The organism is Rhodococcus sp. UNC23MFCrub1.1 (assembly GCF_000686025.1).
Classification (GTDB): domain Bacteria; phylum Actinomycetota; class Actinomycetes; order Mycobacteriales; family Mycobacteriaceae; genus Rhodococcoides.
Genome location: NZ_JMLQ01000001.1, coordinates 1 through 115,343 on the forward strand (window position 1 = coordinate 1; position 115,343 = coordinate 115,343).

95 protein-coding genes and 1 riboswitch (1 of these 96 running past the window's edge) are annotated in these 115,343 nt (G+C 68.9%); of the genes, 58 read left to right on the forward strand and 37 right to left on the reverse strand.

Annotated elements, in window-relative coordinates; translation table 11 throughout:
• Together BR07_RS0100005 and BR07_RS0100010 are read left to right on the forward strand one after the other, a co-directional pair.
• The coding region (locus BR07_RS0100005) for an acetyl-CoA carboxylase biotin carboxyl carrier protein subunit (protein WP_027503678.1) at positions 1-654 on the forward strand (654 nt) is incomplete at its 5' end.
• 115 nt (positions 655-769) lie between these two features.
• Positions 770-1,495, forward strand: coding sequence for a haloacid dehalogenase type II (locus tag BR07_RS0100010; RefSeq protein WP_027503679.1), 726 nt, complete (start codon positions 770-772; stop codon positions 1,493-1,495).
• Here BR07_RS0100010 and BR07_RS0100015 read toward each other — a convergent pair.
• The 3 genes from BR07_RS0100015 to BR07_RS0100025 form a co-directional block, all read right to left on the reverse strand.
• Complete coding sequence (locus BR07_RS0100015) at positions 1,474-1,986, reverse strand: class I SAM-dependent methyltransferase (protein WP_197027698.1); 513 nt, start codon at positions 1,984-1,986, stop codon at positions 1,474-1,476. The genes BR07_RS0100010 and BR07_RS0100015 overlap by 22 nt on opposite strands.
• A 42-nt stretch (positions 1,987-2,028) precedes the next feature.
• Positions 2,029-2,568: a nucleotidyltransferase family protein gene (locus tag BR07_RS0100020; protein WP_027503681.1), complete on the reverse strand. Its 540-nt coding sequence runs from the start codon at positions 2,566-2,568 to the stop codon at positions 2,029-2,031.
• Positions 2,569-2,855: 287 nt separating this feature from the next.
• Positions 2,856-3,497: a pyridoxamine 5'-phosphate oxidase family protein gene (locus BR07_RS0100025; protein WP_027503682.1), complete on the reverse strand. Its 642-nt coding sequence runs from the start codon at positions 3,495-3,497 to the stop codon at positions 2,856-2,858.
• 202 nt (positions 3,498-3,699) lie between these two features.
• Here BR07_RS0100025 and BR07_RS0100030 point away from each other — a divergent pair, with 202 nt between their 5' ends.
• From BR07_RS0100030 to pucL, 4 genes are read left to right on the forward strand one after another with little or no spacing between them, the layout of a single operon-like run.
• Positions 3,700-5,604, forward strand: coding sequence for a solute carrier family 23 protein (locus BR07_RS0100030; protein WP_027503683.1), 1,905 nt, complete (start codon positions 3,700-3,702; stop codon positions 5,602-5,604).
• Between the two features lie 30 nt (positions 5,605-5,634).
• Positions 5,635-6,144, forward strand: coding sequence for a 2-oxo-4-hydroxy-4-carboxy-5-ureidoimidazoline decarboxylase (gene uraD / locus BR07_RS0100035; protein ID WP_027503684.1), 510 nt, complete (start codon positions 5,635-5,637; stop codon positions 6,142-6,144).
• Entirely contained in the window at positions 6,141-6,464 is a 324-nt protein-coding gene (uraH, locus tag BR07_RS0100040) for a hydroxyisourate hydrolase (protein ID WP_027503685.1), read from the forward strand. Before uraD ends, uraH begins: the two co-directional genes overlap by 4 nt.
• 4 nt (positions 6,465-6,468) lie before the next feature.
• On the forward strand, positions 6,469-7,389 hold the full coding sequence (gene pucL / locus BR07_RS0100045; protein ID WP_027503686.1) for a factor-independent urate hydroxylase: 921 nt from the start codon (positions 6,469-6,471) through the stop codon (positions 7,387-7,389).
• Here the strand turns inward: pucL and BR07_RS0100050 are convergent.
• The gene (locus BR07_RS0100050; RefSeq protein WP_027503687.1) at positions 7,371-8,924 is read right to left on the reverse strand and encodes a PucR family transcriptional regulator; all 1,554 of its coding nucleotides are present in this window, start codon (positions 8,922-8,924) and stop codon (positions 7,371-7,373) included. The two genes, pucL and BR07_RS0100050, sit on opposite strands and share 19 nt — an antisense overlap.
• 113 nt (positions 8,925-9,037) lie before the next feature.
• Here BR07_RS0100050 and BR07_RS0100055 point away from each other — a divergent pair, with 113 nt between their 5' ends.
• From BR07_RS0100055 to BR07_RS0100065, 3 genes are read left to right on the forward strand one after another with little or no spacing between them, the layout of a single operon-like run.
• Entirely contained in the window at positions 9,038-10,435 is a 1,398-nt protein-coding gene (locus BR07_RS0100055; protein ID WP_231476080.1) for an 8-oxoguanine deaminase, read from the forward strand.
• A 4-nt stretch (positions 10,436-10,439) separates the two neighbouring features.
• The gene (locus BR07_RS0100060; protein WP_027503689.1) at positions 10,440-11,252 is read left to right on the forward strand and encodes an FAD binding domain-containing protein; all 813 of its coding nucleotides are present in this window, start codon (positions 10,440-10,442) and stop codon (positions 11,250-11,252) included.
• The gene (locus BR07_RS0100065) at positions 11,249-13,951 is read left to right on the forward strand and encodes a molybdopterin-dependent oxidoreductase (RefSeq protein WP_027503690.1); all 2,703 of its coding nucleotides are present in this window, start codon (positions 11,249-11,251) and stop codon (positions 13,949-13,951) included. The genes BR07_RS0100060 and BR07_RS0100065 overlap by 4 nt, the downstream gene beginning before the upstream one ends.
• Here the strand turns inward: BR07_RS0100065 and BR07_RS0100070 are convergent.
• From BR07_RS0100070 to BR07_RS22635, 3 genes are all read right to left on the reverse strand, one after another.
• On the reverse strand, positions 13,939-14,403 hold the full coding sequence (locus BR07_RS0100070; RefSeq protein ID WP_027503691.1) for an Lrp/AsnC family transcriptional regulator: 465 nt from the start codon (positions 14,401-14,403) through the stop codon (positions 13,939-13,941). The genes BR07_RS0100065 and BR07_RS0100070 overlap by 13 nt on opposite strands.
• 34 nt (positions 14,404-14,437) lie before the next feature.
• Positions 14,438-15,148, reverse strand: coding sequence for a CPBP family intramembrane glutamic endopeptidase (locus tag BR07_RS0100075; protein WP_027503692.1), 711 nt, complete (start codon positions 15,146-15,148; stop codon positions 14,438-14,440).
• 69 nt (positions 15,149-15,217) lie between these two features.
• Positions 15,218-16,372: an NAD(P)H-binding protein gene (locus tag BR07_RS22635; protein WP_037183781.1), complete on the reverse strand. Its 1,155-nt coding sequence runs from the start codon at positions 16,370-16,372 to the stop codon at positions 15,218-15,220.
• A 71-nt stretch (positions 16,373-16,443) separates the two neighbouring features.
• Here BR07_RS22635 and BR07_RS0100085 point away from each other — a divergent pair, with 71 nt between their 5' ends.
• The 3 genes from BR07_RS0100085 to BR07_RS0100095 all read left to right on the forward strand — a co-directional run bounded on the left by BR07_RS0100085 (position 16,444) and on the right by BR07_RS0100095 (position 22,526).
• Entirely contained in the window at positions 16,444-17,046 is a 603-nt protein-coding gene (locus tag BR07_RS0100085; protein WP_081821082.1) for a hypothetical protein, read from the forward strand.
• A 137-nt stretch (positions 17,047-17,183) separates the two neighbouring features.
• Positions 17,184-21,743, forward strand: a complete 4,560-nt coding sequence (locus tag BR07_RS0100090) for an ATP-dependent helicase (RefSeq protein ID WP_027503694.1) — start codon at positions 17,184-17,186, stop codon at positions 21,741-21,743.
• 3 nt (positions 21,744-21,746) lie between these two features.
• Positions 21,747-22,526 carry a DNA-formamidopyrimidine glycosylase family protein gene (locus BR07_RS0100095; RefSeq protein WP_027503695.1) on the forward strand — a complete coding sequence of 260 codons (780 nt, stop codon included), beginning with the start codon at positions 21,747-21,749 and terminating at the stop codon, positions 22,524-22,526.
• A gap of 13 nt (positions 22,527-22,539) precedes the next feature.
• Here the strand turns inward: BR07_RS0100095 and BR07_RS0100100 are convergent, their stop codons facing one another.
• From BR07_RS0100100 to BR07_RS0100110, 3 genes are read right to left on the reverse strand one after another with little or no spacing between them, the layout of a single operon-like run.
• Positions 22,540-23,193, reverse strand: a complete 654-nt coding sequence (locus BR07_RS0100100) for a PadR family transcriptional regulator (protein WP_027503696.1) — start codon at positions 23,191-23,193, stop codon at positions 22,540-22,542.
• 36 nt (positions 23,194-23,229) lie between these two features.
• Positions 23,230-24,537 carry a serine hydrolase domain-containing protein gene (locus tag BR07_RS0100105; protein WP_027503697.1) on the reverse strand — a complete coding sequence of 436 codons (1,308 nt, stop codon included), beginning with the start codon at positions 24,535-24,537 and terminating at the stop codon, positions 23,230-23,232.
• Positions 24,534-26,117, reverse strand: coding sequence for a serine hydrolase (locus tag BR07_RS0100110; protein ID WP_027503698.1), 1,584 nt, complete (start codon positions 26,115-26,117; stop codon positions 24,534-24,536). The genes BR07_RS0100105 and BR07_RS0100110 overlap by 4 nt, the downstream gene beginning before the upstream one ends.
• A 205-nt stretch (positions 26,118-26,322) precedes the next feature.
• On the opposite strand from BR07_RS0100110, the gene BR07_RS0100115 reads away from it, so the two are divergent.
• Positions 26,323-26,538 (forward strand): DUF2945 domain-containing protein, encoded by a 216-nt coding sequence (locus tag BR07_RS0100115; RefSeq protein ID WP_027503699.1) that lies wholly within the window; start codon positions 26,323-26,325, stop codon positions 26,536-26,538.
• Between the two features lie 171 nt (positions 26,539-26,709).
• On the opposite strand, the gene BR07_RS0100125 is transcribed toward BR07_RS0100115, so the two are convergent.
• A complete protein-coding gene (locus tag BR07_RS0100125) occupies positions 26,710-27,897 on the reverse strand; it encodes an aminotransferase-like domain-containing protein (protein WP_155956886.1) in 1,188 nt (395 codons plus the stop codon).
• A gap of 175 nt (positions 27,898-28,072) precedes the next feature.
• A complete protein-coding gene (locus BR07_RS0100130) occupies positions 28,073-29,476 on the reverse strand; it encodes an NAD(P)H-quinone dehydrogenase (protein WP_027503701.1) in 1,404 nt (467 codons plus the stop codon).
• A gap of 161 nt (positions 29,477-29,637) precedes the next feature.
• On the opposite strand from BR07_RS0100130, the gene BR07_RS0100135 reads away from it, so the two are divergent.
• The gene (locus BR07_RS0100135) at positions 29,638-30,105 is read left to right on the forward strand and encodes a gamma-glutamylcyclotransferase (protein WP_027503702.1); all 468 of its coding nucleotides are present in this window, start codon (positions 29,638-29,640) and stop codon (positions 30,103-30,105) included.
• 37 nt (positions 30,106-30,142) lie between these two features.
• Here the strand turns inward: BR07_RS0100135 and BR07_RS0100140 are convergent, their stop codons facing one another.
• Genes BR07_RS0100140 through BR07_RS0100150 form a run of 3 tightly spaced genes read right to left on the reverse strand, consistent with a single transcriptional unit; the run spans position 30,143 to position 33,193 of the window.
• Positions 30,143-31,309: a M20 family metallopeptidase gene (locus BR07_RS0100140; protein WP_027503703.1), complete on the reverse strand. Its 1,167-nt coding sequence runs from the start codon at positions 31,307-31,309 to the stop codon at positions 30,143-30,145.
• On the reverse strand, positions 31,306-32,478 hold the full coding sequence (locus BR07_RS0100145; RefSeq protein WP_027503704.1) for a M20 family metallopeptidase: 1,173 nt from the start codon (positions 32,476-32,478) through the stop codon (positions 31,306-31,308). Before BR07_RS0100145 ends, BR07_RS0100140 begins: the two co-directional genes overlap by 4 nt.
• Before the next feature lie 13 nt (positions 32,479-32,491).
• Positions 32,492-33,193 carry an enoyl-CoA hydratase/isomerase family protein gene (locus BR07_RS0100150; protein ID WP_027503705.1) on the reverse strand — a complete coding sequence of 234 codons (702 nt, stop codon included), beginning with the start codon at positions 33,191-33,193 and terminating at the stop codon, positions 32,492-32,494.
• 89 nt (positions 33,194-33,282) lie between these two features.
• Here BR07_RS0100150 and BR07_RS27230 point away from each other — a divergent pair, with 89 nt between their 5' ends.
• The 3 genes from BR07_RS27230 to BR07_RS0100165 are packed head-to-tail and all read left to right on the forward strand — an operon-like array spanning position 33,283 to position 35,940.
• Positions 33,283-33,435: a hypothetical protein gene (locus tag BR07_RS27230; RefSeq protein WP_197027699.1), complete on the forward strand. Its 153-nt coding sequence runs from the start codon at positions 33,283-33,285 to the stop codon at positions 33,433-33,435.
• Between the two features lie 16 nt (positions 33,436-33,451).
• Positions 33,452-34,339 carry a purine-nucleoside phosphorylase gene (locus BR07_RS0100160; RefSeq protein ID WP_373425290.1) on the forward strand — a complete coding sequence of 296 codons (888 nt, stop codon included), beginning with the start codon at positions 33,452-33,454 and terminating at the stop codon, positions 34,337-34,339.
• Positions 34,336-35,940, forward strand: a complete 1,605-nt coding sequence (locus BR07_RS0100165) for a phospho-sugar mutase (RefSeq protein ID WP_027503707.1) — start codon at positions 34,336-34,338, stop codon at positions 35,938-35,940. Before BR07_RS0100160 ends, BR07_RS0100165 begins: the two co-directional genes overlap by 4 nt.
• Here the strand turns inward: BR07_RS0100165 and upp are convergent.
• Positions 35,937-36,560 (reverse strand): uracil phosphoribosyltransferase, encoded by a 624-nt coding sequence (upp, locus tag BR07_RS0100170; RefSeq protein ID WP_027503708.1) that lies wholly within the window; start codon positions 36,558-36,560, stop codon positions 35,937-35,939. The two genes, BR07_RS0100165 and upp, sit on opposite strands and share 4 nt — an antisense overlap.
• Positions 36,561-36,708: 148 nt before the next feature.
• On the opposite strand from upp, the gene BR07_RS0100175 reads away from it, so the two are divergent.
• The 4 genes from BR07_RS0100175 to BR07_RS0100190 are packed head-to-tail and all read left to right on the forward strand — an operon-like array spanning position 36,709 to position 39,812.
• The gene (locus tag BR07_RS0100175) at positions 36,709-37,032 is read left to right on the forward strand and encodes a type VII secretion target (protein WP_027503709.1); all 324 of its coding nucleotides are present in this window, start codon (positions 36,709-36,711) and stop codon (positions 37,030-37,032) included.
• The gene (locus BR07_RS26465) at positions 37,029-38,024 is read left to right on the forward strand and encodes a C40 family peptidase (RefSeq protein ID WP_027503710.1); all 996 of its coding nucleotides are present in this window, start codon (positions 37,029-37,031) and stop codon (positions 38,022-38,024) included. The genes BR07_RS0100175 and BR07_RS26465 overlap by 4 nt, the downstream gene beginning before the upstream one ends.
• Positions 38,021-38,536: a hypothetical protein gene (locus tag BR07_RS0100185; RefSeq protein ID WP_027503711.1), complete on the forward strand. Its 516-nt coding sequence runs from the start codon at positions 38,021-38,023 to the stop codon at positions 38,534-38,536. Before BR07_RS26465 ends, BR07_RS0100185 begins: the two co-directional genes overlap by 4 nt.
• Positions 38,537-38,546: 10 nt before the next feature.
• Entirely contained in the window at positions 38,547-39,812 is a 1,266-nt protein-coding gene (locus tag BR07_RS0100190; RefSeq protein ID WP_027503712.1) for a hypothetical protein, read from the forward strand.
• A 15-nt stretch (positions 39,813-39,827) separates the two neighbouring features.
• On the opposite strand, the gene BR07_RS0100195 is transcribed toward BR07_RS0100190, so the two are convergent.
• A complete protein-coding gene (locus tag BR07_RS0100195) occupies positions 39,828-40,169 on the reverse strand; it encodes a DUF2200 domain-containing protein (protein ID WP_027503713.1) in 342 nt (113 codons plus the stop codon).
• Positions 40,170-40,478: 309 nt separating this feature from the next.
• On the opposite strand from BR07_RS0100195, the gene BR07_RS22640 reads away from it, so the two are divergent.
• A complete protein-coding gene (locus BR07_RS22640) occupies positions 40,479-41,318 on the forward strand; it encodes a hypothetical protein (RefSeq protein WP_037183796.1) in 840 nt (279 codons plus the stop codon).
• Between the two features lie 351 nt (positions 41,319-41,669).
• Here the strand turns inward: BR07_RS22640 and BR07_RS0100205 are convergent, their stop codons facing one another.
• Both BR07_RS0100205 and BR07_RS27505 read right to left on the reverse strand, forming a co-directional pair.
• On the reverse strand, positions 41,670-42,887 hold the full coding sequence (locus BR07_RS0100205) for a DUF4041 domain-containing protein (protein ID WP_027503714.1): 1,218 nt from the start codon (positions 42,885-42,887) through the stop codon (positions 41,670-41,672).
• Between the two features lie 40 nt (positions 42,888-42,927).
• Complete coding sequence (locus BR07_RS27505) at positions 42,928-44,196, reverse strand: hypothetical protein (RefSeq protein ID WP_027503715.1); 1,269 nt, start codon at positions 44,194-44,196, stop codon at positions 42,928-42,930.
• Between the two features lie 775 nt (positions 44,197-44,971).
• Here BR07_RS27505 and BR07_RS26470 point away from each other — a divergent pair.
• Positions 44,972-45,544, forward strand: coding sequence for a hypothetical protein (locus BR07_RS26470; RefSeq protein ID WP_231476187.1), 573 nt, complete (start codon positions 44,972-44,974; stop codon positions 45,542-45,544).
• Positions 45,545-45,660: 116 nt separating this feature from the next.
• Here BR07_RS26470 and BR07_RS0100230 read toward each other — a convergent pair whose 3' ends face one another.
• The 5 genes from BR07_RS0100230 to BR07_RS0100255 form a co-directional block, all read right to left on the reverse strand.
• A complete protein-coding gene (locus tag BR07_RS0100230) occupies positions 45,661-46,731 on the reverse strand; it encodes an adenosine deaminase (RefSeq protein WP_037184105.1) in 1,071 nt (356 codons plus the stop codon).
• Between the two features lie 108 nt (positions 46,732-46,839).
• A complete protein-coding gene (locus BR07_RS0100235; RefSeq protein WP_027503720.1) occupies positions 46,840-47,616 on the reverse strand; it encodes an amino acid ABC transporter ATP-binding protein in 777 nt (258 codons plus the stop codon).
• Entirely contained in the window at positions 47,613-49,070 is a 1,458-nt protein-coding gene (locus BR07_RS26475; protein WP_081821084.1) for an ABC transporter permease subunit, read from the reverse strand. The genes BR07_RS0100235 and BR07_RS26475 overlap by 4 nt, the downstream gene beginning before the upstream one ends.
• A gap of 43 nt (positions 49,071-49,113) precedes the next feature.
• A complete protein-coding gene (locus tag BR07_RS0100250; RefSeq protein ID WP_027503721.1) occupies positions 49,114-50,397 on the reverse strand; it encodes a thymidine phosphorylase in 1,284 nt (427 codons plus the stop codon).
• Complete coding sequence (locus tag BR07_RS0100255) at positions 50,390-50,824, reverse strand: cytidine deaminase (protein ID WP_027503722.1); 435 nt, start codon at positions 50,822-50,824, stop codon at positions 50,390-50,392. Before BR07_RS0100255 ends, BR07_RS0100250 begins: the two co-directional genes overlap by 8 nt.
• A 252-nt stretch (positions 50,825-51,076) precedes the next feature.
• On the opposite strand from BR07_RS0100255, the gene sdhC reads away from it, so the two are divergent.
• Genes sdhC through BR07_RS0100275 form a run of 4 tightly spaced genes read left to right on the forward strand, consistent with a single transcriptional unit; the run spans position 51,077 to position 54,495 of the window.
• The gene (gene sdhC / locus BR07_RS0100260) at positions 51,077-51,484 is read left to right on the forward strand and encodes a succinate dehydrogenase, cytochrome b556 subunit (protein WP_081821085.1); all 408 of its coding nucleotides are present in this window, start codon (positions 51,077-51,079) and stop codon (positions 51,482-51,484) included.
• A gap of 3 nt (positions 51,485-51,487) precedes the next feature.
• Positions 51,488-51,949, forward strand: coding sequence for a succinate dehydrogenase hydrophobic membrane anchor subunit (locus BR07_RS0100265; RefSeq protein ID WP_027503724.1), 462 nt, complete (start codon positions 51,488-51,490; stop codon positions 51,947-51,949).
• 12 nt (positions 51,950-51,961) lie between these two features.
• Entirely contained in the window at positions 51,962-53,713 is a 1,752-nt protein-coding gene (gene sdhA, locus BR07_RS0100270; RefSeq protein WP_027503725.1) for a succinate dehydrogenase flavoprotein subunit, read from the forward strand.
• Positions 53,713-54,495 carry a succinate dehydrogenase iron-sulfur subunit gene (locus tag BR07_RS0100275; protein WP_027503726.1) on the forward strand — a complete coding sequence of 261 codons (783 nt, stop codon included), beginning with the start codon at positions 53,713-53,715 and terminating at the stop codon, positions 54,493-54,495. The genes sdhA and BR07_RS0100275 overlap by 1 nt, the downstream gene beginning before the upstream one ends.
• Before the next feature lie 64 nt (positions 54,496-54,559).
• On the opposite strand, the gene BR07_RS0100280 is transcribed toward BR07_RS0100275, so the two are convergent.
• Positions 54,560-55,777: an acyl-CoA dehydrogenase family protein gene (locus tag BR07_RS0100280; RefSeq protein WP_051612910.1), complete on the reverse strand. Its 1,218-nt coding sequence runs from the start codon at positions 55,775-55,777 to the stop codon at positions 54,560-54,562.
• Positions 55,778-55,959: 182 nt separating this feature from the next.
• On the opposite strand from BR07_RS0100280, the gene BR07_RS22660 reads away from it, so the two are divergent.
• Entirely contained in the window at positions 55,960-57,201 is a 1,242-nt protein-coding gene (locus BR07_RS22660; RefSeq protein ID WP_051612911.1) for an MFS transporter, read from the forward strand.
• On the opposite strand, the gene BR07_RS0100290 is transcribed toward BR07_RS22660, so the two are convergent.
• The gene (locus BR07_RS0100290; RefSeq protein ID WP_027503728.1) at positions 57,160-58,182 is read right to left on the reverse strand and encodes a LacI family DNA-binding transcriptional regulator; all 1,023 of its coding nucleotides are present in this window, start codon (positions 58,180-58,182) and stop codon (positions 57,160-57,162) included. The two genes, BR07_RS22660 and BR07_RS0100290, sit on opposite strands and share 42 nt — an antisense overlap.
• Positions 58,183-58,258: 76 nt before the next feature.
• Between BR07_RS0100290 and BR07_RS0100295 the strand changes: the two genes are divergently transcribed.
• Genes BR07_RS0100295 through BR07_RS0100310 form a run of 4 tightly spaced genes read left to right on the forward strand, consistent with a single transcriptional unit; the run spans position 58,259 to position 61,951 of the window.
• Entirely contained in the window at positions 58,259-59,038 is a 780-nt protein-coding gene (locus BR07_RS0100295; RefSeq protein WP_027503729.1) for an SDR family oxidoreductase, read from the forward strand.
• Entirely contained in the window at positions 59,038-60,078 is a 1,041-nt protein-coding gene (locus BR07_RS0100300; protein ID WP_037183802.1) for a Gfo/Idh/MocA family protein, read from the forward strand. The genes BR07_RS0100295 and BR07_RS0100300 overlap by 1 nt, the downstream gene beginning before the upstream one ends.
• A complete protein-coding gene (locus BR07_RS0100305) occupies positions 60,075-60,971 on the forward strand; it encodes a sugar phosphate isomerase/epimerase family protein (RefSeq protein ID WP_027503731.1) in 897 nt (298 codons plus the stop codon). The genes BR07_RS0100300 and BR07_RS0100305 overlap by 4 nt, the downstream gene beginning before the upstream one ends.
• Positions 60,968-61,951, forward strand: a complete 984-nt coding sequence (locus tag BR07_RS0100310) for a Gfo/Idh/MocA family protein (RefSeq protein WP_231476083.1) — start codon at positions 60,968-60,970, stop codon at positions 61,949-61,951. The genes BR07_RS0100305 and BR07_RS0100310 overlap by 4 nt, the downstream gene beginning before the upstream one ends.
• A gap of 161 nt (positions 61,952-62,112) precedes the next feature.
• On the opposite strand, the gene BR07_RS0100315 is transcribed toward BR07_RS0100310, so the two are convergent.
• The 3 genes from BR07_RS0100315 to BR07_RS0100325 all read right to left on the reverse strand — a co-directional run bounded on the left by BR07_RS0100315 (position 62,113) and on the right by BR07_RS0100325 (position 65,343).
• Positions 62,113-62,925, reverse strand: a complete 813-nt coding sequence (locus BR07_RS0100315; RefSeq protein WP_027503733.1) for an ATP-binding cassette domain-containing protein — start codon at positions 62,923-62,925, stop codon at positions 62,113-62,115.
• 8 nt (positions 62,926-62,933) lie between these two features.
• Positions 62,934-63,992, reverse strand: a complete 1,059-nt coding sequence (locus BR07_RS0100320) for an ABC transporter permease (protein WP_027503734.1) — start codon at positions 63,990-63,992, stop codon at positions 62,934-62,936.
• Positions 63,993-64,161: 169 nt separating this feature from the next.
• A complete protein-coding gene (locus BR07_RS0100325; RefSeq protein ID WP_027503735.1) occupies positions 64,162-65,343 on the reverse strand; it encodes a Gfo/Idh/MocA family protein in 1,182 nt (393 codons plus the stop codon).
• A 172-nt stretch (positions 65,344-65,515) separates the two neighbouring features.
• Here BR07_RS0100325 and BR07_RS0100330 point away from each other — a divergent pair, with 172 nt between their 5' ends.
• Together BR07_RS0100330 and BR07_RS0100335 are read left to right on the forward strand one after the other, a co-directional pair.
• On the forward strand, positions 65,516-66,535 hold the full coding sequence (locus BR07_RS0100330) for a LacI family DNA-binding transcriptional regulator (RefSeq protein ID WP_027503736.1): 1,020 nt from the start codon (positions 65,516-65,518) through the stop codon (positions 66,533-66,535).
• Between the two features lie 82 nt (positions 66,536-66,617).
• Complete coding sequence (locus tag BR07_RS0100335) at positions 66,618-67,616, forward strand: ABC transporter substrate-binding protein (RefSeq protein WP_027503737.1); 999 nt, start codon at positions 66,618-66,620, stop codon at positions 67,614-67,616.
• A 10-nt stretch (positions 67,617-67,626) separates the two neighbouring features.
• Here the strand turns inward: BR07_RS0100335 and BR07_RS0100340 are convergent, their stop codons facing one another.
• Positions 67,627-68,364: a GntR family transcriptional regulator gene (locus BR07_RS0100340; RefSeq protein ID WP_027503738.1), complete on the reverse strand. Its 738-nt coding sequence runs from the start codon at positions 68,362-68,364 to the stop codon at positions 67,627-67,629.
• A gap of 173 nt (positions 68,365-68,537) precedes the next feature.
• Between BR07_RS0100340 and iolC the strand changes: the two genes are divergently transcribed.
• From iolC to BR07_RS0100365, 5 genes are all read left to right on the forward strand, one after another.
• Positions 68,538-69,572 carry a 5-dehydro-2-deoxygluconokinase gene (iolC, locus tag BR07_RS0100345; RefSeq protein WP_051612912.1) on the forward strand — a complete coding sequence of 345 codons (1,035 nt, stop codon included), beginning with the start codon at positions 68,538-68,540 and terminating at the stop codon, positions 69,570-69,572.
• A complete protein-coding gene (locus tag BR07_RS0100350) occupies positions 69,565-70,473 on the forward strand; it encodes a Cgl0159 family (beta/alpha)8-fold protein (protein WP_027503740.1) in 909 nt (302 codons plus the stop codon). Before iolC ends, BR07_RS0100350 begins: the two co-directional genes overlap by 8 nt.
• Positions 70,470-71,363, forward strand: coding sequence for a 5-deoxy-glucuronate isomerase (iolB, locus tag BR07_RS0100355; protein WP_027503741.1), 894 nt, complete (start codon positions 70,470-70,472; stop codon positions 71,361-71,363). The genes BR07_RS0100350 and iolB overlap by 4 nt, the downstream gene beginning before the upstream one ends.
• Positions 71,364-71,365: 2 nt before the next feature.
• Positions 71,366-73,318, forward strand: coding sequence for a 3D-(3,5/4)-trihydroxycyclohexane-1,2-dione acylhydrolase (decyclizing) (iolD, locus tag BR07_RS0100360; protein WP_027503742.1), 1,953 nt, complete (start codon positions 71,366-71,368; stop codon positions 73,316-73,318).
• A gap of 69 nt (positions 73,319-73,387) precedes the next feature.
• Positions 73,388-74,767, forward strand: coding sequence for a D-alanyl-D-alanine carboxypeptidase family protein (locus BR07_RS0100365; protein WP_037183807.1), 1,380 nt, complete (start codon positions 73,388-73,390; stop codon positions 74,765-74,767).
• Positions 74,768-74,779: 12 nt separating this feature from the next.
• Here BR07_RS0100365 and yhjD read toward each other — a convergent pair whose 3' ends face one another.
• A complete protein-coding gene (yhjD, locus tag BR07_RS0100370) occupies positions 74,780-75,802 on the reverse strand; it encodes an inner membrane protein YhjD (RefSeq protein WP_027503744.1) in 1,023 nt (340 codons plus the stop codon).
• Between the two features lie 5 nt (positions 75,803-75,807).
• Entirely contained in the window at positions 75,808-76,851 is a 1,044-nt protein-coding gene (gene trpS, locus BR07_RS0100375; protein ID WP_027503745.1) for a tryptophan--tRNA ligase, read from the reverse strand.
• 41 nt (positions 76,852-76,892) lie between these two features.
• On the opposite strand from trpS, the gene BR07_RS0100380 reads away from it, so the two are divergent.
• The 9 genes from BR07_RS0100380 to araA all read left to right on the forward strand — a co-directional run bounded on the left by BR07_RS0100380 (position 76,893) and on the right by araA (position 87,863).
• The gene (locus BR07_RS0100380; RefSeq protein WP_027503746.1) at positions 76,893-77,909 is read left to right on the forward strand and encodes an aldose epimerase family protein; all 1,017 of its coding nucleotides are present in this window, start codon (positions 76,893-76,895) and stop codon (positions 77,907-77,909) included.
• Positions 77,910-78,101: 192 nt separating this feature from the next.
• Complete coding sequence (locus tag BR07_RS0100385) at positions 78,102-79,091, forward strand: ABC transporter substrate-binding protein (RefSeq protein WP_027503747.1); 990 nt, start codon at positions 78,102-78,104, stop codon at positions 79,089-79,091.
• A 1-nt stretch (position 79,092) separates the two neighbouring features.
• Positions 79,093-80,718, forward strand: a complete 1,626-nt coding sequence (locus tag BR07_RS0100390; RefSeq protein ID WP_027503748.1) for a sugar ABC transporter ATP-binding protein — start codon at positions 79,093-79,095, stop codon at positions 80,716-80,718.
• Entirely contained in the window at positions 80,715-81,821 is a 1,107-nt protein-coding gene (locus BR07_RS0100395) for an ABC transporter permease (RefSeq protein ID WP_231476089.1), read from the forward strand. Before BR07_RS0100390 ends, BR07_RS0100395 begins: the two co-directional genes overlap by 4 nt.
• Positions 81,818-82,861, forward strand: coding sequence for a galactofuranose ABC transporter, permease protein YjfF (gene yjfF, locus BR07_RS0100400; protein WP_037183810.1), 1,044 nt, complete (start codon positions 81,818-81,820; stop codon positions 82,859-82,861). Before BR07_RS0100395 ends, yjfF begins: the two co-directional genes overlap by 4 nt.
• Complete coding sequence (locus BR07_RS0100405; RefSeq protein WP_027503751.1) at positions 82,858-83,886, forward strand: LacI family DNA-binding transcriptional regulator; 1,029 nt, start codon at positions 82,858-82,860, stop codon at positions 83,884-83,886. The genes yjfF and BR07_RS0100405 overlap by 4 nt, the downstream gene beginning before the upstream one ends.
• Complete coding sequence (araB, locus tag BR07_RS0100410) at positions 83,883-85,565, forward strand: ribulokinase (protein WP_027503752.1); 1,683 nt, start codon at positions 83,883-83,885, stop codon at positions 85,563-85,565. Before BR07_RS0100405 ends, araB begins: the two co-directional genes overlap by 4 nt.
• Positions 85,562-86,239, forward strand: a complete 678-nt coding sequence (locus tag BR07_RS0100415) for an L-ribulose-5-phosphate 4-epimerase (protein ID WP_027503753.1) — start codon at positions 85,562-85,564, stop codon at positions 86,237-86,239. The genes araB and BR07_RS0100415 overlap by 4 nt, the downstream gene beginning before the upstream one ends.
• A gap of 79 nt (positions 86,240-86,318) precedes the next feature.
• A complete protein-coding gene (gene araA / locus BR07_RS0100420; protein WP_051612913.1) occupies positions 86,319-87,863 on the forward strand; it encodes an L-arabinose isomerase in 1,545 nt (514 codons plus the stop codon).
• A 9-nt stretch (positions 87,864-87,872) separates the two neighbouring features.
• Here the strand turns inward: araA and BR07_RS0100425 are convergent, their stop codons facing one another.
• Positions 87,873-88,625 carry an exodeoxyribonuclease III gene (locus BR07_RS0100425; RefSeq protein ID WP_051613033.1) on the reverse strand — a complete coding sequence of 251 codons (753 nt, stop codon included), beginning with the start codon at positions 88,623-88,625 and terminating at the stop codon, positions 87,873-87,875.
• A 94-nt stretch (positions 88,626-88,719) separates the two neighbouring features.
• Positions 88,720-89,871, reverse strand: coding sequence for an MFS transporter (locus tag BR07_RS0100430; RefSeq protein ID WP_027503756.1), 1,152 nt, complete (start codon positions 89,869-89,871; stop codon positions 88,720-88,722).
• 296 nt (positions 89,872-90,167) lie between these two features.
• A riboswitch (SAM riboswitch) is annotated at positions 90,168-90,286 on the forward strand.
• Between the two features lie 227 nt (positions 90,287-90,513).
• Here BR07_RS0100430 and BR07_RS0100435 point away from each other — a divergent pair.
• The 5 genes from BR07_RS0100435 (at position 90,514) to BR07_RS0100455 (ending at position 105,537) form a co-directional block, all read left to right on the forward strand.
• Positions 90,514-91,869 carry a bifunctional o-acetylhomoserine/o-acetylserine sulfhydrylase gene (locus tag BR07_RS0100435; protein WP_081821014.1) on the forward strand — a complete coding sequence of 452 codons (1,356 nt, stop codon included), beginning with the start codon at positions 90,514-90,516 and terminating at the stop codon, positions 91,867-91,869.
• Positions 91,866-93,017, forward strand: a complete 1,152-nt coding sequence (gene metX / locus BR07_RS0100440) for a homoserine O-acetyltransferase MetX (RefSeq protein WP_051612914.1) — start codon at positions 91,866-91,868, stop codon at positions 93,015-93,017. Before BR07_RS0100435 ends, metX begins: the two co-directional genes overlap by 4 nt.
• A gap of 177 nt (positions 93,018-93,194) precedes the next feature.
• Positions 93,195-103,700 carry a non-ribosomal peptide synthetase gene (locus tag BR07_RS0100445; RefSeq protein ID WP_197027701.1) on the forward strand — a complete coding sequence of 3,502 codons (10,506 nt, stop codon included), beginning with the start codon at positions 93,195-93,197 and terminating at the stop codon, positions 103,698-103,700.
• Positions 103,697-104,701, forward strand: coding sequence for a daunorubicin resistance protein DrrA family ABC transporter ATP-binding protein (locus tag BR07_RS0100450; RefSeq protein ID WP_027503760.1), 1,005 nt, complete (start codon positions 103,697-103,699; stop codon positions 104,699-104,701). The genes BR07_RS0100445 and BR07_RS0100450 overlap by 4 nt, the downstream gene beginning before the upstream one ends.
• A complete protein-coding gene (locus tag BR07_RS0100455; RefSeq protein WP_027503761.1) occupies positions 104,698-105,537 on the forward strand; it encodes an ABC transporter permease in 840 nt (279 codons plus the stop codon). Before BR07_RS0100450 ends, BR07_RS0100455 begins: the two co-directional genes overlap by 4 nt.
• On the opposite strand, the gene BR07_RS0100460 is transcribed toward BR07_RS0100455, so the two are convergent.
• Both BR07_RS0100460 and BR07_RS0100465 read right to left on the reverse strand, forming a co-directional pair.
• Entirely contained in the window at positions 105,534-105,800 is a 267-nt protein-coding gene (locus BR07_RS0100460; protein ID WP_027503762.1) for a DUF3017 domain-containing protein, read from the reverse strand. The genes BR07_RS0100455 and BR07_RS0100460 overlap by 4 nt on opposite strands.
• 122 nt (positions 105,801-105,922) lie before the next feature.
• Positions 105,923-106,795, reverse strand: a complete 873-nt coding sequence (locus BR07_RS0100465; protein ID WP_027503763.1) for a bifunctional methylenetetrahydrofolate dehydrogenase/methenyltetrahydrofolate cyclohydrolase — start codon at positions 106,793-106,795, stop codon at positions 105,923-105,925.
• A gap of 54 nt (positions 106,796-106,849) precedes the next feature.
• On the opposite strand from BR07_RS0100465, the gene BR07_RS0100470 reads away from it, so the two are divergent.
• Positions 106,850-107,314 (forward strand): tRNA (cytidine(34)-2'-O)-methyltransferase, encoded by a 465-nt coding sequence (locus BR07_RS0100470; protein WP_027503764.1) that lies wholly within the window; start codon positions 106,850-106,852, stop codon positions 107,312-107,314.
• A gap of 21 nt (positions 107,315-107,335) precedes the next feature.
• On the opposite strand, the gene BR07_RS0100475 is transcribed toward BR07_RS0100470, so the two are convergent.
• Positions 107,336-110,647 carry an error-prone DNA polymerase gene (locus tag BR07_RS0100475; protein ID WP_027503765.1) on the reverse strand — a complete coding sequence of 1,104 codons (3,312 nt, stop codon included), beginning with the start codon at positions 110,645-110,647 and terminating at the stop codon, positions 107,336-107,338.
• Between the two features lie 198 nt (positions 110,648-110,845).
• On the opposite strand from BR07_RS0100475, the gene BR07_RS0100480 reads away from it, so the two are divergent.
• The 4 genes from BR07_RS0100480 to BR07_RS0100495 form a co-directional block, all read left to right on the forward strand.
• Positions 110,846-111,370, forward strand: a complete 525-nt coding sequence (locus tag BR07_RS0100480) for a hypothetical protein (protein WP_331280436.1) — start codon at positions 110,846-110,848, stop codon at positions 111,368-111,370.
• Between the two features lie 57 nt (positions 111,371-111,427).
• Entirely contained in the window at positions 111,428-112,369 is a 942-nt protein-coding gene (locus BR07_RS0100485) for a 1-phosphofructokinase family hexose kinase (protein WP_027503767.1), read from the forward strand.
• 29 nt (positions 112,370-112,398) lie between these two features.
• The gene (gene surE, locus BR07_RS22665) at positions 112,399-113,205 is read left to right on the forward strand and encodes a 5'/3'-nucleotidase SurE (protein ID WP_037183812.1); all 807 of its coding nucleotides are present in this window, start codon (positions 112,399-112,401) and stop codon (positions 113,203-113,205) included.
• Between the two features lie 132 nt (positions 113,206-113,337).
• Positions 113,338-115,343: the 5' portion of an MMPL family transporter gene (locus BR07_RS0100495; RefSeq protein ID WP_027503768.1), read on the forward strand. 109 nt of this gene lie beyond the right edge of the window; 2,006 of the gene's 2,115 nt are visible here — the first part of the coding sequence; its start codon is at positions 113,338-113,340; the stop codon falls past the right edge of the window.

A 115,343-nucleotide genomic window follows, 5' to 3' on the forward strand; every position in this document is an offset into this window, starting at 1 on the left:
GGCTCCGTCATCGGCGGCCAGTTCGACTCCATGCTCGCCAAGCTCATCGTCACCGGCGCCACCCGCGAGGAAGCCCTCGCCCGCTCCCGCCGCGCCCTCGCCGAGTTCCGCGTCGAGGGCCTCGCCACCGTCATCCCGTTCCACCGCGCCGTCGTCTCCGACCCGGCCTTCATCGGCGACGGTCAGTCCTTCGACGTCCACACCCGGTGGATCGAGACCGAGTGGGACAACACCGTCGAACCGTTCACCGCCGGCGCCCCCATCGAGGACGACGAGAACGGACCCCGACAGAACGTCGTCGTCGAGGTCGGCGGCCGCCGTGTCGAGGTGTCCCTGCCCGGCCAGTTCTCGCTCGGCGGCAACGCTGCTGCCGGTGGCAACGTCATTCGTCGCAAGCCCAAGGCGCGCACCCGTGGCGGCGCCGGCAGCGCGGCCGCGTCCGGTGACGCCGTCACCGCACCCATGCAGGGCACCGTCGTCAAGGTCGCCGTCACCGAAGGCCAAGAAGTCGTCGCCGGCGACCTCATCGCCGTCCTCGAAGCGATGAAGATGGAAAACCCCGTCACCGCCCACAAGGACGGCGTCGTCACCGGACTCGCCGTCGAGCCCGGCTCCGCCATCACCCAGGGAACTGTTCTCGCAGAACTGAAGTGAGCCGGCCGGACGCCCGCCCCCGTTACGCTCCTCTCATGGCCGACGACAGTCCGCACGTGAGAACCGATCGACCAGGGCGGGCGTTCCCGTCTCCAGGCTCGTACGGGCACGCGTCGTGACAGAGGTCAGGGCCGCACTCTTCGACGTGTTCGGCACCGTCGTCGACTGGCGCGGGGGTATCGCCGACGAGGTGCGGCGCTGGCTGGACGAGTACGCCCCCGAACGCGACGACATCGATCCGGGCGACTTCGCGGACCGGTGGCGTGCGAGGTACCAGCCCTCGATGCAACCGATCCGGACCGGTGAGCGCCCCTTCACCAAACTCGACGTGCTGCACCGCGAGAGTCTCGTGGAACTCCTGGCGGAGTATGTGCTCCCCATCGAGGCGGTCGACGATCTGACTCTGGCGTGGCACCGGTTGCCGCCGTGGCCGGACTCGGTCGCCGGTATCGCAGCCGTCCGCGAGTCCGTCATCGTGGCACCCCTGTCCAACGGCAACGTGTCGTTGCTCCTCGACATGGCCAAGCGTGCCGGCATCCCCTGGGACGCGGTCCTCGGCGCGGAGGTGGTGCAGGCCTACAAGCCGACTCCCGAGTCGTATCTGCGGACGGCGGAGTTGCTCGATCTCGCTCCCGGCCAGTGCCTGATTGTCGCGACACACAACGATGATCTCGCCGCCGCCCGTGGGTGCGGACTACAGACCGCCTTCGTGCGCCGCCCGCACGAGCACGGACCGCAGCAGACCGAGTCCGAACCCACCGACGACTGGGACTTCGTCGTCGACGACCTCGAGGAACTGGGCAGGCTTCTCCGGTCCGGTCAGGCGAGCAGTCGTTCGTAGACGCCGACCTCGGACCCGAGTTCCCAGGCGCCGATGCCCTCGAAGGAGGACAGCACGCGCTCGTGATTCCAGTCCTCGTCGACGTGGATCTCGTGCGGATTGCCCTCGATCTCGTGCTGCGGGTAGTGGACGATCGGGATCGACAGGTACGCCGCCCGCGTCGCGGCCGCACAGCACTTGGCCCACAGCGCCACCGCGTCGGCCTCGGTCATGTGCTCCGCCACGTCGCCGATGATCACCACGTCCGCCGTCGGCAGATCCACCGTGCGCGCGTCACCGAGGATGATCTCGTCGTAGTACTCGTGGAGGCGGTAGGTCTCCACGTACGGCTCCCAGATCTCGACACCGGTGATGCGGGAGAGCTGCTGCCCTGCAAGCAGTTTCGCGTAGGTCCCCACCCCCGGTCCGATGTCGAGCACGGAGACGGGTCGCTCGGACCCCAGGGCGTGGACACGGTCGCGGGTCCAGGACTTACCTTCGGACGAACTCATCGGCATGACTGTCCTGTGCCCAGCCGGGCCTCGGCGTAATCGTCAGGGGCTCGGGCGGTCGTGATCGCGACCCGTCGCGAGGTCCCCGCACTCGACGGTGATCACGTCGGGGTTGCCGCGGAGGAAGGTGCGGGCGCCCTGATCCCCCGTCGCCGCCTCCGCGACCTCCGCCCACCACCGGCGCGCGAGCACCACGGGGTGACCGGGAGTGTCATCGAAGGTGGCCCGCGCGATTCCAGTGCTCGCGGCGTGGTCGAGAACCCGCCCCACCACCTCGGCGCCGATGTCGGGGGTGTCCACCAGGTGCAGCACCGCGAGGTCGGCGTCGGTCGTCTCACATGCCTGCAGGCCCACCCGCACCGAGCTGCCCATGCCGGTGCGCCACTCGTCGTTCACCACGGCCTGCGCGCCGGGAGGCATCTCCGGCGCCGCGGCACCCACGACGACCAGGACCTCGTCGCACCCGCCATCTCGCAGCGCCCGCACCGCCAGGTCCAACCAGAGCCCGTCGTGCGCCAGGATCTTGGGGGCGCCGTACCGGGTGCCCGCACCCGCCGCGAGCACCACGCCGACCGTCGTCATGCGACCACCCTGCACGGGCTGCGTCCCCGGCGCCAGTGCGCGTCGAGCACCTCCCGGGCGCCACGACCCACTTTTCGCACCCACTCGCGGGAACCCGCCCCCAGCGCCCGCAAGTGGAACACCCCGCGCACGTGACGCTCCGCTCGACGCCGAATGGCGCGGGATCCCGCCCCGTCCGCCGCCGAGAGGACCAGAAACTCCACCTCCCGGGCGCCACGTCCCACTTTCCGCACCCACACGCGGGAGCCCGCCCCCAGCGGCCGCAAGTGGAACACCCCACGCCACGCCTACTCCAGCCTCGCCTCGAGCTCCGCGATGCGGTCGAGCAGCACCTTCTCCCGCGCCGCGGCGTCGCGCTCGTACAGCGCACCCATCCGGCTCACGTAGTCCTGGTCGTAGCGCGGGATGATGCTGCGGGTGCAGTTCCAGTCGATCGCCTCGACGGAGATCACGACGCTGCGCTCGCACCGCGACTCGACGGTGCCGCCGGGCACCTGCCGAAGTCGCTCGAGCAACGCCGGGTCCGCACTTCCCTCGACCACCGTCGCGCGCCCGTAGATCTTCACGCGCTGGCGGCGCGGGTAGTCCACGACGATCAGCGCCACGCGGTCGTTCGCGTCGAGATTGCCGGCCGTCACGTACTGGTTGTTCCCGGCGAAGTCGGCGAACGCGAGTGTGTGGTCGTCGAGCACCTGCAGGAACCCGGCCGGCCCGCTGCGGTACTGGACGTAGGGCCACCCGGTCTCGGTGACCGTCGACAGGTAGAACTGATCCGCGGCGCGGATGATCACCTTCTCGCGGCCGTCGAGTTCGTCGGGTCCGTCGTCGCCGCGTTCCGTCTGCGCACCGTAGGCCGTGTAGCTGCCCTTCGCGCGCTGCCGCGCCAGCGCCGAGGGTCCGAACACCAGGTGGTGATAGTGGTTGCTCATCGCCCCTCACTCTTCACCACCTGTTGGCTGATCACCCAACGACCAGCGCGGACCGGTGCCCCGACTTTGTGCGGTCTCGACTGGCGGGGTGGCCCCGCATGGCGGAGTCTGATCGCACCGCACTCCGGTCACTCGCCGCCCTGCACCGTCGCAGGGCACCGCCTCAGGCCTTTTCGGCCCTCGCCTGGAACCAGGTCCACTCATGACTGTTCGCTCCGCCGTCACGCGGCGTCACCCCGTCGACGAGGTTCTCCCCGCCCACAAGCTGGCGGCCTACGGGTTCCAGCACGTCGTCGCCTTCTACGCCGGGGCGGTGCTGGTCCCGATCATCATCGGTGGGGCCATCGGCCTCACCAACGAGCAGTTGATCCACCTGATCAACGCCGACCTGTTCACGTGTGGCATCGCCTCGATCATCCAGGCGGTCGGCTTCCGGAAGATCGGCGTGAAGCTGCCGCTCCTGCAGGGCGTCACCTTCGCCGGTGTCAGCCCGGTCATCGCGATCGCGATGGCGAACGGCGGCGGAACCGAGGGCCTGCTGTACGTGTACGGCGCCGTCATCGTGGCGGGCCTGTTCACGTTCCTCATCGCCCCGTGGTTCAGCAGGCTGCTGAGGTTCTTCCCACCGGTGGTGACAGGGACGGTGATCGCCATCATCGGTATCGCCCTGCTGCCGGTGGCCGTCAACGACGCCGTCACGAATCCTGCGACCCACGAACAGGATCCGACCAACGGTCGCTGGATGGCCTACGCGATCGGCACGCTGGTGATCATCGTGCTGATCCAGCGATTCTTCCGCGGCTTCACCGCCACCATCGCCGTGCTGCTGGGACTCGTCATCGGCAGCGCCACCGCGTACGTGTTGGGCGACATGACGTTCGACGGTGTCTCCGAGGCGTCGTGGGTAGGGTTCACGCAGCCGTTCCTGTTCGGCGCGCCCAAGTTCAGTGTCATCGCCATCATCTCGATGATCGTGGTCCTGATGATCACGGCGGTCGAGTCGACGGGCAGCGTCTTCGCGACGGGTGAGATCGTCGGCAAGCGGATCACGAAGGACGACATCGCCGCCACCCTGCGTGCCGACGGCGTGGCCACGGTGATCGGTGGCTCCTTCAACTCGTTCCCGTACACGGCCTTTTCGGAGAACGTCGGCCTGGTGCGCCTGACGCGCGTGCGCAGCCGGTGGGTGGTCGCCGCCGCCGGTGTCATCATGATCGTCCTGGGCCTGCTGCCGAAGACGGCGGCCGTGGTCGCGTCCATTCCGTCACCCGTCCTGGGCGGCGCCGCGCTGGCGCTCTTCGCCACCGTGGCGGTCGTGGGCATCCAGACCCTGTCGAAGGTGGACTTCACCGACCACCGCAACCTCATCATCGTCGCGACGAGTCTCGGTCTGGCCCTGCTGGTCACGATCCAGCCGACCGTCTCGGAGGGTGTCCCGAGCTGGCTCGAGCTGCTGTTCTCGAGCGGCATCGTGCTGGGTGCGTTCACCGCGATCGTCCTCAACATCCTGTTCTTCCACGTGGGTGGCTCGCGCGGGGCGACGGTGGCGGGCTCCCCCGGCGACTCGATCACCCTCGACGCCGTCAACGAGATGAGCCTCGACGAGTTCTCGACGACGTTCGGCGACGTGGTGCAGGGATCGGACTGGGTGGTGCGTCGCGCGTACGAGCAGCGGCCCTACGCGGATGCTCATGCACTGCGGGAGGCGTTCCAGGATTCCCTGCTCGCAGGCACCACGGAGGAGCAGGTCGAGCTGATCAGCGCCTTCCCCGATCTGGGCAGCGAGGACGACACCGGCACCGCGTTCGCCAAGGACCACGTCTCGCTCGCGCACCTCGGCGACGAGGAGCACCGCTCGGTGGTCGACCTGGCCACCGCCTACCGGGATCACTTCGGCTTCCCCCTCGTCATCTGCGCGGCCGAAACCGAGCACTACGACCGGGTGCTCGCCAACGGGTGGTCGCGGATGGAGAACTCACCGGGTGCGGAGCGGTCGTTCGCCATGATCGAGGTCGCGAAGATCGCGAACCACCGGTTCGACGACCTGGTCGCCGATGCGAATCCCATCGCCGCGGCGCGTTTCGGCAGACTGAACGACCTGTCCTGATCCCCACCACAGAAGGGAACGCTCGTGTTCCTGCACGAAGCGCTCGGGCTCGACGGATTCAATCGGCTGTCCGATCGCGCCGCGATGCACGCCTTGTTCGAGTGCTGCTCGTCGTCCATCTGGGCGCGCCGGGTGGCCGTCGGTCGCCCCTTCGACAGCGCCGAGGCCCTCCTGGAACGCGCCGACAGCGAGTTGGCGGAACTGTCCGAGACGGAGATCGACCGCGCACTCGACGGTCATCCACGTATCGGTGCCTCGGTGACCGCCGGCTCGTCGTCGCAGCGCGAGCAAGCGGCCGTGAGCGAGGCGGACCAGGGCGTCAAGGACGCGCTCGCGGCGGGGAATCGGACCTACGAGGAGAAGTTCGGCCACGTCTACCTGGTGTGTGCGACGGGCCGCCCTGCGACGGAGCTTCTCGCTATCCTCACCGAGAGGCTCGACAACGATCCGGAGACGGAGAGGCGCGTGATGAGAACCGAACTGGCGAAGATCAATCGAATCAGGTTGACCCGCATGCTGACCGAGCGGACCGAACTGTGAGCGTCAGCACCCACGTCCTCGACGCGGTACACGGGACACCGGCGACGGGGGTGGGTCTCGCGGTGGTCGACGAGCACGGCGACGTGGTCACCACCGGCATCACCGACGAGGAGGGACGCGCCAAGGAACTGCTCCCGGACGACGCGGTGGCCGGTGTCTACACACTCGTGTTCGACACCGCCGCGTACTTCGAGCAGTCCGGGACGCAGACCTTCTACCCAGAGGTGTCCATCACCTTCACCGTCCTCGATGTCGATGCGCACCACCATGTTCCGCTGCTGCTGTCCCCGTTCGCGTACTCCACCTATCGAGGAAGCTGACCCCATGACCGATCTGACCGGGAACATCGTCCTGGGAGCCAACCAGTACGGCAAGGCCGAGAACCGAGTGGTGCGCATCTACCGCGACACCGCCCGCCACGAGATCCGGGACATCTCCGTGTCCTCGGCACTGCGGGGCGACTTCTCCGCCGCCCATCTCGTCGGTGACCAGGGCGCGGTCCTGCCGACGGACACCCAGAAGCAGACCGCGTACGCCTACGCGAAGGAGAAGGGCCTGCTGCATCTCGAGTCGTACGGCCTGGATCTGGCACGGCATTTCGTCGACGACGTCGAGCCGGTGACGGAGGCGCGGATCGAACTCGAGGAGTACGCGTGGGAGCGCGTCACCGTGGACGGCCGCCCCCACGATCACACGTGGGTGCGCAAGGGCCAGGAGACGCGGGTCGCCTCGGTCACCGTGGGCGGCTCCGGAGCGAAGCAGAAGACCTGGGTCACCGCGGGTTTCAAGGATCTGATCATCCTGAAGTCGACGGGCTCCGAGTTCGCCGGCTTCCTCGAGGACTCCTACACCGTGCTCGCCCCGACTCATGACCGCGTCATGGCCACCTCGCTCGAGGCCCGGTGGCGCTACACCACCACCGACGTCGACTGGGACGAGGTGTACGCCGGCGTCAAGGCAGTGATGATCGAGCAGTTCGCCACACTCCAGTCGCTCGCGTTGCAACAGACGCTCTTCGCGATGGGACGCGCTGCGCTGGAGGCATTCCCGTTCATCGCGGAGATCCGGATGAGCGCGCCGAACAAGCATCACTTCCTGTACGACCTCGACCGTTTCGGCGTCGAGAACATCGGCGAGGTCTTCCACGCCGACGACCGTCCCTACGGGCTCATCCAGGCGACCGTCGAACGCGAGGACGCCCCCGACGCGGGATCCGCCTGGCGGGGTTACAGCGTCGTCGGCTGAGGCCCGAGCACGGCCAACGCGACGAAGACGTCGGTGCGGTCCTCCGTCGTCCCCAGGTCTCGGTCCGTCAGCGCCTCCACCCGTCCGATGCGGTACCGCACCGTGTTGACGTGCACGTGGAGGGCGTCCGCAGTGCGGCTCCAGGAACCGTCGTGGTGCAGGTACGCCCGCAGCGTGTCCAGCAGTCCCGCGTCGGTGCGGCTGTCGTGGTCGAGTACCGCGCCGAGCACCCGCCGGGCATAGGCAGCGCGCAGTCCGTCCGGCACCACCGAGAGCAGGACGGCGGCCGACCCGGTGTCCGCGCTGGTCCGCACGGCGATCCGGTCGGCCGATGCCGCCGCCACCTCACGCGCATGCTGTGCCGACCGCACACATCCGACGAGGGCCGCGGCCTCCACCGCCGTACCCACGCCCACGGCGATCCGTCCGGTCACGGTGTCCTCGAGTCGACGCAGCGCAAGGGCGAGATCGGCGGCCATGCGGGTGGACGTCCGACCGGAAGGTAGCCCGACGACGCCGATCACGAGGTCCCCGCCGGTGACTCCCACACTCACCGCACCGTCGACCGACTCCCGCACCGCGTCGGTGAGCACCGCGGCCAGGACCTCGACAGGCATATCCGCGGTGGCGGCCAGCACGACGACGTCTCCTGTCACGTCGACGCCGATCTGTCGAATGCGTTCCAGCGCCTGCTCTCCGGATCCGTCGACGAGGAGTTCGGCCGCGCGGTCGGCCATGGTGCGCAGCACCCGCGCGCCGTCGTCCACGCGCACGCGATCGAGGGCCGCGATGCTCGCCAGCTGACCGAGCGCATCGAGAACCTGCCCGTCCAGGCACTCGTGGTCACCGTCCACGACGAGGTACCACGCAGTCGCACGGTGACCGAAACTCGATCCGACGGGCAGCACGGACCGCACCGTGTTCTCGGTGAGCACGCGGCACGGAAGACTCTGCGCCGCAGTGCGGACGAGAGCGTCCACCACCTCCGTGGCCAACGGCTCGGCGGACACCACGGGCCGGCCCACCGCGGTGATGATCCGGCAGGTCACGCCCGTGTCCCGCGCCGTCTCGTGCGTGAGGTCCGCGAGCGCGCGTCCGTCGGTGACCGCGGTGAGCAATCGGTGCTGGCGGGCCAGACTGGCGGAGAGCCGCGCCACCCGATCGCCGGTCACCCGGCTGGTGACGGCCGCGATGACGTCCGCGAACGCGACCGCCGAGGGCACCGCGAGCAGCGGTAGCGAGTACTTCTCGCACGCATTCACCACGTCGTCGGGGACGGAACCGAACACTTCGTCGCCCGCCGCGAGCGCCACAGCGCCCGCCGCGACGACCGACGCCACGAAGGCATCGCTGTCCTCCGGCGCGCGGCGCCACACCATGCCGGTGACGACCAGCTCGCCGCCCACGATGTAGCGCGACGGGTCCGGCAGATCGGTCGCGAAGGCCCACCGCACGGTCCGACCGAGTTGGTCGTCGGTGCCGACGAGGCGCCGCAGCGCGAGTTTCGGTACGTCGAGCACGTCCTGGATCAGCACACCCGTTCACCCGCCCGCATCGTCGTTGGAGGATCCGACAGTAGGCGGCGCTCGTTTCGGCCACGTTTCGTCGGCGCGCGCCCTGCGCGGGTGGCCGACACGGTGTTGACTCGGTGACACAGCGAGGACAGGAGTACGACGTGCCGGACCGCATTCTCATCACGGGCGCCCACGTGATCACCGTGGATCCCGCCCGCTCCGAGTGGGCGGCGGGCTGGGTCCTGATCGAGGACGGGCTCATCGCGGCGCTCGGCGACGGGACACCGCCGCCGCGTCCCGACGGTCCGGAGGTCACCGTCATCGACGGCCGCGGTTGCGTCCTGACTCCCGGCCTCGTGAACACGCACCACCATCTCTATCAGTGGATCACCCGCGGTCTGGCCGCGGACTCGACGCTCTTCGAGTGGTTGACGACGCTGTATCCCGTGTGGGCCGGCATCGACGCCGACTCGGTCCGCGTCGCGGCGACGGGTGGGCTCGCTCGGTTGGCCGCGACCGGATGCACCACCACCACCGACCACCTCTACGTCTTCCCCCACGACGGCGGCGACGTGTTGGGCGCAGAGATCGACGCCGCGAGGACGGTCGGTCTGCGGTTCCACCCGACGCGCGGATCGATGGACCTGGGACACAGTCAGGGTGGTCTGCCGCCGGACAGCGTCGTGGAGTCGCTCGATGCGATCCTGGCCGCGAGCAGCGCCGCGGTCGACCGCTGGCACGACCCGTCCTTCGGATCGATGCTGCGCATCGCTCTCGCACCGTGCTCGCCGTTCTCCGTCACCGGCGACCTCCTTCGCGAATCGGCGACGCTGGCGCGCGAGCTGGGCGTCCGGTTGCACACACACCTCGCCGAGACCCTGGACGAGGAGGAGTTCTGCCGCAGCAACTTCGGCATGACGCCGGTGCAGTACATGGAATCGGTCGGCTGGGTCGGCGACGACGTCTGGTACGCGCACGCCGTGCATCTCGACGACGCCGCGATCGCGACCATGGCGGCCACCGGAACCGGGGCGGCCCACTGCCCCACGTCCAACGCGCGGCTGGGCGCCGGTATCGCCCGAGCGCGCGATCTGATCGACGCGCGGGTTCCCCTGGGGCTCGGCGTCGACGGTGCCGCCAGCAACGAGTCCTGCAGCATGCTCGAGGAGGCGCACCACGCAGCACTGTTCGCACGGGCGCGCGGCGGACCCCGGGCCATGACCGTGCGCGAGAGCCTCGACCTCGCGACACTCGGCGGTGCCCGAGTCCTCGGGCGCGAGAACGAGATCGGCTCGCTGGAGGTGGGCAAGCTCGCCGATCTGGCGCTGTGGCGCATCGACGGCGCCGCCCACGCCGGCATCACCGACCCCGTCGCCGCGTTGGTACTGGGCGACCGGCCGCCCCTCGAACGGCTCCTCGTGCACGGGCGGGTGGTGGTCGAGAACGGCGTGGTCATGACCGTCGACGAGGAGACGGTGGCCCGGGACGTGGCGGCGGCGCACACGGCGCTGCTCACGAAGGCCGGGCGGTGATTCCGTGGACCTGAACACCGTGCGCGAGGTCGTCCGGGCTCGTACGCGGGGCGATCTCTCGGTCATCGACGGCGGCACCGCCGTGGTGGCAGGTGGGACGTGGGTCTTCTCGGAACCGCAGGTGGGGGTGCACCGACTGGTCGATCTGACGGACCTCGGCTGGGAACCCGTCGTCGTCGGTGAGGGGCTCGAGATCGCCGCGACGTGCACCGTGGACACGCTGCGTCGGATGTCGTGGCCGCCGCGGTGGCCGGACCTCGAGTCGCTGGTGGCCCTCTGCTCCGACGCGTTGCTCGCGTCGTTCAAGGTGCAGCAGTTCGCCACGGTCGGTGGGAACATCGCCCTCGGACTTCCCGCGGGATCCATGACCTCACTGTGTTCGGCGCTCGACGGCGTCGCGGTGATCTGGACCCCCGACGGTCACGAGCGGCGCGTACCCGTCGCCACGCTGGTCACCGGACCCCAACGCACGTCGCTCGCACCGGGCGAGGTGATACGCAGCATCGAGATCGACGACGCCGTTCTGCGCTCCCGATTCGCCTGCCGCAGAATGTCCTTGGCACCTCGCGGGCGCTCCGGCGCCGTCGTGATCGGTCGCCGGGACGCCGACGGATCGTGCGTCCTCACCGTCACCGCGTCGACGCGCCGCCCGCACCAGCTGCGACTCGAGGCAGTGCCGCACGCCGAGGACGTGGCCGCGCTGCTGGACGCCGCGATACCCGCCGACCAGTGGTACGACGACGTGCACGGAGCACCGGACTGGCGACGCCACGTGAGCGGCGTGCTGGCACAGCAGATCTGCGAGGAGCTGTCATGAGAGTGGGAGTCAACGGGGAGACCGTGGAGATGTCCCCGCGACCGGGCCAGTGCCTGCGCACGGCCCTGCGCGACGTCGGACGCTTCGAGGTGAAGAAGGGGTGCGACGCGGGCGACTGCGGCGCCTGCTCGGTGCTGCTGGACGGTGCCGCCGTCCAGTCGTGCATCGTTCCGGCCTACCGCGCCGACGGTCGGGAGGTCACCACGGTGGCCGGGCTGGGCACGCCGGACGACCTGCATCCGATGCAGCAGCGATTCGTCGACGCCGCCGGATTCCAGTGCGGTTTCTGCACGGCCGGCATGATCGTCACCGCCGCCGCCCTCACCGACGAGCAGACCGAGGATCTGGACACCTCGCTCAAGGGAAACCTGTGTCGCTGCACCGGGTATCGGGCGATCACCGACGCGGTCACGGGTGTGCGCACCATCGAGAAGTCCACCGAGGGACCGGCGTGCGGACGCTCCGTCGCCGCACCGGCCAGCGCTCGCGTCGTCACGGGAACGGAGCCCTACACGCTCGACGTCGCGATGCCGGGTCTACTGCATCTGTCGGTGCTGGGGAGCCCCCACGCCCGTGCGCGCATCGTCTCGATCGACACGTCGGCCGCGCTGGCCGTCGAGGGTGTGGTCGCGGTGCTCACCCACGAGGACGCGCCGCCCGTCGCCTTCTCCACCGCACGCCACGAGTCACGGGACGACGATCCCGACGACACTCTCGTTCTGGATCGCGAGCTCCGCTACGTCGGGCAGCGGGTGGCGGCGGTGATCGCCGAGTCGGTGGCCGCCGCGGAGGAGGGCAGACGGCGCCTCATCGTCGAGTACGAGGTGCTGCCCGCCGTGCTGCATCCCGCGGACGCGCTCGCACCGGGAGCCCCGATCGTCCACGCCGGCAAGGGTCCCGAGGCCAGGATCGCGGACGTCGAGCGCAACGTCGTGGCCGAGGTGAGCGGTACGACCGGCGACGTCGAGGCGGGCCTGGCGGCCGCGGACGCCGTGGTGACCGGAACGTGGCGCACCGCCCGCGTGCAGCACACTCACCTCGAGACGCACGGTGCGATCGCTTGGTTCGCCGAGGACGGGCGCCTGACCGTCCGCACGAGCTCGCAGGTCCCGTTCCTCGTACGGGACGAGCTGTGTCACATCTTCGACCTCGATCCGGACACCGTTCGGGTGTTCACGACGCGGGTCGGTGGCGGGTTCGGCGCCAAACAGGAGATGCTCACCGAGGATCTCGTGACGCTCGCCGCTCTGACGGTGCGTCGACCGGTACAGCTCGAGTTCTCCCGTGCCGACCAGTTCACCGTCGCGCCCTGTCGGCATCCCATGGAGGTGTCGGTCACCGCAGCCGCCACGTCCGACGGCACGCTCACCGCGCTGACCCTCGACGTGCTGAGCGATGCCGGCGCCTACGGCAACCACAGTCCCGGTGTGCTGCACCATTCCACCGACTCGATCGCCCTCTACCGCTGCGCGGCCAAGCGCGTCGAGGCGAGAGCGGTGTACACGAACACGATTCCGTCCGGCGCGTTCCGCGGATACGGCGTCGGGCAGACCGGTTTCGCCGTCGAGTCGGCGCTCGACGAGTTGGCGCACCGATTGCACATCGATCCGATCGAGTTCCGGCGTCGCAACGTCGTCGTGCCGGGTGATCCGTTCGTCGCCGCGCACGTCCTCGACGGCGACCTCCTGTTCGGCAGTTACGGACTCGACCAGTGCCTCGATCTCGTGGACGAGGCACTCGCCGAGCCCGGATCGCCGGCGCCCGACGGATGGCAGGTGGGCGTCGGCGTGGCCATCGGCATGAATGCCACCGTGCCGCCGCGCGGCCACGTCTCCGACGCGTCGATCACCGCTCTGCCCGGAGCTCGCTACCTGGTGCGCGTCGGCACCGCCGAGTTCGGTAACGGCACCACGACGGTGCACGGTCAGATCGCGGCGTCGATCCTGAACACGACCGTCGACCGCATCGAGATCGCACAGTCGGACACCGACGTCACCTCCCACGACACGGGCGCCTTCGGGTCGGCGGGCACGGTGGTCGCCGGCAAGGCTGTCGCACTCGCCGCGGAGTCGTTGCGCGAGAGCATCATCGGTGCCGCATCGAGCCTGACCGGATCGCTGCCGACGCAGGGCGTGCTCGGTCCGGAGGGCGTCACGGTGGACGGCGCACTGTGCTCCCTCGACGAGATCGTCGCGGCCCACGACGGACCGTTGGCGGCGGACGGGTACCACGGCGGATCGCCTCGCTCGGTGGTGTTCAACGTCCACGGGTTTCGGGTCGCGGTCGACCCCGGGAGCGGCCGCGTCGCGATCCTGGACTCCGTGCAGGCCGTCGACGCCGGCACGGTGATGAATCCGGTGCAGTGCCGTGGGCAGGTGGAAGGTGGTGTGGCGCAGGCGCTGGGCGCGGCACTGTACGAGGAGATGAGGCTCGACGAGACGGGGCACGTGACCACAGCGTCGCTACGGAACTACCACATCCCGCAACTCGCCGACGTTCCGACGACCCGAGTGTTGTTCGCGGACACCTATGACGCGCTCGGGCCGCTGGGTGCCAAGTCGATGAGTGAGTCTCCGTACAACCCCGTCGCACCGGCGTTGGCCAATGCCGTCACGGACGCCGTCGGCGTACGGCCGCACGCACTGCCGATGTCGGCGGACCGCGTCTGGAGAATGCTGCAGCGCGATCAGGAGTCGTAGAAGGTCTGCAGAATGATGGTGCTGCGGGTCTGCACGTTGGCAGTGGTCCGGATCTGCTGCAGGAGTCGCTCGAGATCCCGCGGTGACGCGACGCGGACCAGCAGCACATAGCTGTCCTCCCCCGCCACGGAATGGCACGCCTGCACCTCGGGCAGCGGCCGCAGACGCGCGGGCGCGTCGTCGGGCGCCGTCGGATCCAAGGGGGTGATGGCCACGAACGCCGACAGTGGCTGGCCGATGGCCTCCCGATCGACGCGCGCGGTGTATCCGAGGATCACCCCGGACGACTCGAGCCTGCGCACTCGTGACTGTACGGCCGAGACCGAGAGGCCCGCCCGCTCCGCGAGGTGAGCGAGAGTCGCGCGGCCGTCGGTGATCAGTTCCTCCACCAGCACGCGATCGGTGGCGTCCAGATCGTCCGAGCGGACGGACTTGCCTCGTGCACCGGTCATGGGCGCTACCCTGCCACGTCCCGATCGGGCAGCGTCAGGCGAACAGTGGTGGCATGGCGAAGACCATGACCGTCGACCACGCGACGTGCGTCAGTATCGGCGCGAGAATGCCGCCGGACGCCCGGCGTTCGAGTCCCAGCACGAAACCGAGGGTGATGGCGGCGAAGCCGAGCATCGGGTTGCCCGTGGCCAGAGTGGCAATGGTGTAAACGATCGTCGAGATGACGACCGGCCGCTTCACGCCGATGGCCGAGAACAGAGCGCCGCGGAAGAAGATCTCCTCGGCGACCCCGTTGAACAACGTGATGAAGACGATGAGCGCGAGCGGTCCGACGCGCGCGTGATCGAGGACGTTGGCCGTGAAGTCCCGCAGCGGCGGGATCTCCCGCACGACGAGTGCGCCGAGGATGAACACGCCACCTGCGGCCAGACCGATCGCGATCGGCGTGATGATCGGCCGCCGCAGGGTCCCGCGGAAGTTGATGCGACCGAGGTGCAGTGGCCCGGACAGGAACCCGCCGACGATCCACACCAATGCCAGCGCGATGGTCAGCGTGTAGAACATGGGGTCGCCGGGCTCGGTCGACAGCGACACTCCCAGCAGCGTCGCGCCCACGACGAGCACGACCGCCACAATGATGCGCCGCCGTAGGAAGGCGCGATCGGTCTCGTGATGGTCGCGGTCGACCTTGTCCACCAGCGCGTTGCGCACGATGGATTCGGCCCTCATATGCCAGGACACCATGAAGTACTCCTCCGGCTCGTCGAACCTGTCGGTCGTGTCGGAACTTGCGGTCTGTGAACGAGAGACCGACTAGAACTTCAGAAGAGACCGTACCCGGGACGAGACCGCGGCAACCACGTCCAGATTGGTCCGGACGACCGGAGCGACGGGCCACGAGTAGAGCACCGCGCCGATGCCGAGTGCCTCGGCGAGCTTCCACCCGTCCTCGCTCAGCAGTTCGGCGCCGCGGCGGCGAATGCTGCGGACGTCGCCGCCGGTCCACTCCGCGTCCGAGGACACCAGGCGCAGCGAGTCGGGCGTCGTGGCCAGGCCGCGGGTGGCGCTCGCGCCGAGCAGGCTTCGGCGCATGGCGTCGTCGACGTCGGTGAGACCGCCCTCGGGCTCGGGGACGAACTCCGAGATGCGGTTCTCCGAGGCGGTCATCGAGTTCACGAGAGACTGCACCAGGTCGTCGGCGAGCAGTCCCGGAACCGGGATCAGTCGGCCGATCACGAGAGCCGCGAGCTTGGTCGGGATGCCCGGGGTGGGCACACCCAGACGATGCAGCTCGGCGGCGCGGACGTAGGCGAAGACGAGGTCCTTGTACGGAAGGATCTCGGGGCCCGCGACGTCGTACGCGTCGGCGGGCACGTCGGGTGACGCGCACGCGAGGAGATAGTGCACGACGTCGTCGACGGCGATCGGCTGCACCGGCTTGCTCAACCAGCTCGGGAGCGGCAGCACAGGCAGCCGGTCCGCGAGGTACCGGATCATCTCGAAGGACGTCGATCCGGCGCCGATGACGATGGCGGCGCGCAGCCACACCACCTCGATGCCGTCGATGGTGAGCGCCTCGCCCACCTCGGCGCGGCTCGCGAGGTGCTCGGACAGCTTCTCGCCCTCGGGGACGAAGCCACCGAGGTAGACGATGCGGCGGACACCCGCGGCGCGTGCCGCCTCGGCGAAGTGCCGGGCGGACGCGAGGTCGGTGGCCCGGTAGCCGGATTCCCCGATGGCGTGCACCAGGTAGTACGCGACGTCGATGTCCTGCGCGGACAGCGCCGCGGCGCACGAGTCGGCGTCGGTCACGTCGAGTCGCACCGCCCGCACGTCGTCGTGCCAGTCGAAGGCGGTCAGCCTCTCCGGCGTGCGCGAGCCCACGACGACGCTCTCGTCGGCCGACACGAGCGCGTCGACGAGGCGAGAACCGATGTAGCCGCTGGCCCCGGTCACGAAAGCAGTCATGTTCTCGACATTACGGGTGCGGTGCGCTCGCATACCGCCGCGTGAGGGGCGTCACCGTGCAGACTGTGCTCATGGCCGACGTGGATCGACACCGAGCACCCGACAACGATCTGTCGGTGCGTACCGTCCGGCTGCCCGTACCGTCACTCGGCAACATGCTCGGACTCGCCCGCGGGACCGTTCTCTGGTCGCTCGACACCGTCGCGTTCGTCGCTCAGCTGCCCCGGCGGATCGACGACCTGTTCGTTCGTGTCGACGAGGTGATCGCCGCGATCGAGCGCATCACCGACCAGGCCCAGACGGTCATCGGCAAGGTCTCGGCCACCACCGAGGACGCGCAGGGCGTCATCGTCGGAGCGGAGTCCGCCTCGTCCAAGGCGCTGGCGATGATCTCCGAGCTCGAACCCATCACCGCGCGCGCGATCCCGCTGGGCCGCACCTTCGTGGACAACTTCTCCGAGGCCGAGGTTCAGGCGGCCGTGAAGCTCGTGGACCAGCTGCCGGAGCTGGTGCAGCGGATGGAGGGCATCATGCCGATCCTCGCCACGCTCGACACGGTGTCCCCCGAGATTCACGAATTGCTCGAGGTGACCAAGGACGTGCGCAAGGCCGTCATCGGTATCCCGGGTTTCAAGTTCTTCCGCAATCGCGGCGAGGAACGCCTGCACGACTGATCGTCGCGCCGCCACACCTCGCGAGTACGTCCAGAGTGCTGTGATCCCGGCCTTCTCAGCGACCTCATCGACGTACTCGCGGGGGTCGGGGACGCGCATCCGGCGACCGTGTCAGGGGGTCCGTGCACTATGGAGAGGTGAAGAACCCTCCCACTCCGGCACCGGAGGACGTGCTCGCGCGATTCACGGCTCCGACGCGGGCGTGGTTCGACGGCGCCTTCCCCGCGCCCACCGCCGCTCAGCTCGGCGCGTGGGACTCCATCTCCAGCGGCGCGCACACCTTGGTCGTCGCTCCCACCGGCTCCGGCAAGACCCTGTCCGCGTTCCTGTGGGCGCTGGACAAGCTGGTCAGCCGTGATCCCGAGGACACGGCACCCGGCACCCGCGTGTTGTACGTCTCGCCGCTGAAGGCGCTCGCGGTGGACGTCGAGCGCAACCTGCGCGCTCCCCTGGTCGGCATCACGCAGACGGCCAAGTTGCAGGGGGTCGCGCCGCCGGAGATCTCGGTGGGCGTGCGCTCCGGCGACACCAGCCCCGCCGATCGTCGTCTGATGCTAAAGACGCCGCCGGACATCCTCATCACGACACCCGAGTCGTTGTTCCTGATGCTGACGTCCGCGGCACGCGAATCCCTCGAACGCGTCGACACCGTCATCGTCGACGAGGTGCATGCCGTCGCCGGCACCAAGCGCGGCGCGCACCTGGCGCTGTCGCTGGAGCGTCTCGACGCGAGGTTGGACAAGCCCGCTCAGCGCATCGGGCTCTCCGCCACCGTCCGTCCACACGAGGAGGTGGGACGCTTCCTCACCGGGTCCGCACCCATCAGCATCGTGTGCCCGCCGTCGCCGAAGACGTTCGACCTCTCGGTGCGCGTTCCGGTGGAGGACATGACGGAACTCGGCACCACCGAGCCGCAGGAGGGGTCGGCCTCCGCCGCTCCGCAGCAGGGGTCCATCTGGCCGCATGTCGAGGCGCAGATCGTCGACCTCGTCCTGGAGCACCGGTCGTCCATCGTCTTCGCCAATTCTCGACGGCTCTCGGAGCGACTCACCGCGCGCCTCAACGAGATCTACGCCGAACGCCTCGGTGACGGTGCCCCCGTCGATCACGCGCCGCCGTCCCAGATCGGCGCGTCCGGGGACGTCGTCCACGGCGCCGAGCCGCTGCTGGCCCGCGCACACCACGGCAGCGTGAGCAAGGATCAGCGCGCGCTCATCGAGGACGACCTGAAGTCCGGCCGACTGAAGTGCGTCGTCGCCACCAGCAGCCTCGAACTCGGTATCGACATGGGCGCAGTCGATCTGGTGGTGCAGGTCGAGGCGCCGCCGTCCGTGGCCAGCGGTCTGCAGCGTGTCGGTCGCGCCGGCCACCAGGTCGGCGAGATCTCCCGCGGCGTGCTGTTCCCGAAGCACCGCACCGACCTGATCCACTGCGCCGTGACCGTGCAGCGGATGACCGACGGGCACATCGAGGCGCTGAAGGTGCCGGCCAATCCCCTGGACATCCTCGCCCAGCACACGGTCGCCGCGTGCGCCCTCGAACCGATCGACGCCGACGAGTGGTTCGACATGGTCAGGCACACCGGCAATTTCGGGTCGCTGCCCCGGTCCGCCTACGAGTCCACACTGGACCTGCTGTCGGGAAAGTACCCGTCGGACGAGTTCGCCGAGCTACGACCACGATTGGTGTGGGACCGTGACGGCGGGTCGCTCACCGGTCGCCCCGGCGCCCAGCGCCTGGCGGTCACCTCGGGCGGCGCCATCCCCGACCGCGGACTGTTCGGCGTCTTCATGGTCGGCGAAAAGGCCAGCCGCGTCGGCGAACTGGACGAGGAGATGGTCTACGAGTCGCGCGTCGGAGACGTCTTCGCCCTCGGTGCCACCAGTTGGCGCATCGAGGAGATCACCCACGATCGGGTTCTCGTCAGCCCGGCCTACGGGCAGCCCGGCCGACTGCCGTTCTGGCACGGCGACGGACTCGGTCGCCCGGCCGAACTGGGCGAGGCCCTGGGCGCGTTCCTGCGTGAGTCCTCCGATGACGATGCCCTGCGCGAACGCCTGCAGCAGAGCGGACTCGACGTCAACGCGGTGAACAACCTGTCCGCGCTGCTCACCGAGCAGCGCACGGCGACGGGCCACATGCCCACCGATCGCACGTTGGTCGTCGAACGGTTCCGCGACGAGCTGGGCGACTGGCGTCTGGTGCTGCACTCCCCGTACGGCCAGCAGGTGCACGCGCCATGGGCACTCGCCATCGGCGCTCGCCTCATCGAGCGGTACGGCATCGACTCGCAGCCCACGGCGTCCGACGACGGCATCATCGTGCGCCTCCCGGACACCGACGACGAGCCGCCGGGCCCGGACCTGTTCGTCTTCGAGAAGGACGAGATCACCGACATCGTCACCGAGCAGGTCGGTGGCTCCGCCCTGTTCGCGTCGCGGTTCCGTGAATGTGCCGCGCGCGCACTGCTTCTGCCCCGCCGCAATCCGGGCAAGCGAGCGCCGCTCTGGCAGCAGCGTCAACGTGCCGCGCAGCTTCTCGACGTGGCCAAGAAGTACCCCACGTTCCCCATCCTGCTCGAGACGGTGCGCGAGTGCCTGCAGGACGTGTACGACCTGCCCGCACTCGAGGACCTGTGTGTGCGAATCGCGCGTCGCCAGATCCGCATCGTCGACGTCGAGACCGACTCCCCGTCACCGTTCGCCACCTCGTTGCTCTTCAGCTACGTCGGCCAGTTCATGTACGAGGGCGATTCCCCGCTCGCCGAGCGTCGTGCTGCTGCACTGTCTCTCGACGCCTCGCTGCTGGCGGAGCTGCTCGGACGCGTCGAACTGCGCGACCTGCTCGATGGCGACGTCGTCACCGACACCGAGCTCGAACTGCAGCGCCTCGTCGACGACCGCAAGGCCCGCGACGCGGAGGGCGTGGCAGACCTGCTGCGCCTGCTCGGCCCGCTCACGACGGCGGAGATCGAGGCACGCATCGAGTCGCCCGGCTCCGCAGCGCAGTGGGCCGGCGAGCTCACCGCGGCACGCCGTGCCCTCGAGGTCTCGTTCGCCGGGTCGCAGTGGTGGGTCGCCATCGAGGACGCCAGCAGACTGCGTGACGCGCTGGGTGTCCCGTTGCCCATCGGCACGCCCGCAGCGTTCATCGAGCCCGTCGAGGATCCGCTCGGGGATCTCGTGAGCCGCTACGCGCGCACCCACGGTCCGTTCTCGGTCGCGGACGTCGCCGGCCGCTTCGGCATCGGGTCGGCGGTCGCCCGTGACGTGCTGCTGCGCCTCGTCGCCCAGAAGCGGGTGGTGGAAGGTGAATTCCGGCCCGGCGGTTCCGGCAGTGAGTGGTGTGACGCCGAGGTGCTGCGCAGGCTCCGCCGACGTTCGCTCGCCGCCGCACGCCAGGACGTCGAACCCGTGTCCACCGGTGTCCTCGGCCGCTTCCTTCCGCGTTGGCAGCACGTCGGTGGCACCCTGCGTGGGCTCGACGGTGTGGCGACGGTCGTCGACCAGCTCGCCGGCGTCCCGGCTCCTGCCTCGGCCTGGGAGTCGCTGATCCTGCCCCAGCGTGTCCGGGACTACTCCCCCGCGATGCTCGACGAGCTGACCGCTACCGGCGAAGTCGTGTGGTCCGGCCACGGCGCGATCTCCTCGAAGGACGGGTGGATCTGCCTCCATCCCGCCGATGCCGCCCCGGTGACGCTGCCGCCTGCCAAGGACGACGAACTGACGGACTTGCAGCAGACCGTGCTGCAGGTGCTCTCGGGCGGCGGCGCGTACTTCTTCCGACAGCTGTCCGACACCGTCGGGCAGCTGCACCAGACCGAGTCCGGCGCCCCGGCCGACGACACGACTCTGGTTGCGGCACTGTGGGATCTGGTGTGGACCGGGCACCTCACCAACGACACGTTCGCCCCGCTGCGAGCGCTGCTGCACGGCACCACCCGTTCGGCGCCGAGCCACCGCCCCGCGCGACGCTCGCCGCGGGCGCGGTCCTACCAGCGGTTCGCGCGGCCCTCATTACCGACGCGCACGGGACCACCCTCCGCGGGTGGCCGGTGGGCCCTACTTCCGGAGGCCGAGTCGGACCCCACCATCCGGGCACATGCAACCTCGGACATCCTGCTCGAGCGCTACGGCGTCGTGACCCGAGGGTCCGTCATGAACGAGGGCGTCCCCGGCGGCTTCGGCGGTGTCTACAAGGTGCTCACCGGCTTCGAGGACAGCGGCCGGGCGCGACGCGGCTATTTCGTCGACTCGCTCGGCGGCGCCCAGTTCTCCACCTCGGACGTCGTCGACCGACTGCGCAGCGAGTCCGAACGGCCCGTGGGGGCCGTGGCACTCGCCGCGACCGATCCCGCCAACCCGTACGGCGCCGCACTGCCCTGGCCCAAGAGTCCTGTGGACGCGGCATCCGGGCACCGCCCCGGACGCAAGGCCGGTGCCCTCGTCGTCATGGTGGACGGCGAACTCGTGCTGTACGTCGAGCGGGGCGGCAAGACGGTGCTCACCTTCACCGAGGAGCGCGACGTGCTTGTCACCGCGGCGTCGGCGCTCGCCGCGCTGGTCACCACCCGCTCGGTGGACAAGCTGGTGATCGAACGCACCGACGGGAGCGACATCCACGGCTCCGTCTTCGCGACGATCCTCACCGAGGCGGGCTTCTCGGCGACGCCGCGTGGCCTGCGGATCAGGGCCTGATCCATGCCCGAAGGCGACACCGTCTGGCGCACGGCCAACAGTCTGCGCGACGCACTCGACGGCAAGGTCCTCACCACGTGTGATGTGCGCGTGCCGCGCTACGCCACGGTCGACTTCACCGGCGAGACAGTGGAATCTGTTCTGTCGGCGGGAAAGCATCTCGTCATCGAAGTCGGCGGCAAAGTCATTCACTCCCATCTGAAGATGGAAGGTGCGTGGCACATCTACCAGCCGGACACACCGTGGCGACGACCTGCCTACCAAGCGCGCATCGTGCTGGGAACGAGTGACCGAGTCGCGGTCGGATTCGAACTCGGTGTCGTCGAGATACTGGATACCGTCGAGGAGGCGGTCGGGTATCTCGGGCCGGATCTGCTGGGTCCCCTGTGGGATCCCGCGGTGGCGCTCGCGAACCTGGAAGCGGAACCCGACAGGCCGATCGGTCTCGCTCTGCTCGACCAGCGTGTCATCGCCGGTCTGGGGAACGTCTACCGCAACGAAATCCTGTTTCTGCGCGGCGTCGATCCCCACACTCCCGTTGCCGAGGCGGGCAATCTGGCCAAGATGATCGACCTGTCCCACCGCACCATCACCGCCAACAAGAGCCGCAACGCTCGCACGTTCACGGGCGATCTCCGCGCCGGCCGACACTTCTGGGTCTACGGCCGCGAGAACAAGCCATGCCGTCGGTGTGGCACCCGCATCCGTGAGGGCCTTCTCGGCGACAACCCGCTCGAGGAGCGGCAGATCTACTGGTGCCCGAGGTGCCAACCCGCTCCGTGAACCGACTGTCCGGTCACGGCTCGTGGGACACCTCCGGTGCACCCAGCCGCGCCGAGGCGTCGAGCATCGTCTCGGTCCGATCCCGGTGCGAGGTGGCCGGAGTCGTGGTGTCCGGCCAGTCCTCGATCTCGGCCAGCGCCCAGTCGCTCCACTCGACGATGTGCGAGAAATGTCCGACCATGAAGCGATTGGCGAGTGCCATCAGGTGCTGACGTTCCGGAAACGTCGCGACGGTGGTGTCTCGCAGCGTGACGGCGTGCCGCCCGAAGAGTCGGCGGGTGGCGTCGGCCTGCTCCCGCATCGTCCGCAGGTTGCCGCGCAGGTCCTCGATGGAACCCTGCTCGGCGAACAGCACCCGCATCATGCCCTCGAACTCGAGGGCCGACGGGCGAGACTTCTGCGCCAACCATGCCGTCAGGGCTGCGCGCCCCTCGTCGGTGATCGAGTAGACGGTGCGGGGACGCGCGCCCACGGCATCTGCTCTCGCTGACACGAGCCCGCGCTCGAGCAACTTCTTCGGCACGTTGTAGTGCTGCCGTCCCGCCCGAGGCCACAGTTCGCCCACACCACGACTGAACAGTTCCGAGATGTCGTACGCGGTGAGGTCCCGCGACACCAACATGCCGAGCACGACGTAGGACGTCGTGGTGAGGTCGCCCTGAGCCACCGGTTCCACCTCTGGATTTCTCCCCCGGTAGCGAGCCTACTTGCCGGTGTCCTCCGCCACCTCGTCGATGTCGTCGGCTGTGTCCTCGGGGCCGGAAGACGGCCCGGACTGCTGCGGGTACAGGGCTTTCGCCAGCGACCCGGCCAGCGCCGCCGCCGGCGCACTCCCGTCCGTCCCGGGCGCCATGTTCGCCCAGACCACCATGGTCATGTCGTTGACCGGGTCGTACCCCATGAAGGAGTTGTACCCGGGCATCTCGCCGATGTGGCCGAACATCGGTCCCATCTGCGCGAGCCCGTAGCCGTACCCGGCAGAGGACGGGTTGTCGGGATCGGTCGGCTGCACACTGTCCATCCGCAACGTCTGGGTGTCCGCGTCGAGCAGGTCGCCCTTGACCAGCGCCCGGACCCACGTGGCCAGATCGTTCGCCGTCGAGATGCCCTGACCGGCCGAGCTCGTCCACGACGGGTTGTCGTTCGTGGTGTCCCTCGGCTGGACCGAGCCGGCGTCGATCGCAGCGATCCGGTCCGGTGACAGCGCTTCCTTGCCCTCCCCGAGCGTCTCGACGTTGCCGCTGTAGCTGTAGCCGCGGGTGAACGGCGCCGGAATGCTCGTGTCGGTGGTGGCGGGATACGACGTCCCCGCCAGCGCCAGCGGACCGAAGAGCCTGTCCTGGAAGATCTGAGCGATGGGCTTGCCGTCGAGCTTCTCGGCGATCAGTCCGAGCAGCACCGTGTTGGTGTTGGAGTAGCTGTAGCCCTCTCCCGGTGGGAAGTTCGGCGGGTTGCTCAGCCCCAGTGCGACAAGCTCCTCGGCGGTCCACACCCGGCCGGGATCGGTGTCGAGTGCCTCGTTGAGCTCCACGGTCTGGGTGTAGCTGTAGAGCCCACTGCGCATGTCGAGCAATTGCCCGATCGTGATGGCATCGCCGTTCGGCACATCGGGTCGGAACGTGCTCACCGGATCGTCGACGGACAGCAACCCCTCCTGGACCATCTGCAGGATGACCGTGCCCGTCCACGTCTTCGTGTTCGACCCGATCCGCACCTTGGTGTCGAGCGTCGGGGCCTCCGACCGATCGGCCGCCACCGAACCCCAGGTCTTGACGTACTCACCGTCCGGCGTGGTGATCAGCACGACCATGCCGATCTCCCGCGACGTCGTGGCGACGTCCTCGACCATCGCGTCGAGAGCTGCGGGATCGAGTGGCAGGAGAGCCGATTCGGTCGCTGACGACGTGACCGGTGCCGGCGCCTCACCGCTGCCGGACGAGCAGCCCGCGACGAAGATCAAGGCAGAGGCCGTCGCGATACCGACGGAACGGGAGACAGTGCGAACAGTCATGAGCGTGTGAACCTTCCGAGTCCCTGCTTGTCGAGGTATTCGACCGCGAACGAGGCGGGAGCACCGTTCACGATCTCGAACGTGACTCCTGTCGGTCCGACCGCGTTCTCGCCGGACGTCTCGAACCAGTAGGTGTCACCGTCGTAGTGGGTCAGGGGGTACGTCAGCCGGCCGTCTTTTCCGACGGTGAGCGTGAGCCGATCACCGTCCGCCGAGACCCGAGCCGGACCGTGGAACGGGCTGTCGAACGTTCCGACGTACTCGGTCGCGGGACGAGCAGGGGCCACCGAGGCCGGCGGTGTCGCGTAGTCGATCGGCGACGCCTCCTCCTCTGCGATCCCGTCGAAGATCCCGGCGATCAACGGTGCCCAGTCGACGGTCTGCCGACCGTTCCTCACCTGGTCCATGAACTGCGCGGCAACAGTTTCCGAGCCCCCGACCGGTGCCGAGTTGGACAGGACGACGATGCCCAGCTGTTCACTCGGCAACATGAACACGGTGGTGCTCGCCCCGAGGGCGAACGCTCCGGAATGCGACAGCTCGACGCGCCCCTTGTCGTCCGTGCCCACGTTGAATCCCAACCCGTAGAACGAGTCTCGCGCGCCCTCCGTCCCGGACGCGCCCGACAGGGAGTGCGAGGTGTGCGTGTACTGCAATGCGTCCGCGTCGACGATGCGACGACCCTCGAACTCTCCCCCGCCGAGTTCCATGCGGATCCACTTCGTCATGTCGTCGACGGACGAACTCGCTCCGCCGGCAGGTGACTGGTTGTCGGGCTCGCGGACGTACTTCGCTTCCCACTCGGTGGTCGAACCCTCGGCGAGCACGTGGTTCACCGCATGGTTGGGCGAGTTCGCCCAGTCCTCGAATCGTGACGAGGTGTCGGCCATGCCGAGGGGCTCGTAGATGCGACGACGAGACAGCTCGGGCCAGTCGGTGCCCTGCGCCTTGGCCGCGGCGTTGCCGGCGGCGGTGAACCCGAAGTTCGTGTACGCGTAGCTGTCCCGGAACGACGCCAGCGGGAGCTGGTCGAGGCGGCCCATGATGTCGTCGTAGTCGTAGCCGAAGTCCTCGAGCACGTCACCGGCGTGATCGGGCAGACCCGATCGGTGCGAGAGCAGATCGACGAACGTCGCGTGCTCGCTCACGTACGGATCCGCCACCGCGAACTCCGGCTCGTACCGTCGGACGGGATCGGCCCAGTCGACCGCTCCGTCTCCGACCGAGGCAGCGATGACGCTCGACGCGACCGGCTTCGACACCGACGCGAGCTGGAACCGGGTGTGGGTGTCGACAGGCTCGTCGGTACCGACCTTCCGGACACCGAATCCGCGCGAGTACAGCACCTCGTCCTGGTACACGACGGCAGCCGCGACTCCCGGCGTCCCGGTTCGCGCCATCATCGCCTCGACGTACCCGTCGAGATCGCCGACGGCCGCGTCGACGTCTGCGCGGTCGATCTGGGCGGCAGGGACGGCCGGCGGGCTGTCCGCGAGTGGCTCCGGCGACGCCTCCTCCGAGCTGCATCCCGCTGCCACCAAGGCCAGCGTCAGTACCGTCGCAGCAATTCTCGCGGCCATCTCGTCTTCCCCGTTCGACGTGCCGAGTCCCCGTCCCACGAACATGGGCTGGAGACCGATCGGTTCGAGACCCTACGCCGACTGTGTACTTTGCACCATGCAAGTTGCACCATCGACCACCGGACGGTCGTGTGTGCCGACAGCACTTCCCGGGTATGAGCCCCACACCGGACAAGAAAAATCGGCAGACGGAAGGAACCGACACGTGTCGAAGGACGAGTTCAGCAAGGGCGACAAGGTCGAGTGGAAGACGCACGGCACCACGACCGAAGGCGAGGTGGTCGAGAAGATCACCTCCGAGACCGAAGCCGGTGGGCGCACGGTCAAGGCGTCGAAGGACGACCCGCAGTACCGAGTGGAGAGTGACAAGTCCGGCAAGGACGCGGTGCACAAGCCCTCCGCGCTCGATCCGAAGGACTGACCCACTCACGCCTGCTCGTCGACGCCGGCTTTCCTCCGCTTCACCTGGTAGAGGTCGGCGTCGGCGCGTGCGAGAACGGTTCCGTGCCGAACACCAGGTGGCTGGACGCCGTCGACGGACCGCATGCCGACACGATGCCAGGTTCGGCGGGAGTCGGAAAACCGGAGAGGGCTACCGCGCGTCGTGCGCCGCGGCCAGGCGTCGCACGGCCTCCTGCAGCTCGGCCTCGGTCGACGTCGCGAAGCAGACGCGCAACGCGGTACCGAGTTCGTCGCCATCGGCCGGATCGAAGGCGCGACCGGGAACGTACGCGACGCCGCGGTCCAGCGCTGCCGGCAGCAGCGCCGACGTGTCCGTGCCGTCGGTGAACTGCACCCACAGGAACATCCCGCCACGGGCCGCATCGACCTCGATCGCCGAACCGAGTTCGCTCCGCAGTGCTCCGACCAACACCTCCGCCCGTGCCGAGTAGACCGCACGCACGTCGTCCAGATGCTGTCGCAACCACGGCTCGTCGGCGATCAGGTCCGCCGCGACCAGCTGCGTCAACGACGACCCGCACAGATCGGCGCTCTGCTTGATCCGCTCCACGGCGTCGCACACCGGTCGGGCCGCGGTGAGCCACCCGACGCGCAACGACGGTGCGAGGATCTTGGACGCCGAGCCCAGACGGATCACGCGATCGGACGCGATGGGGCCCGGCGGGGGTGCGTCGAACCACACGTCGCCGTAGGGATCGTCGTCGACGACCCAGAAGCCGTACCGTTCCGCGAGGTCGACGAGGGCGCGGCGACGCCCGACCGACAGCACTCCCCCGCGAGGATTGTGGAAGTTGCTGACGGTGTGCACGGCGCGAGGGCGCACTCCTGACTCGAGCAGCCGCGCGAGGGCATCGGTGTCGGTGCCGTCCGCATCGACCGGGACCGACTCGATGCGGGCACCGACGGCCTGGAACGCTTGCAGCGCACCGGGATACACCGGTCGATCGACCACGACCACGTCGCCGGGATCGACCAGCACGGACGCGAGCAGGCTGAGCGCCTGCTGGGAGCCGTGGGTCACCACCACCGAGGCTGGCGACACCTCGTTGTGGACCAGCGCCGACTCCCGTGCGGCGATCACGTCGCGGAGCCGACGCACCCCCGTGGTCTCCGCGTACTGCAGGGCCGCGGTGTCGCCGCTCAGTATTCGATGCGTGACCTCGCGAATGACGCTGTGCGGCATGACGTCCGACGAGGGCAGACCGCCGGCGAGGGACAGGATGTCAGGCCGCGCGGTCAGCGTGAGCAGGTCACGAATCGCCGATCCGATGATCGCCGAGGCGCGGACGGACAGGGGTGGCAGAACAGAGGACGACATGGATTCTCCGAGCATCGTGGGACACGAGGCGTCGCGGCGCGCTCACCGGGGTGGGCTCGGAGTCGGTCGTGACGAGAACGGTGCCGCGGGTGGGGCACCGTTCTCGTAGCGTAGCGCGGTGACTCACACAGTGGAACCACTGTCTCACAGTGTGGGATACAATCGAGCGAGGGTGTCAGTCCAGATCGTCGTGGCGCATGAGCTGACGCGCCGCCTCGGTGATCGATCCGGTGAGAGACGGGTAGACCGAGAATGTGGCGGCGAGATCGTTCACCGTCAGGTTGTTCTGCACAGCGATGGCGATGGGGAGAATCAGCTCGGACGCGGTGGGAGCGACGACCACTCCGCCGATGACCACACCCGTCGCGGGACGGCAGAAGATCTTGACGAAGCCGCGACGCAGGCCGGACATCTTGGCGCGGGGGTTCGTGTTCAGCGGCAGCATGACCGTGCGCGCTGGGACGTCCCCGTTGTCGATGGCGGACTGGCCGACACCCACCGTGGCGATCTCGGGTCGCGTGAACACGGCGGAGGCGACCGTCTTGAGCTTGATGGGGCTGACGCCCTCGCCCAGCGCGTGGTACATCGCGATGCGGCCCTGCATGGCGGCGACGGAGGCCAGTGGCAGCAGGCCCGTGCAGTCGCCCGCCGCGTAGATGCCGGGCACGCGGGTACGCGAGACCCGGTCCACGCGAAGGTAACCGCCGCGGTCGAGCTCGATGCCGACGCTCTCGAGGCCGAGGTTCTGCGTGTTCGGGACGGAGCCGACCGTCATCAGCGCATGCGAACCCTCGACGGTCTTGCCGTCGGACATCGTCACGACTATGCCGTCGGCGGTGCGGGTCACCGAGTCCGCGCGTGCGTTCTTGATCAACGTGACACCACGCTCGGACAGGACGTCCTCGAGCACGAGTGCCGCGTCGGCGTCCTCACCGGGAAGGACGCGGTCGCGACTGGACACGACGGTGACCTTGACGCCCATCTCGGTGTACGCGGAGACGAACTCGGCTCCGGTCACGCCGGACCCGACCACGATGAGGTGGGTGGGCAGGGAGTCGAGGTCGTAGAGCTGACGCCAGGTCAGAATGCGCTCACCGTCGGGCTCGGCACCGGGCAGGATGCGCGGGCTCGCACCGGTCGCGATGAGCACGACCTCGGCGTCGATCTCCTGCGTCGACCCGTCCGCCAGGGTGGCCTCCACCTGGTGGGCGGCCAGGCCGGGCTGCGTGTCCACCACCTTCGCCGTTCCCGACAGCACGGTCACGCCGACCGTCTGCAGACGGGCGCGGATATCGGAGGATTGAGCCTGCGCAAGGGATTTCACGCGGTTGTGGATCTGCGGCAGGTCGATGGTGGCCGAGGTCGGGTCGAGCTCGATACCGAGGTCGGACGCGCGACGCATGTCGGTGCGGATGCCGGTCGAGGCGATGAAGGTCTTGGACGGAACACAGTCCCAGAGGACGCAGGCGCCGCCCACTCCGTCGGAGTCGATGAGCGTCACCGTCCCGCCGTGCTGGGAGGCGACCAGAGCGGCCTCGTATCCGGCCGGTCCGCCTCCGATGATCACGATGCGGGTCATTCGTCCTCCGTTGCGGGTTTTCGGGAGAGTCCTGGCGAGTGAGGGTTGCTCACAGCATCAAACCTATTCCACGGGGTGCCGCGGCTGCACGTCAGGCCGAGCCCATATCGGTGGGCACCTCGATCCGCGCGAATCGGGTACGACGGTTTAGGCTGACCGCCGTGCCGATCTATGCCGCTTACGGCTCCAACATGCACCCCGAGCAGATGCTCGAGCGGTGCCCCCACTCCCCTGCGGCCGGAACCGGGTGGTTGCCGGGGTGGCGTCTGACCTTCGGCGGCGGCGACATCGGCTGGGAGGGCGCGCTCGCGACCGTCGTGGAGGACCCCGACTCGAAGGTGTTCGTCGTGCTCTACGACGTCTCACCGGAGGACGAGGAGAGCCTCGACCGGTGGGAGGGTTCCGAGCTCGGCATCCACCGCAAGATCCGCCTCCGCGTCGAGACGGACGACGAACCCGTCCTGGCGTGGCTCTACGTGCTCGACGCCTACGAGGGTGGGCTGCCCTCGGCGCGCTATCTCGGCGTCATGGCCGAGGCTGCGGAGATCGCCGGCGCCCCGGCCGACTACGTGCGCGACCTGCGCACCCGCAACAGCCGCAACGTCGGCCCCGGGACCTCGTCGCTCTGATCCTCGGGCAGCTCTGATTCTCGGGCAGCTCTGATTCTCAGGCGACGGGGTCGTCTCCCAGTCCCAGCGCCAGTGCCGTCATCGTGCGGACACCGACGGCCAGCGCACGCTCGTCCAGGTCGAACGTCGGCTGATGGATGTCGAGCTGGGGTCCGACGCCCGACCACACGCCGAGACGCGCCATCGCGCCCGGCACGTGCTCCAGGTACCACGAGAAGTCCTCGCCGCCGCCGGACTGTGCGGTGTCGGCCAGGGCATCCGGGCCCAGCGAGCGGATGGCCGCCTCGAAGCGCCGGGTGGCGTGTTCGTCGTTGACCACCGGTGGCACGCCGCGGCGGTAGTGCACCTCGTACTTCACGCCGGTGGGCGCGAGCACGCCGGCGACGATCTCCTGCACCAGCGGCTCGAGCAGTGCCCACGTCTCGTGGTCGCCCGTCCGGACCGTGCCCGTGAGCATCCCCTTCTGCGGGATGGCGTTCGGGGCCTGACCTGCGACGACTGCGCCCCACACCATGACGGTGCTGGTGCGCGGGTCGACGCGGCGGCTCAGCAGTCCCGGCAGACCGGTGATGACCGTGCCCAGCGCGTACACCAGGTCGGACGTCAGGTGCGGACGGGAGGTGTGTCCGCCGGCCGAGTCCAACCGCAGTTCCACGGTGTCCGCCGCGGAGGTGATCGCGCCCACGCGGATGCCGACGCGTCCGACCTCGAGACGGGGATCGCAGTGCAGCGCGTAGATCTGCGACACGCTCTCCAGCGCGCCCGCGGCCACCATGTCGAGAGCGCCCCCGGGCATGACTTCCTCGGCGGGCTGGAAGATCAGCCGGACGCCGTGCGGCAGCGAGTCGAGTGAGGCCAGCGCCAGCCCGGTCGCCAGCAGAACCGTCGTGTGGGCGTCGTGTCCGCACGCATGGGACACACCCGGGACCGTCGACGAGTACTCGGCGCCGGTGAACTCCGTCAGGGGCAGCGCGTCCATGTCGGCCCGGAGAGCGACGCGCGGACCGGCGGGGCCGATGTCGCAGATGACGCCGCTGCCACTGGGAAGCACCACCGGGGACAGTCCCGCGGCGGTGAGGGTCTCGGCGACGAACTTGGTCGTCTCGAATTCCTGCCTGGCCAGCTCGGGGTGCATGTGGATCCGTCGACGCCACGTCACGAGATCCGCCCCGTGTGCTGCGATCCAGGCGTCGGCCGGATTCATCGTCGTACCGTCCTCTCGTGTGTGCCCTCGACGAGTCGAGAGCGTTGCTGTGGGTCGGTGGCCGCCGCGACGGCCACCCGAGCGAGGGCGCGGGCCCCGTCGACGACGGCGCGGTCGGCCGACTCGGTGATGCACGCCGTGGTGAAACCTGGCTGGTGAGTGACCGCGCCGCCGGAATCGAGACCGATCACCGGATGGATGCCCGGGATCCGCGCGGTGACGTTGCCCATGTCCGTGCTGCCGAACGGGCGCGAGGTCTCGAACTCCTCGGGAACCAGTGCGCGACCGAGAGTGCTTGCGACACGACGGTATTCGGCCACCAGCCAGGGATCGGGAGTGAGTTCGGTGTAGGTCGGGGACACGGTGACGATCTCGTGGGTGCACCCGGTGGCCACCGCTCCGGCCTCGAAACATCCCCGCGCGCGGCGATCGAGATCGGCGAGTGCCTCGGCAGTGTCCGCGCGCAGGTAGTAGAACATCTCCGCCGATCCGGGGACGATGTTCGGGGCGGTGCCGGCGTGACCGACGATGCCGTGGATCTGCTGACCCGGGCGCAGATGCTGGCGCAACAGGCCGACACCGACCTGCGCGACGGTGACGGCGTCGCCCGCGTTGATGCCCCACTCGGGCGCCGCGGAGGCGTGCGCTTCACGCCCTGCGTATCGAACGGCGATGTCCGACAGCGCGAGTGAGCGCGCGGCGGCGATGTCGAGCGGACCGGGGTGCACCATCATCGCCAGCGAGACGTCGTCGAACACCCCGGCGTCGAGCATGAGGACCTTGCCGCCGCCGGACTCCTCGGCCGGGGTGCCGAGCACCCGGACGGTCAGCCCCAGCTCGTCGGCGACCGACGCGAGGGCCAGCCCCGCACCGACCGCCGACGCCGCGATGATGTTGTGTCCACAGGCGTGGCCGATCTCCGGCAGTGCGTCGTACTCGGCGCACACGGCGACCACCAGCTCGCCCGAACCGTAGGTCGCGTCGAATGCCGTCGGCAGGCCCGCGACGCCCCGCCGCACCTCGAATCCGCCACCTGCGAGCAGATCGGCCGTCGCCGCCGACGCGAAGTGCTCCTCGAAGGCCAGTTCCGGACGCGCGTGTACGGCGTGCGACAGGGCGACGAGATCGCCGGTCGCGGCGTCGAGAACGGAATCGAGGGTCGAGGACACGGGACTCAGTGTGTCACTGCCCCAGTGAGAAGGTGCTCTCCGCCGTGGGGACGGACAGCGCGGCGAGGGTGCGCACGTGGATGCTGTCCTTGATGGACGTGAGGTTGGCGCCGCGGGTGGACACCCGTTCGGCCGCCTGCGCCACCGCGGTGGTCAGCAGCTCGTCCTCGCCGGCGACGGCCTGCACGATGCCGAACTCGAGAGCGTCCGCGCCGCCGTAGCGACGGCCGGTGGTCATCGCGTCGATCATGGTCCGACTCGGCAGGCGCTCGGCCAGCAGCGTCGACATGCCCTCGGTGAACGGCATGCCGAGGTTCACCTCGGGAAGGCAGAAGAAGCCCCGGTCCGCGCGCATGACGGACGTGTCGTGGCACAGGGCGAGCATCGCGCCGGCGCCGAAGGCATGGCCCTGTACGGCGGCGACCGTGGCCATCGGGAAGCGCAGCAGCCGGGTGTAGACGGTGTGCACCAGGTCGAGGTACTCCGGAATGGAGTCCGCGTGGCTGAACAGGTAGTCGGTGTCCAGGCCGTTCGAGTAGAACTTGCCGCCGCCGACGGTCACCAACGCGGCCGGACCCTCCGACGCCTCGGCCTCGTCGAGGAGCGTGTGCACCTGCTCGATCCACTCCGGGTGGAAGCGGTTCTCCGGGTTGACGCCGTCGGCGTGGGCGAGGCTGAGGACGAAGACGTCTCCGTGGCGATCGAGTGAAGGCATGGACGGATGGTACTCGTCGGTAACCAGACCCCGATCGACGCCGGCGACGCTCGGTTGCGCGGGACCGATTTCCGGAGGACCGTGCAGTCATGGCTCTCGCGGCGATCCTCCAGCTCGGTGTGATCGTGCTGCTCGCAGCCCTCTCCGCGATGCTGTTGTTCGTCGGCGCGTTCGGATCGGGCGCCGTGATCGCCTCGGCCGCGTCTGTGTGGTTCTGGCGTCTCTACCGAGCCCACACCTGACACTCCGCCGTCTCGCCTGCCGCAGCGAACACCCGCCCGCGGCGATAGGGTCGGACGTGTGAGCACTCCCCCCGTACCGGCCGACTCGGAGAACGCACTCGTCGATCCCGAGACCGATCCCACCGGAGCCGCGGAGGCGGCCGCCGCCGCCCTGGCCCGGATCACCGGCATCGCCGAGCATCCCGTGGCAGTGGTCCTCGGATCCGGGTGGCAGAAGGCCGCGGAGCAGTTCGGCACACCCCAGCACATCGTTCCCATGTCCTCGCTGCCCGGCTTCGCCGCACCGAAGGCGCTGGGCCACTCCAACGCCATGTGGTCCGTGGACGTCGAGGGCACACAGGTCCTGATCCTGCTCGGGCGCACCCACGCGTACGAGGGACATCATCTCGGCCGCGTGGTCCATCCCGTCCGCACGGCGGCCGCCGCCGGCGCTCGCACCATCGTCCTGACCAACGCGGCGGGCGGCATCCGTGAGGGCATGGCTGTCGGCGATCCCGTGCTGATCTCCGACCACCTCAACCTGACGGCGCGGTCACCGCTGATCGGCGCCCAGTTCGTCGATCTGGTCGACGCGTACTCGGCCGACCTGCGCGAGGTGGCCCGAGGAATCGACCCGAGCCTGACCGACGGCGTCTACGCCGGACTGCCCGGCCCGCACTACGAGACGCCCGCCGAGATCCGCATGCTCCGCACGCTGGGCGCCGACCTCGTCGGCATGTCCACGGTGCACGAGACCATCGCGGCTCGGGGTGCGGGTGCCCGTGTCCTCGGTATCTCGCTGGTGACCAACCTCGCGGCCGGTATGACCGGCGAGCATCTGGACGGCGACGAGGTGATCGCCGCCGGCGCCGCCTCGGCCGAGCGGATGGGAACTCTGCTGCGACGGCTGGTCCCGCAACTGTGACAGACCTCGACGCCGTCGTCCGGCAGTGGATCGAGGACGATCCGGACCCCGCGACGCAGGCGGAACTGCGCGATCTCGACGCGAGTGATCGGGCCTCGCGGTTCGCCGGTGCGCTCACGTTCGGCACCGCGGGTCTGCGCGGACCCGTGCAGGCCGGGCCCGGTGGCATGAACGTCGCCGTCGTCATGAGGGCCACACACGGTGTGGCGCAGTATCTCTCGCGTCATCACGCGGCCGGCTGCGAGGTGGTGGTGGGCCGGGACGCCCGGCACGGCTCCGCGGAGTTCGCCGTCGCCGCGGCCGAGGTCCTGGCCGCGGCGGGCTTCCGCGTCACCCTGCTCCCGGACCCGGCGCCGACCCCGGTGCTCGCGTTCGCCACGAGGTCACGCGGCGCCGTCGCCGGCATTCAGATCACCGCTTCGCACAATCCCGCGGCAGACAACGGCTACAAGGTCTACCTCGACGGCGGCGCCCAGTTGGTGTCGCCCGCCGACCGGGAGATCGAGGAGTTCATCCGGCAGGCGCCGGGTGCGTCCTCGATCGCACGCACCGCCGTCACGCCCACCGCGGACCCCGTGATCGAGCAGTACCTCGACCGGGTGGCACAGCGCGTTCCCGAGCGGCCGTCGCACTCCACCCTCCGTGTGGCACTCACTCCGATGCACGGGGTCGGCGGGCCCGTGGCCGTGGAGGCGTTGCGCCGCAGCGGTGTCACCGACGTCCACATCGTGACGTCGCAGTTCGACGCCGACCCGGACTTTCCCACCGTGACCTTTCCCAACCCCGAGGAGCCGGGCGCGGCGGACCAGGTGCTGGCGCTCGCCGCCGAGGTCGACGCGGCACTGGCCATCGCTCTGGACCCGGACGCGGACCGGTGCGCGATCGGCGTGCGCGGGCCGAACGGTGTCCGCATGCTCACCGGCGACGAGACGGGAGCGGTGATCGCAGACCACATCCTGCGGTCGGCGCCGCCGGGATCACTCGTGGCCAGCACCATCGTGTCGTCGAGCCTGCTCTCGGCGCTCGCGCCGGCCCGCGGTGCCCGCTACCGGCGCACGCTCACCGGCTTCAAGTGGCTCGTGCGCGCCGGCGACGGCCTGGTATACGCCTACGAGGAGGCGATCGGACACTGCGTCGACCCGGACGCGGTGCGAGACAAGGACGGCATCTCGGCGGCCGTGCTGCTCGCACACATCGCGGCCGACCTGGCCGAGGAGGGACGCACCATCCTCGACGTCCTCGACGATCTCGACCGAGAGTTCGGAGCGCGCGTGGGCACCCAGGTGTCGCGGCGCGTCACCGACCTCTCGGAGATCGGCGACATGATGACGCGCCTGCGTTCCGCCCCACCGACGACGTTGGCGGGTGCGACGGTGACCTTACGCGACCTGAACACCCCCGACGCCGAACTCCGCACCGATGCAGTGGAACTGACCGGCGAACGGTTCCGCGTCATCGTTCGGCCGTCGGGAACCGAACCGAAGCTGAAGGCCTACCTGGAAGTGGTCGAACCGGTGGCGACGGCGGAGGATCTGGCGCCGGCCAGGACACGCGCGGCCGACACGCTCGAGTCCCTGGCCGACTTCGCCCGCTCGCTCTAGCGGGGACCGAACTGGCGGTCCCCGGCGTCACCGAGGCCCGGCACGATGTACGCGTTCTCGTTCAGACCCTCGTCGATGCTGGCGGCGACGAGGCGCACGGGCAGTCCCGACGACGCGAGTGCCTGCACTCCCTCGGGGGCGGCCACGACGCAGATGCACGTGACGTCGTCCGCGCCGCGCTGCACCAGCAGCTCGATGGTGTGGACCATCGACCCGCCCGTGGCGAGCATCGGGTCGAGGACGTACACCGGGTAACCGGCCAGGTCGTCGGGCAGCGATTCCATGTACGGCACCGGCTGATGTGTCTTCTCGTCGCGCGCGATGCCGACGAAGCCCATCCGCGACTGCGGGATCAGCGAGCTGGCCTTCTCCACCATGCCCAGGCCCGCGCGCAACACCGGCACCAGCAGCGGCGGCGACTTCAGGCGCGTCCCGGTGGTCACCGCGACCGGCGTCGTGACGTCGAACTCGACCACGGGCGCGTCGCGCAGCGCCTCGTAGACCAGCATCTGCGTCAGCTGGCGCAGTGCGGATCGGAACGCGGGGTTGTCCGTCGACTGGTCGCGCATCTGGGTCAGCAGCGCGGACGCGAGGGGGTGGTCGAGTACGCGGGTGTCCATGTCGGGCGTGGTGTTCACCGGGATCACCCTAGTCGGCGATCGGCGCCCGCTCCCGGTCGAACGGATCCGCGTGATCGGGGAACCGCGAGCCGCTCCGCACCGTCTGACTTCGAGACGGTGCGAGCACGCGAGTGAACGGTGGACTGCAGTGGCCGAGAGCGGTACGACATTCGACGTCCGAGTGGACGGTCTGCACGACGGTGCCGGCCGTCTGACCGACGCCGCACTCCTCGTGCGGGACGCGTCCACGGTGGCACGGGGTGCAACGGGCTCCGCGGCGACGCTCGGCCTCGTCGGAGCCGACTTCGGAGTCGCGTTCGCCGGTGCCGCGGCGCGCTACGCCGACGGCCTCGGCGCGCTGTCCGACCTGTTCGAGCACCTCGGGTCGTCCGTGCAGTCCGCAGCGCGGTCCTACGACGACGGCGACACCTCGCTGTCCGACGTGCTGATCGGCACCGGTGCACCGCGATGATCGATCTGCTGGCCGCGCCCCTCGAGACTCTGATCCGCTCTCTCGGCACCGGCCGTCCGTTCCCCGACACCGATTCCCTCGACTCGGGCATCGCGTCACTGTCCGACGCCTCGCGACAGGTGACCGACGGAGTCACCGCTCTCTCGGACGCGTGGTCCGGACCCGCGTCCGAGGCCGCTCTCGACCTCACCGTGCGCGGCGCCGCCGCGGCCGGGTCGATGATCGAGCACGCCGGCGCGCTGCAGTCACTCGCCGCCGAGGCGCAGGCGAGCGTCGCGCGTGGGGTCGCCGAGCTGCAGACCATCATGGCCGCTTTCCTCACGGGCGCAGCGGCACTCGCGCCCGCGGCCCTCACTCCCCCGGGACAGACCGCACTCATCGCCCACGCGACGCACCACCTCGACAATGCTCTCGCCGTCCACGCTCGGGTGCGAGCAGAGCTCGATGCCCTGGCCGCCCGCGTCGGCGCACTCGTCGTGCCGGAGGTTCCCGCGCTTCCGTCTCTGCCCGCGTCGCCGGACGCGGCTCTCCGCGGGCTGTTCGCGCCGACGGCTCCGGAGCAGCCGGTCGATCCGGCGTCGCCCGGCGTCGACGAGACCGGCACGCTCGTGACGCTTCCCGACGGCAGCACCGCCATGGCGCCCAACGAGCGCGCGGCCGGAGCCGTCCGCTTCGCGCTCGCCCAGCAGGGCACGCCGTACGTGTGGGGCGGCACCACCCCCGGGCAGGGCCTGGACTGCAGCGGACTCACGCAGAGCGCGTACGGCACCGCCGGCGTGGACCTGCCGCGGCTCGCGGCCGACCAGGCGGTGGGCAGCCCGGTGAGCGCCGAGGACCTGATGCCGGGCGACCTCGCCGTGTGGGACGGTCACGTCGCGATGGTGGTGGGGAACGGTCAGATGGTGGAGGCGGGCGACCCGGTCAGCGTCAGTGCCGTCCGGACGTCGAACGTCGGCATGAGCTTCCACGGCTTCTACCGGCCGACCGCATGACCGGCGGACACGCCACCTCGCGCGCCGGACGCATCGTGGTGCTGCCGTCCGGCGAGATCGTGGACCTGGAGCTCGAACGTAGGGAGCTCGCCTTCGGGGGTTCCGCGGTAGCTGCCGCGGTGCGGATGCTGCACGGGCTCGCACATCCGGTGGCGCCGGTGCCCACGGCGGGCCCTGCCGACGACGAGCTCGTCGAGATCGGCTCGTCCGGTTCGGCACGACGCGTGTCCGCCCTGCTGCACCGGACTCTCGACGACCTGGCTCGCGTGCGCGGTCGCAACGACAGGGACGACGCGCTCGTCCGGGCCGAGGTGGACGCGCACGGACATCTGGTCGGCCTCACCGTCGAGGACGACGTCCGAGAGATGCGCTGTCATCGGGTCGAGGCGGCGATCGTCCACGCGGTGAACACAGCCGTTCTGGCCGTCGTTCTCGAGCGTGCCGACGTCCACGCCGCCCTGCGTCTGGGGCTCGACACGGCGTCCAGTGAGGACGCCCGGCGGCTGGGATAGGCTCGCGGCCATGGCTGGAGACATCGTCCCGATCGAACTCGGTGTGACTGCCGGCGACCTCGTCACCCTGTGGGCGCCCGAGTGGCGTGAGGACGGCGAGGAGTGGGAGGCCTTCCTCGGTCGCGAGGACGATCTCTACGCGTTCCCGTCGGTGGCCGAGATGGCGGCGTTCATCCGCACCGACACCGACAACGACCTCGTCGACCATCCCCAGTGGCGCACCGTCGTCGCGCTCTCCGCAGCGCACATCGAGCCGGACGACGACCACGTCTACGACCTCGTGGGCGTTCCGGAGCTCGCCGCGGGGGATCCGGACGAGGACTCCATCATCGAGCTGGCCCGCTCCCTCGAGATGGCACGCACCCTCGGCGAGGTCTGCGAACTGGATGCCGTCACTCGCTTCTTCTCTGCCAATGCACTTCTCGGAGTGCTGTCCCGCGGTGCCGACGCCTTCGTCGGGCGTGAGGGCTCGCAGCTCTGGAACCGTATCGGTGCCGTCGTGGCGAAGGGGTGGGACGCCGTCCTCGACGCCATCGACACCGTCCTGACCACTCCCGACGTCGATGCCGAGGCGACCGCCGTGGCCGATGCGGAGATCACGGCCGCAGCCGAGAACATCGTGGACGCAGAGGATCTGGACGACGAGGACATCGACACCGACGACGACACCGCGTCGGACGACTCCGATGTAGTCGTGGTCCCCGTCGACACCGACGACGAGGACGAGACCTACTGGGGCTCGGTGGGTATCGATCCGGTGCGCATCATCACCTCCGAGGACACCTACTACACACTGCGCTGCTACCTCGACGACGAGCCGCTGTTCCTGGGACGTTCGGGCGCGATCTTCGTGTTCGGAAGTGAGCGCGCGCTCGCCCGCTACCTGGCCGACGATCACGACCACGACCTCACGACGGTCAGCACGTACGACGACGTGCGCACCGCGGCCGTCGACGGTTCTCTCGACGTGCAGGTGACCGACGAGAACGTGTACGTGCTGCCCGGGCTCGCCGACGACCTGGCCCGCGGACCGGAATCCGTCGACGCCGATCAGCTCGATCTCGCCGTCGAACTGTTCACCGACGCAGCCGACTACGCCAAGGACGCGTCCGTCGAGGAGGCACTGGCGCCGGCCACTCCCCTCGGCTGGCTCATCTCCTACATCCTCGAGCCGGTGGACGGACGCATGGCCCCGAGCGCTCCGTTCGACGCCGAGGCGGAGTCGTGGCGCGCCCTGGAGCGCGAGTTCGAGACCCGGTTGCGTCCGACCACCTGACCGTCGGCGTGCCGATCAGGCGCGCAGGATCTTCGCCATCGGTCGCCCCTTGGCGAGCTCGTCGACGAGCTTGTCGAGTCGACGGATGTTCTGCATCAGCGGATCCTCCACCGACTCCACCCGCACCCCACACACCGACCCTGTGATGAGCGGCGCGTTCGGGTTCAGCTGCGCGGCCTCGAAGAAATCGAGGAACGTCGTGTCCGCCGAGAGGTGCTGCGCCAACTCGGCGTCGTCGAAGCCTGTGAGCCAGCGGACGACCTCGTCGAGCTCGTCCTTCGTCCGACCCTTGCGCTCCACCTTGGTGACGTAGTGCGGGTACACGGACGAGACGGGGGTGGTGAAGATGCGGTGCACGAGTGGGAGTGTATTCGGCTCGTCGGCTACGTGGTGCGAACCCATCAAGTTGTCGGTGCGACCCGGCCGAGAAATAAGGTGCTGCCACGCACACCTGGATCGTCCCTTCGTGTGGCCCGCGCACCCAGCCGTGCGATCCCTGGCAAGGCTGTCTGGACGGGTCGACACGGTCAGCCACAGAATCCATTGCCGTTCGCATGCGTACTGCGCCGACGCCGCAACATCGTGGTCACTTGCTCATTGGCAACCAGGGTCGTCGTTTGTCCAGCCCGGTCGCTCGTAGTCGAAGCGAGTGGCTATTGTTCGAGTATGGCCGAGCCCTCGCAGGACAAGCTCTACGCAACAACGCTGCAGACGATTGGGGCTGTCGCGAAGCTCCCCGTAGTACACGTCGACAGAGACGCGTTCCTACGCAAGCAGTTCGCGAGTTCGCCCCATCTTGACATCATTCTCGCCGAGGGACCCCAGGCCGTCTTCACGGTCGAGTCGCTTCGTAAGAAGTGTGATTCCCTCATCAAGAACAGTGCGGCGAAAACCTCGGCCATGTCTTTCGCCGCCGGCCTGCCAGGCAACCCCGTCGTCATGGTCGCCGCGGGCGGAGCCGACGTCGTCCAATATTTCGGGTTCGCCATCAACCTCGCACAGCAAATCGCTTACATGTTCGGCGAAGATGACCTGTTCGATGGTGAAGAACTGTCGGAAACAGCTCAAATTCGCGTGATCGCCTATCTGGGCGCGATGTTCGGTGCGGCTGGGGCATCCGCGCTAGTGGGGAGCATATCGACGGCTGCAGGCGCGAACATCGGCAAAAAGGTTGCCGCACAGGCGCTGACCAAGACAACCTGGTACCCCCTTGTCAAGAAGGTCGGCGCACTGATCGGCCAGAAGATCACCAAGAAGACGGTCGAAAAGACCATTACAAAAGCCGTGCCTGTTGTCGGCGGCTTCGTGTCCGGCGGGCTGACGTATATGACCTTCCGCCCGATGGGCCACCGTCTGGCCGACACACTGGCCAAGAACTTGAACGGGGAGTTCGATGACGACCTCGACCTCAATCCTGAGTTCATGGCGCGAACCCAGGACAGTGGAGTTGTGATCGAGTCGGATAACGTTTCGGAGCCGACGCAAGTTCGTCTCACTGGTCGCTGATCGGACGGCGTACCGTCCGTCGCCGAGCCAACTGCAGGGTTTCTTCATCTGTTGGTGAATGTCTGTTACGAATATCGGACTCACGTGAAACTACTTGGGTCGCGCTACGCGTCCTAAGCGGGCGAACGTTGGAATCGCGAACGGGGCTAGCGCGCCGCCAGATGCGAGGGTGCACAACCGGCGAGCGCAGTCAGTAGGTCTGAGCAGGGCCTCAGTGATCAGAGTGGGGTGGCTTGGGGGCTCCCAGGCGATCTCCCATCTATACCACCGGAGCCGGCCGACAGTCGATCGCCTCGGCCCCTGATCAAGCGTGTCGACGCACGCCGCGACCTGCGTCGGCAAATCCCGTGGCTAGCCGCGAAGTCGCGTCGGCCACTGTCCACGGCTTTGATAGTACTGCGTCGATTGAGGCTCCTCGGTGTACTCCATCAGGTTCCCCACCTGTTGCGCGAGAACGGTCCTCACTTCCAACGGGCGTGCGAAGAAGTACTCACGCCGCAGGTTCGCGTGGTTCAGTCGTCGATCCGAAAATGCAGCGTGCAGTGATGCTTCCAAGGCGACGGCGTCATCAGAGAAGTACAGCGCGTGAACATCGAACGGGAACGGCACCGACGCGCTGCCGAGTTCGCGGACCCGGTCCATTGGTTCAAGCCTCCTGGTCATGCCGATCTTCACCACGTCCGGACCGAATGCACCCTGGTTGCTGATCACATAGACATATCCGGCTCGAATGTTGGCGCGGCGATAGTCGTTCTGCTCGATCGCCGACTGCAGATCCGCCAATTTTTCCCGCACGCGCCGGGCCTCCTCGTCGTCGCGGTCCCCCATTGAATCGGCCACGTTCTGATAGTGCGAGCGCTCCTTATCGAGCTTCTCCCGTTGCGCGGCGAGTTCTTGCTCGACCTTGCGTTCCTCCCGTAGCCGCTCCCGCTCCTCGCGTTGCGCGAGCTTCTCTTCTTGGACCTTCATCAGGTAGTCCGCGGTGAGTTCGAGTTCCGTCACCCGGAGCCGGTGATAGTCGTCAGAGACGTGCATCTCCATCAGCGCTCCGAGCTTGGCTATCGTGGCGGCCGCTTTCTCCAGGCGGTTGACAGCGGTGGCGAGGTTGCCCGCTTTGAGGGTCCGCACGCAGTTCTCCGCCTCGGCGTTGTACGCGCGGAGCATCAACTTCGACAGATCCGCGGTCATCTTGCGACCCTTGGCGAGGGAGTTGTTGAAGGAGAACCTGTCTGACGCTTCGACGGCCGCGGTGGAGATCACGGACTGCTTGATCCGGTCTCGCACATCGGCCAGTCGTTCGCGGTACTGCTCGGCGTTCTGCAGGGGATGTTGGTAGGTGTAGATGCCCACTTCCTGCAGAACGACTCGGTCGTCAGTCTCGACGACGCCCGGTGGCGCCACCGGCGCAGCCTCGGGCGCGGGGGCCGGAGTCGACGCGGTCTGCACAGCCTCGTCGCGTTCGCGAGTGACCGCGGCGAGTTGGTCCTGCAGAAAATGCAGTTCCCGTTCCTTCGCCACCAGTGCGCCTCGGAGTGCCCGGATGACATCTGCGCCGCCATCGTCGGTCATGACCTGTACCTTTCGCACCGCGCGTTGATAAAGGTTCTTGTCATCCTCGAACTCCTCGGGAGTTGCTGACCGGGACCAGGTCGTACGGGTTCTTCGACACACCCGCCCGGAGGTGGTCCAGCGTCGCCCTCGCGTCGACCCGCCCGAGGTCAAGGGCTTCGAAGCTCACTCTGTCAGTGGCCAACTGGACCAGCGCAACGAAGTGGTCCCGCCCCGTTGCCGGGTCGACGGCGTCCACACCGACGGTCATCGACAACGTCGCCACGATACCGTCCCGGTCGGCTTCGAAGATCTCATGCGCGGTGCGCAGGGCGACCTGACACACCGCCGTCGCGTAACGGTCCTTGCAGGCCTTGACCGGCAGAGAAGTGCTGGTGATCGAGTCGCTTGCCTTGGTGTACTTGAAGGCCTTCTCGGTAGGCAGCGTGTCCGGGTGCGGAACGTGCACGGTCAAAGTGAGTTCCCCCACCGCACCGTCGAAGGTGAAGTCGTGCTCGACCTCGAAGCACTCCGGATAGGCGGAGTTTGCGAGAACGATGGACACGTACTCCTCCAGCGCCGCAGGCTTTCGGTCCTGCAGGCCTGTCATGAGCTTCTCGAGGCGCACGTTGGCTGCCAGGATCTCGGTGCGCCGTTGTGCGCACTCCGTCTCGTACTGCGCCTGGGCGGCGGCCAGAGCGTCCAACCGGTGCGTCTCGCGTTCCCGGTGCGCGGTCTCGGCCTGCTGGTGCGCAGAGTGGTGCGCGCTGGCGTACTGCTCCCACTGTCGGCGGTGTTCCCAGTACTGCGCCTGCGCCGCTTCGATGGCAGCGGCATGCTTCTTCCTGCCACCCAGAACGGCCCCGATGCCCGCCGGCGCAGCGGGTTCGACGTAGACCGGTTCCGGGGACAACGGCGGAGGTACGGGGGGCGGCGCGGGCTGGGTCAGGTCGGGGCGGGAGAACGGCGGGTGCTGCACCGGCTGCCGCAGCGAGGCCAGATCCACGTAATCGTCCACCTCGAGCGTGGCGGCGAGGATTGCGTCGATGTCCTCGAGCTGCTGCGCCAAGGTGGCATTGAGCAGGTCGACCTCGGCCTGACGGGCCTGGACATGCAGACGCGCCTGCTCCTTGATCTGCGCCGCAGTGAGGGCGGCGGCGCGGCGGACGTCCGCGACTCTATTGCGTTCCGACTCCTTCCTCGAACGTTCCGCTTCCCGCGTCGCTCGGGCGTGCGCTTGGGCGGTGGCCCGCTGCTGCTGCCGTTCACGCTGTTCCCGAAGTCGGTTCTGGTGTTGAATCTCCGCGAAGAATCCGCGTCGTTTCGCCATGTGAGGTCCTCATCGTTGCGAGATGGTGCTTCAGGTCGGTCTCGACGCACCGTGAAAGGCGTGAGCCGGTGGACGTGTGGGTACTGGTGACAGCACGGTGCTGCCAGAAGAAGTCACGTCAGTTGTCGGTCGGATCGGGATGATCGTTCTCCGCTCGGGTCAGGCAGTCCGTGACGATCGGCATCCGTTCTGGTCACACACGACGCCGTCGGCCTCCGTGATTCCGCACGCATACCCGGACTCGCATGTGAACTCGGTCGGGCCGGACTCCGCAGCGTATTGGCCGCGCACGAATTCGTCTCGGACATTCTGGCAATACTCGCTGTATGCCGTGACTGAGCCGTCCGACCAGGTTGTCTCGACCGGGTTGTCTCCAGGCTGACACCCCACAATGCTGGCCGGCTCGGTGGAGAGCACCACCGGCGGAGGAGTGCTGCGCACAGCCGGCCCGGATGTGGTCGGAAGCGGTGTCAGTTCAGGTGAACTGAACGCGATGGTCGCCACGGTCGAACTGGTCTCCGGATCGGCAGGCGTCCCGCCGCTGCCACATGCGGTGACGACCACGGCAATCATTGACATGGTGACCGCACCGAGTACACGTCTCACGAATCGACCCTTCTTCTGTTCGGCATGAATGGGCTCTCGGTGACCATTCAAGTCGTCGTTGGTTCAGACGAGCCCCTCCAAGCACGATGAAACATACCGCAGGGTCCAAGCGATAGTTCGAGGAATACTGCTTCCGTCAGCCAGCACCGCCACACCCTCGAGAGTGACCATGAAACTCGCTACAGTCCTCGCCGCCGTCGCCCTGCTCAGCACAGCCGGGCTCTCATCCTGCAGTTCCGCAGAACCCGCTACGACCACCACGACACCCGCGATTTCGACCACAGTCCCGTCGACCACAGTTGCGCCGATCAGCTCGGAGACTCTCGCCGATCCTGCACCGGAACCGATCACCTTCGAATGCGGTGATCTGAATCTGTATCAATCCGGCACCGCGCTGTATTCGGATGGAACGACTGGCTACGAAAGCACGTGCGACACGTATGTACCCCCTGCCGAAAAGGTCCTTTGGTACTGCGATTACCCCGAGACAGCCGTATACACCGACGGCACGTCGTCATCGTCAGACCCCGCTTGCATCAACGACGAGCCGATAAATCCGAATCCCGGTGGCGGATTCCCCTACATCGCAGAAGAAGACCGCAATGGAGACGGCGTGGTCAACGGATATGAACGCTGCGGTATCGCGTGCGGACAAGAACCCACCAGCGGTGACATTCAGACCAGGAACGGCTGCGAGGACGGCTATATCACCGGGCCACTGTGCGAGAACTTGGATGGATGAGAAACCATCCACGGTCAATCGCCGATGCGGATACGCCGCGATAGCGAGGAGCATCACCATGCCATTCGAGGGGAGCGTCATGTGCTCCTAGCAGCGGAGCGGTACGCGGACGACCCCTACCCCAACAACACCCGATACCCCGGCTTCACGACGTCGTCGATCAGCGCCAACCTCTGGTCGAAGGGCAGGAACGACGACTTGAGCGCATTGATCGTGAACCGCTCGAGGTCCGACCAGCCGTAGCCGAATGCCGTGGCGAGCCGGTACATCTCCTTGCTCATCGAGGTGTCGCTCATCAGCCGGTTGTCCGTGTTCACGGTGACGCGGAACCGTAAGCGGGCCAGAATGTCGAAGGGGTGCTCCTCGATGCTGGCCACGGCGCCCGTCTGGACGTTGGAGCTGGGGCACAGTTCCAGCGGAATCCGCTTGTCCCGCACATAATTCGCGAGCTGGCCGAGTTCGCGGGCGCCGTCGGCGTTCGTGGTGATGTCGTCGACGATGCGCACCCCGTGGCCCAACCGGTCCGTGCCACAGAACGCGATCGCTTCGTGGATGGAGGGCAGACCGAACGCCTCGCCGGCGTGAATGGTGAAGTGCGCGTTGTTCGCCCGCATGTACTCGAACGCGTCGAGGTGCCGGCTCGGGGGGAAGCCCGCTTCCTTGCCGGCGATGTCGAAGCCCGCGACACCCTGATCGCGGTAGCGGACCGCGAGTTCGGCGATCTCGCGGGAGCGGGCGGCATGCCGCATCGCGGTGAGGAGGCACCCGATGACGATGGGCCGACCGGCCGCACGGGCGGCGCTCTCGCCCTGGCGGAACCCTTCGAGGGTGTGTTCCACGACTTCGTCGAGCGTGAGCCCCTTCTCGAGGTGCTGCTCGGGCGCGTAGCGCACCTCGGCGTAGACGACACCGTCGGCGGCCAGATCCTCGGCGCACTCGCGCGCCACACGCTGCAGGCCCTCGGCCGTCTGCATGACGGCGACGGTGTGTGCGAACGTCTCGAGATACAGCTCCAGGGAGCCGCTGTCGGCGGCGTCGCGGAACCACCGGCCGAGACTCTCCGCGTCCGACGCGGGAAGCCCGTCGTACCCGCACTCGCTCGCCAGTTCCAGCACGGTCGACGGCCGGAGCCCGCCGTCGAGATGGTCGTGCAACAACGCCTTCGGCGCGCGGGCGATGTTCTGCATGTCCAGGGGTGCCGGACCGCTCAGTCGTGCCGCGCTGTCCGGAGCAACCGTCAGATCGTCATCCATGTCCCGACTGTAGTGTTCGCGGCCGCGCCTCGCGCCCTTCGCCTACAGCGGGTCGAGGATGCGTTTGAGGAACTGTTGCGTCCTCTCCTGCGCCGGGTGCGTCAGCACATCGGTGGGGGTGCCTCGCTCGACCACGACTCCCCCGTCGACGAACAGCACCTGGTCGGCCACCTGCTGCGCGAACCGGATCTCGTGAGTGACCACGACCATGGTCCAGCCCTCGCTCGCGAGGTTCTTCATGACCGACAGCACCTCGCCGACGAGCTCCGGATCGAGCGCCGAGGTGGGCTCGTCGAACAGCATGAGCTCTGGGGCCAGTGCGAGCGCGCGGGCTATCCCGACGCGCTGCTGCTGACCGCCCGACAGCTGGAACGGGTACTGGTCCTCCTTGCCGGTGAGACCGACCTGCGCGAGCAGTTCCCTGCCCGCCGCTTCGGCCTCCGCCCGTGGGTGCTTCTGCACGATCACGGGACCCTCGACGACGTTCTGCAGCACCGTCTTGTGCGGGAACAGATTGTGGCTCTGGAACACCATGCCGCTCTGTGCGCGCAGCGCGGCGGTCGCCGACCGGACGCGCCCACGCGGAGCCGACGCCAGCTCACCGAAATCCGCGGACACGTCGCCGATGCGCACGGTGCCGGAGTCCATCGGGTCGAGTGCGTTGAGCCCACGCAGCAGCGTCGTCTTGCCGGAGCCGGACGGGCCCACGACGACGGTGACCGTGCCGCGGTCGGCGGTGAAGTCGACTCCCTGCAGGACGTGGTTGTCGCCGAACGACTTCCGCAGTCCTGCGGCCTCGATCAAGGGCTTCTCGGTCATCGCGCCACGTACCTGTCCAGTCGGGTCTCGAGCCTGCCCTGCACGGACGACAGGACGATGCAGATGATCCAGTAGTACACCGCGGCCACCGAGTACAGCGCGAAGAAGTCGAAGGTGGGAGCCGCCGCGAGCTGCGCCACGCGGAGCAGCTCGGTCACCAGGATCGTGGACGCCAGCGACGTGTCCTTCACCAACGAGATCAACGTGTTGGACAAGGGCGGCACCGCGGTGCGCAGAGCCTGCGGAAGGATGATGCGCTGCAGCGCGGTGCGGTACCCCATGCCGATGGTCTCGGCCGCCTCCCACTGGCCCTTGGGCACGCCGAGGATGGCGGCGCGCACGATCTCCGCCGCGTAGCCACCGACGTTGATGCTGAACGCCACCACCGCCGCCGGGAACGGCGAGATGACCACCCCGAACTGCGGCAACGCGTAGAACACGATGAACAGCTGCAGCAGCAACGGAGTGCCGCGGACGATCGAGACATAGAAGCGCGCGAGCAGCGACAGGGGTCGGATCGAGGAGATCCGGGCCAGTGCCACGGCCAGCGCGATCGCGAGACCGATGACGAAGCTGATCGCGGTGAGCGGCAACGTCGTGGTGACGGTGGCCTTCAGCATCGGCACCAGGTTGCGGGTGATCAGTTCCTGAGTCGACTCGGTGGCCCCGGCCTCGGCGGTGGGGGCGGTGGCCGCGGCGGTCTGCGGATCCGGCACCGCGACGTCGGACCCGAAGTAGCGCTCCGAGGCCGCCGCCAGCGTGCCGTCGTCCTGCAGCTCCTCCAGCGCGGTGTTCACCTGCTCCATCAGGCCGCTGTCCTTGCGGGCGGCGAAGGCCTGCAAACTGGTGTCCCCGGTCTGGGCGGCGACGGCGACACCCGTGTCCCCGGTCTGCGCGAAGTACTCGGCGATGGCGAGCGAGTCGTTGACGGTGGCGTCGACACGGCCGTCCTTGACCAGCGTCACCGCCTGGACGAATCCCTCGACGGCCTGCACCTGAGCGCCTGCGTCGGTGGCCACCTCGGCCCAGTTGCTCGTCGACGACTGCGCCGTGGTCCGGCCGGCCAGATCCGCCAACGAGGTGATCGACGTGTCCCCGGCCCGCGCGACGATCTCGCCCTCGGAGACGGTGTACGGCCGCGAGAGGTCGTACTTGGCCTGCCGTTCGTCGTTGACGGTCACTTGGTTGGCGATGAGGTCGAACCGGCCGGACTCGAGACCGGCGAAGATCGAGTCGAACGGCGTCTGGACGAACTCGACGCGTACGCCGAGTTTCTCCCCGACCGCGCGGACGACGTCGATGTCGTACCCCGTCAGGTCACCGTCGGACCCCTGGAAACTGAAGGGGCTGTACGTGCCCTCCGTGCCGACCACGAGCACACCGTTGTCGGTGACCGTGTCGATCAACGGCTCGTCCGAGGACGACCCGCACGCGCCCAGCACAATCGCGAGCATCACCCCCACCAGCGTGACGAGGAACCACCGAGCGCGCGTCACACTACGTACCGATCCGATCCAGGATCAGCGGCGAGACGGCAGGAGCGTCGTCGCCGACGGCCCATCCGTCCGTCAGTGCCTCGAGCGCACCGTCGAACCGTTCCGGGGTGTCCGTGTGCAGCGTGAACACCGAACTCCCGGCGGACACCCGCTCTCCCGGTCTGACATGCATGCGCACCCCTGCTCCTGCCTGGACCTGCTGGCCCTGCCGCTCGCGCCCGGCACCCAGCCGCCAGGCGGCGATACCCACCGCCATGGCGTCCACACGGGTGACCACGCCGTCGCGGTCGGCCACGACGTCGTGAGTATGTCGTGCCACGGGCAGCGGCGCATCGGGATCGCCACCCTGTCCGGCGATCATCGCCCGCCACCGGTCCATGGCCGTGCCGTCGCGCAGTTTGTCGGCCGGATCGACACCGTCGAGTCCGGCGGCCGCGACCATCTCGCGCGCCAGCGCGAGAGTCAGCTCGACGACGTCCGCAGGGCCGCCGCCGGCCAGGACATCGAGGGATTCCTGCACCTCGAGAGCGTTGCCGGCGGTGAGGCCGAGCGGGGTGGACATGTCGGTGACCAGGGCGACCGTGTTGACGCCCGAATCGGTGCCGAGCTCGACCATCGTCGCGGCGAGCTCGCGCGCCTGATCCAGCGACTTCATGAACGCACCCGATCCGCACTTCACGTCCAGGACCAGTGCGCCCGTCCCCTCGGCGATCTTCTTGCTCATGATCGACGCGGCGATCATCGGGATCGACTCGACGGTGCCGGTGACGTCACGCAGGGCGTAGAGCTTCTTGTCCGCCGGGGCCAGATCCGCACCCGCAGCGCAGATCACCGCGCCGACAGCGGGGTCGTCGAGGAGTCGGGTCATCTCGTCGGCCGTGAGATCGGCCCGCCAGCCCGGAATGGACTCCAGCTTGTCCAGCGTGCCGCCGGTGTAGCCGAGACCGCGTCCCGACAGCTGCGGCACCGCCGCACCGCACGCCGCGACGAGGGGTGCGAGCGGGAGCGTGATCTTGTCCCCGATACCGCCCGTGGAGTGCTTGTCGACGGTGGGACGCGAGATGGACGAGAAGTCCATGCGGCTGCCCGACGCGATCATCGCGTCGGTCCACTGACGGATCTCCACGCGTGTCATGCCGCGCAGCAGAATGGCCATCGTGAGGGCCGACATCTGCTCGTCCGCCACGTCGCCACGGGTGTACGCGTCGACCATCCACGAGATCTGGTCCGAAGAAAGGGTGTGGCCATCGCGTTTGGTGGCTATCACCGATACGGCATCAGGCATCGGTCACCGCCTTCTCAGCGGTGTTCGAGACCTGCCCCGCGGCGAGATCGTCGGGGCCGAACGCCTCGGGGAGGAGGTCGCTCAGTGGACGCACACCCGACGCCGTGTCGATCAGCAGATCGCCTCCGCCGAACTCGAACAGAAGCTGCCGACAACGGCCGCACGGCAGCAGGATCGAGCCTCGACTGTCGCAGCACGAGAACGCGATCAGGCGTCCGCCGCCGCTCGCATTCAGCGCCGACACCAGTCCGCACTCGGCGCAGAGCCCGAGACCGTATGAGACATTTTCCACATTGCATCCGGCGACGATGCGTCCGTCGTCCACTGTCGCAGCGGCCCCCACGGGGTAGTTCGAATAGGGCGCGTAGGCGTGGGTCATAGCCTCACGGGCACTGTCGCGCAAGGATTTCCAGTCGACTTCCGGCATGAGGGCGATCCTGTCACGTCGAGGCTGCCACTGCAGGCAACTCCGAGCGACCCACCAGGTCATTGGACAGGCAAACCTAACTTCCGGTCGGCAGGGAAACGCCAGGCCCAACGCGAATTAGTGCGTGTCCGAGCATGGGATTAGAGTTCGAAGAAGTCGTTTCACACACACGATCGAGCTGGATTTCTCCGGTATCTCTCCGGGCGTCTTCGCTCGTCGCGTCCATCAATGATGTTGGAGGCACTGCACTCGATGGCTAGCACGACCGAAGCCGCCCCGACGCGGGAGCGCACGCGGTCTCTGTACCGCGGAGACCCTGGCATGTGGTCCTGGGTTCTGCACCGGATCACCGGTGTCGTCACGTTCTTCTTCCTGTTCGTGCACGTCCTGGACACGGCGCTCGTCCGCGTCGATCCCCAGGCGTACAACGACGTGATCGACACGTACAAGACGCCGATCGTCGGCCTGATGGAGCTCGGCCTCGTGGCCGCGGTGCTCTACCACGCACTCAACGGCATCCGAGTCATGCTCGTCGACTTCTGGTCGAAGGGAACCCAGTACCAGCGCCTCATGCTGTGGGTCATCCTCGGCATCTGGTTCGTCGTCATGATCCCGGGCGCGGCACGCATCCTCTACAACACCTTCACCGGGGGGCACTGAGCCATGGCGACCACCGACGCAGGTGCCAAGCAGGCACGCACGCTGGGAACGTCTCACGACCGTCCCGCCAGCCTCGACAATCCGCGCTCACCGCGCCGGAAGAACCGCGGCAACTTCGAGCTCTACGCATGGCTGTTCATGCGCTTCTCCGGACTCGCGCTCGTCGTCCTCGTCCTCGGCCACATGTCCATCATGTTGCTGCTCGACGACGGTGTTCACCGCATCAACTTCGCCTTCGTGGCCGGCCGCTGGTCGAGCCCGTTCTGGCAGGTGTGGGACCTGACGATGCTCTGGTTGGCGCAGCTGCACGGCGGCAACGGTCTGCGGACCGTCATCGCCGACTACTCGCGCAAGGACTCCACGCGGTTCTGGCTCACCACGCTTCTGGTGCTCTCGATGATCCTCATCATGGGTCTGGGCACGTACGTCATCTTCACGTTCGACCCCAACATCACCGCCAGCTAGGGGAGAGTGCACATGCAGGAACATCGTTACGACGTACTGATCGTCGGTGCCGGTGGTGCAGGTATGCGCGCGGCGATCGAGGCCGGTCCGCGCGCCCGCACCGCGGTGCTCACGAAGCTCTACCCCACTCGCAGCCACACCGGCGCGGCGCAGGGCGGAATGTGTGCTGCCCTCGCCAACGTCGAGGAGGACAACTGGGAGTGGCACACCTTCGACACGATCAAGGGCGGCGACTACCTGGTCGACCAGGACGCCGCCGAGATCATGGCGAAGGAGGCCATCGACGCGGTCCTCGACCTAGAGAAGATGGGCCTGCCGTTCAACCGCACGCCCGAGGGCAAGATCGACCAGCGCCGCTTCGGCGGGCACACCCGTGACCACGGCAAGGCGCCCGTGCGCCGTGCGTGTTACGCCGCCGACCGCACCGGCCACATGATCCTCCAGACGCTGTACCAGCAGTGCGTCAAGCACGACGTGGAGTTCTTCAACGAGTTCTACGCACTGGACATCGCGCTGACGGAGACCGACGAGGGCCCCGTGGCCACCGGCGTCATCGCCTACGAGCTGGCCACCGGCGAGCTGCACGTGTTCCACGCGAAGTCGATCGTGTTCGCCACCGGCGGTTCGGGTCGTATCTACAAGACCACCTCGAACGCCCACACCCTCACCGGTGACGGCATGAGCATCATCTTCCGCAAGGGCCTGCCGCTCGAGGACATGGAGTTCCACCAGTTCCACCCGACCGGCCTCGCCGGACTGGGCATCCTCATCTCCGAGGCCGTGCGCGGTGAGGGCGGAATCCTCCGCAACGCGGACGGTGAACGCTTCATGGAGCGCTACGCCCCCACCATCAAGGACCTCGCGCCGCGCGACATCGTCGCCCGCTCGATGGTGCTCGAGGTGCTCGAAGGTCGCGGTGCCGGACCGAACAAGGACTACGTCTACATCGACGTGACCCACCTCGGCGCCGACGTCCTGGAGGAGAAGCTCCCGGACATCACGGAGTTCTCCCGCACGTACCTGGGCGTCGACCCGGTCACCGAGCTGGTGCCCGTGTACCCGACGTGCCACTACGTCATGGGCGGCATCCCCACCAAGATCCGCGGTGAGGTGCTCCGCAACAACGACGACGTCGTTCCCGGCCTCTTCGCCGCCGGCGAGTGCGCCTGCGTGTCCGTGCACGGCTCCAACCGTCTCGGCACCAACTCGCTGCTCGACATCAACGTGTTCGGCCGTCGCGCCGGCATCGCTGCCGCCGAGCACGCCAACAGCGTCGACTTCACCCCGCTGCCCGAGGCTCCGCAGAAGATGGTCGAGGAATGGCTCGAACTCATCCTCTCGGATCACGGCAACGAGAAGGTCGCGACCATCCGCACCGAGCTGCAGCAGTCGATGGACAACAACGCGTCCGTCTTCCGTACCGAGGACACCCTCAAGCAGGCCCTGAGCGACATCCAGGGACTGAAGGAGCGCTACGGCCGGATCACCGTGCAGGACAAGGGCAAGCGCTACAACAGCGACCTGCTCGAGGCCGTCGAGCTCGGCTTCCTGCTGGAGATGGCGGAGGTCACCGTCGCCGGTGCTCTCAACCGCAAGGAGACTCGCGGCGGACACGCCCGCGAGGACTACCCGGAGCGCGACGACGTCAACTTCATGCGCCACACCATGGCGTACAAGGTGGGCGAGGGTCTGCTCTCCGATATCCGCCTCGACTACAAGCCCGTGGTGCAGACCCGCTACGAGCCGATGGAGCGTAAGTACTGATGAGCGCACCCGCTATCGACAAGTCCGAAGACAAGGGCGGTCTGCCTGCGGTTCCGGACGAAGCAGTGATGGTCACACTGAAGATCGCTCGCTTCAACCCGGAGGACGACAAGGGTTCGCACTGGGACAGCTTCCAGGTCCCCACCCTGCCGACCGACCGTCTTCTCAACCTGATGCTGTACGTGAAGAACTACCTGGACGGCACATTCTCGTTCCGCCGCTCGTGCGCGCACGGCGTGTGCGGCAGCGACGCGGTCCGTGTCAACGGTGTCAACCGTCTGGCCTGCAAGGTCCTGATGCGCGACATGCTCCCGAAGGACTCCTCGAAGTCCCTCACCATCACGATCGAACCCATCCGCGGTCTGCCCGTGGAGAAGGACCTCATCGTGAACATGGAGCCGTTCTTCGACGCGTTCCGCGCCGTCAAGCCCTACCTGATGACGTCCGGCAACGAGCCCACGCGTGAGCGCATCCAGTCGGCCGCCGACCGCGCGCGATTCGACGACACCACCAAGTGCATCCTGTGCGCGTGCTGCACCACCTCGTGCCCCGTGTACTGGAACGACGGCAGCTACTTCGGTCCCGCCGCCATCGTCAACGCACACCGCTTCATCTTCGACAGCCGTGACGAGGGCGCTCCCGAGCGCCTGGACATCCTCAACGACGTCGAGGGTGTGTGGCGCTGCCGCACCACCTTCAACTGCACCGACGCGTGCCCCCGTGGCATCCAGGTGACGAAGGCGATCCAGGAAGTCAAGCGCGCACTGCTCTTCGCACGCTGATCCTCGCGCACCACCACGAGAGCCCGCTCCTGCACTGCAGGAGCGGGCTCTCGTGCGCTTCGGACTAGACGAACGCCGAGTACCCCGTCACTCCCCTGCCGACGATGAGGTTGTTCATCTGCGACGTGCCCTCGTACGAGTACAGCGCCTCGGCATCGGTGAAGTAACGGATCACGTCGTAGTCGAGCACGATGCCGTTGCCCCCCATGATCTCTCGGGCCCAGCCCACCACCTCACGCAGTCGCGTGGTGGTGTAGCTCTTGGACAGTGCCGCGTGCTCGTCGTGCTGCACCCCGGAGTCCTGCAGCTGCGACACCCGCAGTGCCATCCCGAGGCACGCGGTGATGTTGCCGGCCATGCGCGCGATCAGGTCCGAGATCAACTGGAACGACGCGATGGGCGCCCCGAACTGCTCGCGCTCCTGTGCGTAGGCCACCGCCTTCTCGAAGGCACCGATCATCACTCCGACCGCGCCCCACGCGACGCCGCCGCGGGTGAGGGACAGGACCTTGGCGGTGTCGGCGAACGAGTTCGCGTGCTCGAGTTTGTTCGCGGTGGGCACCCGGCAGTCCTCGAAGTACAGATCTGCGTTCTCGACCGCGCGCAGCGAGTACTTGCGCTCGATCTTCTCCGCACGGAACCCCTCGGGGAAGCCGTCGTCCCCCTTCTCGAGGACGAAGCCCTTCACCTCACCGTCCGCCTCGTCCTTCGCGTAGACGATGATCAGGTCGGCGAAGGTGGCGTTGCCGATCCACCGCTTGCTGCCGTTGAGGATCCAGTGGTCGCCGTCGAGACGCGCCGTGGTCTCCAACCCGCCGGCGACGTCGGAACCGCCGTGCGGCTCGGACAGGCCGAAGGCGCCGATCTTCTCCATGCGGCGCATGGCCGGGAGCCACCGCTCCTTCTGCTCGTCCGAGCCCAGGATGGCGATGCTGCTCATCGCGAGCCCGCTGTGGACAGTGAACATGGTGCCCGTGGACGGATCGACCCGCGAGAACTCCATGCCCAGCCACCCGGTGAAGACCTTGCGTGCGGGCGCGCGACCGTCGAACTCGTACTCCAGACCGACGATCCCGAGATCGGCCAGGCGCGGGAGCAGATGGACCGGTGACTCCGCCTTCTCCCAGAACTCGTTCGCGCGCGGGGCGACCTCGTCCTCGAGGAAGCGACGCACCACCCCTACCGTCTCCGACTCCTCGTCCGTCAGAATGCCCTGGTAGCCGAACATGTCCGCGGCGAGGAACCCCTTCGCGAGAGGTCCCAGCGGTTCGTGCTTGCTCATGTGCGGCTCCTGTGTCGGTCGTCCGGCGAGTGGTCGGGTGACGCCTGTGTCTGTCACCGTGCTGCACGGATACCCCGACTGTCCCGAGATCAGTCGAACCCGTCGAACGGATCTCGAGGTGTTCTCGAGGTCTCCGGAGTCCCCGCTGTGCGGTCTCGACGAGGTGGGGCCATAGTTGAGCGGTGACAGAACCCGGGGGCAGCTCGACGACCGAACCCACCATCGGCCGCGGGCTGGTCCTCCTGCTGGCCGTCACCTGCGGTGTCCTGGTCGCGAATCTGTACTACGCGCAACCGCTGCTCGACACGATCGCCCGCTCCTTCGACATCGAGGAGGGCACGGCGGGGATCCTCGTCACCACCGCGCAGATCGGCTACGCCATCGGTCTGGCGTTCCTCGTCCCGCTCGGCGACCTGATCGAACGGCGGCGCCTCATCGTCACCGCCGCCCTGATCTGCGCCGTCGCGGACGGCATCGCCGTGGTGTCCCCCGGCTTCCCGATGCTCGCCGCCGCCCTCGTCCTCGCCGGGGTGGGAGCGTCCGCCGCCATGGTCATCGTCCCGCTCGCCTCGGCCCTCGCCGCGGAGGAGGATCGCGGACGCACCGTGGGCACCGTCATGAGCGGCCTGCTCACCGGAATCCTGCTCGCCCGCACCGTCAGTGGGTTCCTGTCCGAACTGGGCGGCTGGCGGTTGGTCTACGGGGTGGCCGCCGTGGCCATCGCCCTGCTCGCGGTGGTGCTGCGGAAGTACGTCCCGGTGTCGACCCCGGTGGTGACCGACACCTACCGCGGCATTCTCGGCTCCATCCTGACGCTCGTACGCGAACTCCGGGAGCTCCGGTTGCGCATGGCTCTGGGCGCGCTCCTCATGGCCGCGTTCTCGGTGCTGTGGACCGGGCTCGCGTTCCTGCTCGCGGCTCCGCCGTTCTCCTACGGTGACGCCGTCATCGGCCTGTTCGGCATCGCCGGGGTCGCCGGTGCGTTGATGGCACCCATCGCCGGGCGCATGACCGACAAGGGACACGGACGGCGCGCGACGACGCTGTGCCTGACGATCCTGCTGGCCAGCTGGGCGCTGCTCTTCCTCGGATCGGGCAGCTCCGCCGTGTGGGCCGTCGTCGTCCTGATCGTCGGCATCTTGGCTCTCGACCTGGGCACCCAGGGCGCGCACATCAGCAATCAGAACGTCGTGTTCGTCCTGGATCCGCCGGCGCGAAACCGTCTCAACACCGCGTACATGGTGAGCTACTTCGGCGGCGGCGTCCTCGGTTCCGTCGCTGCGTCCGTCAGCTATTCCGTCGGTGGGTGGGCGGTGCTGTGCCTCACCGGGGCAGCGATCTCCCTCGCCGCACTCGCCATCTGGCTCCTCGGCCGGAGCGCGTCATCGGGGAGTGTTGTGCGGAGTGACCACGTGCACGGGTGACGGCTCGTCCCGAACACCGTCCAGGGCACCGGCGGCCTGCATGAGCAACCGGCACGCCGACCGCGCGTCGGCACGCAGATCATGGTGCAGCACAGCCGAGATGGAGCGCTCGGCCAGCAGCCGACGGTTGTCCGCGTCGAGGTCGTGGGCGATGAACACCCGGCACCGACGACCCACCCGCTCGAAGGCCCGCACGGTGGCGACGTTGCCGCCGCCGATGGAGTAGACCGCCTCGATGTCGGGGTGCTGCGTCAACGCCTCGACCACCAGGTCCTCGACCGTGTCGTCGAGTCCGCTGCTGCGGGCGATGTCGAACACGGCCCGCGGCACCCCGGACGCCGTGCGGCGCAGGGCCCGACGGAACCCGATCTCCCGTTCACCCTCGTTGCGGAACGTGTCGTGGCTCAAGGTGACCAGCACGCTCGACGTCGACTCCCCCAGCCACTGATCGACGAGGTACGCCGCGGTGGCGCCCGCGGCGCCGTCGTCGATGCCCACGTACGCGGTGCGCGCGCTCGACGGCACGTCGCTGACGTAGGTCACCACCGGGATGCCGGCTGCCACGACGGCGTCGAGCGCGTCGGACACCTGCGGATCGTCCGGAGCCTTGACGATCAGTCCGTGCGAGCCGCGCGCGCGGATGCCGTCGAGCGTCTCGAGCATCGCGGGCACCGACTCCGTCTCCCGGAAGTGGAACCGCGACCGGACCACGGCCGGTGACAGCATCGGCAACTCGGCCTCGAGGGCGGACCGCACCTGGGAACAGAACCGCTCGGGTGCCTGCATGACCACGTCGACGAAGAACTTGCGCCCCGACAACCGCAACTGGGTGCGCTGCTTGTCGAGGTCGGCGATGGCCTGGCGCACCTCCGCTCGGGTGTCCTCCCGGACACCGGGCCGCTCGTGCAGCACCCGGTCCACGGTCGCCTCGCTCAGGCCCGACTGCTGCGCGATCTCCCGCACTTTGTAGCGATGTCCCACAGCAGTGTCCTCTCGAGGTGTTTTTGATGCGTTCAGAGTGTTGATCACCGGCGCCGGGACCGCAAGACTTCCCGGTGTGGGCACTCTTCTGGACGACACCGTCGTTCTCGTCAGCGGCGGCACGTCCGGTGTGGGCGCCGCCGTCGTGCGAGCGAGCCTCGCCGCGGGCGCACGCGTGGCCTTCAGCGGCCGACGTGACGAGGTGGGCACCGCGTTCGAACGCGAGCTGCGTGCCGACGGCCACGACGCGACCTTCGTGCGCGCCGACATCGGCGACCCCATCGAGGCGATCGCGAGCGTCGAGCGCACCGTCGAGCACTACGGCCGCGTCGATGCCGTGTGCAACGCGGCCGGACTCACCTCCCGAGGGTCACTGCTCGACACCACCCCCGAGCTGTTCGACCAGCACATGGCCGTCAACCTGCGGGGACCGTTCTTCGTCATGCAGGCCGCCGTCCGAGACATGCTCTCGCGCTCGGCTCCCGGCACCATCGTGAACATCGGCTCCGTGAGCGGCCGCGGCGGGCAGTCCTACCTCGCCCCGTACGTGGCGGCGAAGGCCGGCCTGTCGGGGCTGACCAAGAACGCGGCACACGCTCACCGGTTCGACCGGATCCGCATCAACGCACTCGACATCGGCTGGACCGAGACCGAGGGCGAAGCCGTGACGCAGAGGACGTTCCACGACGCGCCGGACGACTGGGCCGCCGACGCGGCCGCGCGCATGCCGATGGGCAAGCTCGGACAGCCCGACGAGATCGCCGACATGGTGGTGTTCCTGCTGTCGCCGCGCAGCGGCGTCGTCACCGGCTCGGTCATCGAATGGGATCAACAGGTAGTAGGAGGGCAGGACTGATGGGCAACGACGTTCGGAACCAGCGAATCGGAGTCGTCGGACTGGGACGCATCGGTGCGTTCCACACCGAGACTCTCGCCGGACTCGACGGGGTCTCGAGCCTCGTGGTCACCGACGGACGGCCGGAGGTCACCGACGCCGTCGCCGCGAAGTACGGCGCGGAGAAGGTCGACGGGGTCGACGCGATGCTCACCGCCGGCGTGGACGGCATCGTCGTCGCGGCGGCCACGCCCGCGCACGCCTCGCTGCTGCTGGCCGCGGTGGACGCCGGGATCCCCGTCTTCTGCGAGAAGCCGTTGGCCTTCACCGCCACCGAGAGCAAGGCCGTGGTCGACGGCATCGCGACCTCCGACGTGCCCGTCCAGATCGGGTTCAACCGGCGGTTCGATCCGGCCGTCGCGGCCGCCGAACGTGCCGTGCGCAGTGGGGATCTCGGGTTCCTGCACACCGTGCGGTCCACCACTCTCGACCCCGCTCCCCCGCCGATGGCGTACATCGCGGAGTCCGGCGGCATCTTCCGCGATTGCAGCGTCCACGACTTCGACGTCGTGCGCTGGATCGTCGGCCGCGAGGTCGTGTCCGTGTTCGCCACCGGCTCGAACCAGGGCGATCCCGCGTTCGCCGCCGCCGGCGACGTCGACTCCGCCACCGTGCTCCTGACGTTCGAGGGTGGCGCCGTCGGTGTCGTGTCGAACTCCCGCTACAACGGCCGCGGCTACGACTGCCGGCTCGAGGTCCACGGCCGGGACGACACGGTCGTCGCCGGCTGGGATCCCCACACCCCGGTCCGGAACATGGAAGCGTCCCAGCTCTTCCCGCACGGCGAGCTGTTCCCCTCGGACACGCCCCACGGGTTCTTCATGGACCGGTTCGCCGCCTCCTACCGCGCCGAGCTGTCCGCGTTCCTGGAGGTCTGCGCCGGCACCCGCCCGTCCCCCTGCACCGCGCAGGACGCCCTCGAGGTCGCCTGGATCGCCGAGGCCGCCACCGAATCCCTGCGCCGCGGCGCACCCGTCACCCTGGAAGAGGTCCGCTCATGACCGCCGCACCCGTACGTATCGCCGGAGCACCCATCTCGTGGGGCGTCTGCGAGGTCCCCGGCTGGGGATACCAGATGGACAACGACCGCGTGCTCCGAGAGATGCGCGGCGCCGGACTCACCGCGACGGAGAACGGTCCCGAGGGCTTTCTCCCGGCCGATCCGGCATCCCTGGCCGCAGTGCTCGCCGGTCACGACCTCACCTCCGTCGGGGGCTTCGCTCCCGTTCTGCTGCACGAGGAGTCGCACGATCCGGTGCCGACCATCGCCTCGCTGCTCGACGGCTTCGTGGCCGCGAACGCCGACGTCATCGTCCTCGCCGCGTCCACCGGCCAGGAGGGCTACGACGCCCGTCCGACGCTCACCGCCGATCAGTGGACCGTGTTGCTGCGCAACCTCGATCGTCTCGCCGCCGCCTCCGCCGAGCGGGGAATCCTCGCCGTCGTGCATCCCCACGTCGGCACCATGATCGAGCAGCGCGACGAGGTGCACCGCGTGCTCGACGGCTCCTCCATCCCGCTGTGCCTGGACACCGGGCACCTCATGATCGGCGGCACCGATCCGGCCGAACTGGCCACCGCGGCGGCCGATCGCATCGCGCACGCTCACCTCAAGGACGTCGACGCCGCCCTCGCAGCACGGGTCCAGGCCGGCGAGCTCACCTACACCGACGCGGTCCGCGCCGGCATGTACACGCCGCTCGGAACCGGGGACGTGGGCATCGGCGGCGTCGTCGACTCGCTCCTCGACGCCGGATACACCGGCTGGTTCGTGCTCGAGCAGGACACCATCCTGTCCGAGGAGCCGGGCGAGGTGGGCGGCCCGGTGACGGACGTCGTCGCCAGCGTGCAGCACCTCCACGACATCGTCGCCGCCCGAACGGCCGCGGTGTGACGGCACCTCTGCGCATCGGGGTCCTCGGCGCGTCGCGCATCGCGGAGCAGGCGATCATCGGACCGGCTCACGCGCTCGGTCATCGACTGGTGGTCGTCGCGGCACGCGATCGCGGCCGCGCCGAGGCCTTCGCACAGCGGTACGGCGTCGAGCGCGTCGCCGACGACTACGACGCGGTGATCGACGATCCCGAGGTGGACGCCGTCTACAACCCGCTCGCCAACGCCCTGCACGCCGAGTGGAACATGCGCGCACTGCGCGCCGGCAAGGCCGTCCTGACGGAGAAGCCGTTCGCGCGCAACGCCGCCGAGGCGCGGGCAGTGCGCGATGTGGCTCGCGAGACGGGCGCAGTGATCGTCGAGGGGTTCCACTACCTCTTCCACCCGGTGACGCGGCGGCTGCTGGACATCGCCGCGAACGGCACCCTCGGTCGCCTCACGCGGGTCGAGGTCGTCATGGCCATGCCCGCACCCGCCGACGACGATCCGCGATGGTCGCTCGACCTCGCGGGCGGTTCCGTCATGGACCTGGGCTGCTACGGGCTCCACGTGCACCGCCTGCTCGCCGACGTCGCCGGCGGGCCTCCCCGCGTGGTCTCCGCCGTCGCCACCGAACGTGACCCCGGCGTCGACGCGACGTCGACCATCGAACTCGCGTTCCCCGACGGCGCCACCGGCACCGTGACGAACTCGATGGAGCACGCCGAGCACGAGTTCACGGTGCTGCTGACCTTCTCCGAGGGAACGGCGTTCGCGCACAACCACATCAAGCCGAACACCGACGACCGCGTCTCCGTCACGGATACGTCGGGGACGACGGTGGAGCACCTCGGCACCCGCCCGTCGTACGAGTACCAGCTCGAGGCCTTCGCGGCGCACGTGCAGAGCGGCGCTCCGATCCCCCTCGACGCCGACGACGCGGTGGCCACCATGGAGCTCGTCGATGCCGCGTACACGGCGGCAGGTCTCCCTCTCCGCTAGACCCCGAGAACGACGGCCCCGCACCCCTTGGCGAAAACCCGGGGTGCGGGGCCGTCATCGTCGGTGCAGTTCTGCTCACGAGCACTCGCGCGCGCGGTCCGGGTGCCGACACGACACGGGCCCCGCACCTCGTGTGAGGTGCGGGGCCCGGGAGTCGAGCGTCAGCGGCGCAGTTCGTGGGTGAGCGTCTCGAGCTCGTCGCCGCCGGCCATCTCCTTGGTGAGATCGTCGAGGCTGATCTCGTCGTAGGAGCAGTCGAGCTTCTGGCGGCCACGGTTGAGCAGCACGAAGTGGTCACCGACCATGTACGCGTGGTGCGGGTTGTGCGTGATGAACACGACGCCGAAGCCCTGCTCCTTGGCTGCCGAGATGTAGCGCAGCACCATGCCGGACTGCTTGACGCCCAGCGCGGCGGTCGGCTCGTCGAGGATGAGGACACGGGCGCCGAAGAAGATGGCGCGGGCGATGGCCACACACTGGCGCTGACCGCCGGAGAGCGAGCCGATGGGGGCGTCCACGTCGGGCAGGTCGATGCCCATCTTGTGGAGTTCCTCCTTGGTCGTCGCGCGCATCGCGGCGGCGTCGAGGGTGCGGAAGACACCCTTCTTCCGGAGCTCCTGGCCCAGGAAGAAGTTGCGCCACACGGGCATCAGGGACACGACGGCGAGGTCCTGGTAGACCGTCGCGATGCCCTTGTCGAGCGCGTCCTTGGGTGAGGAGAACTTGACCTCCTCGCCGTCGACGAGCAGCTGGCCCTCGGTCTGCTGGTGCAGGCCGGCCATGATCTTGATGAGGGTCGACTTGCCGGCACCGTTGTCGCCGAGAACACCGGTGACCTCGCCGGCGCCGACGCGCAGGTTGATCCCGCCGAGGGCGATGATGTTGCCGTAGCTCTTGCCGACGTTCTTCAGCTCGATCAGCGGGGTCTTGCCGCCACTGTTCGATTCGAGGGGAGTCTCGATGGTTGCACTCATGTCAGGTGTCACCTTTTCGCAGCGTAGGAACGGAAGCTGTTGTTGGCGATGACGGCGAAGAGCAGCATCGCACCGAGGAAGAACTTGAACCAATCCGGGTTCCAGCCGGCGTAGACGATGCCCTGGTTGGTCATACCGAAGATGAAGGCGCCGATGGCCGCACCGATGGCGGTACCGAAACCTCCGGTGAGCAGGCAGCCACCGATGACCGCGGCGATGATGTAGAGGAACTCGTTGCCGACACCCTGGCCGGACTGGACGGTGTTGAAGGCGAAGAGCAGGTGCATGCCGACGAACCAGGCGCAGAAGCCGACGAACATGAACATGCCGATCTTGACCTTGGTCACCGGCACACCGATGGCGCGAGCCGAGTCCTGGTTGCCGCCGACCGCGAAGATCCAGTTGCCGACGCGCGTCTTCATCAGCACGTAGGTGGTGATGAGCGTGAAGACGAGCCACCACAGGACGGTGATGCGGACCGAGACACCGAAGACCGAGAACGACGAGGCGAAGACCTTCTTGGCGGACTCGAACCCGTCCATGTCGGAGATGGACTGCGTCGCGACCTGGCCGGTGACGAGCTTGGTCACCGCGAGGTTGATGCCCGTCAACATCAGGAACGAGGACAGGGTGATGAGGAACGACGGGATCTTCGTCTTCATCACCAGGTACCCGTTGAGGAATCCCACCCCCAGTGCCAGCACCAGGGCGAGGACCGAGCCGATCCACACGTTGAGGTGGAGGTTGTAGGCCAGCATGGACGCGGCGATCGAGGAGAACGTCACCGCCACACCGGTCGACAGGTCGAACTCGCCGCCGATCATGAGGACCGACACGCCGCACGCCATGATGCCGATGGTCGACGAGGCGTACAGCACGGTGGCCAGGGCCTCGGGGCTCCGGAACGGCGGGGCGACGATGGCGAAGAACACGAAGATGATGACGGCGCCGAAGAGGGCACCGATCTCCGGACGGACCAGCAGACGCTGGAACGGCTTCTGCTTCTTCACCCGCTCGTCGGTCACGACGGTATGCGTGGCGAGATCGAGATCTGCCTGAGTGGACATGGACTTCCTTACCTGACGGGGGATTCTCTGCGCTGGCGGAGCATTCGTTCGGATGACACTCCGTGAGGGAGGCGAGCGGCGAACGTTCCGTGTGATGTCGATGTAATACGCATCACAGCCATAAGTCAATACTTTGTTCGGACATTAGGACTGCAGCCGGACATACCCGCTAGAGCGTGACCCACCTTCCCGACTCCACCGACTCCGTCATCGCGTCCAGCACCGAGGCGCTGCGGACAGCATCCCGCACGGTCGCGCCGACGGAGGCGTTCTCGGCGATCGACTGCAGGAAGCGCGCCGCCTCGACCACCTTCAGGTCGTCGTACCCCATCGCGGACGCGGACCCCGGCTGGAAGACGCCGTACTCGCCCGCTCCCGGACCGACGAAGAGCGTCGACTGCGGCTGATCCTGATACAGCGGCTGATCCTCGCCGGCCGCCCGCAGGCCCAGCTGCAGCTCCCCCATCCGACGGAAGTCCCACGAGACCGAGCCCTTGGTCCCGTGGATCTCGAATCCGTAGGAGTTCTGGTCACCCACCGCCACGCGGCTGGCCTCGAGGACGCACCGGGCGCCGGTCGCCATGCGCAGCTGCGCGGACACGAAGTCCTCGTTCTCCACCGGGCCCTGCTCACCGCCCGAGGCGCGCATGTGGCCGCTGGTCACCCCCGTCGGCTTGGCACGCTGCGGGATGAAGACGGCGGTGTCCGCCACCAGCGAGGCGATCTCGCCGAGCAGGTACCAGATCAGATCCGCGCCGTGGGACGCCAGATCGCCGAGCACGCCGCTACCGCCACGCTCACGCTCGAAACGCCAGCTCAGTGCGCCGTCCGGGTGGGCCGCGTAGTCACTGAAGAACCGGAAGCGTGCATGTGTCACGTCGCCCAGTTCGCCGGACGCGATGATGCCGCGCGCCTGCTCCACGGCCGGTGCATTGCGGTAGTTGAAGCCCACTGCCGTCTGCACGCCTGCCTTCTCCGCGGCGATCGCCACTGCGCGGGCATCGTCCGCCGACAGTCCCACGGGCTTCTCGATCCAGAGGTGCTTCCCGGCCTCGGCCACCGCGACGCCCATCTCCCGGTGCAGGAAGTTCGGCGACGTCACCGACACGGCACCGATGGACGGGTCGGCCACGACGTCGCGCCACGACTCGGTGGACGAGCCGAAGCCGAACTGCTCGGCAGCCTCGGCGGCGCGGCCGGGCACCTCGTCGGCCACGGTCGCGAGAACGGGCAGGGGTCGGAGCGCGGGGTAGTGGTGGCGCACGCGGCTGTAGGCCTGCGTGTGGACGCGGCCCATCCAGCCGAAGCCGACGACGGCGACAGGCAGAGTGGTGAGGCGAGGGTCGGACATGGGTGCACTCCAGACGAGGGGGTGGTTGGACCGTTCCAAACGGTAGACTGTCCGCAGTCTGCCCGTCGCTCGATCGCGCTGTCAACGCTCTTCCGTTCACCGCGTCCGTCCCGCTAGGCTGCGTTTGGCACGGTCCAACTCGGCGGGGCCGCCTCACCGGACGGAGCGAGCCGTGACGAACATCGAGCGGCCACCCACGATCCGCACCGTGGCCGAACGCGCCGGCGTGTCCAAGTCGCTCGTCTCCCTGGTCCTGCACGACTCCCCCAACGTCAGCGACGAGAAGCGCGCGGCCGTGCACGCAGCCATCGACGAGCTGGGGTACCGGCCGAACCTGTCGGCTCGCAACCTGTCCCGGCAACGGACGGACATCGTCGGGGTCCTCATCAACGACCTCCGCAACCCGTGGTTCGTGGACTGCCTCGAGGGCATGGCCCCGGTGCTCGAGGCACACGGGCTGACCATGATGCTCGGCGACGGTCGAGCCGACCGGAGCGGGGACGACACCGTCGTCCGCAAGTTCACCGAACTGCGACTCGACGCGCTCGTCCTGGTCGGCACCCGGTCACCCACTCCCCTGGTCGCCGATGCCGCGACGTCCATGCCGACGGTGATCGTCGCGAGCCGCGACCTCGAACTCCCCCGCGCGGACGTCGTGGCCAACGACGACACCGCGGGATCCGCGCTGGCGGTGGCGCATCTCGCGGAACTGGGTCACTGCCGGATCGCCCACGTGGCCGGGTCGTTCGGCGCCGTGTCCGCTCTGCGCGCCGACAGCTACCGCGCCGCGATGGCGTCGCGCGGTCTGGACACCGACGGCCTCGTCGAAGCGTGCGACCTCACCGAGGACGGTGGATACGACGCCGCCCGGAGACTCCTCGCCCGCACCCCCCGCCCGACCGCCGTGTACGCGGTGAACGACATCGCCGCGGTCGGTGTCATGACGGCCTGTCAGGAAGCGGGACTGGCCGTGCCGCAGGACATCTCGATCGTCGGATACGACAACACCTCCATCGCACAACTGCGCCACGTCTCCCTGACGTCGGTGGACAACGCCAGCGCGTCGGTCGGTCGCCGGGCCGCAGCGGCGGTGATCGACCGGATCGCTCGTCCGACGGCAGCCGGCACCCTCGACCTCATCGCGCCGACACTGCAGGTGCGCGGAAGCACGGCACCGCCGGCCGACACGTAGCTCCCCACGCGGCCTCCCGGGTGACTTAGGGTACCCCTACCTCCGCGGTCTCCGGAGGCATCGCGAGCAGCAGGGGTACCGCATGCGCAGCACGACATCACGACGATTCGCCACGGCCGTCGCCGTTCTGACACTCCTCACGGCGGCCGGGTGCAGCAGTGATCAGGCGTCCGACGCGGTGCCCGACAGCGACGCCCCGACGGGCACAGTGACCATCGAGCACGCACTGGGCTCCACCGCGATCGACCGCGCCGAACTCGGGTCCGACCCTCGCATCGTCGCCCTCACCGCTCCGGCCGTGGACGCCGCGCTCGCCCTGGGGGTGCAGCCGGTGGCCTTCGCCTCGGACACGACCGGGGCACCGGACGGCCGCTATCCCTGGCAGTCGGAGCTGGCGGCGGACGTACCGCTCATTCCCGTCCCCGTCGAGGGCACCCTCCCCATCGAGGAGATCGCCTCGTACGCACCGGATCTCATCCTCGCCGACTTCGCCGCGTCGACACCGACCCAGTACGAGCAGTTGACCGCACTGGCCCCGACCATTCCCGTCATCGGCGACACGGTCTCGCCCTACGACGCGCTGACGCGCGCGCTGGGCACGGCGCTCGGCCGCGAGGACGACGCCGACGCGGTGATCGCGCGGACGCGGACCGCCCTCGCCGATGCCGCCGCGGAGCTGCCCGGACTGGCGGGGAGGACGGCGCTGCTGTCGCAGTACATCCCGGCCACCCAGCAGCTCGTCGTGGTGGCCGATCCCGACGACGGCGCCTCGGCGTTCTACCAGGAACTGGGGATGACGCTGCCGGCCGTCGGCCTGCCCGCCACGGCCGGCAACCGGCTCGTCGTCGGGCCCGAACGCGTCGACGTCCTGAACTCCGACCTGGTGATCATCCTCGTGAACGGCGGTACCGCCGCCGATCTCGAGGCACTGCCCGGCTGGGCTGATCTACCCTCGGTGCGCTCGGGCGGCATGCTGATCACGGACTACGCGACCATCATCGCGCTGAACACACCGTCACCGGCGTCGCTGACGTACGCGCTGGAGAAGGTTCGGCCGACACTCCGGTCGATCGCAGGCTGACGCCTCCGGGTCAGCGGTCGACGAGGGTCGTGTCGAAGTAGTACCGCGACGCGCGGTACACGTGCGACCCGTACTCGACCACCTTGCCGGAGTCGTCGAACGCCGTTCGGTGCATGGTGAGCAGCGGCGCCTTCGGCTTCTCGTCCAGCAGGTGCGCCTCGTCGCGATCGGCCGCCTTCGCCCCGATGCGCTGGCGAGCGAGGCGGATGTGGACTCCCTTGGTGCGAAGCGACTGGTACAGGCCGTGCGCCTCGAGCTCGGCGGGCTCCGGCGCCACGTCGACGGGCATGTAGTTGATCATCAGCGCGAGCGGTTCACCCTTGGTCAGTCGCAGACGCCGCACGGTGACCACCTCGGACTCCGGCCCGATGTTGAGCTCGCGCGCCACGTCCTCGGTGGGCAGCCCGACCGAGTACTCGAGCAACTTCGTCGTCGGGTCCTGGCCGGCGCGCGCCAGGTCGTCGAAGAGGCTGGTGAGCTCCACCGGTCGATGCACCGGGCTCTGCACCACCTGTGTGCCGACGCCACGCTTGCGCACCAGCAGCCCCTTGTCCACCAGTTCCTGGATGGCCCGACGCGTGGTCGGCCTCGACAGGTTCAGGCGCTTCGCGAGGGCGAGCTCGTTCTCGAAGCGGTCACCCGGGGCCAGACTGCCGCCGAGGATCGCGCCCTCGATGGCCTGCGCGAGTTGGTAGTAGAGCGGAACGGGACTCGACCTGTCGAGCTCCACGGCGAGCGGTTGACTCACGTACCAGCTCCGATCCGAAACTAGGCGGGTGTGCGGGCGGGCTGCCCGAGAACAGAGTGTAAGTGACCGTGCGCAATATGACGGCAAGTTAGAATGTCAGGACAAACTATTGACAGGTTGGTGTGGCGCGGAGCACAGTGATACCGGCCCCCACGCACACGCCCCGAGTATCGATGGAGCAGACCTTGACCACAGTGAACAACACCGGCCCCACCGGTGATGCACGTTTCGACGTGCTCGCCATCGGACGCAGCGGAGTCGACATCTATCCCCTGCAGGTCGGTGTGGGCCTCGAGGACGTCGAGACGTTCGGCAAGTTCCTCGGTGGCAGCGCCGCCAACGTCACCGTCGCCGCCGCGCGACTCGGGCGCCGCACCGCGCTGATCTCCGGCGCGGGCGACGATCCGTTCGGCCGCTTCGTGCGCGCCGAGCTCGCCCGCCTCGGCGTCGACAACCGCTACGTCGTGGTCGACGGCCAGTACGCCACCCCGGTCACGTTCTGCGAGATCTTCCCGCCGGACGACTTCCCGCTGTACTTCTACCGCAAGCCCACCGCGCCGGACCTGCAGGTGCGCCCCGAGGACATCGACACCGAGGCCGTCCGGAGCGCCGCTCTGTACTGGTCGACGGTCACCGGTCTGTCCGAGGAGCCCTCGCGCAGTGCACACTTCACCGCCTGGGAGGCGCGTGGACGCGCTCCGTTGACAGTGCTCGACCTCGACTACCGGCCCATGTTCTGGGAGAGCCCCGCCGCCGCGACCGAGCAGGTCCAGCGCGCACTGCGACACGTCACGGTGGCCGTCGGCAACCGTGAGGAGTGCGAGGTCGCCGTCGGCGAGACCGAGCCCGACCGGGCCGCCGACGCGCTGCTCGACATGGGGGTGGAACTGGCGATCGTCAAGCAGGGCCCCAAGGGCGTACTGGGCAAGACGCGCACCGAGCGCGTGGAGGTGCCGCCGAACTTCGTCGACGTCGTCAACGGACTCGGTGCCGGCGACAGCTTCGGTGGATCGCTGTGCCACGGACTGCTGTCCGGATGGCCACTCGAGAAGATCCTTCGCCACGCCAACGCGGCCGGCGCCATCGTCGCGTCGCGCCTCGAATGCTCCACCGCCATGCCCACCGCCGACGAGGTCGCCGCCCTCGCCGAGTCCGCGGTCACCGCACCGGGTTCCGATCTCGCCGATTCCGAGGAAGCACATGTCTGAGACCATCACCGCGACCTGCACCACGTACGCCGACGTCACCGAGATCCGGGCGCACGACCCGGGCGCGATCGACCGCGCCTGGGCCTCTCGCGTCACTCGTGAGACGGTGCGCGGAGACGGGCGGCTCATGATCGTGGCCGCCGATCACCCCGCCCGCGGTGCCCTGTCGGTCGGCTCGAACCCGACGGCCATGAACAGTCGCACCGAACTGCTCGACCGCCTGCGCACCGCGCTGGCCGACCCGGGAGTCGACGGTGTCCTCGCGACGTCCGAGATTCTCGACGACCTCGTCCTGCTCGGCGCCCTCGACGACAAGGTCGTCATCTCCTCGATGAACCGCGGCGGACTCGCCGGCGCGTCGTTCGAGCTCGACGACCGGATGACCGGCGCGACCGCGGCGTCCACCGCGAAGGCACGGATGAACGGCGCCAAGATGCTGACCCGCATCGACCTCGACGATCCCGGCACGCTCGGCACCCTCACCGCCTGCGCGCAGGCCATCGACGAACTCGCGGCCGAGGGCCTCATGGCCATGGTCGAGCCGTTCCTGTCGTCGCGCCGCGACGGCAAGGTGGTCAACGATCTGCGTGCCGACGCCGTCATCAAGTCCATCCACATCGCCCAGGGCCTCGGCGCCTCGTCGGCGTACACCTGGATGAAGCTGCCCGTGGTCGACGAGATGGAGCGCGTCATGGACGCCACCACGCTCCCGACGCTGCTCCTCGGCGGCGACCCGCAGACCGCGCCCGACGAGACCTTCGCCAGTTGGGCACGCGCACTGAAGATCCCCGCCGTCCGCGGCCTCATCGTGGGCCGCACACTGCTCTACCCGAAGGACGGCGACGTCGCCACCGCGGTGGCGACCGCAGTCGACATGGTGCGGGGCGGGGCGGACGAGTGAACAGCGAGTTCTACATTCCCGCCGTCCCCGGCGCCGGAGTCACAGTCACCCCGGAGAGCGCGGGATGGACCGAGTCCAGTCTGCGCACAGTGCTTCTCGCACCCGGCGAGTCCGTCGATCTCACCTCCGACGACGACGAGATCATGGTGGTCCCTCTGCAGGGATCCGCGACCGTCACGTGCGGCGAGGAGTCGTTCGCACTGACGGGGCGCGCGTCGGTCTTCGACGGGCCCTCCGACTTCGCGTACGTCGGCCGTGACAGCAGCTACACCCTGCGCAGCGAGCAGGGTGGACGTTTCGCGCTGTGCGGCGCACGCGCCTCGCGGGCCCTGCCGTTCCGGTACGTTCCCGCCGCCGACGTCGCCGTCGAACTGCGCGGCGCGGGCAACTGCAGCCGTCAGGTGCACAACTTCGGCACCGCCGACACCTTCGAGGCCGACTCGCTCATCGCGTGCGAGGTCATCACCCCCGGCGGCAACTGGTCGTCCTACCCCGGCCACAAGCACGACGAGGAGACCGAGACCGAATCGGCACTCGAGGAGATCTACTACTTCGAGATCGACAGTGGCCGTGACGGTTCCGCCGGTTTCGGGTACCACCGCGTGTACGGCACACCCGAGCGTCCCATCGAGGTGCTCGAAGAGGTGCGCACGGGTGACGTCGTCCTGGTCCCGCACGGGTATCACGGGCCGTCCGTCGCGGCGCCCGGCTACCACATGTACTACCTCAACGTCATGGCCGGACCGGGCAGCGAGCGCGCCTGGAAGATCGTCGACGATCCCGACCACACCTGGATCCGCAGCACGTGGGACGGCCAGGACGTCGATCCACGCCTCCCCCTCACCCCCCGACCTCCGCTGGACTCAGCGCACCGTGGAAAAGGAGCCTGACGATGGTGTCCACCGCACCGATGTCACAGAGCAAGACCGAGAACGCCGAGCCGATGGTGCACCTCACGGTGTCCCAGGCCATCGTCCGCTTCCTCGCCAACCAGTACGTCGAGCGTGACGGGGTCCGGACCAAGTTCTTCGCGGGCTGCTTCGGCATCTTCGGCCACGGCAACGTCGCCGGTCTCGGACAGGCGTTGCTGCAGGCCGAGATCGACGCCGTCGAGGCGGGCACCGAACCGGAGCTCCCCTACGTCCTCGGCCGCAACGAGCAGGCCATGGTGCACAGCGCCGTCGGCTTCGCCCGCCAGAAGGACCGTCTCCAGACCTGGGCCGTCAGCGCCAGTGTCGGACCGGGCTCGACCAACATGCTCACCGGCGCGGCGTTGGCCACCATCAACCGGTTGCCCGTCCTGCTGCTCCCGGCGGACACCTTCGCCACCCGCGCCTCCTCACCGGTGCTGCAGGAGCTCGAGCTCCCGTCCAGCGGCGACGTCACCGTCAACGACGCGTTCAAGCCGCTCTCGCGCTACTTCGATCGAGTGTGGCGCGCCGAGCAACTGCCCGCGGCTCTGCTCGGCGCCATGCGCGTCCTCACCGACCCGGTGGAGACCGGCGCCGCCACGGTCGCCGTCCCGCAGGACGTCCAGGCCGAGGCACACGACTGGCCCGAGTCGTTCTTCGCACCGCGCACCTGGCACGTCGCCCGCCCGCTGCCCGAGCGGTCCGTCGTCGCCCGCGCCGCCGAGATCATCCGCTCGGCGAAGGCGCCGCTGATCGTCGCCGGCGGCGGCGTCATCTACTCCGGTGCCACCGAGGCGCTCGCGTCGTTCGCGGAGAAGACCGGAATCCCCGTCGGCCAGAGCCAGGCCGGCAAGGGCTCCCTCGTGTACGACCACCCGCAGTCCGTCGGTGCCATCGGGTCCACCGGCACCACGGCCGCCAACGCCCTCGCGACCGAGGCCGACGTCGTCATCGGGATCGGCACGCGCTACAGCGATTTCACCAGCGCGTCGCGCACGGCCTTCTCCAACCCCGACGTGCGGTTCGTCAACATCAACGTCGCGTCCATCGACTCGGTCAAACAGGGCGGTCTCTCCGTGGTCGCCGACGCCCGCGAGGCGCTCGAAGCACTGACGGGCGCGCTCGCGGACCACGAGGTGAGCGCCGAGTACCGTGCGCGCGCCACCGAACTCGCCGCCGAGTGGGATCGCACGGTCGCCTCGGTCTACGCCGTGGACGACGACAACCTCGGCATGAACCAGAACCAGGTCATCGGTCTCACCAACTCGCTGTCCGACCCACGCGACATCGTCGTGTGCGCCGCCGGCTCGATGCCCGGAGACCTTCACAAGCTCTGGCGCACACGCGATGCCAAGGGCTACCACGTCGAGTACGGGTTCTCCTGCATGGGCTACGAGGTGGCCGGCGGCATCGGCGTCAAGATGGCGGCACCGGATCGCGACGTCTTCGTCATGGTCGGCGACGGCAGCTACCTCATGATGGCCACCGAGCTGGTCACCGCGGTCCAGGAAGGCGTGAAGGTCATCCTGGTGCTGGTGCAGAACCACGGCTTCGCCTCCATCGGATCACTGTCGGAGTCGCTCGGCTCCCAGCGCTTCGGCACCGCGTACCGCTACCGGTCCGAGTCCGGTCGACTCGACGGCGGTGTGCTGCCCGTCGATCTGGCGGCCAACGCACAGAGTCTCGGCGCCGACGTCATCCGCGTGAACACCGCCGGCGAGTTCGCCGACGCCGTCAAGGTGGCCAAGGCGGCGGACCGCTGCACGGTCATCCACGTCGAGACCGATCCGCTGATCGCCGCTCCGGACAGCGAGTCCTGGTGGGACGTCCCGGTCAGCGCCACCTCGACGCTCGAGAGCACGCAGACGGCGTACGAGACGTACGAGGCGTGGAAGAAGGTCCAGCGGCCGTACCTCCGGCCGTCCGCCGACTGACTTCTCGATCCGGACACACCCGGTCACCCGGGGCGGCGTGCGCGAGCGCGCCGCCTAGGGTGACCGGTGATGAACATTCACGACCGCACCGGACGCGGCCGACGGACAGCCGCGGCGATCGCGACGGCGGTCGTGCTCGTGGGTACGCCGGCACTCCTTCCGAGTCTCGCCGGGGCGCAGCCCGCACCGCCTCCGACGTCCACCCCGTTCCGGACGCCCGACACCGACGCCTGTCCCCACCGTGACGTGCCACCACCGGCCATCGATGCGTCCGAGGTCCCCGCTCCCGGCGACGCGGAACCGCAGCCCGTACCCGTCCCGGCCGAGACGGTCGGCGGCGAGGAACTGGCGGCGTGCGGTGTGATCACCGCGGCCGGTGCGCCCGCTCTTCCCGCGGACATCTCGGCGGCGGGATGGGTGCTCACCGATCTCGACTCCGGCGCGGTGATCGCGGCGAAGGATCCGCACGGCCGGTACCGGCCGGCGAGCACGATCAAGGTCCTGCTGGCGCTCGTCGCGCTCGACGAGCTCGATCTCGATCGCACCGTGGTGGCCACCGCGGAGGACGCGGCCGCCGAGGGCAGCGCGGTGGGCATCGGTACCGGCGGCGTGTACTCGGTGCGCCAGCTGATGCAGGGGCTGGTGATGGCGTCGGGCAACGATGCGGCGCACGCCCTCGCCGTCCAGCTCGGCGGCGTCGACACCGCCGTGGAGAAGATGAACGCGAAGGCCCGTGAGCTCGGTGCCCTGGACACGCGCACGGCGTCGCCGTCGGGTCTCGACGGACCGGGCATGGCCTGCTCACCCTACGATCTGGCGCTCATCTTCCGGGCCGCGATGGACGATCCGACCTTCGCCGAACTCGTTGCCACCGAATCGGTTCCGTTCCCGGGCTATCCCAAGGACGCGTCGAAGCCGGACAACCCCTCACGGCCCGACATGCCCGGCGTGCCGGTGAACCCCGATCTGCCGCTCAACGAGGACCGGCCGGGCTTCACCCTTGCCAGCGACAATGCGCTGCTGTTCAACTACCCGGATGCACTGGGCGGCAAGAACGGCTACACCGACGACGCACGCCAGACCTTCGTCGGCGCGGCCGAACGCGGTGGCCGCCGGTTGGCCGTGTCGCTCATGAATGCCGACGTGCTGCCCATCCGGCCCTGGGAGCAGGCCGCCCGCCTGCTCGACTACGGCTTCACGCAGCCTGCCGACACGGTGGTGGGCACCCTGGTGACCGGGAGCCCGGACGCGGCGGCGGCGCCGACCTCGTCGACCCCCGCCTCGACCGCGCCGACCGATCGCCGGACCGAGGCGAGCAGTGGCGGCGCCTATGCCGGAGTGGACGACGAGAGCGAGGTGGCGATCAGGGTCGGTGCAGGAGTTCTGGGTCTGATCGTCGTGATCGGGCTCCTCCTGTGGGCGCGCACGCTGCACCGCAGACGGTCCTGACCACGCTGCACGTCAGCGTCGGCGCCGGCCGCGCCATCCGCCCAGGCCGAGCACGGTGAGCACGCCGGCGCCGACGAGAGCTGCCGCACCGGCGGGTGAGACCCCTTCGCGGACCACCACCTGCGGTGCGATCACCGCACTGTCGGGCACGGCGGGTGCCGCGAGGGACAGGTTCTCCGTGGCCGTCGCCGCCCACGCCGTCGAGAACAAGAGGAAGCGTGACGTCGTGAAGGCGAACACGAGGATGCCGATGATCGGTCCGAACGTGGCACCGGCCGGACCGGACGTGACGCTCTCGAGGTAGACCGCGCCGACCTGCTTGAAGATCTCGAACACCACGGCCGCCAACAGCGCGGCGCGTGCCGCGCTGCGCACGGTCACGGGCTCACGGGGCAGCCGGGCGATGACCCACACGAACAGTGCCCACGTCGCGGCGATCGCCAGGGCGAACGACGCGATCTGCACGGCGACGCCGACACCGGGAACATCGTCCAGATTGACGGCCTTCAGAAGTACGGGGACCACCGACCCGCTGGCCACCGCCGACAGGCCGAGCGAGATCACCAGGGCCAGACCCAGACCGAGCAGCGCTCCGAGATCCTTGGCCTTGGTGGCCAGGAAGCTGCCCGCCTCGTGCGGCGTCTCCCACATCGCGGTGAGCGCCTCCCGCAGATTGGCCGTCCATCCGAGGCCTGCGTAGAGCGCACCCAGGAGACCGATGATGCCCACGCTGGTGCGCGACTCGATGGCACTCGAGACCAGTTCGTTGATGGTGCCCGCGAAACTCCCGGGAACGTTCTCGGCGATCTGGGACTGCAGTTCCGTCAACAGGTCCGGCCGGGAGGCCAGAACGAAGCCCACCACGGCGAACGCGACCATCAGCAGCGGGAAGAGGGCCAGAACGCTGAAGTAGGTGATACCCGCGGCGTAGTAGTCGCCCTTCTGCTGCTGGTACACCGAGCCGGCCCGCGCGAGGTGATCGAACCACGGCCACCGCCGTCGACGTTCCTCGATGATCGCCGCGAAGTCCGGCATGGCGCTCAGCCTTTCGGTGGAAGGAATCCGACCCTGTCGTACACCTGTGCCAGCGTCCTGGACGCGATCGAGCGTGCGTGCTCGGCCCCGTCCCGAAGAATCCGGTCGAGTTCGGCCGGGTCGTTCATGTACTCCCTGAACGCCGTGCGCACCGGGGCGGAGAACGCCGACACCGCATCCGCGGTGTCGCTCTTGAGATCACCGTATCCCTTTCCGACGTATCCCTCGACGAGCGTCGCGACGGGCGTGCCGGTGAGGGCGGACTGGATGGTGAGCAGATTGCTGACACCGGGCTTCTCCGCCGTGTCGTAGCGGATCTCACGCTCGTTGTCGGTGACCGCCGAGCGAATCTTCTTGGCCGACACGGCGGGGTCGTCCAGGATGTCGATCCGGCCCGACACGCCGGAGCCGGACTTGCTCATCTTCGCCGTCGGCTCCTGCAGGTCGTAGATCTTCGCGATACCGGTGACGATGTGCGCCTCCGGCACGACGAACGTCTTCTTGTAGCGCGAGTTGAAGCGTTGGGCGAGATCGCGGGTCAGCTCGAGGTGCTGGCGCTGGTCCTCCCCCACGGGCACTCGCTGCGGGCGGTAGAGCAGGATGTCCGCGGCCTGCAGCACGGGGTAGGTGAACAGGCCCACACTCGCCTGATCGCTGCCCTGGCGTGCCGATTTGTCCTTGAACTGCGTCATGCGGCCGGCCTCGCCGAATCCGGTGATGCAGTTGAGAACCCATGCGAGTTGGGCGTGTTCGGGTACATGGGACTGCACGAACAGCGTGGAGCGCGCGGGGTCGATGCCGACGGCCAGCAACTGCGCTGCGGCGCGGCGAGTCCGGGCGCGCAACTCCTTCGGATCCTGCGGCACCGTGATGGCGTGCAGGTCCGGAATGAAGTAGAAGGCGTCGTACTCGTCCTGCAGTTCGACCCATTGCCGCACCGCGCCCAGGTAGTTGCCCAAGTGGAAGGAATCCGCCGTGGGCTGGATGCCGGAGAGCACTCGGTGCCGAGGTGCGACTCCTGCGCTGTCGGTCGCGGTGTCGGTCGTCATGATCTACAGATTCAATCACCTCTGGTCGTAGGGTCTGCGCCATGACCACTGACAGGACGTCCGACACCGCCGTGACCATCGGCTCGGCGCCGGGGATCGAGGTGGAGGTGCTGCCGTACGGTGCGACCCTGCTGCGCCTGACCGTCACGGGCGGGGACGGTGTGCGCCGCGACGTGTCGGTCGGCGTCGCCGGCGAAGCCGAGTTGCGCGCGGGCACGGACTACCTCGGGGCGACCGTGGGGCGCTACGCCAATCGCATCGCGCACGGGCGATTCGACCTCGACGGTGAGCGGGTGGAGGTGTCGCGCAACGACGGCGACAACCACCTGCACGGCGGAGTCGACGGCTTCGACTCCCGCACCTGGACGGTGGAGCGGGTCACCGCTGACGAGGTGGAACTGTCCCTGGTGAGTCCCGACGGCGACCAGGGCTACCCCGGCGAGGTGCGGGCACGCGCCGTCTACTCGGTCCAGGGAGACACGATGCGCATCGAGTACCTCGCGCAGACCTCACGTACGACAGTGGTGAACCTGACCAGCCATGCCTACATCGATCTCGACGGACACGGTGTCGACGACCTCGAACTGCAGGTGGACGCGGCCTCGTTCGTGCCCGTGGACTCCGCGGGAATTCCCACGAACGGTGTCGTCCCGGTCGACGGCACGGCACTCGACCTGCGGCTCCCGCGCCGCATCGGCGATGTCGTCCGGTCCGACGATCCTCATGTGGCGGCCACGCGAGGGGTGGACCACAACTTCGTCCTCGACGGACCCGAGGACGGCGGGGAGTTGCGCCGCGCCGCGCGTGTCACGTCGCATCGCAGCGACACGACGCTCGAGGTGTGGACGAATCGGCCCGGGCTGCAGGTCTACACCGGCAACTTCCTCGACGGCAGCACCGTGTCCCGACGCGGTACCGCGCTGCGTCAGGGCGACGGACTCGCGCTCGAGCCCCAGTTCTTCCCCGACAGCCCGAACCGGCCGGCGTTCCCGTCGGCCGTCCTGCGCCCGGGCGAGACGTCTCGCTGCGTGATCGAGTACAGGTTCGCCGCGCGATAGTCGGCCCACCTCCAGCCTTCCCGCGGTGTGGTCGTCCGGCCCTCCCGCGTCACGACCGCCACATGATGCCATTGATGTGAGCGTTCACATCTCGTTTCGGCAATGTTCGCGAACCTCTTGACGCAGACGAATGTTAACGCTCACACTCTGTGTCACGCGTCACACGGAGTGATGCCTACAGAGGAGACCACGATGACGTCGAAGAGAGTCGTTGCAGCGAGCACGTTCCTGGTGAGCAGTGCGCTGATCCTGAGTGCCTGCGGCGGCGGAGGCGACTCCGCGAGCGGCGGAGGCGGGACCGTCCTGGGTTTCTCGCAGGTCGGAGCCGAGAGCGGCTGGCGCACCGCCAACACCACGTCGATCCAGGGCGCGGCGAGCGAGGCCGGAATCGATCTCAAGTTCTCCGACGCACAGCAGAAGCAGGAGAACCAGATCAAGGCCATCCGCACCTACATCCAGCAGAAGGTGGACGTGATCGCCTTCAGCCCGGTCGTCGAGACAGGCTGGGAGCCGGTGCTGCAGGAAGCGAAGCGCGCGAACATCCCCGTGATCCTCACCGACCGCTCGGTCGACACGACGGACGAGTCGCTGTACGCCACGTTCCTCGGATCCGACTTCGTCGCCGAGGGCGTCAAGGCCGGCGACTGGCTCGTCGAGAACAGCGCGACGTCGGACGTCAACGCCGACGGACGCATCAACGTGGTCGAGCTCGAGGGCACGACGGGTGCCGCACCGGCCATCGATCGCGCCGAGGGCTTCCGCGAGGCCATCGCCGCACAACCGACCATCGCCATCTCCAAGTCCCAGACCGGTGACTTCACCCGCGACGGCGGCAAGCAGGTCATGGAGTCGTTCCTGAACTCCGACAAGGCCATCGACGTGGTCTACGCCCACAACGACGACATGGGCCTCGGCGCCATCGAGGCCATCGAGGCGGCCGGCCTCGTCCCCGGCAAGGACATCAAGATCATCACCGTCGACGCGGTCAAGGACGGCATGCAGGCGCTGGCCGACGGCAAGATCGACTACATCGTCGAGTGCAACCCGCTGCTCGGACCGCAACTGATGGACCTGACGAAGAAGGTCGTCGCCGGCGACGAGGTACCCAAGCGCGTGGTCACCGAGGAGACCACCTTCACCCGCGAGCAGGCCGCCTCCGTGCTCGCCGACCGCCAGTACTGACATGAGCACCGAGATGATCGTCCCCCCGCCGACCACGACGGCGACGGAACCGATCGTGGAGATGACGGACATCTCCATCACCTTCGGCGCCGTCCGTGCCCTCGACGGCGTCTCCCTGCGGCTCTACCCGGGCGAGGTCCACTCGCTGATGGGCGAGAACGGTGCCGGCAAGTCGACGTTGATCAAGGCGCTCACCGGCGTCTACCCGATCGACAGCGGCACCGTCACCGTCGACGGGACCGTGCACGAGTTCGCGAGTCCGGCGGCCGCTCAGGCCGCCGGCATCAGCACGGTGTACCAGGAGGTCAACCTCCTGCCCAACCTCACCGTGGCCGAGAACATGCTGCTCGGTCGCGAGCCGCGGCGGCTCGACCGACTGCTCGGCGGCACCGGCGGCGCGGTGCGCACCGTTCTCGACGCCGTGGGCGGTATCGACACCCGGGCGATGAACCGCCGCGCACGTGCGACGCTCGATCGACTGGGCCTCGCGGTCGATCCCGCGTCGGTGCTCGGCGATCACCCCATCGCCGTGCAGCAGTTGATCGCGATCGCTCGTGCGGTGGACGTCGACGCCCGCGTGCTCATCCTCGACGAGCCCACCTCCAGCCTCGACAAGGACGAGGTGGAGACCCTGTACGGGGTCATCGAGCGGCTGCGGGACGCGGGTACGGCCGTCGTCTTCGTCTCCCACTTCCTCGACCAGGTCTATCGCATCTCGGATCGCATGACGATCCTGCGCAACGGACGCCTGGTGGAGGAGCGGTCGGTGGCGGACACCCCGCAACTGACCCTGGTGGAACTGATGATCGGCCGGGAGCTCGACACCCTGCGCGAGTTGGACGACCGCGAGCCCACGGTGGTCGATCCCACCACCGAACCCGTCATGGAGGTGCTCGGCCTCGGCCGCAAGGGCGCCCTCGAGGCGACGGATCTCCGGCTGTACGCCGGGCAGGTCGTCGGCGTCGCGGGGCTGCTGGGATCGGGCCGCACCGAACTGGCGAGGTTGCTCGGCGGGGCGGACCGCGCAGATTCCGGCACCATCGAGATCCACTCCACCCGTCGACGTTTCCGCACACCACGCAACGCGGTCGATCGACGGGTCGCGCTCACCAGCGAGGACCGCAAGGCGGACGGCGTCGTGGGCGACCTGACGGTGGCCGACAACATGATGCTCGCGCTCCAGGCCACTCGTGGGTGGATGCGCCCGATCCCCCGCGCCACCCGCACCGCCCTGGTGGAGAAGTACATCACTGCACTCGACATCCGCCCCGCGGACCCGAACGCGTTGATGCGCAACCTCTCCGGCGGCAACCAACAGAAAGTGCTGCTCGCGCGCTGGCTCGTCACGGAACCGGAGATCCTGATCCTGGACGAGCCCACCCGCGGAATCGACATCGGCGCCAAGGCGCAGATCCAGGCTCTCGTGGCCGATCTCGCCGAACGCGGGATGTCGGTCGTGTTCATCTCGGCCGAGCTCGAGGAGATCCTGCGCCTCAGCGACCGCGTCGTCGTGATGCGCGATCACCACCTGATCGACGAGCGCGTCAACCGAGGAGTCTCCGTCGACGACGTCCTCGCGACCATCGCGGCGGGAACCCGCGCAGACGACAGGAGTTCCGAGGCATGACCGACACTCTGGGAGTACGACCGACGTCGACTCCCCCGCCACGGCCGGCGTCCGACGCCCCGGCCGGTCGCCGGACCCCGGGATGGATGTCGCACCCGGTCGTCTGGCCGCTGCTCGCCCTGATCGCGCTGATCGTCGTCAACGTCGTCGCGACACCGGACTTCCTCGACATCAGGATCGAGAACGGTGGCCTGTTCGGCAACGTCGTCGACATCGCGCGGAACTCCGCACCGCTCATCCTCGTCGCGGTGGGCATGACGCTCGTGGTCGCGACCCGCGGCATCGACCTGTCGGTCGGCGCCGTCGCCGTCATCGCGGCGGCCGTGGCCTGCACCCGTATCGCGGCCGCCCCGGACGAGGGCGCCGTCACCACCGTCGTCATGGCCGTCGTGTGGGCACTGGGAGCCAGTGTGCTGCTGGGCCTGTGGAACGGACTGCTGGTGTCGGTGTTCGGGATTCAGCCGATCATCGCGACCCTGGTCCTCATGGTGGCCGGCCGCGGCCTGGCCATGCTCATCACGGACGGTCAGATCACCACCGTGCAGGACGGGGCCTTCAGCTCGCTCGCCTCGGGGATTGTTTTCGGACTCCCCGTGGCACTGCTGATCGCGCTCGCCGTCGTCGTGGTGACCGCCCTGCTGACCCGCCGTACCGCCCTCGGCATGCTCGTCGAAGCGGTCGGCATCAATCCCGAGGCCAGTCGCCTCGCGGGAGTGAGCGCCCGCACGATCGTGTGGACCGTCTACGTCTTCGCGGCGACATGCTCCGGCATCGCCGGTCTCATCATCGCCGCCAACACCAACTCGGTGAACGCCAACAGCCTCGGTCTGTGGATCGAGCTCGACGCGATTCTCGCCGTGGTGATCGGCGGCACGGCACTCACGGGCGGACGCTTCTCGCTCGCCGGCACCGTGGTCGGTGCGCTGCTCATCGGCACCCTGACCCGCACCATCCCGAATCTCGGCATCCCCTCCGAGGCCAACTACCTCTTCAAGGCTCTGGTCGTCATCGTCGTCTGCCTCCTGCAGTCACCGCGTGCCCGAGCGTCACTGCTGGGCCTTCGACACAGGAGACCGACGACTCGAAAGGCGGCCCGGTCATGACCGATCTGCTGACACGCCCCCCGGCCACCTCCACCGCGCCGTCCCGCTGGGACCGCATCCGGCGCTATTCGCCGCCGAGCAGGTTCCTGCCGGTCATCGCCACCTTCGCGTTGCTCGTCGGCCTGTTCGGCGTCGGCGAGATGCGCTACCCCGGCTTCGCCGACCCGCAGCTGTTCCTCTCCCTGTTCGTCGACAACGCGTTCCTGATCGTCCTCGCTGTGGGCATGACCTTCGTCATCCTGACCGGCGGTATCGATCTCTCGGTCGGCTCCGTCGTGGCGCTGTCGACCATGATCGCGGCGCGCACACTGCAACTCGGCTGGTCCCCCGTCCTCGTCATCGCCGCCGTGCTGCTGTGCGGCACGCTGCTCGGCACCACGATGGGCGTATTGGTGCACTACCTCCAGATCCAGCCGTTCGTCGCCACGCTCGCCGGCATGTTCCTCGCCCGTGGTCTCTGCTACATGATCGGCGTCGAGTCCATCCCCATCACCGACGAGACGTTCAGCTCCATCGCGTTCGCCGTGATCGAGCTCCCGGGCGGCTACACCATCACGTGGAGCGTCGTCATCGCACTCGTGACCGTCGCGGTGGCGGCCTACGTCCTCGCATGCACCCGTTTCGGCCGGTCGGTCTACGGCATCGGCGGCAACGAGGCGTCGGCCGTGCTGATGGGACTGCGTGTGGCGGCGGTGAAGGTGGGTGTCTACTCGATCAGCGGTTTCTGCGCCGCGCTCGGCGGACTCCTGTTCGCGTTCTACGCCCTGTCGGGTTACAGCCTCCACGCGGTCGGCATGGAGCTCGACGCGATCGCCGCCGTCGTCATCGGTGGGACGCTGCTCACGGGTGGCCGAGGCTACGTTCTCGGCTCGGTCGTCGGTGTCCTCATCCTCGGTGCCATCCAGACGTTCATCGCGTTCGACGGGACCCTGAGTTCGTGGTGGACTCGGATCACGGTCGGAACACTGCTGCTCGTCTTCGTCGTCGCTCAGCGTCTGACCACGGTGCCGCGGGCCCGCTTCCGTCCGAGGCGAGCATGACCACCACGACCGGCACGGACGGTCGACCTCCCGTCATGGCCGACGTCGCCCGGCTCGCCGGCGTGTCCCATCAGACGGTCTCCCGAGTCATCAACGGACAGAACAACCTTCGTCCGGAGACTCGGGAACGGGTCCAGCGTGCCATCGACCAGCTCGGGTACCGGCCCAACCGGGCCGCCCGCGCCCTGGTGACGAAGCGGTCGGCCACCATCGGCATCATCGGCTCCAAGCTCGGATTCTGGGGCCCGAGCACCACCCACCGCACCGTCCAGAGCGCCGCCCGCGAGGCCGGTTTCTCGGTCAGCGCTGTCAGTCTCACGACCCTCTCGCGCGACGAGCTCGTCGACGCGATGCACCACCTGCACGACCAGGGCGTCGAGGGCATCGTCCTCATCGCCGCGACCGACGACGCGGTGGCCGCGGCGCGCTCCGAGGAGGCGGTGGTGCCCGTCGTCGTCGTGGAGGGCGATCCGCTGACCTCGCGCTGGACGGTCGGCATCGACCAGGTCGGCGGCGCCCGCCTGGCCACCCGTCACCTCGTCGATTCCGGACATCGACGCATCGCCCACCTCGCGGGTCCGCTGGGTTGGGCCGAGGCTCGCGCGCGCGAACAGGGGTGGCGGGAGGTCCTCGACGAGGCGGGGCTGCCGTGGACCCCTCCGCTCCGTGGTGACTGGTCCGCGCGCAGTGGGTTCGAGCGCGGCTCCCGGTTGGCGGCCGATCCCGACGTCACGGCGGTGTTCTGCGCCAACGATCAGATGGCGCTGGGCCTGCTGCGTGCGTTCCACGAGCACGGCCGTCGGGTGCCGGAGGACGTGAGCGTCGTGGGCTTCGACGACATCCCCGAAGCCGCCTATCTCATCCCTCCGCTGACGACGATCCGACAGAATTTCACCGAGGTGGGCCGACGCGCCATCGAGATCCTGCGAGCGGCGATCGACGGGACCGGCGGTCCCGAGACGCAGATCGCTCCGGAACTCGTCGTGCGCGCGAGCACCACCCGAGCCACAGGAGAACAGCCATGACGACGCCCGATCACGAGACCTACACCATCGGAGTCGATTTCGGCACGCTGTCCGGACGGGCCGTCGTCGTGCGGGTCTCCGACGGTGCCGAGCTGGGTACGGCCGTGCACGAGTACCGACACGGAGTCCTGGAGTCGACGCTGCCCGGCGGCTCCGTGCGACTCGGCGACGCCTGGGCCCTCCAGGTTCCCGACGACTACCGCGACGTGCTCCGCACCGCCGTTCCCGCAGCCCTGCGCGATGCCGGTGTCCCGCCCGACCGGGTGGTCGGCATCGGGACCGACTTCACGGCGTGCACGATGGTGCCCACGCTCGCCGACGGCACCCCGCTCGACGAGGTTGCCCAGTTCGCCGATCGGCCGCACGCCTACGTGAAGCTGTGGAAACACCATGCGGCGCAGGGCCAGGCCGATCGCATCAACGCCCTCGCCGCGGAGCGCGGCGAGGCGTGGCTCCCCCGCTACGGCGGATTGATCTCGTCCGAGTGGGAGTTCGCCAAGGCGTTGCAGATCCACGAGGAGGACCCCGAGGTCTACGACGCCATGGAGCGGTGGGTCGAGGCGGCGGACTGGATCGTCTGGCAGCTGTGCGGACGCTACGTCCGCAACGCCTGCACGGCGGGTTACAAGGGCATTCTCCAGGACGGCGAGTACCCGTCGGCCGAGTTCCTCACCGCCCTGGCACCCGGGTTCGCCGCGTTCGTCACCGACAAGCTCGACCAGCCGATCGGCGAACTGGGTTCTCGTGCAGGATCTCTGACCGCCGAGGCGGCCGCGTGGACCGGACTGCCCGAGGGAATCGCCGTGGCCGTCGGCAACGTCGACGCGCACGTCACGGCGCCGGCGGCCCGCGCCGTGGAACCCGGGCGCATGGTGGCGATCATGGGCACCTCCACCTGTCACGTCATGAGCGCCGACGTACTGCGGGAGGTTCCGGGGATGTGCGGCGTCGTCGACGGCGGCATCGTCGCGGGGTCCTACGGGTACGAGGCCGGGCAGTCCGGAGTCGGCGACATCTTCGGATGGTTCACGCGCACCGGGGTTCCTGCCGACTACCGCGACGCCGCCGCCGAGGCCGGCGAGTCGGTCCACGAGTACCTGACCCGGCTGGCGTCCGAGCAGGAGGTCGGCGAACACGGGTTGGTGGCCCTCGACTGGCACAGCGGCAACCGATCCGTCCTGGTCGACCACCGACTTTCGGGACTGTTGCTGGGTACAACTCTCGCCACCAGGCCCGAGGACGTCTATCGGGCACTGCTCGAGGCCACGGCCTTCGGCACGCGGGTCATCGTCGAGACCTTCCGCGCCAGCGGTGTTCCGGTCGAGGAGTTCGTCGTCGCCGGCGGACTGGCGAAGAACCCACTGCTGATGCAGATCTACGCCGACGTGCTGCGCATGCCGCTCTCGGTCATCGGGTCCGACCAGGGTCCGGCGCTGGGATCGGCGATCCACGCGGCAGTCGCGGCCGGCTGCTACGCCGACGTGCCCGTGGCCTCGAAGGCGATGGGCCGCGTGCACCGCGGCGCGTACCAACCCGACGAGGGCCGGTCGCAGGCCTACGACGCTCTGTTCCGCATCTACTCCGATCTTCACGACCACTTCGGACGTCAGGTGTCCACCATGCGCGACCTGCGGGCCCTCCGCGGCGACGTGCTCGACCGGAAGGCGGTTCGACGATGACCGTTCTCGACAGCGCTCGCGGCACCGTGGAGGCGGTCCGCGCCGAGGTGTGCGCGCTGCACGCCGAACTGGTGCGGTACGGACTGGTGGTGTGGACCGCCGGCAACGTGTCCGCTCGGGTCCCCGGCCACGACCTCTTCGTGATCAAGCCGAGCGGCGTCTCCTACGACGACCTCACCCCCGAGAGCATGGTGCTGTGCGATCTGCACGGCACCGTGGTCGAGGGCGATCACGCCCCGTCCTCCGACACCGCGGCCCAGGCCTACGTCTACCGCCACCTCGATCACGTCGGCGCGGTGGTGCACACCCACTCCCCCTACGCGGTGGCGTGGGCCGCCCGCGGCGAACCGATCCCGGTGGTCACCACGATGTGCGCCGACGAGTTCGGCGGCGACATCCCCGTCGGACCGTTCGCCGCGATCGGTGACGACTCGATCGGACGCGGCATCGTCGACACGCTGCGTGGCAGCAGGTCGCCCGCCGTGCTGATGCAGAACCACGGCGTCTTCGCGGTGGGCCCGACGGCGCGGTCCGCCGTCAAGGCAGCGGTGATGTGCGAGGACGTCGCACGGTCGGTGCATCTCGCACACCAGCTCGGCCGGCCGCTGCCCATCCCGCCGGACGCCGTCGACGCGCTGCACGACCGCTACCAGAACGTGTACGGCCAACGCTGAACCGCCGCAGCACTACTCGCTCCGCACCCGTCTTCACCCGCACTCGTTCCACCGCCTCTGCGGTGACCAGGAGGTTCCCATGTCAATCGTCGAAACCAGGTCCGCCCCGTCCCCCTCGCCCGCACCGTCCGGTGTCGCCCGACCCGAGGTCTGGTTCCTCACAGGCAGCCAGAGTCTGTACGGTCCCGAGACTCTCGAGCAGGTGGCGGTGCAGTCCCGCACGATCGCCGAGAAACTCGACGATGCACTGGGTGTGACGGTGGTCTGGAAGCCGGTGCTCCTCGACGCGTCGTCCATCCTGAACCGGATGCGCGAGGCCAACACGACCGACGACTGCATCGGGGTGATCACCTGGATGCACACCTTCTCCCCCGCCAAGATGTGGATCGCCGGCCTCGACGCCCTCGACGTGCCCCTCCTGCATCTGCACACGCAGGCCGGGATGTCGCTGCCGTGGTCGACCATCGACATGGAGTTCATGAACCTCAACCAGGCCGCGCACGGCGACCGGGAGTTCGGTCACATCCAGTCCCGCGTCGGTGTGCTGCGGACCACCGTCGCCGGACACGTCGACGATCCCGCCGTCGTCCGGCGCGTCGAACAGTGGACGTGTGCGGCGCGCGGTCGCGCCGACATGCGGTTGCTCCGGCTGGCGCGCTTCGGCGACAACATGCGCGACGTGGCCGTCACCGAGGGCGACAAGGTGGAGGCTCAGCTGCGGTTCGGTGTCTCCGTTAACACCTACGGTGTCAACGATCTCGTCGAGGTCGTCTCCGCGGTGGACGAGGCCGCGGTGTCCGCCCTGGTCGACGAGTACGTCGAGACCTACGACGTCGCGTCCGCGTTGCGGCCGGGCGGCGATCGACACGAGTCGCTGCGCTACGGCGCACGGGTCGAGGCGGGAATGCGACAGTTCCTGACCGAGGGCGGATTCGGCGCCTTCACCACGAACTTCGAGGACCTCGGCGGCCTGCGTCAGCTCCCCGGACTCGCGGTCCAGAGGCTGATGGCCGACGGGTGGGGCTTCGGCGGCGAGGGCGACTGGAAGACCTCGATGTTGTTGCGCGCCATGAAGACCATGGCCATCGGGCAGCCCGGCGGCACGTCGTTCATGGAGGACTACACGTACCACCTCGTGCCCGGCGAGGAGAAGATCCTGGGGGCACACATGCTCGAGGTGTGCCCGTCCATCACCACGGCGACCCCGACTCTCGAAATCCATCCGTTGTCGATCGGCGGGCGCGAGGATCCCGTACGACTGCGCTTCACGGCGGATCCCGGCGCCGGCATCGTCGTGGGCATCTCCGACGTCGGCGAACGGTTCCGCCTCACCGCCAACGTCATCGAGGTCGTCGAGCCGGACGAGGCGCTGCCCTCCCTGCCGGTGGCCTGCGCCGTGTGGAAGCCGCAGCCCTCGCTGTCGGTGTCCGCGGAGTCGTGGCTCACAGCCGGCGCACCGCATCACACGGTGCTGAGCACCGCGCTCGATCTGCCGGTACTGGAAGCGTTCTCGGACATGATCGCGGTGGAGCTGCTCACGATCGAGGAGGGCACCACCACACGAGACTTCCAGCGCACGTTGCGCTGGAACGCGGCGTACCACAGACTGGCCGCCGCGTTGTGAGCCGACCGGTCAGCGGTAGACGACGGTGACCGGTGCGTGGTCGGACCACCGCTGGTCGTAGGTGTCGGCCCGCTCGACCACGGCGTCCTTCGCGCGGTCCGCGAAGTCCCGGGTGGCCATCTGATAGTCGATGCGCCACCCGGCGTCGTTGTCGAAGGCCTTACCGCGGTACGACCACCAGCTGTAGGGCCCGTCGACGTCCGGGTGGAGCGCTCGCACCACGTCGACCCACGCTCCCGACTCACCGACGAGAGCGTCGAGCCAGGCGCGCTCGCTCGCCAGGAAGCCGGACTTGGTGCGGTTGCCCTTCCAGTTCTTCAGATCCCGTTCGGTGTGCGCGATGTTCCAGTCGCCGCAGACCACGTGGTGCTCGCCCGAGGACGCGAGCGCCGCGAGACGGTGCTCGAACGAGGCCATGAACCGTTCCTTGGAGTCCTGCTTCTCGGTGCCCACCTCACCGGACGGCAGGTAGAGACTGGCGACGGTGACGGCCGGATCTGCTCCGACTGCCGGGAAGCAGGCCTCGATCCAGCGCCCCGCGTCGTCGAACTCGGCGCTCCCGAACCCGACGACGGCACTGTCCGCAGGAACCCGCGACAGGATGGCGACACCGTTGCGGCCCTTCGCGGACGGCTCGGCGGACACGAGATGCCAGCCCTCGCCCAGCGCGGGAGTGAGGCAGGCGAGCAGCTCCTCGTCCGTCGCCCGCGTCTCCTGCAGGCAGACGATGTCCGCCGCGGACTGCTCGAGCCACTCGAGCATGCCCTTGCGCACCGCGGCGCGCACTCCGTTGACGTTGACCGACGTGATGGTGTGAGACACCGCAGCACCGTATCCGACAGGGCGGACAGGACCGTCAGGCGGCGAGACGAGCGTCGGTGCGACGCTGCATCGCCACCGACGTGGCCAGAACGGCGATGCCGGCGATCGCGAGACCGGCACCCACCACGGCCGGCGCCGTGTAGCCGAAGCCCGCGGCGATGACGGCGCCGCCGAGGGCGGCCCCCAGCGCGTTCGCGAAGTTGAACGCCGCGTGGTTGAGCGAGGCGGCGAGGGTCTGCGCATCGGCGGCCACGTCCATCAGTCGCGTCTGCAGTCCGGGCACGATGGCGGATCCCGATGCGGCGATGAGGAACACGACGATCAGAGCGGTCACCGGGTTGTGCGCCGCGGCGACGAACACCGCCAGGCTCACCGCGACGGACGTCATCGCCAGGAAGAGCCCGGGGACGAGCATGCGGTCCGCGATCCATCCGCCGGCCATGTTGCCGACCACCATGCCGAGGCCGTAGATCATCAGCGCCAGGGGCACCGCGGCCTTGGACAGACCGGCCACGTCCGTCAATGTCGTGGCGATGTAGGTGTACACGGCGAACATGCCGCCGAAGCCCACCATGCCCACGAAGAGGGTCATCCACACCTGCGTGCGCCGGAAGGCGCCCAGCTCGGTCCGCGGGTTCGTGGTGGGCATCGAGTCCAGTCGCGGCAGCCACACCGCGAGGGCGGTGACGGTGAGGGCACCGATGACGGCGACGATGCCGAACGCGCTGCGCCAGCCGAACGCCTGGCCGATCCACGTGGCCGCCGGCACACCGACGACATTGGCGACGGACAGTCCCATCATCACCATGGCCACCGACTTGGCACGCGCACCGGGATCGGCGAGGTGGGCGGCCACCAGCGCTGCCACACCGAAGTACGCGCCGTGCGGCAGTCCGGCGACGAAGCGGGAGGCCATCAGCTCGTGGAAGCTGGGCGCGAACACCGTGCCCAGGTTGCCGAGAGTGAACGCCACCATGAGGGCGAGAAGCAACGTCCGCCGCGGCACCCGCGCCGCGAGCGCGGCGATGACGGGCGCACCCACCACGACACCGACGGCGTAGGCGGAGATGAGGTGGCCGGCGCTGGGCTCGGACACCCCCATCGTGGTCGCCATCTCCGGGAGCAGGCCCATCGAGACGAACTCCGTGGTGCCGATGCCGAAACCGCCGAGCGCGAGCGCCAGCATCGCGACGCGTCGGCGGCGCACCCGCAGCCGATCCGCAGCGGGGTCCGCGGCAGCAGGGGGAAGGACGTCGAACGCGACGGAGGGGGGTGTCACGAGCTCACTTTCGGGTCTGCGCCCGTCGTCGATCGTTCATGATCGATTCAGAAGCGCTCGGGTGATCAACGACGACGGGCGCCCCGAGAGGCGCCCGATCACCTGACCAGTCTGACCGTCGGTAGGATCATTCGCCAATCGAACGATCGTGAGTTCGGCCACCCTCGTGCCGTCGACACCCGACCCGCTACCATTCCCGCCAAGGTCATGAGTGCCAGCATCGAGCCCCGGCTTGCTGGCCGGCAACCCTCCAACCGCGGTGGGGTGCCCCGGGTGATGACCGGGTTACTCGGCCCGCACGGGCCGAGAGCAAGCGCGGGCCCGTCTCCTCGGGCCCACCGACCGACGATCTCGGAGGTACCCATGTTCTCCCACCGACTGTGTTGTAGCCGGCGATAGGCCCCGACCCTTCTCTCCACGAAGATCGGCTCGCCTACTGCGCTCTGCACACGGTGAGGTGCCTCTCGTGCTGCGGGCGTGGCGGCTGCCGACGTGGACCCCACTCGAGCACTCCACTCGAGCACCACCCCCACGAGGAGCACGACACCCATGACCGATCACACTTCCGACACCGGTGCCACCGAGGGCGACGTCGTCGACGCAGCCGGAGCACCCGTCGAGGATCCGGCACTGAACTGGAGCTTCGAGACGCGGCAGGTGCACGTCGGACAGGTTCCCGACGTCACCACCCACGCGCGCGCCCTGCCGATCTACCAGACGACGTCCTACACGTTCGACAACACCGACCACGCCGCCGCGCTGTTCGGGCTCGCCGAGCCGGGCAACATCTACACCCGCATCATGAACCCGACGCAGGACGTCGTCGAGCAGCGCATCGCGTCGCTCGAGGGCGGCGTCGCCGCACTGCTCGTCTCGTCCGGCCAGGCCGCCGAGACGCTGGCGATCCTGAACATCGCCGAGACCGGCGACCACGTCGTCTCCAGCCCCCGTCTGTACGGCGGCACGTACAACCTCTTCCACTACACGCTGCCCAAGCTGGGCATCACCGTGTCCTTCGTGGACGATCCGGACGACCTCGACCAGTGGGAGAAGGCCGTCCGCCCCGAGACCAAGGCGTTCTACGGCGAGACCATCTCCAACCCGAAGAACGACATCTTCGACATCCGCGGAGTGTCCGACGTGGCACACCGCCACGGCATCCCGTTGATCGTCGACAACACCGTGGCGACGCCGTATCTGATCCAGCCTCTGAAGCACGGTGCGGACATCGTGGTGCACTCGGCCACCAAGTACCTCGGCGGCCACGGCACCGCGATCGCCGGCGTCATCGTCGACGGCGGTGGCTTCGACTGGACACAGGGTCGCTTCACCAATTTCACCACCCCCGATCCCAGCTACCACGGTGTGGTGTTCGCCGATCTCGGCGCTCCGGCCTTCGCACTCAAGGCCCGCGTGCAGCTGCTGCGCGACATCGGCGCGGCGGTCTCCCCGTTCAACGCGTTCCTCATCGGCCAGGGCATCGAGACACTGTCCCTGCGCCTCGAGCGACACGTGCAGAACGCGACGGCGGTCGCACAGTTCCTCGAGCAGCGCGAGGAGGTGACCAGCGTGAACTACGCCGGGTTGCCGTCCTCCCCGTGGTACGAGCGCGGACAGGAACTCGCCCCGCGCGGAGCGGGTGCCATCGTGGCGTTCGAACTCGCGGGCGGTGTCGACGCGGGCAAGCGTTTCGTGGATGCGCTGGAGCTGCACAGCCATGTCGCTAATATCGGAGACGTGCGTTCACTGGTGATCCATCCCGCGTCGACGACGCACTCGCAGTTGACGCCCGAGGAGCAGCTGGCCTCCGGAGTCACTCCGGGCCTGGTGCGACTCGCAGTCGGTATCGAGGGAATCGACGACATCCTGGCCGATCTGGAGAAGGGTTTCCGGGCCGCATCTTGACACTCGATCTCCACTCGCCTGCCCGTCCGTCGGCATTTCCGCCGGCGGACGGGCAGGTGGGCACCGTGCACATCGGCGACGTTCCCCTCGAGAGCGGACGCGTGGTTCCCGACGCGACGGTCGCCGTGCAGCGGTGGGGCGAGGTCTCGCCCGCGCGGGACAACGTCGTTCTCGTCCAGCACGCGCTCACCGGGGACTCGCACGTCACCGGACCGGCCGGACCGGATCACCCGTCGCCCGGGTGGTGGACCGGCATGGTGGGTCCCGGCGCACCCCTCGACACCGATCGCTGGTGCGTGGTGGCGACGAACGTGCTCGGCGGGTGCCGAGGTACCACGGGTCCCGCGTCGCTCGATCCGGACGGTGTCGCGTGGGGATCCCGATTCCCGGCCATCTCCATCCGCGACCAGGTGGCGGCGGAGCGCATGGTCGCCGACGCCCTCGGCATCGACCGCTTCGCGGCGGTCGTCGGCGGCTCCATGGGCGGTATGCGCACTCTCGAGTGGCTGGTCTCGTACCCGGACCGTGTCGCCTCGGCACTGGTGCTCGCCGTCGGTGCGCGCGCGTCCGCCGACCAGATCGGCACCCAGACCACGCAGATCGCCGCCATCACCGCCGACCCCGACTGGCAGGGCGGTGACTATCACGCCTCCGGTCGCGCTCCGCGTGCCGGACTCGCCGTCGCTCGGCGCATCGCGCACCTCACCTACCGCACCGAGCACGAACTCGACTCCCGGTTCGGCAACGAGCCCCAGATCGGCGAGGACCCGCTGAACGGCGGGCGCTACGCGATCGCGAGCTACCTCGAGCATCAGGCGACCAAGCTCGTCGACCGCTTCGACGCCGGGACCTACGTGCTGCTGTCGGAGGCCATGAACCGGCACGACGTGGGCCGCGGGCGAGGCGGGCTCGAGGCGGCCCTGGGGTCGATCCGCGCGCCCACCATCGTGGGCGGCGTCGACTCCGACCGGCTGTACCCCCTGCGGCAGCAGCAGGAGATCGCCGATCTGATCCCCGGGTGCGACGGGTTGCGCATCATCTCCTCGCGCGACGGCCACGACGGCTTCCTCACCGAACCCGACGCGGTGTCCACGATGCTAGTGGCCACCATGGCGTTGGCCTCCGACGCGCTCGCGGCGGAGGACTGACCCTCACGCTCCCCTGAGCTTGGCAACTCTCACAAAGAAACTTGGAGTCCTTGAGGACGAGGGAAATCAAGTTTCTGGTTTGTTAGTGTTCGACATCGTGTGGTCTGCACCGCAGCGCTCGACGCTGCGGTGACCGAAGGGCCCACCGTGGGGATGCGAGCGAGCCGGGGGAACAGCATGTCGGACGATCACCCGGGCTCGGGCGCGGGAGCGGACGACTACACGGAGGTCTTCGATCTCACCCGCGCCCAGCGGGACATGTGGTTGCTGCAGGAACTCGACCCCGAGGTCACCTTCGCCGTCGCGCACTACATGGACATCCGCGGCCCGCTCGACGTCGATCTTCTCGAGCAGGCCATGCGCCTCGCCACTCTCGACACCGGCTCGATGCTCACCCGACTCGTCACGAGTGACGCGCAGGACGCGCGCGTCGACTCCGACTCGCTCCGCCAGCGGCTCGACCTCTCGCTCCTCGACATCGACCTCGATCGCATCGACGTCAGCGACGACGAATTCCCCGAGGAGGCGGCGGCCGAGATCATGACGGAGTTCACCCGTCCCCTCGACATGTATCGGGACGCGCTGGGCTACACCGCCGTCATCACCCTGGCCGAGGACCACCACTACTGGTACGCCCGCGGCCATCACGTGGCCATCGACGGCTACGGAGCCTCGGTCGCCGCCGCTCGAACCGCCGAGATCTACACCGCGCTGGTACGCGGCGAGGATCCACCGCCGTCGCGAGCACGGCATCCCCGAGCCTTCGCCGAGGCCGAGGCGCGCTACCGGGCGTCGTCGCGGTACGAGCGCGATCGAGCCCACTGGGCCGGTCTGCGCGACGTCCTCGGCGAGCCGGTCTCGATGTCCGGGCGGGTCGCGCCGCCGTCCGCGTTCAACCACCGCTGCGACACGCTGCTCGGTACCTCGGCGGACCGGACGGTTCACGACGCGGCAGAGCGTCACGGATCCACCGTCGCGGTCGTCGTCGCCGCCGCGTTCGCCGCGTTCCTCGCGCGTGTCACCGACACACCCGACGTCGTCCTGACGATGCCGATGGCCGCCCGCGTGACGTCGTGGATGCGCGAATCGGCGTCCATGGCCGCCAACGCGGTACCCGTGCCCGCGCACTGCGGCGGCGGCGTCGACATCGGCTCGGTGGTCCGCGAGGTCGGGAACCGCGTCAGCGAATCACTTCGTCACCAACTGCTTCCCGCCTCGGAGATCGCCCACCTGCTCGGTGCCCCCGGCGTCACCCTCGGTCCCACCATCAACCTCATGATGTTCGGCGAACGTGTGGTGCTGGGCGACATCCCGGCCGATCTCGAACTACTGACCTCCGGACCGACCGCGGACATGGCCGTGACGGTGCACGAGAGCACCACCACGGGTCGCCTGCGGGTGGACCTCGAGGGCAACCCCGCCCTGTACACGGCCGACGAACTGGTCGTCCACAGCGAACGGTTCGCCCGCTTCCTCGTCGACTTCGCCGAGGCCGACGTCGACACACCGCTGCGCGCGCTGTCCCTCGTGACCGACGAGGACCGCGCCGCCGTCCTGCCGGCACTCGATCCGCTGGTGCCGCCGTTCGCCACGTTCGCCGACATCCTCACGCACGGGCTGGTGCTGGGCGAGAAGGTGCCCGCCGTCGTCGACGGCGACATCGCACTCTCCTATCCCGAGCTCGACCGCCGCTCGGACGCCCTGGCCCGCGAGTTGCTGGATCTGGGTGTCGGTCCCGACGTCATGGTCGTGTCCGCGCTCCCCCGCTCCCACGCGTCCGTCACCTCGGCCTGGTCCATCGCGAAAGCGGGCGGCGCATACGTGCCGGTCGACCCCGCCCTGCCTGCCGACCGGATCACCACCATCATCGGCGACAGCGGCGCACTGGTCGGTATCACGACGAGCGCACTGGTGAATTCGCTTCCCGCGCAGGTCGAATGGGTCCTCGTCGACGAGGACAGAGCACCGCTCACCGGCGAGGGCCTCGTGGGAGCACGGCGCCCCGGACCGGACGACCTCGCCTACGTGATCTACACCTCCGGCAGCACGGGGACGCCGAAGGGCGTCGCGGTGACGCACCGGGGCTTCGCCGCGATGACGTACGCGGCCGTCTCGGCGCATCGTCTGCCGCGCGGCGCGCGGGTGATGCACTTCGTGTCACCGGGATTCGACGCCTCCGTCCTCGAGATGGTGCTGGCCTTCGGGTCCGGCGGAACGCTGGTCGTCGTGCCGACCGACGTGCACGGGGGCGAGGAGCTGGCCGAGGTGCTCGACGCCCAGCGCATCGACGCCGGTTTCATCACGCCCTCGGCCCTCGCCACCGTTCCCGTGGCGCCGGGCGCGGGTCCGCGTGCCATCGGAGTCGGCGGGGACGTCGTCCCGGTCGCGCTGGTGGACGAGTGGGCGCCCGGACGCCGGATGGTCAACGTGTACGGGCCGACCGAGAGCACGGTGGCGGTGACGTTCGGTCCCCTGGTCGCCGAACACGAGGTGGAGCTGGGGTCGCCCTTCCCGGGCATCCGTGCCTTCGTCCTCGACAGCTCGCTCGCACTGACACCGCCCGGCTGTGTGGGTGAGCTCTACCTCGGCGGTACCGGCATCGCTCGCGGGTACCTCGGCCGTACCGCCCTCACGTCCGAACGTTTCGTCGCCGATCCGTTCGGACACTCCGACAGGCTCTACCGCACAGGCGATCTGGTGAAGTGGACCACCCGCGGCACCCTGGTCTACCTCGGGCGCCGGGACAGCCAGGTGAAGGTGCGCGGATTCCGGATCGAGCTCGGCGAGATCGAGGAGGCGCTGCGCGCGCTGCCCGACGTCGCGGACGCCGCCGTGGTGGTCCGCGGTGACGGCACCCTCCGCACCGTCGAGGGCTACGTGCGCATGACGCACGCGGGCGCCGTCGCCGACACGCTGCTCGACGATCTCGCTCTTCTGCTCCCCCACTACATGGTGCCGAACCGGCTCACGATCCTCGACGAGATGCCGTTGACGCCGAACGGCAAGATCGACAGGCGACGCCTCCCCGAACCGCGTGCCCGTGAGAGCCGTCCCGCGCGCGCTCCGGAATCGGAGAACGAACTCCTGGTGGCGAGCGTCCTCGCCGACGTCCTCGGCCTCGACGACGTGGCCGCCACCGACGACTTCTTCGAACTGGGCGGCAACTCCCTGCTCGCGACGAGGGTCGCCGCCCGGATCTCCGCGGTGGGGGGCCATGCCCTCGGGGTTCGCGAGGTGTTCCGGCATCCCGTGGTCGAAGCGCTCGCACTGCACCTGGACGACGGCACCCCGTCCACCGGCGATCAGGACGGGCCCGTGCCCGTCGACCGTTCCGTGCCGATCCCCGCCTCGCCGTCCCAGCGCAGCATGTGGTGGATCGAGCAGTACCGGCCGTCGGCGACCTATCACGTGCCGCTCGCTCTCCGCGTCACCGGTACGTTCTCGGTCGAGGCGGCGCGGGCCGCGCTTCTCGACGTCCTCGATCGTCACGAGAGCCTGCGCACACTCTTCGACCGCGACGACGCCGTCGACGGACCCGTGCAGCGTGTACTCGACATCGACACGGCCACAGCTCTGTTCGATGTCGACGTGCTCGACGCGCCGGACACGGACGCCGTCCTCCCGGCGCTGACGGACGTCGCGTCCCGCCCCTTCGATCTCGCCGTCGACCTGCCCCTGCGCGCCCGGATCGTCCGCGTCGCCGGCACGTCCGGACCGGCGGCCGATCACGTCCTGGCTCTCGTCCTCCACCACGTGTGTGTCGACGGGTGGTCGCTCGGCGTGCTGGCCACGGACCTCGTCGTCGCGTACTCCGCGCGGCTCGAGGGTCGCACCCCGGCGTGGTCCCCGTTGCCCGTGCAGTACGCCGACGCCTCGGAATGGAAGCGGCTGGCACTCGGGTCCGCGGACGATCCGGAGTCGGCTCTCGCGACGTCCGCGGCCTGGTGGGCCGACGCGCTCGCGGATCTCCCCGACGTCCCCACTCCCGGTGCCGATCGCCCGCGTCGCGCGGAACCGTCCGGACAGGGCGCGACGGTGTCCGTCGTCCTCGACGGCGATCGTGGAGTGCACGTCGATGCCCTCGCCCGCCGAGTCGGCCTGTCCCACTTCATGATCGTGCACGCCGCACTGGTCCTGGTGCTGAGTCGGTCCGGAGCAGGCGACGACGTCACCATCGGCACTGCCGTCGCCGGACGCGATCACCCGGACCTCGACGGGGTCGTCGGCATGTTCGTCAATTCCGTGGTGCTGCGCACCGTGGTCGACGGCGCGGCGACCGTCGCCGACCATCTCGACGCCGTGCGGGCGGCCGACCTGGACGCGTTGGCCCGAGCGGACATGCCCTTCGACACCCTCGTCGATCTCCTCGACCCACCGCGCACTCCGGGCCGCCACCCGCTGTTCGACGTCATGCTCACCACCCGCAGCACGCCGGACACGTCGGGCGCGGTGGGCGATGCACGGGTGACCGCCCACGGGATCGACGTCGCGCGGGCGAAGTACGACCTGGAACTGGTGCTCGACGAGTCACCCGGGCATGCCGGCCCGCGGTCGAGCATCGATCTCACCTATGCCACCGACCTGTTCGACGAGCGCACCGCGCGGGCAGTCCTCGATCGACTGCTGGCCGTGCTCGACGCGATCGCCGCCGACCCCGATGCGCTCGTCGCCGACATCGACGTCCTGCTGCCTCCCGAGCGCGCGGCGACGGTACCGATGCGGGAACGAGCGCGAGCTCGGTCGACGGACTCGACCTCCGCGCTCGACGCTCTCGTGGCGCATCAGGCCGAGGCCACTCCGGACGCGGTGGCCGTGGTCGAAGGCGACCGGCGGACCACCTACGCAGAGCTCGAGGCACTCGTCGCCCGCGGCGCCGCACGCCTCGTCGACAACGGCGTCTCCGCCGACACGCGTGTGATCGGCCTGCTGCGACGCTCGACCGAGTCGGTGGCCGCGATCCTCGCCGTCTCACGCGCCGGCGGTGCCATCGTGCCCGTCGATCCCGACTACCCGGCGGACAGGCGCTCGTTCATGGTGCGGGACAGCAAGACGCTGCACGCCGTCTGCTCCGATCCCTCGGACGTCCCGAGCGACGGCTTCCTGTGGTCCACGACCGACTCACTGTTCGCCGAGGAGAACGTCCCGACGTGTCCCGACGACGGTGGCTGGGTGGTTCCGCTCGGCTGCACGGCGTACGTCACCTACACGTCGGGAACGACCGGACGCCCCAAGGGCGTCCAGGTCACACGTCAGGGATACGCGAACATCACCAGCGAACTGGTGCACGCCTACGGGGCGGACACCGACGCCCGCGTGCTCGCCTTCGCCTCTCCCAGTTTCGACGCCTCGATGCTGGAACTGGGCCTCGCCTTCGGATCCGGAGGCGCGCTGGTGGTGGTGCCCCCCGGAGTCGTGGGCGGTACGGAACTGGCGACGCTGCTGCGCCGCCACGACGTGACGCACTGCTTTCTCACCCCCTCCGTCCTGTCGACGCTCTCCGCCGACGACCTCGTCCCCGGCGACCCGGTGCTACTGTCCGCACTCGGCGTCGGCGGCGAGAACTTCGGCTCGGAACTGCTCGATGCGGTCGCGCCCGGACGCACCGTCATCAACATCTACGGGCCCACCGAGACCGCGATCTGCACCCACGCCAGGACGCTGCACGAGGGTGACGACGTCGCACTCGGGCGCCCCGTCGCCGGGATGCGGGCAACCGTGCTCGACGCCTCGCTGCAACCGGTGCTGCCCGGAGTCGAGGGCGAACTGCACCTCGCCGGAGTACAACTCGCACGGGGTTACCTCGACCGGCCGGGCCTCACGGCGACACGCTTCGTCGCCGACCCGTTCGGCCCGCCGGGAAGCCGGACCTACCGCACCGGCGACCTGGCCCGGTGGACCTTCGCGGCCGATCCCGACAGCACCGAACCGGTCGTCCGCATCACCGGTCGCAGCGACTTCCAGGTCAAGATCCGTGGTCTGCGGATCGAGCTCGGCGAGATCGACGCCGTGCTCGCGTCGGCACCGGGTGTCGGTGGAGCCGTCACGCTGACGACGCCCGGACCGACCGGCGAGACCATGCTCGTCTCCTTCGTCCATCCCGTCGTCGACGAGCCGGCCGCCCTGCGATCGAACGATCTGCTCCGCCTCGCCCGCACTCGGCTGCCGCGTCACATGGTGCCCACCGCGATCGTCGTCGTGGACGCGTTTCCGCTGACACCGGTGGGCAAGCTCGACCGTGCGGCGTTGCCGATGCCGTCCGTCCTCGTCGACGAGGACGACCGCGCTCCCGGAACCGCCGCGGAGGCAGCCCTCGCGGGTGTACTCGCGCAGGTCCTGGGTGTCGAGCGGGTCGGTGTCACAGCGGACTTCTTCGCGCTCGGGGGAACGTCGCTGACCGCGACGCGCTACGCCGCGCGCATCACCGAGGTCACCGGTGTGCCCGTCGCCGTGCGCACCATCTTCGATCGACCGACGGTCGCCGAGCTCGCCGAACTGCCCGAGTTCGCCGACGTGACAACAGATCCGGGCACCCTCCCATCGGCCGCCGCGGTGACACCCGCGGAGCGACCCGATCCCGTCCCGCTGACGCCGGCGCAGCTGTCGATGTGGTTCTCGTCGAAGGTGGCGAGCACCGCCACGGCGTACACGATCGTGGCCGGACTGCTCGTGGAGGGTCCGCTCGACGTCGACGCCGTCGGTGCGGCCGTGAACGACGTGGTCGCGCGGCACGAATCGCTGCGCACCGTGTATCCCACGGTCGCGGGCGAGCCGGTGCAGGTGGTCCTCGACGCCGCTCCCGTCTCCGTCGAGCTGGCCACACCTTCCGACTCCGACCTCGATCCGTCGGCGCCCGAGGTGCAGGCGGCACTCGACGAGGTCGCCCGGCGACGGTTCGATCTCGCGACCGAGGCTCCCGTCCGTGCCGTCGTGGTGCGCCTGTCGGAGCACAGCCACGTCGTCGGCGTCGCGGTCCATCACATCGCCGCCGACGGCGAATCGGTGGCGCCGCTCACCACCGACCTGCTGCTGGCCTACGAGGCTCGCCGCACGGGAGTCGCACCGGTGTGGCCGACGGAGCCGGTGCAGTACATCGATCACGCGCTGGCACTCACACTCTCGGTGGGCAGCGCCGACCACACCCGCGCCGTCGACTTCTGGCGCTCCGCCCTGGACGGTGCTCCCCCCGTGCACTCGGTACCGCTGGACAGCCCGCGCCCCGACCGGCCCACCGGCCGCGCCGACGTCGTCGACGCAGTCCTGAGTCCGCAGGTCCGCGAACGCGTGCTCGCCTGTGCGGCCGATCACCGCGGTACCGAGTTCATGGTGGTGCACGCAGCACTGGCCGCGGTGCTGGCCGCGCACACCCCCGGGGTCGACCCGCTGCTCGGAACGGCGGACGTCGTCGTCGGCACCCCCTACGCGGACCGCGCCGGAGCCGAGTCGATGGTCGGCATGGCGGTGAACACCCTCGCGCTGCGGGTGCCGGTGTCGTTGGCATCCACCTTCGACGAGGTCGTCGAGCTGGTGCGGGACCGGGATCTCGCGGCGCTCGACCATGCCGCGGTTCCGTTCGAGACGCTGGTGTCGACACTGCAGCCCGAGCGTCATCCGGCACGCCACCCGATCGTCCAGATCATGCTCTTGGTCCACGCCGCTCCGCCGCTGCACCTCGACCTCGGCGGGCGCACCGTCTCCGCGCTCCGCCTGCCCGTGGAGCGATCCGCCTTCGATCTCGTCGTGACCGTCCGCGCCCGGACGGACGGTGGTGCCGACGTGTCGGTCACCTATGCCCGAGACCTGTTCCTGCCCAGCACCGCTCGTCACCTGGCCGACGCCGTGGTGGACACCTTGGACCGCGCCACGTCCGATCCCGCACTGTCGATCGCGAGCCTCACGGGCCCGTCCCGCCTCCCGTCCGAGACGGAGCTCCTGGACGTGCTGGTCGAGCGTGTCGCGCGCAACTCCCCGGAGCGCGTGGCCTTAGTCGCTCCCGAGGGCACCCGCACCTACGGTGAACTCCTCACCGCTGCAGACGCTCTCGCCGACCGACTCCGCGCAGCCGGCGCCGGGCCCGGACGTACCGTGGCGCTCGCGATGAGCCGGTCCGCGTCCTCGGTGACGGCGTTCTGGGCCGTCGCGAGGACCGGTGCGACGATCCTCCCTCTCGATCCGACGTATCCCGAGGAACGTCTGAGCTACATCCTCGACGACGCGAAACCCGTCCTGGCATTGCGAGCGGCCTCGGATCCCGTGGTCGCGCCGGACGCCGTCAGGTGGTGGACCCTCGACACCGACGGAACGCCCGATCACCCTTCCACGCCCGACGCGGCCCTGCCGGCCGCGGTCCGGCGCAGCCTCGACGACGTCGCCTACCTCGTCTACACCTCGGGAACGACCGGGCGCCCGAAACCCGTCGGCGTCACCCATCGCGGCATCGAGAGCCTCGCCGTCGCCCTCGGAACCGCGTTCGACACCGACCGGACGTCTCGCGTCCTGCACGCGGCGTCACCGGGGTTCGACGCGGCGATCCTCGAGATGTTGCTGACGGTGATCCGCGGATCGACGTCCGTGGTCGCGCCGCCCGCCGCCTACGCCGGCAGGGCGCTCGAGGCCCTGATCGAGCGTGAGCGCGTGGACGTGCTGTTCCTGACGCCTGCCGCGCTGGCGACCCTGGATCCTCACACCGTGTCCGGCGTGCGGTCGGTGGGCACCGGCGGCGAGGCGCTTCCCGCGGCTCTGCTCGAGGCGTGGGCCCCGGGTCGCCGCATGGTCAACGCCTACGGCCCCAGCGAGACCACGGTGGCGGCGACGACGGGCGTCCAGCGCGCCGGCCGCGCACCCCACATCGGACTCGCCGTGCCCGGGACCGCCCTGCGCGTGCTCGACACGACACTTGCCGAGGTCGCCGACGGCGACGTGGGTGAGCTGTACGTCTCCGGACCCGGAGTGGCACAGGGCTATCCGGGACGCCCGGGGCTCACGGCGGCACGCTTCGTGGCCGACCCGTCCGGCCGCCCGGGCGGCCGGACGTACCGCACCGGCGACCTGGTGCGGGTCGCATCCGACGGCATGGTCGAGATGACGGGCCGATCGGACACCCAGAGGAAGATCCGCGGTGTCCGCATCGAACCCGCCGAGGTGGAGGCCGTGCTGGCCGCACATCCGGCCGTGACGTCGGTGGCCGTCGTCGTCGAGGAGAACTCCGTCGGCGCGGCGCTCGCGGCACACGTCACGGTGCACGGCACCGTCGACTCCGCCGCCCTGCGGAGCTTCGCAGCCGAGAAGCTCCCCCGTGCCCTCGTCCCCGCGACGGTCACCGTGCATTCGTCGTTGCCGCGCACCCCGCACGGCAAGGTCGACCGACGCGCACTGCTCATCCCCCTGGGCCGGCTCGAACCGCTGGCTCCGGATCATCTGAGCGCCGCACCTACCCGGACGACCACCGCCACGGCGATCGCGCCCGCCCGGTCGTTGCTCGACACCGTCCGGAGCGTCTTCGCCGACGTGCTCGGGGTGGACGCCGTCGGCCCGGACGACGACTTCTTCGCTCTCGGCGGGAACTCCCTCGCCGCGGTGCGGGTCATGGACGTCCTACGTGAGCGCCTCCGTGCCGACATCGCTACCGACGTCGACCCCGATTCCATCGACGTCACCTGGTTCTTCGACGCAGCCACCCCGGCTGCGTTGTCCGCTCGCTTACAGGAGCTGATCATGCTCGACGACAATCACGGCACCCGAGGCGACGGCGGCAGCCACGCGAACGGTTCCTCCACGAACGGCTCGGGCACGAACGGGTCCGCAGCCAACGGAACCGCCACGAGGACCGGATCACACGCGGCACCCCCGCCCGTCGCCGAGCCGTCCGCTCGCACCCCGAAGCCGCCGGTCCGCCGCACCAGCACCGACGCGGTGCTGCCGTTGCGTGCCGGCGACGACGGTGTGACTCCCCTCATCTGCGTGCATCCGGCGATCGGTCTCTCCTGGAGCTACACCGGACTGCTGCCACACCTCGATCCGTCGATCCCGGTGCTGGGTCTGCAGGCCCGCGGCATCGGCATCCCCGCACCCGAGCCCGCGTCGGTCGCGGAGATCGCGCGCGACTACGTCAACACCGTGCGCGCCCAGTTCCCCACCGGCCCCTACCGACTCCTCGGGTGGTCACTCGGCGGTCTCATCGCCCACGCGATGGCCGTGGAGATCGAGAAGCTCGGCGACGAGGTCGAACTGTTCGTCATGGACGCGTATCCCCTCGCCGGAAGCGACCGCCCGCGCACCGAGATGTCCGTGGCGTCGCTGATGCGTGAGTTCCTTCCTCTCGAGGTGACCGTCGACGACGACATCGATCTCGACGAGGCCATCGCCATGATCCGCGGCGCGGGGGGACCGACCGCCCATCTCGACGAGGGGCAGATGCGACGGCTGTACGAGCGCTACCAGCTGTTCGTCGACCTCGGCCACGACCACACCCCGGCCCGGTTCTCGGGCGATCTCCAGTTCTTCTCCGCGACCGTCGATTCCGATCCCACCCTCACGCCGTGGGCATGGCGGCGCTACATCGCCGGGTCGATCACCGACTACCCCGTCGACGTCCCGCACAACGCGATGGGCACGCCGGACGCGCTGGCCGCCGTCGCACGTCGCCTCGGCGGTGTGCGTCCAGCGCTGCTCGCCGGTGCCCGGTGACCGCCGGACTCTCCGGAGGAGCGACTCTCGCCGTCGACGTCCGATCGTTGGTCAAGGACTACACGGGACGACGTAACACGCACCGGGCCCTCGACGGCGTCGACCTCACGGCCGCTGCGGGACAGGTCACCGCGGTGCTCGGCCCCAACGGCGCCGGCAAGACCACCACCGTGCGGATCGTCGCGACGCTGATCCGGCCCACGTCGGGTTCCGTCCACGTCGCGGGCATGGACGCCGTGAAGGACCCGCGCACCGTGCGTGGGCTCATCGGGCTGTCCGGCCAGTACGCCGCCGTCGACGGTCGGCTCACCGGCTACGAGAACCTCCGTATGCTCGGGCGGCTCTACGGGCTCAGCAGCAGAGACGCACGCGCGCGGGCGCGCGAGCTCCTCACCCGGTTCCGCCTCGACGACACGGGAACCCGCTCGGTCTCCACATTCTCCGGCGGTATGCGCCGTCGTCTCGATCTGGCGGGCGCGCTGGTGGCGCGGCCACCCCTCATCGTGCTCGACGAACCCACCACCGGTCTCGACCCCCGCAGTCGGAACGACATGTGGGACATCGTCACCGACCTCAAGGCGGACGGAACGGCAGTGCTGCTCACCACCCAGTATCTCGAGGAGGCCGACCGACTGGCCGACGCGATCGTCGTCGTCGACGGCGGTGTCGTCGTGGCCAGGGGCACCCCGTCCGATCTGAAGTCGCGCGTCCGTCCGCCGTCCGTCGAGGTGCGCCTCGCCGACCCTCGTGACCTGCGCCTGGCAGCGGATCTGCTCCCGCGGATGAACTTCCGCGTGCACCGCGCCTCTGCGTCCGCCGGGTGGTTCACGGTGGATGCGCCGTGGGGCAGCGAATCCATGGTCGACGTGCTGAGTCGCCTGCACGGCACCGGTATCCGTGTCGGCGACGCGCGGGTGAACGTGCCCGATCTCAACGACGTCTTCTTCCAGTCGACCGGTAGCGCGTCCCCCGCCGCCGCCCTCGCGACGGCCACCGCATGACCGCCCGACTGGTCGGTCCCCGCGGAGTCCGGGAGCAGAACGCCTCGAGCTTCCTCGTCGACTGCGTGACCATGACCCAGCGCAACCTGCTGACCATCCTGCGGGTCCCACAGTTGTTGCTCGGAGCGACGATTCAGCCCCTCATGTTCGTCCTGCTCTTCAGCTACGTCTTCGGCGGAGCACTGGGCGGTGCCACCTACCGCGAGTTCCTCATGGGCGGCATCTTCACGCAGACCGTCGTTTTCAGCGCCGCGTTCACCGCCATCGGGCTCGCGACCGACAGCAAGGAGGGCATCGTCGACCGGTTCCACTCGCTGCCGATGTCGCGTCTGTCCATCGTGCTGGGGCGCACTCTCTCCGACATGCTCGTGTCGGTGGTGAGCATCGCCGTGATGATCGGCGCGGGCTACGCCGTCGGGTGGCGTATCCGCGGGAGCGCTCTCGACGCGCTGGGCGCCGTACTGCTGCTGATGTTCTTCGGCTTCGCCATGTCGTGGATCGGCGCCGTGGTCGGATCCGTCGCCAGCACTGCCGAGAGTGCCCAGAGCGCGCTCATGATCATTCTGTTCCCGATCACGTTCATCTCGTCCGCGTTCGTGCCGTCCTCGACGCTGCCGGGTCCGCTCCGCGCTGTCGCACAGTGGAATCCGATCACCTCGGTGGCCCGGTCGACGCGCGAGTCGTTCGGCAATCCCACCGCGCCGTCCGTCGCGATCCGCGAGCCGATCAACTGGGCGTCGACACACCCGATGCTGTACTCCGTGATCGTCTCGCTGCTGATCCTCGCGATCTTCGTCCCGTTGACGTTACGGGTGACCCGCTCACGCGAGGGCTAGTCCGTCCCGAGCGGATCGATCGAGACGGCGAGCCACACCACCGCGCTGCCCACAGCAGCCAGGGAGAAAGTGTCGAAGGCGCGCGACCGCACGGCCAGGATCCCGACACGCTCACTTCCGAGGCACAACCGGCACGCGGCGGCGATCAGGGTCGCGACACCGAACACGAACGCGCCGCGGCGCCACCGGTCGGCGAGCACCAGGACCACGGCGACGACGATCACCAGCACGACGGCGACCACCGGGATGCTGCGCCGGAGCATGTCCCGCGCCGGCCTCCGCCGCGTCGGCTTTCTCACGAACGGCCGGCCTCCGGCCTTCCCGCCCGTCACCGACCGGCCTCCGGCCTTCCCGCCCGTCACCGACCGGCCTCCGGCCTTCCCGCTCATGACGAGACCGACTCCGATGCGGCCAGCATGCGCTCCGCGCGCTCGACGACGTTGCTCAGCAGGAAGGCGCGCGTGAGGGGTCCGACGCCGCCGGGATTCGGGGACAGGAAGCCGGCGACCTCGTCGACACCGTCGGCCACGTCGCCCTTCAGCCCGTCGTCGGTGCGTGAGACGCCGACGTCGATGACCGCGGCACCGGGCTTGACCATGTCCGGGGTGATCAGTCCGACGACGCCGGCACCGGCGACGACGATGTCCGCGCGCCGCACCTCGGTGGCCAGGTCACGGGTACCGGTGTGGCACAGCGTCACGGTGGCGTTCTCGGAGCGGCGCGTGAGGATGAGCCCGAGAGGCCGGCCGACGGTCACGCCGCGTCCGACGACGACCACATGGGCACCGGCGATGGGGACGTCGTAGCGACGCAGCAGGTGCACGATGCCGCGGGGAGTGCACGGGAGGGTGGAGTCCTCGCCCAGGACCAGTCGGCCGAGGTTGACGGGATGCAGGCCGTCGGCGTCCTTCTCGGGGTTCACGCGTTCGAGAGCGCGGTTCTCGTCCAGGTGCTTCGGCAGCGGGAGCTGCACGATGTAGCCGGTGCAGGCCGGGTCGGCGTTCAGCCCGTCGATGACGGCGTCGAGCTCGTCGCTGGACACGTCCGCCGGGAGGTCGCGCCGGATGGAGGCGATGCCCACCTTGGCGCAGTCGTTGTGCTTGCCGCGCACGTAGGCAGCGGAGCCCGGATCGTCACCGACCAGCACCGTCCCCAAGCCGGGGGTGATCCCACGCTCGCGCAGTGCGGTGACCCGCGCGGTGAGGTCGACGAAGATCTCGTCGCGGGTGAGTTTGCCGTCCAGTCGCGTTGCGGTCACACCGCACAGTTTCCCACGCTCGGGCAGGCGGGTGGGACGTGGCAGTCTGATCAGGTGTTCCGTCTGATGTTCCACGAACCGCGTATCCCGCAGAACACGGGAAACGCCATCCGCCTCGTCGCCGGTACGGGGTGTGAGCTGCACCTGATCGAACCGCTCGGCTTCGACCTGTCCGAGCCCAAGCTGCGGCGCGCCGGTCTCGACTACCACGACCTGGCGTCGGTCACGGTGCACCCGAACCTCGAGGCGGCGTGGGACACCCTCGCGCCCGAGCGGGTCTTCGCCTTCACCGCCCATGCCACCACGTCCTACGCGTCGGTGTCCTACCGGCCCGGCGACGTGCTGCTGTTCGGGCCCGAGCCCACCGGCCTCGCACCGGAGGTACTGGCCGACGAGCACGTGACCGACCGCCTACGCATCCCGATGTTGGCGGGGCGCCGGTCGATGAACATCACCAACGCCGCGTCGGTCGTGGTCTACGAGGCGTGGCGTCAATACGACTTCGAGGGCAGCGTCTGACGGTCGGGACAGACCGCAGGATCAGCGGAAGTCTCGCGAACGCAGGAGGACGCGGAGGTCGAGGGTCTCGAGTTTGTCGGCCACCAGCGTCACCACCCCCTCGGCGTTCTGCACGATGCCGCGGATGAACAGGGCCTGCGACAACTGCGCCGCGGAGCGGTACTTCTGCCACAGTCCCACCGAGCACACCACGTTGATCATCCCGGTCTCGTCCTCGAGGTTGATGAACGTGACGCCCGCCGCGGTGGCCGGACGTTGGCGGTGGGTGACCGCGCCGGCCACGAGCACCCGATCTCCGTCGACCACCGACAGCAGGCGGTCGGCGGGGACGACATCCATCTCGTCGAGCCGCTCGCGCAGGAACTGGGTGGGGTAGCTGTCGGGCGAGACACCGGTGGCCCAGATGTCCGCGGCGGCCAACTCCCACGCACTCATTCCCGGCAGCGACGGCGCCCGGGTGGACGCACCCAGTGCCGGGAGTCGATCGGGGCGTTCGGCTGCGGCGGCCCCGGCTGCCCACAGCGCCTCTCGACGTGTCACACCGAAACACGCCAGGGCGCCGGCGGTGGCCAGCGACTCTGCTTGCGTGACGGAGAGTTCGACACGTCCGGTGAGATCGAGCAGAGACGTGAACTGCCCGCCGGACTCCCGCGCTGCCACGATCTTCTCGGCCAACGCCGTCCCGATGGACCGCACGTCCGACAATCCCAGGCGCACCTCGAGGCCGTTGTTCTCCACGGTGGCGTGGGCGAGACTGGCACGGACGTCGGGCCCGTGCACCAGGACACCGTGCCGTCGAGCGTCGGCCACCAACGATTGCGGCGAGTAGAAACCCATGGGTTGCGCGCGGAGCAGCCCGGCACAGAACGCGGCCGGGTGGTGCAGTTTGAACCACGACGAGTAGAAGACCAGCGACGCGAAACTCTGCGAATGACTCTCGGGGAAGCCGAAATTGGCGAAGGCGTAGAGCTTGTCGAAGATGCGGTCGGCCTTCGCGCCGGTGATGCCGTGCAGGTCGCGCATCCCGTCGTAGAAGCGTTGCCGCATGCGGTCCATCTTCTCCGGACTGCGCTTGGACCCCATGGCCCGACGCAGTTGGTCCGCCTCGGTGGCCGAGAACCCGGCGACGTCGACGGCCATCTGCATCAGCTGCTCCTGGAACAGCGGTACGCCGAGAGTGCGTTCGAGTGCCCGCTCGAGCGACGGGTGATCGAAGGTGACGGGCTCGAGTCCGTTGCGGCGCCGGACGTACGGGTGCACCGAATGTCCCTGGATGGGTCCGGGTCTGATGAGGGCCACCTCGACGACGAGGTCGTAGAACTCCCGCGGCTTGAGGCGAGGAAGCGTCGCCATCTGGGCCCGCGACTCCACCTGGAACACCCCGACCGAATCCGCGCGCTGCAGCATCTCGTAGACCGCGGCCTCGCCGAGGTCGAGTTCGGCGAGATCGACGTGCAGTCCCTTGTGCTCCTTCACCAGGTCGATCATGTAGTGCAGCGCCGAGAGCATGCCGAGCCCGAGCATGTCGAACTTCACCAGACCCACTGCGGCACAGTCGTCCTTGTCCCACTGCAGCACGGTGCGGTTCTCCATGCGCGCCCACTCGACGGGGCACACGTCGGCGATCGGCCGATCGCAGATCACCATGCCGCCGGAGTGGATGCCGAGATGCCGTGGGAAGTTCTCGATCTGCGCGGCGAGTTCGAGCACCGGGAGCGGGATGGTGGTCTCGCGGGCCTCGGCGGACAGGTCTCGCCCCGGCACCCCCGACCAGCGGGTGATCTGCTTGCTCCACGCGTCCTGCTGACCCTGCGATGCCCCCAGCGCCTTCGCCATGTCGCGTACCGACGACTTCCCGCGGTAGGTGATGACGTTGGCCACCTGTGCCGCGTAGTCGCGGCCGTACTTGGCGTAGACGTGCTGGATGGCCTCTTCCCGACGGTCGGACTCGATGTCCACGTCGATGTCCGGCGGGCCGTCGCGCTCGACGGAGAGGAACCGCTCGAACAGCAGACCGTTGCGCACCGGGTCGACGTTGGTGATGCCGATCGCGTAGCAGACAGCGGAGTTGGCCGCGGATCCTCGCCCCTGACACAGGATGTCGGCCCTCTTGCAGAAGTCGACGATGTCGTGGACCACCAGGAAGTAGCCGGGGAAGTCGAGTTCGGTGATGACGGCGAGTTCGCGGTCGATCTGGGCGTAGGCCGCAGGTTCGTCCTCGCGTCGACCGTAGCGTCGCTCGGCACCGCGCATCGTCAGCTCGTGGAGCCACGTGATCTCGGTGTGGCCCTCCGGCACGTCGAACGGCGGCAGCTGCGGCGCGATGAGGTGCAGGTCGAACGCGCACTCCTCCCCCAGCGCCGCGGCGTGGGACACGGCGGTGGGATACGCCGAGAACAGCTGCGCCATTTCTGCGCCGGAGCGCAGGTGCGTCCCACCCAGCGGCGGAAGCCAGCCCGACGCGTCGTCGAGGCTGCGCCGCGCACGGACCGCTGCCATGGCCATCGCGAGTCGGCGCCGACTCGGCCGCGCGAAGTGCGCCGACGTCGTCGCGATGACCGGGAGCGACAACCGCTCGGCCAGTTCCGCGAGCACGTCGTTGCGGTCGTCGTCCTCCGCGATTCCCTGACGGGTCAGCTCCACCGTGACCCGGTCCCGACCGAACCTATCGACGAGTTCGCGTAGTGCCTGCTCTGCCGCCGCCGGCCCGCTCTCGGTCAGCGCACGTCGCACACTGCCCTTCCGGCACCCCGTCAGGATCTGCCAGTGCCCTCCAGCCGCCTCGGCCAGCGCATCGATGTCGTAGCGCGGACGCCCCTTTTCGCCCCCGGCGAGATGCGCGGTGGCGATCTCCCGGGAGAGCCGTCGGTAGCCTTCCTGCCCGCGAGCGAGTACCAGCAGATGAGTTCCGTCCGGATCGGCTGCGCCGGTGCGTGATTCGGTCGGCATACCCGGGTCACCGAGCGACAACTCGGACCCGAAGACGGTCTTCATCTCCAACTCGCGTGCCGCCTCCGCGAACCGCACGACGCCGTACATGCCGTCGTGATCGGTCAGCGCGATGGCGTCCAGACCCAGCCGTACGGCCTCCTCGACCATTTCCTCCGGCTGGGAGGCTCCGTCGAGAAAGCTGAAGGACGAGTGGGCGTGCAGTTCCGCGTAGGGAACGGTGTCACGCGGCCGCACCACCGCACCCTCGTAGGGATCACGCTTGCGCGACCACGCCGGACTGTCACCGCCGTCGCCCATCGCGAGCGGATCGATGACGCGGGGCTTTCCCGAGAGCAGACGCTCCATCTCGGTCCACGTGGGCGGCCCGTCGTTCCAGCCCATGACGCACCCCCACTCTTCGAACGTATGTTCCCATTGGACCACCACCTCCACTCCGACGGCAAGTCGACGGAAACCGTGGTCTCGCCCGTAACCACACCCCCACGGGGACACCCGGTACGAAAGGTGCCGAATGGTCCGCTTCCGTTGCACACTTCCTCTGGAAGCGACCATCGACGACGAAGAGGACATGCCGTGCGAATGCTCACCCGAACCCTTCTCGGCACTGCAGCAGCGATTCCCCTGGCCCTCGCCACTCCCGGTCTCGCTGCCGCGGCGGAACCCACCGACGTCACCTACTCGTTCGCTGTCGACGGCACGTCCGTCACCAACACCATCACCTCTGCTGCCGACGGCACCCTTAGCTGTGCCACGTCGTTGGCACCCGCACCGGACGGCGTTCTGCCGCCGCTGGAAGACATTCTCGGACCCGGGCAGACCCTCTACGACGGCGGTGACATCGAGCCCGGCACGTCGACCCAGACGGTGTCCGACGTTCCTCCCGGCTCGTACGTCGTGCTGGCGACGTGCGCACTCCGGGACGGCGACGCGACCGAGGCGATGTGGGTGTCCGACTACCCCGGTTTCGCTGAGTACATGGCCACGGTGTTGCCCTGGACCGTGTACACGGTCCAGCAGGCGTCGACGGTCTTCACGGTGCCCGAGGCAGCACCGGAACAGGCATTCCCGTCGCTCGACGACCTCGCGGACGCCTTCGGCAGCTGACCTGTCGACCGTTCGACGGCGGGTTTGGGGAACGGACGAATCGGGCACATCACGGCGATGTCGACTGCCGAACACGCGCCCACCGCCACCGTCTTCGCGCCGTCCCCGCTGCTCACCATCACCCTGGACGCAGCACCGAACGGCGACACCGAACTCCACGTGCACGCCGGCGGCCAGGGCCACTGGATCGCCCGCATGGCCACCAACCTCGGCATGGACGTGACGCTGACCGGTGCGTTCGGCGGCGAGAGCGGCGGCGTGCTGCGCGATCTGATCCACCGCGAGGGCATCACCGTGCGTGCCGTGGACATCGGTGACGAATCCGGGTCCTACATCCACGACCGGCGCGACGGCGACCGCACCGAGGTGGCGACGATCGATCCCCCGCACCTGGCCCGGCACGCGCTCGACGATCTCTACGGGATCACCCTCGAGTCCGGAGCCTCGTCCGACATCGTGCTGCTGGGGGGCCCGCACACCGAGTCGGTGGTACCCGCAGACTTCTATCGACGGCTCACGACAGATCTGCGATCGCTGTCGAAGCCCGTCGTCGCAGATCTGTCCGGACCGACCGCGACGGCGGCTCTACAGGGCGGTCTCACCGTGCTCAAGATGAGCCACGAGGACCTCATCGAGGACGGGCGCGCGGAGTCGGAGGACCCGGACGCCCTCATCGAGGCGATGCGCTCCCTGCACGACGAGGGTGCCGACATCGTGGTTCTCTCCCGCGCAGCGGACCCGGCGCTCGCCCTCGTCGACGGCACGGTGCTCGAGGTGGTCACTCCCGACCTGGAGCAGACGGACCACCACGGTGCGGGCGACTCCATGAGCGCCGGCATCGCCACCGGACTCGCCCGCGGCATGTCCATCGAGGAGGCACTCGCCCTCGGCGGCGCCGCCGGCACCGCCAACGTGACCCGCCGCGGACTGGGTACAGGACAGCTGGGGCTCGTCGAGACCATCATGTCGACGGTCGAGGTACGCCCCTTCTCGTCCTGACCGGCTGCACCCACTCGCAGGAGGCACACGTGCGCGTGCTCATCACGAACGACGACGGAATCGACAGCCACGGGATCGCCGTGCTCGCTCGGGTCGCCCTCGAGGCCGGTCACGACGTCGTGGTGGCGGCGCCGCACGAGGAGCGCAGCGGTGCGAGTGCGTCGCTGTCTGCGCTGCAGAACCGCGACCAGCTCGTACTCTCCCGCGCGTCGATCGCCGATCTCGATGTCGACGCGTTCGCCGTGCAGGCCTCGCCCGCCATGATCGCGTTCGTCGCGACGCGCGGAGCCTTCGGTCCACGGCCGGACATCCTGCTGTCCGGCATCAATCACGGTCCGAACACCGGCTCCGCCGTCCTGCACTCCGGCACCGTGGGGGCGGCCCTCACCGCGTCCACCCACGGGGTTCCGGCGATGGCCCTGTCCCTCGCCGGCCTCGACACGGCGTCTCTCGCCGCGCCTGGCGACATCCACGACCGGATCGACCGTGAGGTCGCCTCGGGCGCGCCGAGCTGGGACACCGCCCACCTCGTGGCCCGGCGCGCACTCGACTGGTTCGTCGACCACGGTGCGGCGGACTGGGTCCTCAACGTCAACATCCCTCCGGTCGCACCATCGGAACTCCGCGGCATCCGCCAGGCCGACCTCGCGGCCTTCGGCGCCGTCCAGGCGGAGATCGGCGACACCGACGACGAGTTCGTCACCGTCCGCTTCGACGCCATCCACGCGCGGGACGACGACGACAGCGACGCCGGCCTCGTCGCCCGCGGATGGGCGACGACCACCGCACTGCGACCTCCGTCGAGGGTGGACGTCGACCTGGCCGGGTTGGAGTGATCGCGTCCGTCGTGTCCGAGTGAGGAGGAGGCGACCGTCACTCCCGCGCCCGCTCTCAGAGCTTCCCCATGACAGTTCACTACAGTCACAGACGACCGTCGATGCTCGACCTGACCGAGATGGGGATTTTCTGTGACTCGCTGGGCTTCGTTCGTGGTGTCGCGGGCACGGTGGGTCCTGACCGCCGCGATCGTCATCGTTCTGGCAGGTGCCACGTGGGGACTCGGGGTCTTCGGCAGCCTCAGCCAAGGCGGATACGAGGATCCCGGCAGCGAGGCCGTGCAGGTCGCCCGACAGATCCAGGGCCTGGGAACCGCCGCCCCGGACATCATCGTCATCTACTCCGCGCCCGACGGCCGCACACTCGACGACATCGGCGCGGACGTCACGCCGGTGCTCGACGCGTTCCGGGCGGAGGTGGGTCCGAACGACATCACCTCCTACTGGACGGCCGGACCGGTGCAGAAGCCGTTCCTGGAGAGCAAGGACGGCACGAAGGGACTCGCGACCGTCACCCTCGGCGACGCCAGCGGCATCACGGTCGCGTCGTTCTCGGAGTTGCTCCCCAAGCTCGAGGTCGCCGGCATCGACACGCAGTTCGCGGGCGCCTCCGTCGCCGGCGTCTCCTTCAACACCCAGCTCCAGGAAGACTTGGTCCGTGCCGAGATCATCGCCATCCCGATCACGCTGATTCTTCTGGTCGTCATCTTCGGCGGCGTCGTGGCCGCCGCAGTGCCCGTGATCGTGGGAGCGCTCTCGGTGGCCGGCGCGCTGACCGTCCTGCGCATCTTCACCACGTTCACCGAGATCAGTTCCTTCGCCGTCAACGTCGCCAGCCTGCTGGGTCTCGGACTCGCCATCGATTACGGCCTCTTCATCGTCAGCAGGTTCCGCGAGGAACTCAGGGGCGGAGCCACGTCCCACGAGGCCGCACGACGCACGATGCTCACCGCCGGGCGCACCATCGTCTTCTCCGGTCTGCTGCTCATCTGCGCCTTCGCGGGGATGCTCGTCTTCCCGCAGGCCATCATCCGATCCCTCGGCTTCGGCGCGATGGCGGCCGTCGGATGTGCGGCTCTGCTGTCGTTGACGGCTGTACCGGCCGTCCTCGCCATGCTGGGTCACCGCATCAATGCCATCACGTGGTCGAGGACCGCCTCGGATCGCGGAGATGCACGCGCACACAAGTTCTGGGGCGGCGTTGTCACGAAGGTGATGAAGCGCCCCATCACCGTCGCCACCCTCATCATCGTCGGCCTGCTGGTCGTCGCCGCACCGCTGGTCAAGGCTCAGTTGGGCGAGGTGTCCTACACCGCGCTCCCCGCCGACGATCCCGCGCGTATCGCGTTCGAGACCCTGTCCTCCGACTTCAGCAGCACCGGCGACAGCGCCACCATCGTGTTGGACGGAGAGTCGGCGCGGCCGGACGGCCCCGCCATCAACGCGGTCACGACGGCTGCTCGCGCGGTGAGCGGTATCGCGAACGTCCAGTTCGGCACGGCCAGCGGCGACTTCGTGGTCATCAACGCGACGTTCTCGTCGGACGTGTCCCAGGAAGCGCAACAGGATGTGGTGCAGCAACTCCGCGCGATTCCGGCACCCGACGGAACCGACCTGACGGTGGGCGGAGCGGCGGCCCTGGTCCTCGACGGCAACAACGCCATCGTGAACTGGCTGCCGGTGATGCTCACCATCATGGTGGTGTCGACGCTGATCCTGCTGTTCCTGGCGTTCGGCTCGGTGGTGCTGCCGATCAAGGCAGTCGCGATGGCGGGACTGAGCATGGCGGCGACGTTCGGAGCTCTGACGTTCATCTTCCAGGAGGGTCACGGGGCGGGCCTGCTCGGCGTCACACCGGCACCGCTGGAGGCGACCTTCGTGGTTCTCATCCTCGCTGTCGTGTTCGGGCTGTCCACCGACTACGAGGTGTTCCTTATGTCCCGCATGGTGGAGGCGCGCACCGCCGGCGCCACCACCGAGGAGGCGGTGCTGATCGGCGCCCAGCGGACCGGCCGCATCGTGACCGCGGCGGCGTTGATCCTGATCATCGTGACGGGGGCGTTCTCGATGTCAGGACTGTCCATCATGCGATTCCTGGGTGTCGGCATGATTCTGGCGTTGATCATCGACGCCACGAT

Excerpts from the sequence above, each read along its gene's own strand:
- BR07_RS0100015 (WP_197027698.1), bottom strand. The coding sequence starts at position 1,986 with ATGAGTTCGTCCGAAGGTAAGTCCTGGACCCGCGACCGTGTCCACGCC.
- BR07_RS0100020 (WP_027503681.1), bottom strand. The coding sequence starts at position 2,568 with ATGACGACGGTCGGCGTGGTGCTCGCGGCGGGTGCGGGCACCCGGTAC.
- BR07_RS0100025 (WP_027503682.1), bottom strand. The coding sequence starts at position 3,497 with ATGAGCAACCACTATCACCACCTGGTGTTCGGACCCTCGGCGCTGGCG.
- BR07_RS0100030 (WP_027503683.1), top strand. The coding sequence starts at position 3,700 with ATGACTGTTCGCTCCGCCGTCACGCGGCGTCACCCCGTCGACGAGGTT.
- pucL (WP_027503686.1), top strand. The coding sequence starts at position 6,469 with ATGACCGATCTGACCGGGAACATCGTCCTGGGAGCCAACCAGTACGGC.
- BR07_RS0100065 (WP_027503690.1), top strand. The coding sequence starts at position 11,249 with ATGAGAGTGGGAGTCAACGGGGAGACCGTGGAGATGTCCCCGCGACCG.
- BR07_RS0100070 (WP_027503691.1), bottom strand. The coding sequence starts at position 14,403 with ATGACCGGTGCACGAGGCAAGTCCGTCCGCTCGGACGATCTGGACGCC.
- BR07_RS0100075 (WP_027503692.1), bottom strand. The coding sequence starts at position 15,148 with ATGGTGTCCTGGCATATGAGGGCCGAATCCATCGTGCGCAACGCGCTG.
- BR07_RS22635 (WP_037183781.1), bottom strand. The coding sequence starts at position 16,372 with ATGACTGCTTTCGTGACCGGGGCCAGCGGCTACATCGGTTCTCGCCTC.
- BR07_RS0100085 (WP_081821082.1), top strand. The coding sequence starts at position 16,444 with ATGGCCGACGTGGATCGACACCGAGCACCCGACAACGATCTGTCGGTG.
- BR07_RS0100095 (WP_027503695.1), top strand. The coding sequence starts at position 21,747 with ATGCCCGAAGGCGACACCGTCTGGCGCACGGCCAACAGTCTGCGCGAC.
- BR07_RS0100105 (WP_027503697.1), bottom strand. The coding sequence starts at position 24,537 with ATGACTGTTCGCACTGTCTCCCGTTCCGTCGGTATCGCGACGGCCTCT.
- BR07_RS0100110 (WP_027503698.1), bottom strand. The coding sequence starts at position 26,117 with ATGGCCGCGAGAATTGCTGCGACGGTACTGACGCTGGCCTTGGTGGCA.
- BR07_RS0100125 (WP_155956886.1), bottom strand. The coding sequence starts at position 27,897 with ATGTCGTCCTCTGTTCTGCCACCCCTGTCCGTCCGCGCCTCGGCGATC.
- BR07_RS0100130 (WP_027503701.1), bottom strand. The coding sequence starts at position 29,476 with ATGACCCGCATCGTGATCATCGGAGGCGGACCGGCCGGATACGAGGCC.
- BR07_RS0100140 (WP_027503703.1), bottom strand. The coding sequence starts at position 31,309 with ATGAATCCGGCCGACGCCTGGATCGCAGCACACGGGGCGGATCTCGTG.
- BR07_RS0100150 (WP_027503705.1), bottom strand. The coding sequence starts at position 33,193 with ATGCCTTCACTCGATCGCCACGGAGACGTCTTCGTCCTCAGCCTCGCC.
- BR07_RS27230 (WP_197027699.1), top strand. The coding sequence starts at position 33,283 with ATGGCTCTCGCGGCGATCCTCCAGCTCGGTGTGATCGTGCTGCTCGCA.
- upp (WP_027503708.1), bottom strand. The coding sequence starts at position 36,560 with ATGGACACCCGCGTACTCGACCACCCCCTCGCGTCCGCGCTGCTGACC.
- BR07_RS26465 (WP_027503710.1), top strand. The coding sequence starts at position 37,029 with ATGATCGATCTGCTGGCCGCGCCCCTCGAGACTCTGATCCGCTCTCTC.
- BR07_RS0100185 (WP_027503711.1), top strand. The coding sequence starts at position 38,021 with ATGACCGGCGGACACGCCACCTCGCGCGCCGGACGCATCGTGGTGCTG.
- BR07_RS0100190 (WP_027503712.1), top strand. The coding sequence starts at position 38,547 with ATGGCTGGAGACATCGTCCCGATCGAACTCGGTGTGACTGCCGGCGAC.
- BR07_RS22640 (WP_037183796.1), top strand. The coding sequence starts at position 40,479 with ATGGCCGAGCCCTCGCAGGACAAGCTCTACGCAACAACGCTGCAGACG.
- BR07_RS0100205 (WP_027503714.1), bottom strand. The coding sequence starts at position 42,887 with ATGACCGACGATGGCGGCGCAGATGTCATCCGGGCACTCCGAGGCGCA.
- BR07_RS27505 (WP_027503715.1), bottom strand. The coding sequence starts at position 44,196 with ATGGCGAAACGACGCGGATTCTTCGCGGAGATTCAACACCAGAACCGA.
- BR07_RS26470 (WP_231476187.1), top strand. The coding sequence starts at position 44,972 with ATGAAACTCGCTACAGTCCTCGCCGCCGTCGCCCTGCTCAGCACAGCC.
- BR07_RS0100230 (WP_037184105.1), bottom strand. The coding sequence starts at position 46,731 with ATGCAGAACATCGCCCGCGCGCCGAAGGCGTTGTTGCACGACCATCTC.
- BR07_RS0100235 (WP_027503720.1), bottom strand. The coding sequence starts at position 47,616 with ATGACCGAGAAGCCCTTGATCGAGGCCGCAGGACTGCGGAAGTCGTTC.
- BR07_RS26475 (WP_081821084.1), bottom strand. The coding sequence starts at position 49,070 with ATGCTCGCGATTGTGCTGGGCGCGTGCGGGTCGTCCTCGGACGAGCCG.
- BR07_RS0100250 (WP_027503721.1), bottom strand. The coding sequence starts at position 50,397 with ATGCCTGATGCCGTATCGGTGATAGCCACCAAACGCGATGGCCACACC.
- BR07_RS0100255 (WP_027503722.1), bottom strand. The coding sequence starts at position 50,824 with ATGCCGGAAGTCGACTGGAAATCCTTGCGCGACAGTGCCCGTGAGGCT.
- sdhC (WP_081821085.1), top strand. The coding sequence starts at position 51,077 with ATGGCTAGCACGACCGAAGCCGCCCCGACGCGGGAGCGCACGCGGTCT.
- BR07_RS0100265 (WP_027503724.1), top strand. The coding sequence starts at position 51,488 with ATGGCGACCACCGACGCAGGTGCCAAGCAGGCACGCACGCTGGGAACG.
- sdhA (WP_027503725.1), top strand. The coding sequence starts at position 51,962 with ATGCAGGAACATCGTTACGACGTACTGATCGTCGGTGCCGGTGGTGCA.
- BR07_RS0100275 (WP_027503726.1), top strand. The coding sequence starts at position 53,713 with ATGAGCGCACCCGCTATCGACAAGTCCGAAGACAAGGGCGGTCTGCCT.
- BR07_RS0100280 (WP_051612910.1), bottom strand. The coding sequence starts at position 55,777 with ATGAGCAAGCACGAACCGCTGGGACCTCTCGCGAAGGGGTTCCTCGCC.
- BR07_RS0100300 (WP_037183802.1), top strand. The coding sequence starts at position 59,038 with ATGGGCAACGACGTTCGGAACCAGCGAATCGGAGTCGTCGGACTGGGA.
- BR07_RS0100305 (WP_027503731.1), top strand. The coding sequence starts at position 60,075 with ATGACCGCCGCACCCGTACGTATCGCCGGAGCACCCATCTCGTGGGGC.
- BR07_RS0100315 (WP_027503733.1), bottom strand. The coding sequence starts at position 62,925 with ATGAGTGCAACCATCGAGACTCCCCTCGAATCGAACAGTGGCGGCAAG.
- BR07_RS0100320 (WP_027503734.1), bottom strand. The coding sequence starts at position 63,992 with ATGTCCACTCAGGCAGATCTCGATCTCGCCACGCATACCGTCGTGACC.
- BR07_RS0100325 (WP_027503735.1), bottom strand. The coding sequence starts at position 65,343 with ATGTCCGACCCTCGCCTCACCACTCTGCCTGTCGCCGTCGTCGGCTTC.
- BR07_RS0100335 (WP_027503737.1), top strand. The coding sequence starts at position 66,618 with ATGCGCAGCACGACATCACGACGATTCGCCACGGCCGTCGCCGTTCTG.
- iolC (WP_051612912.1), top strand. The coding sequence starts at position 68,538 with ATGGAGCAGACCTTGACCACAGTGAACAACACCGGCCCCACCGGTGAT.
- BR07_RS0100350 (WP_027503740.1), top strand. The coding sequence starts at position 69,565 with ATGTCTGAGACCATCACCGCGACCTGCACCACGTACGCCGACGTCACC.
- iolD (WP_027503742.1), top strand. The coding sequence starts at position 71,366 with ATGGTGTCCACCGCACCGATGTCACAGAGCAAGACCGAGAACGCCGAG.
- BR07_RS0100365 (WP_037183807.1), top strand. The coding sequence starts at position 73,388 with ATGAACATTCACGACCGCACCGGACGCGGCCGACGGACAGCCGCGGCG.
- yhjD (WP_027503744.1), bottom strand. The coding sequence starts at position 75,802 with ATGCCGGACTTCGCGGCGATCATCGAGGAACGTCGACGGCGGTGGCCG.
- trpS (WP_027503745.1), bottom strand. The coding sequence starts at position 76,851 with ATGACGACCGACACCGCGACCGACAGCGCAGGAGTCGCACCTCGGCAC.
- BR07_RS0100380 (WP_027503746.1), top strand. The coding sequence starts at position 76,893 with ATGACCACTGACAGGACGTCCGACACCGCCGTGACCATCGGCTCGGCG.
- BR07_RS0100385 (WP_027503747.1), top strand. The coding sequence starts at position 78,102 with ATGACGTCGAAGAGAGTCGTTGCAGCGAGCACGTTCCTGGTGAGCAGT.
- BR07_RS0100390 (WP_027503748.1), top strand. The coding sequence starts at position 79,093 with ATGAGCACCGAGATGATCGTCCCCCCGCCGACCACGACGGCGACGGAA.
- BR07_RS0100395 (WP_231476089.1), top strand. The coding sequence starts at position 80,715 with ATGACCGACACTCTGGGAGTACGACCGACGTCGACTCCCCCGCCACGG.
- yjfF (WP_037183810.1), top strand. The coding sequence starts at position 81,818 with ATGACCGATCTGCTGACACGCCCCCCGGCCACCTCCACCGCGCCGTCC.
- BR07_RS0100405 (WP_027503751.1), top strand. The coding sequence starts at position 82,858 with ATGACCACCACGACCGGCACGGACGGTCGACCTCCCGTCATGGCCGAC.
- araB (WP_027503752.1), top strand. The coding sequence starts at position 83,883 with ATGACGACGCCCGATCACGAGACCTACACCATCGGAGTCGATTTCGGC.
- BR07_RS0100415 (WP_027503753.1), top strand. The coding sequence starts at position 85,562 with ATGACCGTTCTCGACAGCGCTCGCGGCACCGTGGAGGCGGTCCGCGCC.
- araA (WP_051612913.1), top strand. The coding sequence starts at position 86,319 with ATGTCAATCGTCGAAACCAGGTCCGCCCCGTCCCCCTCGCCCGCACCG.
- BR07_RS0100425 (WP_051613033.1), bottom strand. The coding sequence starts at position 88,625 with ATGCTCGAGTGGCTCGAGCAGTCCGCGGCGGACATCGTCTGCCTGCAG.
- BR07_RS0100430 (WP_027503756.1), bottom strand. The coding sequence starts at position 89,871 with ATGCTGGCGCTCGCGCTCGGCGGTTTCGGCATCGGCACCACGGAGTTC.
- BR07_RS0100435 (WP_081821014.1), top strand. The coding sequence starts at position 90,514 with ATGACCGATCACACTTCCGACACCGGTGCCACCGAGGGCGACGTCGTC.
- BR07_RS0100445 (WP_197027701.1), top strand. The coding sequence starts at position 93,195 with ATGTCGGACGATCACCCGGGCTCGGGCGCGGGAGCGGACGACTACACG.
- BR07_RS0100455 (WP_027503761.1), top strand. The coding sequence starts at position 104,698 with ATGACCGCCCGACTGGTCGGTCCCCGCGGAGTCCGGGAGCAGAACGCC.
- BR07_RS0100460 (WP_027503762.1), bottom strand. The coding sequence starts at position 105,800 with ATGCTCCGGCGCAGCATCCCGGTGGTCGCCGTCGTGCTGGTGATCGTC.
- BR07_RS0100475 (WP_027503765.1), bottom strand. The coding sequence starts at position 110,647 with ATGGGCTGGAACGACGGGCCGCCCACGTGGACCGAGATGGAGCGTCTG.
- BR07_RS0100480 (WP_331280436.1), top strand. The coding sequence starts at position 110,846 with ATGCTCACCCGAACCCTTCTCGGCACTGCAGCAGCGATTCCCCTGGCC.
- BR07_RS0100485 (WP_027503767.1), top strand. The coding sequence starts at position 111,428 with ATGTCGACTGCCGAACACGCGCCCACCGCCACCGTCTTCGCGCCGTCC.